This is a genomic window from Pricia mediterranea (genome assembly GCF_032248455.1).
Classification (GTDB): Bacteria; Bacteroidota; Bacteroidia; order Flavobacteriales; family Flavobacteriaceae; genus Pricia; species Pricia mediterranea.
The window spans coordinates 1-115343 of the sequence record NZ_JAVTTP010000002.1 but is presented as its reverse complement, the minus strand read 5'-3'; the positions used below and the strand labels follow the sequence as shown (position 1 = coordinate 115343).

The following is a 115343-nucleotide window of genomic DNA, read 5'->3' as shown; positions in this document are numbered from 1 at the left end:
CTTGGGGACCGTAGAATCCAGTATTGGTAAGCGTTATCCCCAATCGTATACGATTTGAAAGAAGCTTTTTTGCTATCACCGCATCACATTCAACGGCATAGGGCTCCGCTTTTTTGCTCGACCAGCCGGTATGCGCCGCAAAGGCCTCCGCCATTTCCGTGTACTGGACAGCTGTGGAATGGTAAAAATGAAGTAAACCGTCTAGGCCGATGGCGTATTCGCTCATCAAGAAGGAATCCAAGGGAATATCGGGCTGTATCGCCCCGGAGGTACCGATACGGACAATGTCCAACTTTTTCTTTTTGGAATGCAGCGTCCGCGATTTAAAATCGATGTTGACCAAGGCATCGAGTTCGTTGAGGACAATATCGATATTGTCCGTTCCTATCCCGGTAGAGACCACGCTCAGCCGTTTTCCGTTAAGAATGCCGGTATGGGTACGGAATTCCCGTTTGCCTTTCTTGATTTCCACCGTTTCGAAAAACGAGGATACCTCTGATACACGGTCGGGGTCGCCCACGGTGATAACGGTATCCGCAAGATCTTCCGGTAACAGGTTCAGATGGTAAATGCTACCGTCGGGATTAAGGATAAGCTCGGAGGTACCTAACATTCTAGAGCTTCAGGATCCTACTCGTATCGGTGTTGTAGAGAAAGTTGTATTTCAGGGCGCCGCCCAAATAGACATCATTATCACGAAGACGGGAATAATAACTGGTTTGGTTATCGAGAATCTGTTTTCCTTTTTTGGTCAGTCGTACGGGCTTAAATGAAGAAAATAAGGGTTTTAATCGATCGAGTGCCCTTTCGTACTGCGAATCGCCAAAGCCCAAAATAAGTTGGTTCTCAAGAATATCGTTCAAAAAAGTTGTCCGGTTAATAGGCTTTCTCTCCTCGGCCAACCGTAGCATAGCATTCTCCATTCCGTTCAGTCCGTTCTTAATGCTAGGGAACCGGTGTAGATGGGCCTGTATCGCGCCATCGAGATAATCGAACTGGTAGTCGGAATAGTCCGTAAGGTTTTCAAGACGGATGGGATTGTCACTGCAATAGAGTTGCCACACATAATCGGCGTATTCGATATCGTCCTGATTCAGTTCCACCTTGTTCTCGTAACGTTGCATCAACTGTTCGTCGCTCAGGTCGTGCAAGCTGTACATCTTCTGGGAGTCATCTTCCTTACCGGAACAGACCAAAGAAATCTGGGCATACTTTCGATTTGTCTTGAGCCAACTGAGCACGGCCAACATATTGATTTGGCAGAAGAGGTCGTAATCGAACCAAAGTACGATTTCGTCTTGTTGTTTGTGGTTGCAAAGGGAGCGGTATTCCTTTAACGTCTTTTCGACGAACCAGGATTTGGAAATTTTGTAATTTTTATTGAGGAATTCGAAGCGCGTCTTCCAAAAGGACTCACTGCCCACACTCGTCAGCGTTTTTCCCTCGCAGAGCATTTCGCGCCAGGTAATAATATCACCTTTAAGTGAGAGGGATTTTAATTTATCCGTAAATTTATCTCCGTTGGTGATGTGCAGCAGGGAACTCATGCGGAATGTAGTTTAGGTTCTCAAGGATTAAATGTACTATTAAATAAAAACAAACAAAAATAAACGATAAAAATTGTACTTTATTTTTTGTATGGCACTAGAAAATCTCGATGTTTAGCCTCCCACCCGCTTGACCGAAAAGCCTTTCTGCTTCAGGATTTCCATAATCCGGGCCCTGTAATCCCCTTGGATGATGATTTTCCCGTTCTTAAAGCTTCCTCCCACGCCGAGCTCGGTCTTCAATTCCTTGGCCAATTTCCTGAAATCGCTCTGGGCACCGTTATAACCGTCCAAGATCGTAATCGGCTTTCCCCTGCGCTTTTCGTACTTGCAAAGAATCGGATCGTCTTGAAGCCAGATATCGTCTTTCTTTTCGGGCTGCTTCTCGTCTTCCGGAACCTCATGTTCTGGAAAAAGATTTTTCAATTGGTCTTTTAAGTCCATGACCTCATTTTAAGCTTTGTCAAAGTACTCGTTCTATTTTTTCTCCACAAGCCCAAGCTCCACAAGCCGTTCGTGCAAATATTCGCCGGCGGTACTATCCTCGAATTGTTTCGGATGTTCTTCGTCCACGCAGTTCTCAAGACAATCCAACGGCATGTCGCTTACGGGATGCATAAAAAAGGGTATCGAGTAGCGTGAAGTGCCCCATTGCTCCCGAGGGGGATTGATGACTTTGTGAATGGTGGATTTCAGCTTATTGTTCGTCAACCGCGAGAGCATATCGCCTACATTGATCATTAGCTCGTTCGGGGCGGCGATGGCATCGATCCATTCCCCTTGGTGGTTCTTCACCTGAAGACCGCGGCCTTGGGCGCCCATCAGCAAGGTAATCAGGTTGATGTCGCCGTGTGCGGCCGCCCGTTCCGCATTTTTTGGTTCTTCAGTGATGGGCGGGTAGTGAATGGGCCGTAAGATGGAATTACCGTTCTTGATATATTCGTCGAAATAGTCTTCCTCCAAATTCAAATGCAAGGCCAGGGCCCTCAGCACGTATTTTGCCGTTTTCTCCAACATCTTATAGGTCTCTTTGCCCACGGCATTGAAATCGGGCAATTCGGTAACGGTGACATTGTCGGGATATTCCCTTTCCAGTTCGGGATTGTCCTCCACGTATTGCCCGAAATGCCAGAACTCCTTTAAGTCCCCTTCTTTTCTGCCCTTAGCGTGTTCTTTTCCGAAGGAGGTGTAACCGCGTTGCCCTCCGATACCTTCGATTTCATACTTGTCTTTCGTCTCCTGATCCAGCGCGAAAAACTTTTTGATTTCCTCATATAGCTTGTCCACCAGTTCTTCAGATAGAAAATGGCCGCTTAGGGCGACAAAACCGATATCCTCGAAGGCCGCACCGATTTCCTGAATAAATTTTTGCTTGCGTTTTGGGTCGTCGGATACGAAGTCCCGTAGGTCAACGCTGGGTATGGCATTCATAGCTGTATTTTAAAAGTTGGACCAAAGTTAAGAAAATTGAGATCAACCTTGGGTTTAGCCCAAATCTTCGTTTCAGCCCTGGCAGGTCAATCCATCGGATAGCCTCGATAGTGATACATCTTTTCCTTAATTTTAGCGGTTATTAGAAAGTACGTCCATGAAATATCGAAGGGAAAATTACGACGACGCCACGCTGGTGCAGCTCTATCGGCGCATGCTTAAACCGCGGTTGATCGAAGAGAAGATGCTGATCTTGTTACGGCAGGGCAAGATTTCCAAATGGTTCAGTGGTATCGGACAAGAAGCCATTTCGATAGGGGTGGCCAGCGCAATGGACAAAGAGGAATATATATTGCCCATGCACCGCAACCTGGGGGTTTTTACGACCCGGGAAATTCCCTTACAGCAGCTCTTTTCACAATGGCAGGGCAAGGCAGGGGGATTCACCAAGGGCCGTGACCGTAGCTTCCACTTCGGTACGCAGGAGTACAAGGTGGTAGGCATGATTTCCCATTTGGGACCCCAATTGGGCGTTGCCGATGGCATTGCCCTTGCCGACCTACTGCAAGGGAGGGAACGGGTCACGGCGGTCTTTACCGGGGAGGGCGGTACGAGCGAAGGTGATTTTCACGAAGCCCTGAATATCGCCTCCGTCTGGCAGCTTCCAGTGATTTTTTGTATCGAGAACAACGGATACGGCCTGTCCACCCCCACTAGCGAACAGTACAATTGTAAAGACCTATCGGATAGGGGTATAGGCTATGGGATGGAATCGTATACGATTGACGGGAACAATGTTTTGGAAGTATTCGGGAAGGTGGATGCCCTCTGTAAACGGATAAGAAAGCATCCGCAACCCGTGCTGTTGGAATTCCGGACGTTTCGGATGCGCGGCCACGAAGAAGCCAGCGGCACGAAGTATGTGCCGGATGAGTTGATGGCGACCTGGGGCGCAAAAGATCCCATTGCCAACTACGAAGCTTTTTTGGCAAGGGAAGGCTTATTGAACAGCGCCCAAATAGATGCGTTTAAATCCGAAATCAATTCTGAGATCAACGAGCACTTACAATTTGCGACCCGGGAATCGCCCGTAAGCTTTAATCAAAGCAACGAATTAAAGGACGTTTACAAACAGTTTGAAGTTGAGCAGGTTGCCCCGAAGGATAAAATGGAAAACATACGCCTTGTGGATGCCGTTTCCCAAGGTTTGAAACAATCCATGGAGGCCCATGACAACTTAGTGATTATGGGACAGGATATCGCGGAATACGGCGGGGTGTTTAAAATTACGGATGGCTTTGCCGATGCCTTCGGAAAAGATAGGGTGCGGAACACTCCGATTTGCGAATCCGCCATTGTATCGGCGGCAATGGGACTCTCCATCAACGGCATGAAGGCCGTGGTGGAGATGCAATTTGCGGATTTTGCCAGTAGCGGCTTTAATCCGATCGTGAACTACCTCGCCAAATCACATTACCGTTGGGGTGCCAACGCCGATGTGGTCATCCGTATGCCCTGCGGGGGCGATGTGGGCGCCGGTCCCTTTCACTCCCAGACCAATGAGGCCTGGTTTACCAAGACCCCGGGACTCAAAGTGGCCTATCCCGCCTTTCCTTATGATGCAAAGGGACTTCTGGCGACGGCTATCAATGATCCCAATCCCGTGCTATTTTTTGAACATAAGGGCCTGTATCGAAGCATATATCAAGATGTTCCGACGGATTATTACACCCTGCCCTTTGGAAAGGCGACCTTGCTGAGAAAAGGCGATCAGATTACCATCGTTTCCTACGGGGCGGGGGTGCATTGGGCACTAAGGACTTTGGAAGAGCATCCGGACATCGAGGCCGACCTTATCGATTTACGTACGTTGATGCCCTTGGATATGGCTACCATTTATACATCCCTCGAAAAAACCGGGAAACTGATTATCCTACAAGAAGATAGTCTGTTCGGGGGCATTGCCAGTGATATATCCGCCTTGGTCATGGAAAACCGTTTTGAGTATTTGGACGGTCCCATCAAACGGGTCGCCAGTTTGGAAACTCCCATCCCTTTCTCCAAAAATCTGGAAGACGGTTATCTCCCCAAACAAAGGTTCGTCACGGCACTTCTAGAGCTGTTGGCATACTAGCTCTGGTCGGTAGTTGCAATCGAGCCAATATATTCTTGGTTTACAGCAACAATAAACGCCGATAAAAATCAACTTTGTGGTAATTTAAACCTTGGATGTCCGTTTCATCGTATAAGCATGCAAGTATTTTTTAGCAACAACCTTTTAAACAGAGATTTATGATTAGAAATAGTATTGTATTATTTGCAGCAAGCCTGCTTATGTTTTCATGTTCTACCTCGAAACAAGTTCGGAACGACCGCAAAATGGTCGATGGAACCTGGACGCTTGACAATGTCGGATATGAGGGCAGCGAAGGCGATTTCAAGGCACAACTGTTCGACGATGCTTCCGCGGTATGCTTTGAGGGCAGTACCTGGTTTTTCAGGAACAATAACAGCACCGGGAACTACACGATCCAACCGGGAAGCCTGTGTTCGGGTGGCCAGCGCAATATCCGTTGGTCCATCATCGAAAATCAAGGTGGCGGCGAACAGTTACAGTTCAAGTACATCGACGAGAAGAAAAACGATATTTACGGCAAACAGGGCTACCGGTTGGATGTAGTGTCCTTGGCCCCCTCCCAAATGACCTTGAAATCGAATGTGACGGTCGAGGGCGATCCCGTTTCCGTAATTTATGAGTTCAGCCGTCAGTAAATAATTTTTAACTAATAATTCAGACCTATGAAACGTATATTCTTAAAATCGACCTACCTGGTCATGGCGCTCGCCATGGTGATGGGTTGTAATACCGTAAAAAACGCGAACAACAAACAAAAAGGAGCCGCCATCGGTGCCGGAAGCGGTGCCGCGATCGGAGGCGTTATAGGCAATAATGTCGGAGATGGCAACAATACCGTATTGGGTGCCATTTTAGGTGCAGCAGTGGGTGGCGTAGCCGGTGGATTTATCGGAAACCGTATGGACCGACAGGCGGAACGTATCGAAACAGAAATTCCGGGGGCCGAGGTGACCAGGGTCGGGGAAGGCATTAATGTTACCTTTAACGAAGGGCAAGGGGTGCACTTCGATACCGATAAATCGGACGTAAAAGGCACTTCGGTGAGTACGCTCAATAGCATGGCCGAGATTTTGAAGGAATATCCTAAGACCAACATATTGGTAGAAGGCCATACGGACAGTGCCGGTCCCGATGCCTATAACATGGACCTTTCCAAAAAACGGGCAACCTCGGTGACCGATTATCTGGTTTCCCAAGGTATCGACAGAAGTCGATTCACCACCAAATGGTATGGCGAGAATCAACCTGTAGCCGACAATACCACTAAAGAAGGCAAGGCGCAAAACCGCCGGGTCGAGATGGCCATCGTGGCGAGTGATGCCCTGAAACAAGAAGCCCAGCAGCAGGTAAAGGGATAAAATCCAATAGTTTACTGCATGCAGCATCGCGAAATTATAGTGGTAGGGGGCGGATTGGCCGGGTTGACCGCTGCTATCGATTTGAGCAGAAGGGGGCATCAGGTAACTATATTCGAAAGATATGGATATCCCCACCACAAGGTGTGCGGGGAATATGTTTCTAACGAAATAGTGCCCTATCTGCACGAATTGGGAATTTCGCTTGAAAACGCATCTGCCGTTGAAATAAAGCGTTTGCAGTTAAGTACGGTAGGTGGAAAAGGATTGGAGGCCCGTCTTCCTTTGGGAGGAAAGGGTATCAGCCGGTATGCCTTCGATGAGTTGCTCTATCGTCGTGCGGTAAAGCTCGGCGCCCAGTTTCTCTTTAAGAGTGTCGCGTCAATTTCCTATGTAGATACTGTTTTTGAGGTGGTTACGGAATCAGGCGAAACTTATACTTCAGATATAGCGATCGGGGCCTACGGCAAACGTGCGGCCCTGGATAAAGTCCTGAATCGGGATTTTATCGAAAAAAAATCCTCTTGGTTAGCGGTGAAATCCCATTATTCCTATGAGGATTTTCCAGATGATGTGGTGGCATTACACAATTTCAAGGGGGGATATGCCGGTCTCTCGCGAACGGAAAGCGGAGCGGTCAATTTCTGTTATCTCGCGTCGTATAGCAGTTTCAGACAAGAAAAAAGTATTGAAAGTTTTAATGTCAAGGTCGTGTCCCAAAATCCGTTTTTGGGGAAGTTCTTACAACATGCGACCCCGTTGTTCGACGCGCCCTTGACTATAGCCCAGATTTCTTTTCACCCCAAGCAAGCGGTGGAGCGGCACATTTTGATGTGCGGGGATACGGCGGGACTGATACATCCGCTTTGCGGGAACGGGATGGCCATGGCGATTCACAGCGCTAAAATCGCAGCGGAGTTGATCGATGGTTATTTAAGGGATAAACGTCGCAATCGTAGCTATCTCGAAAAGGAGTACCAAGCACAATGGAACAAGTATTTTCAGAGGCGGCTGTGGACGGGAAGACGTTTGCAATCTCTTTTACTGAATCCGCAGTTGTCCGCCATCGCTTTATCATGGATGGTCAAATCCCCTCGATTACTTCAAAAATTAATTGCCGGCACCCATGGCAAACCTATAAGCTGATGAGCGATTTTGTAAAACGGAACAGAGATCCGGAACTGATGGACGATGTGGGGATGGATTCCGACATCCTCAAGAAAGTACTGCACGACGTGGACCGGACCAATCGCCTATTGGGAGGCCATCAAATTACCTTGCGGGGAGTGGCGCAGTTGATACGCAAGCACCCCCAAGAATCATATACGATTGTGGACATGGGTTGCGGTAACGGCGGCATGCTGCGGGAAGTCGTGAAATTGGGCCGACGAATGGGCGTATCGATTGAGGCCATTGGTATCGATTTGAGCGAAAAGTGTCTGGCCATTGCGAGAAACGCTTCTTCCGGTTTTCCTGAAATACAGTTTATAAAGCAGGACATTTTACAGCTATCCCCCGAGGATCTGCATAGCGATATTGTGCTCTGTACCCTTACCATGCATCATTTCTTTGATGAAAACATCTCGGTTTTTCTAGATCGGTTTACCCAATTGGCACGTATAGGGGTCGTTATCAACGATTTGCAAAGAAGTCCGCTTGCCTACCATCTTTTTAGGGGCTTTAGTGCTATTTTTATACGAACAAAAATTGCGAAACACGACGGATTGATATCCATAAAAAGCGGGTTTACCAGAGCGGAGCTGCAGCGCTTTGCCGAGACTCTGCCTTCGGTGGACCACGATATAAAGTGGAAATGGGCCTTTCGCTATGTATGGGTCATGGATACCCAACGATTAAATGGAGCATATGAATGAAGTAAGGGTAACCACCGTGGCGAAACAGCTGCCGGAATATTGCAAGAATACAGAGGATATCATTCCCTTAGTAGAGCTTTGGCTGGCGGGTCGGGAGGAACGGTTCCGCCGAAAAGTAATTAAGATTTTCGAGGCGGCGGCAGTAGATCGGCGCTACAGTATAATGGAGCCGGAAGAGGTGTTTACGGCAACTTCCTTTGGGAAAAAGAACGATATTTATGTCCGTGAGGTGAAAAAACTGGGAAAAAGAGTGCTTGAAAAGGCCTTGGAGCGAGCATCGTGGTCTCCCGATTCTTTAGATTATATTATAACCGTTAGCTGCACCGGCATTATGATTCCCTCTTTAGATGCCTTTCTCATCAACGATCTGGGCCTAAGACAGGATGTCGTTCGTCTTCCCGTAACCGAAATGGGCTGCGCGGCAGGGGTATCGGGACTCATTTATGCGGAAAGCTTTTTGCGGAAGAATCCCGATAAACGGGCCGCTGTGGTAGCGGTCGAGAGTCCCACTGCCACTTTCCAGCTCGACGATTATTCCATGGCGAACATGGTCAGTGCGGCCATTTTCGGCGATGGTGCGGCTTGTGTACTGCTGTCCTCCGAAAAGGCGGCAGCGGGACCCAAAGTAGTAGGAGGGGAAATGTACCATTTTCCGGATGCCACCCGTATGATGGGTTTCGACTTGACGGATCACGGCCTCAAGATGATTTTGGATGTCGAGGTGCCCGAAACCATTGCCGCACATTTTCCTGATATCGTTCATCCTTTTTTGCGGAAGCACGGTACCTCGATCGAGGCGGTCGACCACTTGATCTTTCATCCCGGGGGGCGTAAGATCGTGCAGACCGTAGAGGAGCTGTTCGGAAAACTGGGCAAAAACATCGACGATACCCGTGAGGTGCTGCGCCAATTCGGGAATATGAGTAGCGCTACCGTCCTTTACGTACTGGAGCGTTTTATGGAAAAAGGAATCGGTAAAGGGGAACAGGGTTTGATCTTGAGTTTCGGGCCCGGGTTTTCGGCACAACGGGTGTTGTTGGAGTGGTGAATTTAGTTTTTGGGTTTATAAGTTTAGGCGTTTATTAGGATTCAAGGATAAGAACTTTAAATTTTATGACGGGGGATGCAAAAAAAGGATGGGCTTTGATTTTGGGTGGAAGCAGCGGGCTGGGGCTGGCGACGGCCAGAAAGCTGGCGCGTCACGGTTTTGACCTTGTCATCGTGCATCGAGACAGAAGGGCGGATATAAAGGAAATCCAGTCCCATTTCCAGAAAATCAGTTCCAACGGGATACAGTTGAAAAGTTATAATCTGGATGTCGCGAATGCGGAGAAGCGCAGTACTGCCATTGGGGAAATCAAATCGCTGTTAGAGGAGGGTCAAACCCTTAAGGTGCTTGTCCACAGTATCGCCAAGGGAAGTCTTAAACCGATGTTTTTTGAAGAACGAAGTCCTTCCGAAGAACGAAATCCCCTGGGAGACCAGAACCATTCGAAAGAACGGAAGCCGGCGGAAAGAAGAAACCTCTCGAGAAATTCAAACTGGCAGGGAGAACGCAGCCCCGTGCTGGATCATAGGGATTTCGAATTGACGTTGAACGCCATGGCCCTGAGCCTATATGATTGGACCAAAGAATTGGCAAATGAAGGCCTGTTCGACGCAGACGCCCGTATCATTTCCTTCACCAGCGAGGGCAGCAGTAAAGCCTGGCCCGGTTATGCCGCCGTATCCGCCGCGAAGGCTACCTTGGAGGCACTGACCCGGAATATCGCCTTGGAATTTGCGTCCATAGGCATTAAAGCCAATTGCATCCAGGCCGGAACCACCGATACCAAGGCCTTCCGTATGATTCCCGACCACGGGAGCATCAAGGAGAACGCCCTACAGCGCAATCCCAATAGCCGTTTAACCCTTCCCGAAGATATCGCCAATGCGGTGTACCTGCTCACCACCGAGGAAGCGCGATGGATAACGGGAACGGTGATCAAAGTCGATGGGGGGGAGAGCTTGAGGTAGGGAACTTAGGAATACAGGATAAAAACAAAAGAAGCAAGGACGGAAGGAGCAAAGCAAAAACAGAAGGGAACAGAGAACAGAAAGACAAGATATGGGAACGTAAGAAGTAATGAGTGATTAGTGATTAGTGATTAGTGATTAAAAAGGAACAAAAAATAGCATGAGCCCTGCACAGATCTTACAAAACCTCCCTTACAGTGAGCCATTCCTCTTTGTGGATGAATTGCTTGAAGTGGACGAAAGCGGGTGTAGAGGAACATTTACATTTGTGCGCGACCTGGATTTTTTTGGAGGACATTTCAAGGGTAATCCCGTTACCCCAGGTGCCATTCTTACGGAATGTTGTGCCCAGATCGGAGTGGTCTGCCTGGGTATCTATCTTTTGGGGGAGGAGGGTGCGGCCGAGGACGTCCACATCGGGATGAGCAGCGCCGATATGGAATTCCTGCTTCCTGTGCTTCCCGATGAAAAAGTTACCGTGACCTCCAAAAAAATATATTTCAGGTTCCAAAAACTGAAATCCGATGTAAAAATGTATAACGCCCAAGGACGGTTGATCTGTAAGGGTAAAATTGCGGGGATGATCAAAACCAGAAAACATGGCTGAGCGCGTGGTCATAACGGGATTAGGGGTCTGCGCCCCGAACGGCATCAGTCTCGAGGCCTTTGGGAATGCGATGGCGAACGGGGAAAGCGGCATCCGTTTTATACCAGAACTTGAAGAACTTCGTTTCGGATGTCAAATTGCGGGACGACCGGAAGTTACCGAAAATCATCTAAACCACCACTTTACATCCTTGCAGCGACGCGACCTAAATGCTACGGGCATCATCTACGGGGTGATAGCCGGTACCGACGCCTGGAACAATGCCGGCCTTCCCATAGCTTCCCCAGAGCTTCCGGATTGGGACAGTGGTATAGTATTCGGCGCAGGTACATTGGGGGTGGCCAAGTTTCGGGAAGCCGTACGATTGATCGATGCCCAAAACGTCCGACGCCTTGGAAGTACGGCGGTAATCCAGACCATGGCCAGCGGAATCAGTGCCTATCTGAACGGGGTGTTGGGATGTGGCAATCAAGTGACCACCAACTCCTCCGCCTGTACGACCGGTACCGAAGCGATCTTAATGGCCTATGACCGTATCGCCACCGGAAATGCCAAACGTATGCTTGCCGGTAGCTGCAGTGATAGCGGTCCCTACGTATGGGGAGGCTTTGACGCCCTCCGCATTCTGCCCCGAAACTATAACGACAGTCCGAATAAGGCCAGTCGGCCCATGAGCGCCTCCGCAGCGGGCTTTGTCCCGGGGAGCGGGGCGGGGGCATTGGTGCTCGAATCCCTGGTAAGTGCAGAGGAACGCGGAGCAAAAATATATGCGGAAGTACTGGGAGGGTCTATAAACAGTGGCGGACAGCGTGGTGACGGCTCGATGACCGCCCCCAACAGCCAAGCCGTACAACGCTGTATCGTCCAGGCAGTGCGGAATTCGGGCATTCGCAACTCCGATATCGATACCATCAACGGCCATTTGACCGCAACCGCAAAAGACGCCCTTGAAATCGAAAATTGGTGTGAGGCGTTGGGGCGGTCCGGAGAAGATTTTCCTCTAATCAATTCCTTTAAAGGCCAAATCGGACATTGCCTGTCAGCCGCTGGAAGCATTGAGTGCGTAGCGGCCCTTCTACAATTCGAAAAAAACTCTATTTTCGGCAACATCAATTGCGAAGACCTTCATCCGCAAATCGTGGAAAAAGTGGATGAGTCCAAAATCCCACAAAAAACTGTGGATTATGGCCCTAAAATTTTGGCGAAGTCCAGTTTCGGCTTCGGAGATGTCAATGCCTGTGTTATCTTTAAGGAGTATTAAGTACTGAGTATTTAGTATTAAATATTGGGAACAAGACAATGTTGAGAGATATGACCAAGAATGAACGCTATCAAAAGCTTAAGGATATTATCAAGATTTACCTTCCGGAAGACGTGACGGTGGACGATATTACCATGGAAAGTCATTTTATCGAGGAGTTGAACGTTAACTCCGCCAATCTGGTGGATATAGTTTTGGATGTCGAGGATGCGTTCGATATCATGCTCGAGAACGATGACATGGACCGAATGCAAACGGTGGGGGACGCCCTGCAGATCGTCGATGCCAAAATCAGCAAAAATTAGGGACGGAAAAATGTATTGCGGGCAGCATCCCCTTGTCATTTTGAACCTAAAAAATAGACCGATCGGTTTATTTTAAATTCAATTTTTCGTTTTGTAGCAAATTTCTTTTTGATACCGTCTATCCTATTCATTAAAATAGACTAGGTTCGAGGTTAGTCTTTAGGAATATGAGTATCTTGTTCCCGAACGCTGACCCCCGGGGCCGCGAGAGACCGGAAATCCAGAAAAAATCAAAATAATACCGATATGAAACCCATGAACGTCACCCAAAAACTGATCAGCTCCCATCTTATCGAAGGCGAAATGAAACCCGGTTCCGAAATCGGACTGAAAATAGATCAAGCTTTGCTACAGGATGCCACCGGCACCTTAGTCCAGCTGGAACTGGAAGCAATGGGACTCGATCAGGCGAAGACGGAAGTGGCGGTGCAGTATGTGGACCATAATCTGTTGCAGACGGATTTCAAGAATGCCGATGACCACCTGTTCCTGCATTCCGCCGCCCAAAAATTCGGCTTGTGGTTCAGTAGGCCCGGGAACGGAGTGAGCCACCCCATACATATGGAGCGTTTCGGAAAACCGGGTAAGACCCTCGTGGGGTCGGACAGCCATAGCTGTGCTGCAGGCTCCCTGGGAATGTTGGCCATCGGTACAGGCGGACTCGATGTGGCCGCCGCCATTGCGGGACAGCCCTATTTTGTGAAAATGCCGAAAGTGATGGGCGTGAAGCTGACGGGCAAACTGCCCGACTGGGTCAGCGCGAAAGATGTAATCCTCGAAATGCTGCGTCGCCACGATGTTAAGGGTGGGGTAGGTAAAATCATCGAATATCACGGGGACGGGCTGGAGCAGTTGAGCGCGATGGACCGGCACGTTATTGCCAACATGGGCGCGGAACTGGGCGCTACGACTACCGTTTTTCCCAGTGACGGGGAAACAAAACGCTTTTTAAAATCTCAGGGGAGGGAAGAAGATTGGCAGGAACTCAAGGCGGACGAAGGCGCAAGCTATGACCTAGAGGATGAAATTGTGCTCGATAACCTGGTACCCTTGATTGCCCTGCCCACAAGTCCCGGAAACGTGGTACCCGTTCGCGAGGTGGAAGGCAGGCCCATTAGTCAAGTGGTCATCGGCTCTTCCGCCAACCCGGGACTGCGGGACTTTTGGATAGCGGGGGCGATAGTGGAGGGGAAATCCACTGCCGAAGAGGTCTCCTTCGATATCAATCCCACTTCGCGACAGATCATACAGAACATGATCGAAAACAAGGCTTTTGGCAATTTGATTACCGCAGGGGCACGTTTTCACCAATCCGGATGCATGGGCTGCATCGGGATGGGCCAAGCCCCCGCGAGCAATACCATTAGCTTGAGGACCATGCCAAGGAACTTCCCCGATCGATCGGGCACTAAGGACGATCAGGTCTATTTATGCAGCCCCGAGACCGCAGCGGCCTCCGCATTGACCGGAAAGATCACGGATCCGCGTGACCTAGAGGAACTGTACGATATGAAATATCCGAAATTCGAGGCTCCCGAGCTGCATATCATTAACGAGGATATGTTGGTGGCACCCCCAAAAAATACGACAGCCCTGGAACTGAAGAAAGGACCCAATATCAAATCCCTTCCTGAAATGGAAGGCCTGAAGTCCGAATACGAAATCCCGGTTTTATTAAAGATGGGAGACAATATTTCCACCGACGAAATCATGAAGGCGGGGGCGGACGTTTTGCCTTTTCGCAGTAACGTTCCTAAAATCAGTGAATTTTCTTACGCAGTAATCGACGAAACCTTTTATAAGAGAGCCTTGGATGCCAAGGAAGAGTTCGGGGGCCACATTGTGATTGCCGGGGAGAACTATGCCCAGGGCAGCAGTAGGGAGCATGCCGCCATCGCGCCTAAATATCTGGGCCAAGTTGCCGTCATTGCTAAGGATTATGCCCGGATCGCCTGGCAGAACCTCGTGAACTTCGGTATTTTGCCCTTGGAATTCGAGAACGATGGGGACCTTGAAAAAATCGAACAGGGTGCACTGGTATCTTTTAAAAATCTAAAAAAAGATGTTCGGGAGAGAAACCCGATTCGGGTTCAGGTGAAAAACAAAAATGAAGATTTTGAAATTACCGTAAGCCACAGTCTAAGTGAACGGCAGATCGACCTACTGATGAAAGGCGGGGTGATCAACGACTTTCGAGAGAAGCTTGCGAGCTGATGGATATTGATATTGGCCGATTTTATTCCTTGTCCTCATCCGGTTTTGGCTGCAGGCGAACGGGAAATTCCGTTTCGCCACCGTACAGTTTGATTTCCTGTATATCGGCGGGCATGTAGTATCCGGCGTCCTCAAGGGCTTCCTTGACGCTTTTAACGACTATACCTTTTGTAATCAGGGCCATCCTCCGGAAATCCTTGGTATCTACCCAGAAAAATACTTTAAGATTTACGGTACTGGTGGCCAATTCGTCCTCAATAACAAAATTCTCGTGTTCTTCGTCCTCTATGACGCCCGGTGCTGTGCGTAGGGCTTCCAGTACGGTACGTTTTGCCCCTTCGATATTATCCTCATAAGCGATTCCGATTATGAAATCCCACCGGAAAAAGCCATCCTCCGTGTAGTTGGTCACGGGCGTGGTCAGCACATCACTATTGGGAATATAGACATCCTTTCCATCGAAGGTTTTCAGCTTGGTGTAGCGGAATTCCAAAGCTTTCACCTTTCCGAAGTTCTCCCCGATCATGACCGTATCGTTCACATCGAAAGGCCGGCTAAAGGCCAGGATGATACCCGATATAAAGTTTTCCCCGATATCCTTAAAAGCAAATCCAAGTACTACGGCACTGGCCCCTGCAGCGGTCAAAATTCCCGCTGCTACCGCCCCAAGACCGGCGGCATTAAGGGCGAGCATTATGGCAATGATAATCAAGGTGTATTTGATGGCCTTACCCAAAAAGCGGCTCATCAAGGGATCGTCGGTTTTTGCGGCCAGTCGCCTGCGCGCGAAAGCGCCCAACCAAGAACCGATCAACAAGCCCAAAATTATGATCAGAAGGCCCATCCCTATGCCGGGCAACTGCGCGATAAACCGCTCATAGAACAAGGCGAGGGAATCGGAAACCGTTATGTTGCTTTCTTGCATTCTAGCAGTATTATATGGAACAAACGAAATGTGCGACCGGATCGATCAAAGCCAACTGTACCGACCGCAATCGTAAAATTCGCCCAAATGAAATCTGCTATGGTCGGGGCGGTACTTCTCCCTTATCCTTCGAGATTAACAGGGAGGCCAAAATACCCGCAATCAAGGCAACCGCTATCACTGTTAAAGATACCCATTCAGGGAGATGTATATAATGTGAAAACAACATTTTAAGACCGACAAAGGCCAAAATGACAACAAGGCTATAATTGATGTAGCGAAATTTTTCCAGCATTCTTGAAATCAAAAAATACATGGACCGCAGGCCTAGAATTGCCAAAATGTTGGAACTAAAAACGATGAACGGGTCGGCGGTAATCGCCAAAATCGCCGGAATACTGTCCAACGCAAAGAGTATGTCTGTCAGTTCGATGACCATCAAGGCCACAAATAGGGGAGTGGCGGCGGTTACGCCCATACGCTTGATAAAAAAATCGTGTCCGTGTCTTTCGGAGGTGATGGGAACTATTTTTTTAAGCTGTTTGAACAACCATGAATTCTTTGGATCGGCCGCGTGGTCATCGGATTTCAGCATCCTAAAGGCGGTGATGAGCAGAAAGACCCCGAAAACGTAGATTATCCACTCAAACTTATTGATCAATGCCACCCCGAAAAGTATCATCAATCCCCTAAAAACGATAGCGCCCAAAATACCCCAGAACAAAACCCGATGCTGGTACAGAGCGGGAATTTTAAAGGAAGAAAATATCACCGCGATCACAAAAACGTTATCGATACTCAGGGAAAGCTCTATCAGATATCCAGTAATATACTTGAGTACGGCATTTTGAGGGGTAAGCTGTGTCGGATTATCGACCAGACCCTCAGAGAAAAGCCACCAAATGACCCCGCTAAAAGAAAGGGCGACGGTGACCCAAATGGCGGTCCATATACCCGCTTCCCTACTTTTTATAACATGATCATGTTTATGGAACACCCCCAGATCCAGTGCCAGAAAGAAAATGATTATGGTAATAAAGCCTGCCCAAATCCACATACGAATATAATTTTCAGCAGCGAATATAGTCAATTTCGAGATTTGGGTTGATGCAATCGCAGCGGGTTTAGTCCCAATTGAAAAGAATTGTTGCCGATGGAATTTCCCGAACTACGGATGCCATTAAAAAATACTTCTGTCGCGTCAAGCTATATCGGAACGAAGTCCTATTTTTAGCATCTAACATAAATTGAAACCAAATGAAGGACACCGAACACATGAACGAAGAGAGGCAATTGGCCCTGGATAAGATAGCGGACAACGACCATGAGATTTACGCGTTGCTAAAGCAGCGATACAGCCCACGTGTCTTCGCGGATACCAAGGTGACCGATAGCGACCTGAACCGGCTCTTCGAGGCCGTACGCTGGTCCGCCAGCTCATCGAATTTGCAGCCTTGGCGGTTTATCTATGCGAGAAACGGAACCGACAGTTTTGATAAAATTGTCAGTTGCCTGAGCGACTTCAATAAGAAATGGGCGCCCGAGGCCCCGGTACTGATGTTGACCGCGTATAAGGAGAAAACGGACGATGGGCGGGATAACTTTCACGCGCTACATGATTTAGGCCTTAGTCTTGGAAATATGACCGTACAGGCACAGTATATGAGCATTGCCCTACACCATATGGCGGGCGTGGATTGGAAAAAAGCACACGAAGTCTTTGATATCCCCGATGGATACCACATATCGACCGCCGTTGCGATCGGGTACTATGGAGGCCCTCTGGACGAACTTTCCGAAGAACTACGTGAACAGGAAACCGCGAAGCGAAAGCGAAATCCTCAAGGTGAATTTGCTTTTAAGGACGAGTGGGGCCAATAACGGAAACTTTAAATGTTAGAAAGATATGATTAGATACATCGGCATTCTAGTTATAGTATTCGCAAGCTTCGGAACCATTTATGGACAAGACCCCCTTTTGCAAGAAGGGAAAATCACCACGGAAGAGAAAGCACGGGAGCTGACGGAAAAGTATCAACCGGAACTGGTAATGACGGGGACCCAGACCCGTCTTTTCGAGCGAAAGCTCAGCGAATTTCTGATTCGGGCGGAAAAAATCAAGAAATTAGACATAACGACGGAGGACAAATTACATATGTTGCGTCAATTATCCGCTCAGGAAAATGAGGAAATGGCAAATATACTGACCCGACCCCAAGTGAAACGTTATGTGAAAATTAAAACTGAATTACAACCTGTAGCAATGGTGGTCGATTCCCTAAGCAAAAAAGAACCATGATAAAACCGAGACAAGAAGTACCTGACCTAAAACTGGAGCTAATCAACGACACACAATGGAACCTTGAGGCCCAGCAAGTCGAAAACTTCACTATGTTGGTTTTCTACCGAGGGTTACATTGCCCTGAGTGCAAAAAGCAGTTAGAGGCCCTGGCCAATAAACTGGAAGATTTTAGTGACCGTGGTGTCAACATAATCGCTGCAAGCTGCGATTCGGAGAAACTAGCCAAAAAAACCGCAGAAGAATGGGATATCACCGCATTGCCCGTGGGCTACGGACTATCCATTGAAGAAGCGAGGGAATGGGGTTTATTTATCTCCGAAGGAATAAAGGATGAAGAGCCGGAACAGTTCTCCGAACCCGGTCTGTTCCTAGTACGGCCCGATAAGACCCTCTACGCAGCATCCGTACAAACAATGCCTTTCGCCAGGCCTAAACTAGACGATTTGTTAAAGGCCATTGATTTCATCAAGAAAAAGGATTATCCGGCGAGGGGAGAAGCTTAGGGCAAGGGGGCCATGTACGACTAAAAAGAATTTAATTAAAATTGCGACGTGCACGTACGCGATTTACATAGCAACAATTTAAAATCATAACTTATGAAAATAGGAATTATAGGAAGCGGTGATATTGGTGGAACTTTAGGAAAGCACTGGGCCAAAGCCGGCCACGAAGTGCTGTTCAGTTCGCGACATCCCAATGAATTAAAAGGTCTGGTAAAAGAGAGTGGGGGAGACTCCAAGGCAGTCTCGGTGACCGAAGCCTTCGAGGCAAAGGCCGATGTATATCTTTTGGCGGTACCTTTCAAGGATATTGATAAAATTGCCGAGCTCTATGCGGGGGAATACGGTGGCAAGGTCATCATAGACGCTACGAATCCCTATCCCGAACGCGATGGGGAAATGGCACAGGATGTTCGGGACGACAATCGCAATGCCTCTGAATATACGGCTACGAAATTTATGACCGGATTGACCGCAAAGGCTTTTAATACCATTCACGCCAAGGATTTAAAAGAACGTGCTTTCGATTCTCAGGACCCCATGGCCGTACCCTTCGCGGCACAAGATGCTAAAAGTAAATCCGTAACGGAACAGCTAATCAGCGATATCGGGTTCATACCCATTTATGTAGGGGATTTGGCCGCAACCAAGGCTATGGAAGTCGATGAAAAAGTTTATGGGGTAAGTACCGACCAACAGGAATTACGCTCGATGTTGAACATTCCCTAATTTACTGATATTCAAAAGGAAGGCAAACGCTTGTAATTATTAAAAACAGAAAAAATCCGTTTTCATTTTAAAATGAAAACGGATTTTTTTCCACATTTTCCCCTCTAAGGACGTTCGTTAGTGGGATTTCATTTTTTCCTTTTTCTTCTTCAATTGACGGTCCAAGTCATTTACCGCCTCTTTGATGGAAGCTTCGAAGCTATCGTGGCTAGCTTCCGCAAAAAGTCTTGGTCCCGGGGCACTGACACGAATGTTACAGATCATTCCCGTATCATCGGAAGAAGTATTCTCCGTTTTAAAGAAGACATCGGCACGTACCATAAAGTCGTACTTATCTACCAATTTATTAATTTTTTGGGTGGCCAGTTCTTCCAATCGGTCACTGGCATTGACGTTGTCGTATTCAAAATTTATTTCCATGCGTGTAAATTACAGTTAAGTTTCAAATAGCAAGTGTCTAAAAACATAATTTTTTGACTTAGAGCATGGAGTAGTTGTTGATAAAAATTGTATAAGAATACAAAACGTACTGTTAAAGTAGGAAAAACCTAATTTTTAGACATCTACCGGACCGTTTTTTTCCGTAACTTTATTGGAGGCCATAGGCTTTGGCTTATAGATCCCCGGCATTCAAGAAATTTCGAACCACCTAAATCCGTCCCTATGGAAGCAGTAAAACCACAACGATTTGGTATCGGTGAAACAGATAAAAATGTTTTGGTTCAACGTTTGGAGCTCGTTCAGAAAGATCTTAAACGGCTTCGTGTCCATTTGAGCTCATACCGATGTGAGCCGACCACGTACAGCCTGTTTGAAAGAATCGAATTCCTTCGAAAGGGACTGGACAACTTAAGCCAGAAGAATTCCGAAACGATATATATGCTTAAGGAAAAAAAGAAAATGGTCGACGATTATTTTGATGAATATATGGAACGCGCCAAGCAACAGCTGTCCGAATTCAACAAACTTCAAAACAGTGTTGACGAGTATGTTGTTCGTGTTCTGGGAACAAGAAGTGATAAAGACGAAATTCCCATATAAGTATCAAGCCCGAACCGATTCTTTTATCTAAATAGATTTGCTAGTTAGGTCGACTCGTTTTGCGATTAGATAAAGGGCTTATTACGAATTGCCGGAATTGCGAGATCGTCCTTTGAGAGAGGGGCAAGTCTTAAACCTTAGGATACAAATCCATTTCGCCAAAACTTATTTTCTATTTGACATAATGTAAATTATAGTACAGTTATGAGCATAGGTATTTGTTATTCACCATCTTACCTGTAAGCTATAATTATATTATGTCAAATATCCCTGACCTTTGTAGTTTTTATGGGAATTATCAACGGGGTCATCGGCATTTTTAATTTACGTTTCTTGAACCTTTCTACTCAAAACAGAATTTATTCTAAGCTGGGAAATCCAAGACTTCCCGTATACGAGAATCCTCGCAACGCTGTATCTATAATTAGCCGTTATGTAAAATTGCCATAAGGTATAGGTGATTTCGGTGTATTCCTAACCCTTTTGCAGGTTACTCTCATAGTCAATGCGTTGGCTTAAAACTCTAAGAACAAAAGTTCCGCTTGCCGCTAGTAAGTAAAATATGGTGTGCGCCATATAGAGAATCTTTTCAAATCTTCAATAAACTCCGAGGCATCACGACCTAAATTCACATTTTCAACAAGTGTTTCAAACACTTCGTGCATAGCATAAAAGTAGTTTTGTGCTTGCGATAGCCCAAACTTGTAAATACCAAACCCATACATTGCTGCCAAATCTATTTCGGCTTTTCTAGAAAGTCTATAGACTGCCATCTTCCCGCATACGTGCTTCGACTTCTTTCATGATATCAGGCAACGATTTATTGCTTACACTGCTTTCAAGACCCTCAACAAGTTTTGTTTTTAGCGAAATAAACTTGGCATTGTTAGCTTGGTCCAGACGTACAAGATTTCTTAGATATTCGCTGTCATTTGTGAATTCCCCTACTTCGATTCGCGCTTTTATCCATTTATTCTGCTGTTCGGTAAAAGTTACCGTTTTTCGAACTGTTGCCATAAAACCAATACTTAAATTATCATAAGATTTTTATACTACCGAATTCACCACATGTAATCTAGATATGTGTAGGCCATTTAAAACATGGTGGAATCTTCTCATTGTATTTCTACTGTTGGAAATATCAATTAAACCATCGTTATCAAGAAATACCCTGTTGCTACCTAACGCAATACAACCATTTAATTGTCTTACAAAATTCGCAGCGTGAAATTTACATTCTCTTCTATTGGGCACGTTATAAATTTCCCATAAATGCGTTTGGAACCTAGGGGACCATTCTAACCTTAAATCATACTTACCGGCCGGTATACATGAGATGTTCCTAACATTGTTTAGCCAACCTCTTTCTAGACTTTGAGATGTGAAAACGATTTTATTTTCCGCATTTCTAACCACACAAATACCTAAGCATTGATTGCGATTTATTAAATCTCTAATTACGAATACGGTCATACTGTATTAATTTAGAAAGTTAACCATAGTGGGCGGCATTGCTTAAAATTTACTAATAAAACCATCTATTTGTGAAGTAAGTTTTCCGCCAATAGAGTTTTCAGAGAGACCCAAGAAAACACCCACCAAAAATGCTAGATTTCGATAGTCAATATTTAACAGATTGCTTGTGTCAAAGAACTCACCAATCTTAATATTTACAAAATTTGTTAGGAACATAAAGTAAAAGCATATCGAAATCAGCAAAACGATTATCAGTCGTATCAAGGGGCCACTCTTGTTGTCGCTGAGAATTCTTAAGTCGCTAAAGACAATTTCTTTTTTTCGAATCGCAAACGAAAGCCATGCGCCTATAGAGGCACCAATTAGTATGAACAATCCATTGTTAAATAATACAGGGTCGATCATTGAGGTAATGTTGAAAGTTACCCATCTAAAATTCTGTAGGACAAGTATAAGTAGGCAACTGCCAATAACCACAAGCGAATAAATACCTAAAGCCTTAAGAAAAGAATGTTTGAGCTCGTCTCCTTTTCGTAAAACAAGCTCATTCCTGAACTGCTCCAATTGCAATATTGCCAATTCTAAGAAGGTAGAAGTACCCCCAACCCTAGCTATGCCAGCTAGAGAACGCATTAATGATTCTCGTGCTTTTCCTCCATAAATCTCATTGACCGTATTCTGCACCTTGTCCAAATCCGCAACAAAAAGTGAAAGTTCGGAAGGCCACGCTTGCTTCGGTTTCTTAAAGCGAATATTTATATCGTCCATGGTGTCATTAAGTTCAGCGGTGAAATAAATAACATTCAATGGTGCAGTGGGTGGGCGGAGCGGTGGTTCTGTATCCTCTGGTGGCGTTGATGTCGAATCAGTGGAGTTATTGCCTTTAGGAGGCGGAAAATCGATACTTTCAGTTAATATTTCACTATCAACAGCATGTTCATCCGTTTCGAGTAGATTACGATGGATAGCTTTCCAATCTTCGGAAGTCAAATCCATGTTTTTTATATACGATATACTCATTCTTTCATAGAGCTTCCTATCATTTAATAAGGTATTTAGTCTTTTGTAATCTGGGACATCATTTGAAAAGAGTTGCAAAAAGCTTTTTTGCAACTCATTGAGTTCTTCGGGAACAACCGTTTTTAACGCTTCTATAAACTGAACGATATGAGTTTGATTTTTGGTTTCCATGATTGAAGATTTAAACGCAATCGGCCCTTTGACTAAGTGTTATCTTTATCGCTAGACTTGGTAGATTGACTCGGAAACCAATCGTCGGAATCGATATCAATAGAACCGAGATAAGGTTTGTTCAATCCACCCGATTCCGTAAAATTAGAGATAGTTCCAAGAGTTTTTTGCCAATCTTTTTCATCAAGATCAATAGTGACTTCATGACCTGGAAAGTCCAAATTAATGCCTTTGTACAGGGCTTTCTTATCTATAATTCCTTCAATATTTTCTCCGGCATCCAAGTTCTTTGACATCACATTGGACATAAATTCATTTTGTTCTTTAGTCCGTTGTTTTTCAGGAATGCCATAAATTTCCTTTAAAATTCTCAAAAGATGCTTCTCAAGTTTTTTCATGGTTGTCCTTACTTTAGGTTCACATTACACCTTGGATTGCAGATCACATATGCGTATTTATCTCAGACGGGTAGTATATGCTTTTTCCAGATATCCAAGACCAAATAAGATAAGCTAACGTTATTAATCAGCTCAAAAGTTTTTAGATGAAGCTTTTCTAACTTCTCTTGACAATGAATAGGACAGTTTTAACCATACCAAATAAATAAATTTGAATAATTAAATACATGATATGCCCATTACCGCGTGTTTTCATGTTTAATTAAAGGGGGGAAGAAATAAAAAAAGGAAGTACTTTTTATAATACTTATAAATATACAAAAAATTAACAAGAATAAAAGCACCTATTCTGGCAACAAGTTAAAATTTGTAGTAAAATATCATTCTAGAAACATCACACTCCCCTCCCACCGTCTACTCGCATTTAGATTTTCCCTTACCTCGTGAGAAGAATCTATTTGAGATTCATTAAAATGAATAGGCTTGTAACACAGCATAACGCACGGTTACAAGCCTTTACTAACATTAATTCTCTCTCTCCCTTTAAAAGTAAAAGGACTATTTTTTGTTATTTCTTACCCTTTTTCTTCATATTCACAAAACCTACTGGCTGTAGCAATTCTTCCATTTTTGCAATATGCAGCCCCTCCCTGGAACCTGAAGATTTAGCTGCAACACCTTGTGTTCCCTTAGGTAAATCGTATGATTCGCCAACAGAAGCCGAACCATAACCTAAATCTTTCATGGACCCGGCGGTAATTCTACTTAAAGGATTTTCACCCAAGTTCAAAAAACCGGTCATCAGCTCATTGTTAAGTGCTTCCTCGTCCCAATGGCCAAATCTAGTTCCTGGGCCGAAATCACCTTCAATTGGCAATTCTAGAGTTCCGCCTTCGGCATTCCAGAAAACATTGGCTTTTCTCCCTAAGAAATATGGGTTATCATCTGAACCGCCTCGTAGTGTTCGGTCAAAACCGAAAGGCGCAACGTTCCAAAGTGTACCTATACCCAAAACGTGACCCATCTCATGAACTATTACCTCCTCGAACAGATTCAATTCTTCTAAAAAATCTAAGTCGGCTACATCAAAAAACATAATCCCGGACAAGGTTAGAAAATCATCGGTACGAACAAATTGCGGCCCGGCTTGACCAAGAATATTTCCAGGACCATCAATCGGGGCCAAGGCCACCTCGATAATGATGTCATCAACAGTTCCTTCGTCCACAAGAGGTGGAAATCCTTCAAAGGCCGAAGGAAGCGTGCCTGTAAAAGATGGCTCATCTTTGATAATGATTCGTTCCCATCGTGCGGCGGCTGCCTCGAAAACCTCTTGCTGTCGTGGGGTCGGGGGTAAAAGGTAGCTCAAGGTAATATTGAAGCGACCACGATCTACTCCTGGTGCTTGGGTTGTTTTTAATGCATCAGTTCCTAAATCATCTATAATAATCGGCTCCGCAGGTGGAGTTTTTAAGGCTATCGTAAGGTCTTGTGAATCAGCTAGCGGTTGCATATCCGTCGATATCGCTTCCTCAGAGCAAGAGGTTAAGAGCAAGGTGCTGAAAACTAATCCACAACCAATTAGCCGTAGGGAGCTTTGTAATGTGTTCCTCATAATAGTAAAGTTTAAATAGTTAAAAATTGAGCCGAACTAACAACTCCTTTCCTTTCCTGTTAAAATTAGCACAATAAAACAGAAATGGCAATGTCACGCAACAATTTCAACGCTATAATCTCATTCTTCTGTTTTACAGCTTTTTCGTGGTTCACTAAAATTATAAAGTAACATCCCCCCAAGCATCATCCAACATTTGCTCCAATCCGTATTTCGGCTGCCATCCCAATAAAAATTTTGCTTTGCTATTATCAAGCCAAGTGGAATGGTAGTCCGTTGCCGCCTTTACCGATTTGACCTTTTGGGTGTCTAGAAGATAATCGGCAGCCTTGCCATAATCAAAGGGGCGGTCCATGGCTATATTGAAGGTCTGCTGTTTTGCCTTCTTATGGTCTAAAGCGATAATCATGGCGGACACCAGGTCGTTGAGATGCACCATATTCCTTTTCATAGGGTTTCCATTGGCATCGAGCATGAGGGGGATTTTGTTCTCTTTTTGATATTCCAATGCGGTTTGGGCGTCGACCATTTTATACCATTCGGGTACGCCGAATACCTCTTTTTCGAAGCTTAGGTGCCGCCTTAAATCATCCCCTTGCATGATCCAAGGGGCGCGAAGGCAGGTACCATCAAGATCGTATTGCACGAAGTACTGACGTAGCATGGTTTCCTCAAGTACTTTAGATAAGGCATAGCATCCGGGATAAGCTGTAAAGTCCTGCTCTTCGGTAATAGGATTTTTGTGGGGATAAAAATAGTGCCCCACGCTGGCATCTCCACCGATCAATATAAAGCGTTTAAAACTACCGGATTTCCTACAACTTTCCAGTAACCAGAACAATCCCTTTATGGCCACATCCATAATGGTCTCAGCATCCTCTTTGGGGGTTGCCAAGTGAATTACATGGGTGATATCCTTCACTGCCTTTTGCACCGTAGTATGGTCGGATATTGAACCATGCATAACCTCCAAACGGTCATTGGGGGTTAAACTGCGCTTATGGCAGAGCGCTCTTAGGGTTCCTTTTTGATTTGGGTCGGCCAGAAATGCCTCAGTGAAGGCATGGCCTACTTTTCCGGTGGCTCCGGTAACCAAGATCTTTTTTTCGATTGTCTTCATAGATACGTAGATCTGGACTTAATTAAATTTAATATCTTTACAAACACTAAAACCACAAACTATTATGAAAATTTTGAAAAACTTTAGACATTTTGCCCTGATGATGCTCTTATTCAGCTTTGTTGCGGCAGGAACATTAAGCTCTTGCAGAGATCAAAAAAAGGAAACAACGACCGAAGAAGCGGGAGCGCCTGAAAGCGACGAACACCCAACGGAAGCTGCTGCCGATGAAGAGCATCCTACGGAAGATGCGGGTGGCGAAGAACATCCTACCGACGATTCTTCCGATGAAGAGCATCCCAATAATTAAAGAATAATGTCATCGTGTCCGTCCGATTTTTTGTCGGACAACTGACTTTCCTGATTAAAGCATATCCCGAGCATCGATTTTCGATGTCTCGGGATTTTAAATCTGCAAATATTTACTGGAGGCAAACCTTACTTGAGACTTGCCATTTCTTTGGCGGGCCGGCCCTCGGTACGCCGCTCAAAGGAGAAAAAGGTTTCGGGGAAGGCAGGGGCACCCCCTACTTCCATTACGGGATAAGCCAAAAAGTTGATGGGTCCCGATTGCGGACCGGGTTCAATTTGTAGGTCCCGACCACGGGTGAACTCGATACGGTTCGCCGGATGCCGCCCAAAGTAATAGGTGGCCAACGCACTGTATTTGTTCGCCTCGCTGATATCGACCGGCCACCATTTTCCCTCGGCGTAGAATTCGGCCCAGCAATGATACCCATCGATACCTCCTTCATCGCGGTTCGAGGGAATCGAGGCCCCTACGGCAAATCGCGAAGGTATATTTGCCGACCTGGCCAAGGAGATAAAAAGGGAATGAAACTCGGTGCAATTGCCGGTCAGCGCGTCACAGGCATAGACCGCGTCGCCGGTGCCGTACGTGCCTGCCTTGATGTACTTCATATTGTCGATGACATAGTCGTACAGCGCCCGGGCCTGCATAATAGTGCTCTCGCTGTTTTTTAGCCCTATAATGGAATCTGCCAACACTTTGAACCGGTCACCAACGGGCATCAGCAGACTGGCATTGAGATATCTTGTGGGCGATGCATTTTCTTCGTAAGGCTCTTTCTCCTTCCTTTCGACGTCGTAGGTCAGCACGATTTTTTTTCCGCTATCCGCCGGGGAAGGCTCCATATATAATATCGTATTGCCATATTCCTCATCCTTGAGCATCCGATGCTCTACCGGAGCGGTTAAGGAGGACATGGATACCGTCTGAAAACGATCACTTTGGGGCACGGGAATCCATAATTTTGCGGATTCCTTTATTTCGGGCAAGGTGACTTCGTAGCGAAAGTCAAAACTATCGCTTCCCTCGATGACCCCAACCAAATCCCGGGAAGCTCCTTGTATGGGCACGCGGTACCAGGTTTTGTCCTTGCGCTTTTTCCAACTGTAATAGGGCTTGCCGTTAAGCTTGTGCAGGGTTGTTTCCGTAACCTTCATGTTGCCCGGATCGCCTTCCAGAAAAAAATCCACGTCGTACACATCGCCACTTACATCCGCAAGGTCCACACAGGCAAAATGCCGCCGGGGACCTAAATTGGACAGGTATTCGGTGTGAACGCGCACCAGCTGCAGCCGTAAATCTTTTTCTTCCGTTTTTAATTGGAAGTAGCCGTCCCCCTCTTCGACCTTTTCCGCGATATCGGCTTTGATCCCCGCTTCGATATCGGCGGTCACTACATTGGGAACCTTCTGGTCCACCATTGTTTTGTCGACGGGCTTTTTCTTGGTGTTCGTATTGCAGGCTACCGTAAGGGAAAGCGCAAGAAATAGGAGGATGTGTATTTTCATAGTTTGGAACGGTCAACTTTTGCATGAAAATACAATAATTTCGGCCAAATTCAAGAAACCGGTCATCAATTCATCGTTAAGTCCCTACCCCTGCTACCTTGGGGTCGGTGGCAAAAGGTAACACTGCAGTATCTTGGCAGCGTGCTGTCAATGCTCGTTCACATATTTTTTAAGAAACTGCTCCAATTCAGGCACATCACATTCAAATCCCATATCCTCGGCTTGTTTGATAACCTCTTCCCCGGACATGTTTTTCTGGCACCCGATATGCATCATGACAAATGCACCAGAGCGCTTTCCGGATTTGCAATGGACCACGATCGGGGTGGGCAGGTTTTCAAGTTCATGCCGGAAATCATCTACCAAAGCTTCCGATAATTTATCTTCGGAAACTCCAATGTGCCTGTATTTCAGATTATTTTCCTTTGCCAGCTCCTCTTCTTTTTCGGAAGTGACATTTTGCTCCTCATCATCGGTCTGCAAATTAATGACCGATTTGAACCCCTGCTCGGCAAAGTTCTTAAAGCTGTTTTCATCCGGGTCAAAAGCGGCCACCGAAATTTCATTGTTGACTTTCTTAATATCCTTATCCATAGTTTTTTCCTATTTTAATTTTCTGTTTTATTTTCAATTGGTAAAGCCGCAGCCTTCCATGCCTTGAAACTTCCGGGAATGCTGTTGACATTTTTAAATCCTTTTTTTTGTAGGAGGCTGGCCGCGATGCTGGCCCTATAGCCGCTAGCGCAATAAACTGCGAGATTTCGTTCTTTATCTAGCTTGCTCATCTTATCCGATAATTCGCCAAGAAAAATATGCGATGCATCAGGAATGTGGCCATTTTGCCATTCCTTATCCTTGCGTACATCCAGTGGTAGATAGTGTCCCTTGTTTTGATTGAGTTCATGTACACTGAGTTGGGACAATTTTATAATTGGTTTGCCCGATTCTTGCCAGCTACGCATGTTCCCAGCCAGATAGCCCTTAAAATTGGTATGCCCGGTGCGCCACAATAGGGTTACGACCCGCTCTAGATCCTTATTATCGGGCAGAACCAATAAAATAGGTGCGTCGGTATCTATTAACCATCCGGCCCAAACCGATAGAATGGGACGTTCTCCCATATTGAGGGCACCCTCTATATGACCGCCGCCGAAAGCTAACATATCTCGCGCGTCTATAATGAGAGTATCTGTCTTATTCATTTCATCCTCGAACTCTTCTACGGTCAACGAACGCACAGGTGGCGTATGACCGAATATTTTTGGTCCCTCAACATTAAGTTTTTTCATTTTCGGATAATGGGTCGGGACGGGTGGGGCATTATCGTGAATGGCTTTTTTAAACTCGTCGTAAACCTCAATTTGCATGAACGGATTATGTTTTTTCTCGTATCCGATCGTACTACTCATACGGTCCCCGATATCAGGTCCACATGCCGAGCCTGCGGCATGGCATGGGTATATTATCACATGGTCCCCAAGCTTGCAGAAAAAGTCCCGCATGGTGTTAAAAAGCGCTCGGGTCAATTCGTCCGTCTTTTCGTCGCCCAGTAAATCCGGCCGGCCAATAGAATCTACAAAAAGGGAATCTCCGGTCATTACGCCCCAAGCTTCTTTTTCATGCGTACCGGATATTAAATAGGATAAATGTTCGGGGGTGTGACCGGGCGTATGCTTTGCCCTTAATTTGACTTCGCCGAACTCAAACTCATCTCCTTCTCGAATGGATTCATGATCAAAATCGTACGTAGCATCCTCCTCAACACTTACATAAAGCTTAGCGCTTCCAGCGCAACGGGCTACCAACTCACGCGCCCCGCTCATAAAATCCGCATGGATATGCGTTTCAAAAACATGAGTGACGGTTACGCCATAGTGTCGCGCTTTTTGGAGGTAGATATCGGCATCTGGGCGGGGATCGATTACTGCTGCGCATCCCGCACTATCGTCTCCTATAAAATAGGATACTTGGGCGATACCTTCCGCTAATATGGGTTCTAATACTAAAGCCATCGTTGTTTGTATAAGTTATAATTTTTTACTGTAAAATTGATTAGAAAGGAACTACAATTACCAAAATCAATATGAAATTAATGCTGGTGTTTTATACAGCTAGTACTCTCAAGGTTATTACCTCCATATACCTAAAGATAATTACACATCTATCGATTCCCCCACTTCCAGTAGCAGCAGTTCCTTCCCGGCCTTATCGAATTTTTGCTCGGCCTCGGCATGGTCTATCCGGGTAAAGGGAAAGGCATCGTAATGCACCCCCAGAACCCTGTTGCATTTCACAAAATCGCTGGCGATAATCGCATCTTCTACCCCCATGGTAACGACATCGCCTATGGGGAGGGCGGCCAAGTCTATGGTGGCCCATTCGGGAATCAGTTTCATGTCCATCGTAAGGGCGGTATCGCCGGCCACATAGACATTTTTATCGGCCATGAAAATAAACCCACTGGCGATGCCCCCGTAACCGCCTTCCGAAAAACTGCTGGAATGTATGGCAGTGGCCCCTTTTACCTTCCCAAAATCAAAGCTTCTCGTGCCGCCAGGGTTCAAGGGCATTGCCTCGAGCCCTTTATCGGCAAAATGTTGGTAGACCTCGAAACTGGCGACAATCGTAGCGCCCGTATTTTTGGCGATCGCTTCGGCATCGAGCATATGGTCGGAATGTGCGTGGGTCAGAAATATGTAGTCCGCCTTTAGGGCCTTGATATCGATTTTATCCTTTGCGAGTTTGCTCTGGGTGATAAATGGGTCAACGAGAATGGTTGCCCCGTTCATCTCCAAGGATAAGGTGTTCTGTCCGTAATGTGTGATTTTCATTTTTCTAAAATTTTTGATTTCTTAAAGCTGATCAATGGTACGTGTTATCAAATGCCATGGTCAATTTGTTCAAATTGTAGTTCCTTCATTGCGTTCGCAAATAGCGCTATGGATTGCAGCCGGTGTTCTTGATGGTATAGGTAGGATGTGCTAATCACTTCATCGACTCCTGTATCCCGAACAAACTCTTCGGTTTTTTCCTTGACGTGGTCCTGGTCTCCCACGAAGGTATACTTTAACATTTGCCGTAGTGCCGGATGATCCCGCAATTGCCGGATGTCTTCGGTCATATCGGTGGGCCGTCGCATATAGTCCAATTGATTGGTAAGTACCCCCAACATCATCCGGTACATACTGGTAGAGCGGCGTTCCGCTTCTCCATGACTGTCTGCAGCAATGATGTTGATCCCTGCAATGGTGTAGGGACGTTCAAGATTTTCGGATGGCTCGAATTCGTTGTGGTAAATGGAAAGTGCCTGATGCAATTGACCGGGAGCAAAATGACTCGCAAATACATAGGGTAAACCCAATTTTGCCGCCAAATGGGCGCTGTCGGTACTAGATCCAAGAATATAGAGGGGCATGTCAACTCCTTCCGCCACAGTTGCGCGTACTTTTTCCGCCGTGGAGCGGTTTTCAAAATAACTTTGGATTTCCCGTACCTCATCGGGAAACCGGTGAACGGCACTCATACGGTCGCTACGTATGGCATGGGCCGTTACCTGATCGGTGCCAGGGGCCCTTCCCAATCCCAGATCGACCCTCTTCGGATACAAGTGTCCCAGAGTACCGAATTGCTCCGCAACGATCAAGGGAGAATGGTTTGGAAGCATAATGCCGCCAGAGCCGACGCGAATAGTGTCGGTATGGCCAGCGATATGGCCTATTAAAACTACGGTAGCCGAACTGGCGATACTGATCATGTTGTGGTGTTCCGCCAACCAGAAGCGATGGTACCCCATATCTTCGGCTTTTTGTGCCGTCTCAACACTGTTCTTGAATACCTCATCGTGATCTATATCCTCTCCTACCATAGCGAGTTCCAGAAGGGAATATTTTGTCTTTTTCATCTTGAATAAAATTAACTGTGTTTCAGGGTTAAGCAATTGTTTAAAGATAGGTCTTTCATGGGTCTCAAAAAAACAGATCCGCCTGAAGGCGGACCTGTCGGCGCTACCCAAAAATTCTATCAGTTCTTCAAAGAAGCCATATCTATTACGAATCGGTACTTTACGTCGGAGTCCATCACGCGGTCGTAAGCCTTGTTGATATCACTGATGTCAATGAGTTCGATATCGGAAACGATATTGTGTTCCCCACAGAAATCCAGCATTTCCTGAGTTTCCTTAATGCCGCCGATAAGGGATCCCGCGATGCGCTTTCGACCCATTATCAAGCCTCCTCCATGAACGGGTTCCAAGGGTTCCACCGCCCCCACGAGTACCATGGTGGCATCTCTTTTCAATAGGTTGATATAAGGATTCATATCATGGCCAACGGGAATCGTGTTCAGAATAAAGTCAAAACTGCCCTGATGTTCTTTCATGGCATCCTTATCCTTTGAGATCAGCACTTCGTCTGCCCCCAAACGCTCGGCATCCTCCGCCTTGTCGGGGGAGGTCGTGATCATCACGACATGCGCGCCCATGGCATCTGCCAATTTAACGCCCATGTGTCCGAGACCGCCCAACCCGATTACACCTACTTTATCGCCTTTCTTGACGTTCCAGTTTTTCAAAGGGGAATAGGTCGTAATTCCTGCACATAATAGTGGCGCCGCCGCTTTCTCGTCGATGTTCTCCGGAATATGCAACACAAATTTCTTATCCACCACGATCGATGTGGTGTATCCGCCATGGGTATGGTCGTCCATATGCTCGTCTTTACTTCCATAAGTCATGGTGGCTCCCTTTTCACAGAACTGCTCCATATCGTCCTCACAGGCAGAACAGCTCTGGCAAGAGTCGACCATGCAGCCAACACCGACCAACTGGCCTTCCTTAAAATCGGAAACTTTCTCCCCTACCGCGGTCACACGGCCAATGATCTCATGTCCGGGAATCATCGGATAAACGGAATTGCCCCAGTCGTTCTTTACGGTGTGGATATCGCTATGGCAGACGCCGCAATAGGTGATGTCGATTTCAACGTCATCTTTTAGCACGTCGCGTCTTTTTATGGACATCGGCTCGAGATCTGCTTGGGAATCTTTTGCCCCGTAGGCATTTACTTTTTTACTCATTATATTTGAATTTAGTCGGTTTAAGGGCAACAGAATTGCTGCCCCTACTTGATCTGCCGCGTTCTATGCCTCCAACTTGGCCTCTAAGGTGATATTTGTATCCAATAATTTGGAAACGGGACATATTTTCTTGGCTTTCTCAGCCAATTCCACGAATTCATCTTCCTTTATGTTAGGTACTTTACCTGATACGCTCAGGGCAATCTTAGTGATTTCACCATCCTCAAAAGTGACTTTCGCATCGGTATGTAGGTCATTTGGCGTATAGTCGTTTTCGCCCAATAGGCCGCTTAATTGCATGGTATAGCACCCGGCATGGGCCGCCCCGATAAGTTCTTCGGGATTGGTTCCTTTTTCGTCCTTAAAACGGGTGCCGAAGGCATATTTTGCCTTATCTAATGCACCACTGCCCGTGGTTATATTTCCTTTTCCTTCTTTAATGCTTCCTTCCCAATTGGCGGAAGCGTTTCTTGTAAAATTCATATAGGTATATTTAAATTAGTAATTCTATTTCGTTTGTAAAAGTAATCCGTGCTGTAAGCGTAGAGCGCCTTCAATAGGTATCGGCTATGGCGTGGCCATCTTCAGTCTTCCATATTTACTTTCATCACCGCCTTAGCATTGACAAACTCACGAATGCCGAAGCCACCGTGTTCCCTGCCGTAACCCGAATCCTTCACCCCGCCGAACGGCATATTGGGCTGGGCGAGTCCAAATGAATTAATGAAGACCATTCCGGTATCAAAATGCTTTTTGGCAAGTTCGAAGGCTTTATCCTCATCTTTCGAGAAAATACCACCCCCTAGGCCGAAGCGGCTGGAATTGGCGATACCCATGGCGTCTTCGTTATCTTTTGCTCGTATCAAAGAAGCTACGGGACCAAAAAGCTCATCGTCATATGCGGGTTGCCCGGGCTCAAGGTTTTCTAAGATGGTTGCCGGATAGTAGAAACCGTTCCCTTCCGGTTTTTCTCCTCCAAGGACCACTTTGGCTCCCTTTTGTACACTTTTTTCGACTTGCTCGTGTAATTTATCTCGCAAGTCTTCCCGCGCCATGGGCCCTATGTCGGAATCGCTCTTGGTAGGGTCTCCCATTTTAATCGCTTTCATCCCCTTGGTAAACGCCTCCTTAAATCCATCGTAAACCTTATCTACAACTATAAATCGTTTTGCCGCTACACAGGTTTCCCCATTATTATAAATTCGGCCTTGGACACATACTTTTGCGGCCAATTCTACGTCGGCATCGTCCAGCACTAAGTACGCATCGTTACTGCCGAGTTCAAGTACTGTCTTTTTCAAGACCGCCCCCGCCTTTTTGGCAATGGTCCTACCTGCATCGGGACTTCCCGTCAGGGTGACCCCACGTACCAAGTCGTGTTCGATAATTTTGTCGGATTGGTCATGATCGATAAGCAAAACCGTAAAAAGATCCTTTGGAAGTCCTGCATCCTCATAAATTTCTTTTAAAAGTAATGCGGATCCCGATACGCTTTCGGCATGTTTCAATAGCACCCCGTTACCTGCCATTAGGTTCGCAATGGAATACCGCACGGCCTGATATGCCGGAAAGTTCCAAGGTTGGATGCCGTAGATGACCCCTATCGGCGAGTACGAAATGACTCCCCTACCTCCGTTCGGCAAATCGCGCTCTACTTCAGCCAGTTCCTTACTGCTATGATCTGCGGTATAATCACAGATACCGGCGCAAAGGTCGATTTCCTGTTCGCCCTGTTTTAGGACCTTCCCCATTTCTTGGGTCATTAAGCTGGCGAACTTATCCTTATTTTTGGACAGCTCCTTTCCGATAGCCTTGATAATTTTGCCACGTTCGGCGGAGGATTTTAAACGCCATTCCTCAAAAGCTTTGTGGCACCTTTCGACAGCCTTGAATGCTTCTTCATCGCTCATAAGAGCGTATTCCTTAATTTCTTTTCCGGTCGCGGGATTTATCGTCGCGAACCCATTTTTAGTTGTTTCCATATATTCTAAAAATTGTTTTAAGTGATTTATGTGACGTTATGTTTTTTTCTGCAGCCGTTCACCATGGTGGGACGCCGATTCCGCAGAGAAGAAATCTATTGGAACCAAAAGGCTAAAACAGCTCTAATCACAAAGAATTTTGATTTTGTCGATTTCGGGTTTCCACCTTTGCGGTGCGGTTACTTGTCTTCGCTCGGTATCGGTTGAACGGTACCACTGTAGCGGATGGGAAAACGCTGTGAGCTGTTCACACTGATTATACTATTCATATTCGGAAACAGAGTGACCTCTATATCAAAGCTTTCCGTAGCTTTTTTCATCTCAATTTGAACGATATAGCGTTGTTTTTGCTCGTCTTTTGTAATCTCCATTTCGTCCGGAATACCTTCTAGCTTAATCCCGGGACCATCATGGTTATATCCTCCACCCATCTGTCGCTCCCCAAAATAAGGAAGGTAAATGGCGACACTATCTCCCGTAACCTTCAAATAATTCGGGTTTCCGATGAGACTGATCTGACCGGCCGAACTGCCTGGCGGAAAAAGTCCCGCATCCGAAATACTGTTTAAGCTTGCGGTCGCCATAGGCATTGCCTGATCCGATCGGATCTCGAAATGTTTTTCCGAGACCAATTCTTCCAATCGTTGGCTTTGCGCATTGTCCGTTACCCTTGAACTACTTCCACAGGAATAAAGGATACTTACAAGGAATACTATCAACATAAGCGTTTTTAAATTCATGGTCCCTGTATATTAAATAATGACTAGCTTGGGCTGAAGGGCCGCCAGAATTCACAGTGTCTGACTGGCAGATTACTTTTTTAGTTCCTTCAAAGCCTCTTCAATCACAACTTCTCCCGAAACAACCTCAAAAGCGGTGTTGTGCGCGGTAGTGTTTTGCAACGCAGCAACCAGAATCCGGGCAACATCTTCCCTGGGAATTTCCCCGACCGACTCCAATTCCTTCTTTACTTTGACTTTACCCGTACCCTGTTCATTATTCAAGGTGCCAGGTCTAACAATAGTATAATCAAGCCCGCTGTCTTTCAGATATTCGTCCGCTTTGTGTTTTGCCTTAAGATACTCCTTGAGCTGATCGGCCTTCTCAGGTCGCCCCGCTCCTATCGAACTGAGCATCACGAATTTCTTAATTTCGGCTTTCTTACTTGCATCGACGAGTCGCTTGGCTCCTTCCTGATCGACCTCGACCACTTTTTCACCACCAGATCCGGCTGCAAATATGACCTTATCGACACCTTCTACCGCTTGGGAAAGATTATCCTCAAGATCGGCCAAAACGGTTTCGACGTTTTTAATGTTAAAAAAATCCTTCTGGTCGGCCTTGCGGATCATGGCGATAGGTTTGTAATCCTTTGAGTTGTTTAGAATGTTTATAATGTGTTTTCCGGTGGTGCCGTGTGCACCAGCTACTAGTACGTTTTCCATATACTTCTTTCGTTTACGGTAAAGTTAAATGCTTAAAGTTCACTTTAATGATGCAAACAAGTATAAGATTGACGGATATGGCTTAGGAAATGTACTTCCCGAATTCAATTCGATTAAATATCTTTGCCGACTTCACGGTAAATCCACTATATGCCCAAGCTTAAAGAACAGCTTATCGTTTTACTTTTTTTCGGTTTTGTTACTGGATTGAACGCCCAGCTCGTCAATATTGAGTCGAAACGTATGCAGAAAGATTCCGTTCGGTTTGCCCTAAAAAGTGATGTACTCTTCGATTATACGGATACCAACGGAAAATATATTTTTGAGATCGGTACGAACGTGGCGACGCAGTTAAAGTCAAAAGACCTGAAAAAGATTTTCTTTTTTATCGGAAACTTTGACCTGATACGAAGTCAGGACCAAGATTTTCAGAACTCTTGGTTTTTTCACCTGCGGTACAACCAAAAACTCTCCAATTTGTTCCGATTGGAGGCCTTTGTCCAGAACCAGAACAATACCCTGTTGACGATAACATCTAGAAATCTGGTAGGTGCCGGCATCCGATTAAAGGTAATTTCGACGGAATGGTCCAGATTATACTTGGGGAATACGTATATGTATGAAATTGAAACAAGCAAAGAAACCGATCAGCGCTTTTTCAACCATAGAAACAGCAGCTATCTTTCGCTGTCACAGGCGTTTGATAGAACAAAACTGGAACTCACCGGAACGGTATATTTTCAACCGCTCTACGATGAAATCGCCAATCACCGGATTCTGGGTCAATTGAAAGCGGAATTACCGATTACGCAAATTGTGAGTCTTTCTGCGCTTTACGATTATTTTTATAGTAGTTTTTCAATAGCCCAGGGAAGCGACCGCTCTTCCCAGTTGAAGGTGGGACTCACGTTTAATCTATAAGGGCCGGTAAAGAAACTCGTCTAATCCGGAGAAGCACTGAATTCAGTAATCGGTGCAAGTTCAAGCTTTCTGAACTCCACCTCAGAACCTTCGGCCTGTACCGCAATCTGCCCGCTGCTGGCAGTGGCGTCGTAACCATGATTGACAAAGTCACCGTTCACCCACACCTTAATTTCGTTATCGAGACATTCAACAACCATCCGGTTCCACTCCCCTACCGGATTTTCAGAATTGTCGGTCAGATTTAAAATCCGTCTTTTTTCACCTTCGGTAATTCCCCATTCCTCTTTTGGTCCTCGCCGTTCTACCATATTATCCACGGTAATATCCTCGACAATACACCAGAAGTCACCGGCATTTTCGTGCATCATCTGTACCTCAATGGATTTCGGGAACATTTTATAGAGCGACCGGGGGGTCGATGCAAATACAAGTATGCCACAATTGCCGGGTTCGCCGGCGAAGCGATATTCTACTTCCAATCGGAAATCGCGATATTCCTTATCAGTTATAAGATGTCCTTGAGGTGTGCCTAAGCTTACCAGAAGCCCTTCACGAACAATAAAGGGATTTCTAGTATTGGGGACACTGTCCATTTTGGGCACATCAACACGCCATCCGGAAAGATTTTTGCCATTGAAAAGACTCATGGTCGATTGCGCCCTGGCGGAACCGACCATAGAAAATATAACTAGCAATAAGATGAACCTAGGCATACCTTCAGGGTATAATGAACATGCTAAACCTGCTTTACCCGAACGGCGTTCAGACCTTTCCTGCCCATCTCAAGTTCAAAAGATACTTTGTCGCCCTCATTAATTTCGTCGATCAGGCCACTGACGTGTACGAAATACTTTTCGTTATTTTCGGAGTCGATAATAAACCCAAAACCTTTTTCAAAATCGTAGAAAGAAACCTTGCCGTTTCTTATCGGGTCGAACTTTTCTTCGTCGCCCTCTTCCTTTGGGGGAATGCCCAGTACAATTTCGTCTGCATCTACCTTGACCTTTTCCGATGGGTCCGGCGGGGTATCGACCAAATTGCCCATATGGTCCACATACGCAAAAGGTATGCCCTCACCACTGTCCTTTTCAGCCTTGCGGGCCTCCTTTTTCTTTTGTTTCTCTTCGCGCTTTTTCAAGCGTTTTTTCTCTTTTTCGGTCTTACTGTAAGTTTGCTGCGATTTAGCCATTCGTTGTAAATATCCTTTTTTAGAATTAGGAGGATAAGATATGTATTTTTTTTTAATCTCGCTACAACAATCTCCCTTTAAGCCGTTTTTCGATTTTTTGTTTAATGGCGGTCAAGCGTTTCATGAGATCCATCAATTCTTTGTCCTTCGTTCTCTTATACTCCTCGTTAATTGACAAAATCAGGGCCTTAGCTTCTCGCGAAGCATTAACGCGGTCACTGGTAGTCAATCCTGACCACTTTCTATTTTCAAAATCGGAAGCTCTCTTTAATAACTCCATAATATGTGTAATTTACGCTATAATCGAGATTTGAATGCTCCGAGGCTTGCCTCGAAACGCTAATGTTTTTTTCTTACGAATGCCTAGTGCGGGTGCCCCGAGGTAGTTGACTTTTTTCAATTTATGGGATGTCGGGATAGATTATAGCATCTGGCCATCACCGAACAACTCAGCATATGCATCGCAATCGTTGAAAGCTCACGCTATGACGTCTAGCATTTCTACGGATTAATATTAAAACAAAAACTGGAAATAAAAAAGATTGTTTAGTATTTTTAACTTTTGTTTAAACAAAAATAAAGCCCTATCCGGATGGGATAAGGCTTTTACTAATTATATCGGTAATCTTGCTGGCAGGTTGGTCTATTCTTTAAGGGAAATAGTCTCCTTGGTACCGTCGGGGTATTCCAGCTCCGCAACATCGTCACAACTGCCGTCGCCGAAATCAACGAATACCTCGAGACCGTTTTTTCCCAAGGTCATATTGCCTTTTCCGACGTACTCACAGCCGATCTGCGTCTCCAAAACCTTGGGGATTGATACGGTATAGGTGTTGCTATCGATACCAACGACCCAATCACCGTCAACGGTGACCCTACTGCTATCCGCGCCGATTATGAGAGCTATTCTTTTAACGCCCTTCTCGGAAATCACTTTCCCGTCGCCCATAGTGAGGCTTAGGTCACTGGTGACATCCATGACGAGGGAATTTTCTTCCCCCCCGAAGACTATCGTTCGGGTACCTCTAAGCTCAATGTCGCCGACCGTGAGCTCGTCATAAGTTACGGTATAGGCATACGAACCCCCTTCTTCTTTGAAAACGACGGACAGGGATCCGTTAAGGTTCTTGCCCCCTTCCTTGCAATTGTCGAAGGCGATGCTGTACCCCGTTTCCATCCAATCCGCCACGTAACAGGTTTCGTTCCCCGAGGATTTGGCCGTATAACCATTGTCAATAACGTCCCGTATCACATCATCGGCAATTCCTGAGATTTCATCGGTTTGCAGTACGGTATTCAACTCGTTCTGTGACACTTGGGTCTCGGTCGAACCGTTATCATCATCTTTGCTACAACTAAATACGAGGATTGCTGCGCCCATCAACAGGAAGGGCCTAATTCTCAAAATCGGTTTTTTCATAATATAAGATTTGGGTTAAAGTGTTTAAAACGTTGGGATTAGGACTTTAGTATTAGAAATTGGGTTATTTGGACAAACAGTTCAAGTCTCGTACTATTTAGCGCACTACGACGTTAATAAATCGTATACGATAGCTATCTTTACCTCATGCAACAAAAAATCAACATTCGGGACCGCGTTAGGGAACATCTTTTGAGCCAGATGCAGGCGGGCCATCTAGAAGCGGGCCAGAGCATCAATTTAGCGGCGCTGTCAAGAAAATTAAAGGTCAGTGTGACCCCAATTCGCGAGGCGCTGACCCAGCTCCAACAATCCCAGATTGTGCAGGCCGTGCCCAACAGGGGATTTAGTATCGCCAAGGTCAATCCCGAGGAAGCCAAAAACCTGTACGAACTCGTCGCGCATTTAGAACTGCTCGCACTTGAGGAGTCCACCTTCGACACCGCGGCCATTGAGGGCCTCAAGACCCAAAGGGATATTGTGGCCAAGGCCGAGGATTCCCTGGAGCGTGTCAATGCCTATATGGAATTCCATCGCTTGCTGACCAAAAACTACAATAATTCGGTGGTGCAGCAGATTTTGAAGGACTTGAAGACCCGTATCTTTTTTTACGAGCGGCAGTTTATGGCCAACGATTCCTTCCACTACAATTCCAATGCCCAGCACGACGCCATCATTTCGGCGATCGAGGATGATAATATCCCCTCTGCCTCGTTATTCTTGAAAATGAACTGGATGTTGATACAGAGCTATATCGAAAAGCAACTGGTGGTATTGTAGCGCTGGTTATCCCTAAAATTAGGTGTTAGCTCATAGGTCAGTAGGTGAATGAACAATAAGGACCGCCATGTCCGCTCAAATTAGGTCTCGACTGAGCCTGTCCCGAGCGGAGCCAAGAGGCTCGATCAGACATCTTGCAGATTATAGTACAAAATCGGTGGATTATTCTTTATTGGATATCGTGTTGATAAACTCCCGAACCGGCATTGGTAGATTGGTTTCGTCGTAACGCGCCTCGCGCTCTTCTTCGCCATCGACCAGTTTGAGGTAATAGTGCAATCCATCCCTTAAAGCCGTGTTCTCCGGGGTCAGTTTACGGTCGAAAGCTTCAAAAAGATTTTCTTTTGCTTTATCCTCAACCTCAATATGCCCGTTGTATTCCTTGGGGATGCCCGTAAAACCGCCTTCTATCAAAATTTCGTACTTCATCATATTGATATTTGATTCCCTATCCTGTTTTCATCAGGCCACTATCGGTGCTAGCCCGACCTCTGAAAAACTATTCGCAATGGCGTCTGCGGCCGTATCACGTACCTTGTTCCCGTCAATAAGGCGTTGAGCGGTTATGATAATCGTTTCGACCATATCGTTGAAATTGGCCGTTCGCCATAAGTTTTTCAAGGTTTCGAACCAAATCAATGCACATTCGTCGATTCCGATTTCCAGACAGCTGAGATAGAACGCCTTGTTCGGAATTCCGGAATTTATATGAACCCCCTGATTATCCGCCGTACCGGAATAATAATTGTCCATATGATCCGGTTGGGTGTCGAATTCGTTGGCCGTACCGGGTGCTTTCATCGATCGGATGGCCACTCCCGGGAAATCTTCCGTAACCACGGAATCACCAATGAGCCAATCCGCTTCCGAAATATCCTGCTTTAGGTATTTTTGCTTGATTACCGTGCCGAATACATCGGAAAAATGTTCGTTCAGGGCACCGGACTGGCTTCGATACTCCAAATTCGCAAGAAATTGGGTTATTCCGTGCGCCAGCTCGTGCGCTACCACATCGATGGCACTGGCGAAGTTTTTAAACTCCTTGCCATCCCCATCGCCATAGGTCATTTCGTCGCCGTCCCAGTACGCATTGTTATAGTCTTTTCCGTAGTGGATGTTCGAAATTATGTCCAGACCCTTACCGTCAACGGAATCCAGTCCGAAAGCATCCCTGAAATACTCCCTCACAAAACCGGAAGTCTCGTAGGCCTTGTTGGCCGTTTTATCTTCGGTATCCGGATCACCTTCTTTACGGACCAAGGCCACCCGCTGTCCGTAGGTGTTCTGCGAATCGTAAATGAAACGCTCCCCGTTCCCATCTTCGAACTCTCTTACCAACAGGTTATTGAGGGCTGTTCGTCTTCTTTCCAAAAATCGTTTGGAATCGTTTAAGGCTTTTTTGCAACTGGTATTCCCGCGCTTGGCGAGTTCTTCCAGAATATAGGGCGGAACGATAAAACAGTGATGGTTGCTACACATAAAAAGTGAATTTATAGGTTAGGGGCCAAGAACCATGGGTTCTGGATTCGAAGTCATTGAATGGATACTGATTTTGGTTTAAAAGGGCTTAAGCTGCTATTTAAAAGATACATAAAACTACGTTTCTTCTTCGCCGAATACCAATATATTCGCGTTAAGGCTTTGCTAAAAGTGGATAAGGGATTTTGAATCGGTCTCTGGGGACCAAATAAAAAAGGCTCCCGTCATAGAAGCCTTTATCTTAAAAAATGGCACTGGATGGTCCCTGAATTGTCCTACTTCGACAACTGGACGTCCTACGGATTTTTGCATGGTCGTATCCTTGACATTTTTATTTATATTTAGGCCCGAAGCGAGCGGAGGCAAAATCTGAATTACCGACCGGAACCGAAAACCGAATCAACGCCCGGAGTTGAAACCTGAACATCCGAAAACAAAAGCATTCCTATGAACATCAACAGACGACATTTTTTAAAAGGAACGACAGCCGCCATGGTACTATCCTCTTTCGGGGCCTATGGCATCGATTTGATGCACAGCGAAAAGCCCATTCGAGTGGGACTTATAGGTGCTGGATGGTATGGGAAGAGCGATTTGTTCCGGTTGATACAGGTGGCCAATGTGGAAGTGGTATCCCTTTGCGATGTGGACGCACATATGCTATCGGAAGCTGCCGAACTGGTCTCTCAACGCCAAAAATCCGGCGCAACACCCAGATTGTATTCGGATTACCGCAAGATGCTGGCGGAAAAAGATCTGGATATCGTACTTATCGGAAGTCCCGACCACTGGCATGCCCTGCATTGTATCGAAGCCCTAAAAGCGGGAGCCCATGTATATGTCCAGAAACCCATCAGTAAAGATGTGATGGAGGGCGAGGCGATGGTTGCCGCCGCACGCAAATATGGAAAAACCGTTCAAGTGGGCACCCAGCGTAAGAGTACGCCCCACCTGATCGATGCAAAAGAACGGATTGTGGATACGGGCAAGCTTGGTAAAATATCGCATGTTGAAATGTGCTGTTACTACCATATGCGCGCAAATGGCAATCCGCCGCTACAGCCCGTTCCAGATTTTTTGGATTACGAGATGTGGACAGGGCCCGCTCCCCTTCGCCCCTATGACGGACTGCCACATCGACGTTGGTGGCGGACATTTATGGAATATGGTAACGGCATTATGGGCGATATGTGCGTACACATGCTCGACACCGTGCGTTGGATGCTCGGCCTCGGATGGCCCAAGCGTATTAGTTCTACTGGAGGTATATACGTGCAAAAGGAGGGAGAATCGAACATAGCCGATACCCAAACGGCCGTATTCGAATACGATGAACTTGATTGTGTCTGGAACCATCGCTCTTGGGGCACCCCGGCCGACCCCGACTATCCATGGTCGTTCAAGCTCTACGGGGAAAAGGGTACGTTGATGGGCAGTACGATGCAAGCGGATTTTGTTCCCCATGGCGACAACAACGGCGAACCGATACATTTTGATGTACTTTACGAGAAAGAAAAATATCCCGAAGATTTAAAGGAAAAGGATATCGAGCTGAACGCCGCCCCCGCGACGCGACTACATATGCTCGACTTCTTGGCCGCCATTGACCAGGGAAGAAAACCTATAGCGGACATTCAGGAGGGCCATATCTCCACGGCCAGCTGTATCTTGGCGAACATGGCCATGGAATTAAAACGGCCCTTGGTCTATAATCAGGATTCCTTAAGCGTTCTCAACGACCCCGAGGCGACGAAATTGTTGCAGCGGGGGTACCGCGAAGGATGGGAACATCCGGGTCAATCCATATAATATACTTCTTTTAGAGGAGTACAGACAGGGGAATTGTCAGCATTCGTTTCCATGATATCCGCCATAAAATCCCACCATTTTTGTACGATTGGGTGGTCGGCCAAATTCTGTGAACCCCCATCGCCGAATGCCTTTTGAAACGCAAATAGCGTGTTGGTTTCCTCGTCGAGGAATATGGTATATTCACTGACTCCCGAATCTTTCAACAACTTCTCCAGCTTTGGCCAAATTTCGTCGTGTCTTTTAATATAGGCTTCTTTTTGACCGGGATTCAGTTTCATTTTAAATGCCAATCTTTTCACGATAGTATTATATTTTGATTTTCAGCTATAGTTTCGATTCTGCCGTTTCAATAATGCATTCGCCTCCTCATTGCCTTTAAATTGCTCCTTGACCGGGTTCCATTCCAACGGCTTGCCCAACCAGTAGGCGATGTTCGCAACGTTGCAGACCGTCGCCGATCGGTGTCCCGTCTCCGCGGGACAAATGGTTTCTCCCCTTGATTTGATGGCGCTCAGCCAGTTGTCATAGTGGTTGTTCTGGTGGTCGAACATTTTTGAAGGGTTTTCAAAAGGCTCTTGATAAACGATGTTGAGGGGAAGGGATTCCAAAAAACTACGTCCGACATCCAAAATACCTTCCGAACCGATAAAGCGTACGGCCCACCCTCTACCAAAATCCTCATGTACCACTTCTACGCCGTTTTCATAGACCATTTTGAGCCCCCGAACGGCTTTGGGGTCCACCGGGGGCGTAAATCTGACCGGCCCGGTATCGTCCATTCCCAAGCACCATTGGGCAATATCGAACATGTGCGCACCCCAGTCGGCGAGTATTCCGCCACCTGTTTCCTTGAAGTCCCGCCAATCGGGATAGGATTTCACCACCTCGGGCGCTATAGCACTATTGTAATCTAACAAAGGTGCAGGGCCACACCACAAATTCCAATCGAGACCTTTGGGCATGGGTTCTTTGGGAAGGTTATAATCAATGGCCGGGTCTCCAACATTAACAATTACTTTTTCAATTTTTCCTAGCTTACCGGAATTTATAGTTTCCTTAGCTTTTTTAAACCTATCCCACGACCGCTGCATGCTTCCCGTCTGAAAAACAGCCTTGTTTTTTTTGACCGCGTTTACGATCTGACGGCCTTCGTAAACGGTATTGGTCAAGGGCTTTTCGCAATACACATCCTTGCCCGCATTCAAGGCATCTATGGCCTGAATGGCATGCCAGTGGTCCGGGGTGGCAATGATCACGGCGTCGATATCCTTTCGACTTAGTAGTTTTTGGTATTCCAAGTAGGTCTTTACGCCCTTATAGTCGTTTTGACCCCTTTTCTCCGCATAAGAACCGCTGACTACCTCCTCGAACAGCTTGCGTTTTGATTTCCAAACATCACTTCCGGCAACAATCTGGGCCTCTGTCTTGTCTATAAATTTATTTGCCAAAATACCGCCTTGCTTGCCCAGGCCGATGTATCCGAGATTGATTCTGTCACTGGGGGCCGTTATGCCGCGTCCGAGCACATGGCGGGGCAAAATCGTTATCGCTCCAAAGCCGAGTAGACTATTTTTAACGAAACTTCTTCGGGACGGGGCAGTAGCACTCTTCTTACTTCTTTGTTCCATTTTCTGCGTTTTTGTTTAAGACTTTTGAGATTGAACTCATCTCGCTAAAAAGAATTAACGACCAGTTCGACCACGTTTTTTCCGGGCGTCAGACGAACACTTCCAAAAGCGGCATTCACTTTCTTGCCGTTCAGCTTCATCACCTTATCGGGGGAAGCTTTCAGTGAAAAATCCGCGACCATATTGGCAGGAATCTCTATGGTGTAGCGTTGCAACCTGGGGTTGACATATTCGTACTCCCCGGTTATGGGTCCTTTTATGGTGGGCGTTTTTATGCTGCTCTTTTTCAATTTGCCCATTTGTGGCTTGATATTGGCCTTACTAAATCCGGGAGTCGCCGGGGTGATGCCCCAAAGTCCGCGGGGAATAATATTTGCAGGAACCGCCCCCCAGGCATGGTTCCAGTCCGCATTGGGCTTGTATTTCATATCCCAGGCTTCTAAAGTGATGGTAGAACCGATACGGATCATGTTGTACCAGCTGCGGTCCGACGTGGAGGTCAGCAGGTCAAAAGCGTAATCGGCTGCCCCCGCATTGTAAAGCCCTTCCATGAGATATTGGGAGCCATAAACGCTTGCGGCCATACCCCGGGACTTAATGAATTCCACCACTGATTCCTGCCGGGCTTCGGGAACGATTCCGAAGGCCAAGGGAAACATGTTGGCATGGATGGAAGAATGCTCGGTTCCGATGCCGTCGATATAGGCGCCCGTCTCGGGATTGAACAATTGTAGGTTGATGGCCTTCTTGGCGGTCGCGGCCCGCAATTCATATTCCAGCTTTTCGTTATCCTTACCAAGCACCTCGGCAAATTCGGCCATGATCTTCATATTTTTGTAATAAAGGCTGTTGATGACCGTATTATAATCCTTGAGTACGAAGCCGTCCCGTTCTCCCATTACCTTCGGGTCGCCGCCCCAACCCGAGGGGGGCCAATCCACAATGTCCCTAAGCTCTTCATCCCTATCGCCAAAGCCCAGGTTTTTCATGATTTCGGGGGTTACCTTGGTCGAGGTGATGAGACCGTAATCACCTTTTAGATCCATAAGGGCCTTGTATTTTAGGTCATCGTAGTATTTTTCGATTAGTTCTGTATTGCCTGTATACATATAGTCGGCATGGAACATCAGGGCGACGTGCTGTTGCCATTCGGTGGGCCAAGTCGGCATTTCCATAAAATATTCGATGGTCTGTCGCGCGATGGCGTATTCTTGATCGGTAGTATAATGGCTCAATTGATTAAGGTAGGCGTCGGCCTCGTAGGGGATGCGTTCCCGGTCGCCGTCAACGTAAAGTCCCGCAAAGGTGGTGGCCTTGATGGAGTATTTGCAGAGTTCCCAGACCTGATTCAGGATGTCGTTGTCGGATGTAAAGCTACTGGCATCCTCTTCCCAATAACTATGGAAGGCTAGTTGGGTAAAATCTTCCGCTTCGACATTTTCTTGGGTATTTTCAAGTTCCAAGTAGCGGAAAGGCACCAAAACGGGAAACGAATCCGGTAGGGCTACCGCTTTATTTGGCAAGGTGTTGCGTTGGTCGATTTGTACCGGTAGTTGATATTCCTTTTTATCAGGGGTAACCGGTACTTCTATGCGCTGATATCGGATATGGCTCTTCTTGGCCGGTTCTCGGTTCAACCGATTGCCATCGAGCTGCTCGCCTACGTGAAAGATAAGGGTATGCGGAGATTTGGCATCGTAAGTAAAATCCATTGTCGCAAAGGCATCCTTTCCAAAGTCGATGAAATAGGCATCGCCGCGTTTTTCGAAAATCTTAGGCTTGATGCTGTCGATCTGGAACCTGTTGGACGTAGTTATAGCATTTTGCTCTCCAGGGTACCTAACGGTAGATCTTTTTTCGGAGGCCATTGTAAAGGATTGGGGTTCGGAATATTGGGAAAGGCGGTTGTCCTCATCCCAGATACGGACTTTCCAATAATAGGTTTTTCCGCTTTTAAGATCCTGTCCCGCATGTTCGACATCAGTGGATTCCGGGTCGCGAACCTGTCCGCTATCCCAAACATCACCGATATTGTCATCGATATTTTCTTTGGAGGATGCGACCAGCACTTGGTAGGCCGATTGGGTAACGGCCCCTCGCGGTACCGACCAGCCGTATTCGGGACTGGAATCCAGGATTTTCACATCGGATGGCTGACGAATAAACTCTATCAGCAAATTCTCTGGACCGTTGGAATAGGCATCGCTGTATCTGTAGATCAGCTCATCGGTCTTTTGGCGGAAGGCCTTCAGTTTATCCCGATACCTTTCATCGGAAGCCAAATTTTCAGTTTCTTGGGGGTCTTCTCGCAGGTCGTACAGTTCTTCGATGGATTGGTCGTTCACGTACCTAAAGTATTTCCAGTCTTGGGTCCGTACCCCTTCGCTCGGCGGAATGTGTTCAAATTCCCAAAGATGTTCGATCAGGACGGTATCCCGCTCCAGGTTTTTTACTTTTTTCGAAACCAAAGGCATCAGGCTTTTTCCCTGCCAGGTTTCGGGAGGCTGCAATCCGGCCAAATCCAGAATCGTTGAAGGCACATCAACGTTCAGCGCCAGTGCATCGCTGTCCTCTTGATTCCCTAACCTGGGATCGTAGACAATCAGCGGTACCCGAACGGAATTGTCGTACATCAGCCATTTACCTGCCAATTGACGTTCGCCCAAAAAGTAACCGTTATCGCCCATCAAGATGATGACCGTATTCTGGTCCAATCCTTTCTTTTTGAGCTCCGCACGGATTTTGGCGATTTCGCGGTCAATGCCAGAAATCATTCTGTAGTAACCTTTGACGCTGTGCTGGTATTTTTCCGGCGTATCGTAACGCCAATTCCAGCGCAATCGGTTAAAACCATCCCTGACGATTTTTGGTTGGGCCTCAAAATACGGGTCCTCTCCTAATTCCGGACCGGGCATGGTGGTACCTTGCAATAATTTGTCGGATTCCGCTTGCCAGAAATACTGGTCTTTGGCGGAATCATGGGCGTGGGGAGCGCTAAAACTAAGGGACAGGCAAAAGGGTCGCGAAATGTCTGCCTCGTCGATAAAATCAATAGCTTTCTGACCTGTATATCGGGTAAGGTGTACGGTATCTTTGCCAAGGGTCTTGTAGTAATACCCGCGCCGATCGTCGTAGGCATTGTTCCGGTCGTAAGATTCAAATTCATCGAATTGTTTTTCCAGTTCATCATAGCGTACCCCGTACTTGCCATAGAAGCCTGTTTTGTATCCGTTATTTTTAAGGATGGTCGGATAGGAGCTAAGCATATAATCGTCTCGGATATTACCCGTCTGAAAATTGAATTTGTGCGTCCGCTCATATAGTCCCGTCAGGATGCTGGCGCGGCTGGCCGCACAAATCGGGGTGGTAACCATGGCATTTTCGAAGTAGGTGCCCTCTCTGGCAAGCCTATCCATTTCAGGGGTGGAAATCAGACTGTTTCCAGCATAGCCTAGGGCATCGAAGCGCTGGTCGTCGGTGAGGATGAAGATGATATTCGGTTTGTTGGACGTTTTATTTGAATTACCATCTTGACCGGAAACGGAAATGGGAATACTAGAAAGGATACCTACGAGTACTGAAAATAGTAGAAAACGTGTCTTCATGGAATTATAGGAATAAGCACGGTACAGGATAGACCTTAGTAAAAATTGCAATACTATTGTTGCGTGGAGCCTCATAACCTCCATATTGAGTTAGCTAGTTTTAAGGGGCGAAATTTTTCTATTCGTCCCTTTTTAATGCCGTTGCTCAAAGGTTTTTCAACCGAATGTTCCGGTACGCAACGGTCATGGGTGGGCCCACATGGACTTGTACCCCGAGATGGCCCTTCGATTCCCGGTTTACGGTATCTTCATCGGTCACATCGCTCATCAGCACGTCGTTTACATAATGTTGCATCCGATTGCCTTTGACGATGAGGTGTATTTTGTTCCAGTCCCCACTTTTAATCTTTGTTTTGAGGGAATCGGACTCCCCCAAGGATCCGACCACTTCCCTACTCTGCCAACAATTATTTTTTATATTGGCGCGCAAGGATTCCGCGGCATCGGGATTTTCCTGCGAATTAATGATGACCTTCTCGCCTCGATAGGCCAAGGTGGTGCGTTTCTTCTCCTCGTAGTTCTGTCCTGTGTAGGTGTTCTTGCCGTCGATATCGGCTTGATAGCCGCGCAGGGCATGGGGAATGGTATCGATTTTTTCGCTACGGTAGTTGATGCCGCTATTACCCGATTCGGCAATCCTGAACTCCAATTTCAGCTCAAAGTCCGCCGGTTGGCCACCCTGCCAGATGATAAAGGTGTTATTCTCGAGCAGGGTTTCCGGAGTGACCTCACCAATCAAATTGCCGTTCTTGACGCTCCAATAGGCGGGATCGCCTTCCCAACCTTCCAGGGTTTTGCCGTCGAAGATTTGTACGAAGCCATCCTCTTCCGCCTTATTCGCTTCGGTATGCTTTTCTGGATTTTTCGTTTTGTTCTCCTTACAGGATTGAAGGGAGAAAAGAAATAATGCTAATAGAATAAAAATCGGCGACTGAATGTTTGTGCTCATATTATTTTCTTTTGGTTATTTTCTTTACGGGTATAAACAACAAAATGTGGCGATGCCCTTCCTTACAATTCATTTAGCACCTCTATTGTAGTAGATTGTAAGTCCGTCTTTGCCGGCCACAATGATATCCTTTTTGCCGTCATTGTTCAGATCGGCCACGCTAAAATAGACCCCCGTTCCCTTTCCTTCTCCATAAGCACCGTAGTCGATGACCTGTTTGCTGAAATTCTCCCCGTTCCAGCGAAAGTAATACAGTCCTAAGTCGTCGCTTCCGCCGGAATCTTTGCCGTTGTGGGCTCGGTAGCGTTTGCCGGTAATCAGTTCAGGGGTGCCGTCGCCGTCCAAATCTTTCCATTCCATGGTATGATATTGGGAATTGAAAGGGTCGATAGCATGTTTTTGCCACTTTTTTTCGCTGGACTTCTCGCCAGGATGCTGTTCGTACCAATGTAGCCCGTAATCGTGCCCCATTCCCACAATTAGATCGTTATGTCCGTCTAGGTTGACATCTACCACCAGAACGGGGACGCTGGCCGTGCCCAATTCGAATTCGGGATGGAATCTCCAGGAATCTTCGAAGGGTTTAAAGGGGGCTTCCAGCCAGCCGGTGGGAATGACCAAATCATCCCTTCCATCGCCGTTAATATCGCCAAAGCCGATACCATGTCCGTGTTTGCCAAAAATAGATGTATGGGCAAATTTGCCCGTACCCTTTTCTTTGTTATCCAATAGCAACCGATAGATTCTTAATGAATCGTTGGGGGTATTCGGAACGATTTCTACAATACCGTCTCCATCGAGATCCCAAGAACGTGTGGATTCAATGTTGCCTACTTCGGCGATTAGATGTTCCTGCCATTCGGTTTCATCACCGGGGTTCTGCTTCCAGACCAATTGGCCGCCGAACCATCCGCCCGTAACAAAATCCGTACGGCCATCGCCGTTGACATCCAAGGGAATGGTGGAAAAATCGTCATAGTATTCGCCGTAGCGTTTGGCTGCGCCAATTGCGTGACGGGTCGAATATGCAGGTCCCTCGTACCAAAATCCGCCCGAAACGATATCAGGTACCTTATCGCTGTTTACGTCGAACACCCCTACTGTTTCATAGCTTTCGGATGCAATTTTCTTTTTCTCGAAGTGGATAGACCTTGTTTGAACAGCCTTGGGTTTTTTCTCCGACTGGCCGGTGGCATGACCAACCAGCGCGAAAAAGAACAGGATCAGGAGCTTGTTTTGCATCGACGATCCTTTAACGTGCCGACCGGGCCTGGCTGTTATCTTCCGAATAGATCGGGTTATCAGGATTGCCTCCCGCCTTCAAATAGGCCAACAAATCTCTGACCTCATTGGCATTCAACCGGTTGATCAGTCCGGGAGGCATGAGGGAGACGGTGGACATCTGTTGGTCGATCACCTCGCTTTTCGGGATTTTCCGGGTCAGCTCAGGGGCATACGGATTTTGTGAAATGATGTAGTTGCCGTCGTCCTCACTGATTAGCCTTCCTACCACTGTCTGTCCATTTTTGAGGGAGAACTCCGTCGAATTATACTGATCCGAAATCGTTTTATTGGGCTCTATAATGGCCTCCATCATATCCTCCGGTGTAAATCGGGTACCCAGCTGGGTAAGATCGGGCCCAATATTTTCACCTTCACCTCGCATGGCATGGCACGTTATACAGGTGGTCGCGGCGTATAAATTTTTACCTGACTCAAAATCCCCACCTTCAAGCCCTTCGGCCAAAAGATCGTCCACATCCTCCATTTGCCAATTTTTACCTGGACCTTCGGGTTGTACCGCATTTTGTACCAAATCCGTACCCGAGCTCCCGAGCAACGAATCACCGGATATGGTGTTGTAATACTCGAATTTGCTTTTAGGAACATGGGTCAAAGCAGACTGTCGGGCCTTATCGATAAAACCTATGTAGCTGCGACCGGCTTTGAAAGAAAAGGCTTTATAAAACCAGTTGAAATACTCTTCGCGGAGTTCGGGGGTCCACCCCGTATTGATGTCGTCCAGAACGATGCCGTAGTAAGTGTTTTGTGCGGGCGGCATGTTTTTGAGGGTCTGTGCGATGTCCATTCCATATTGCGGATTCCTCATGATCAGGTCCGAGGCATCGGTCGCGGTACCTTCCATGACCGAGGCGTTTTCCCCTTCTTCCGATTTCAGCAAAGCCAAGGTTTTATTTACAACCTTTGGGCTATTTAAATAGGCCAGGGTTTTGCTTAGGGATTGGTTCAAAACGTCGGTCTTTGCCGGGTAATGCGGATCCAAATAGCTCGCCACCTCGGTTTGTAAGGCTCCTCCAGGTTTGCCAAAGCGCGATAAGGTCAGCTCGATGGCGCGTAACAGATCTATCTGGTGTGCCGCGGACAAGCCTTCATATTCGACGTCGGTCAACGTGGTTAACATACGATCACGTAGGGATGCGTTGCCATGTCGGGCCAAAGCGATCATCCCTTGCACCATGGCTTCTGGATTTTTTTCGCTGAATACCCGTTCTTGCCATTCCTTTACCGGTTGATGCTCCAGTGCGATTCGGGCGGCATAGCGGACAAAACGGTCGCTATGATTTAAATTGGGCCAGGCAAAATCCACTGCACCCTCCGTCGGGCCTGTGTGATAGGTTTCCAATTTTTGGCGGAGGCTGTTTTCCTCGGTCTGTTCTGGTGCGGAAGTGGAAGCCAGTGAAGCTTCTTTTCCCTCTTCATCGTTATAATATACCCGATACAGGTCCGATTCCAAGCGACGGCCCCCTGTCATAAAATATAGGGCACCATCGGGACCGATAACGCCATCGGTCAGGGGAAGCGGTATTCCTGAAACAAATTCTTCCTTTTCACCGGAATAGGAAGCTCCCTCCGGCTTTAGTTCGATGGCATAGATGATTCCAAAACTCCAGTCGAAAGCAAAAAGACTACGCTTGTACTTTTCAGGAAATCGGGCATCTTTTCCGTACGAAACATTGGTCGGTGAGCCTTGTCCGATATTCAAGACCGGTGGTAGATTGTCGGGATAGGCAGGAGACCATTTTTGGTTGCCGGTCCGCCACCCGAACTCGGCACCGCTCGTTACATGACAAATACGCGTTGGCCGGTACCAGGGCATACCCAAGTCCCACTCCATATCCGAATCGAAAGTAAACATATCGCCCAGTTCGTTAAAGGCGATATCGAAGGCATTCCGAAAACCCGCTGCAACCAATGTCCAATCCTTGCCTTCGGGATCGATATGGGCCACCCACCCCCCTGGAGCGCCACGGTCGTTGGCATGGCCCCGGGGGTCTTTGATCAAGGGGAATAAATTGTCGTCTTTCCAAACTTTAGGCAATCGATAGCCGTCCATCTCAGGCAGGTCGGTATGGTTACCCGCGATGACATAGAGCGATTCTTGGTCCGGGGCCATGACGATGCTATGGGGACCGTGCTCCCCCGAGCCGTCAAGTTCCTTGAGTAGGCTAATCTTATCGTACTGGTCGTCATTGTCGGTGTCTTGCAACCGGTATAGGCCACTGGTTTTTTCGAATTCCTCGTTACCACGGTGGTTGACCATGACGTACAGGCTATTAAAGGCGTAGAGAAGGCCTTGTGCGTAGCCCATTTGAATAATCGAGTCCGCTACTTGTTCCCCGGTTTGGATCCTGAGTTTTTCGATTTTTGGGGACAGGTCTTCGGAACCGATTTCAGGTATTTCCAAACGATATAGCGCACCATACTGATCAGAGGTAATCAACCGGCCCTTATCGTCAAAGGTCATGGCCACCCAAGAGCCCTGCTCTTGCTCCCCGGGACTATATAGGTGCTCAGCCTCGAAACCCGGTTGCAGTTTGAGCTTGGCTAGCTTTGGGGGTAGGTTCTCGGCGGTTTCGGCGGTCTCTTTTTCTTCACAAGAAATCCCCAGTAGAAAGATTGCCAGCATGGCAAGCAGTGTTTTGTACATTTTTCGAATTTTGGTTAATTATTTTAGGATGTCAAAGTACTCAAAAATTCGGGTTTAAGGAAGATTCGGATGCTGGAAGTGCATAGAGCAAGCTGATATTGGTAAACGCGTTGCCTCGCGGCTCCGTTCCTTCGGGGTAATAGTAATCCAATGGGTTCGCTTTGATTCTATTACCGTAGGCAGTAATCACATCGATGGCGCGACCGGTACGCACCAGATCAAACCAGCGTTTGTTCTCAAAGGCCAACTCGACCCTTCGTTCGTTGAAAATAGCCTCTCCCAAATCTCCGGTGGCATCATCCAACCCTGCCCGATTGCGTACTTGATTAAGATATATTGCTGCTTCACCTGATTCACCCTGTTCTTCCAGAGCTTCAGCCAAGAACAGCAATACTTCTGAATACCGATAAACAGGCCAATTCATACCATGATTATTGTGCAAAGAATGCGGCTCGACATATTTTTTGATGATGGGGTATACCCCATCCTTCCAAAAACTTTGACTTATTGTGACATACTGTATGGAAGCATCCTCCCTGAGATCTCCCTCTTCATAAGCTGCAATGATATCAGGGGTTGGGATATTGTTGCCCTCCCCATTCAACGGTTGAGGATTTGAGGTTCCAGTAATACCACCAACTTCTTCTGCCGTAATATTTCGCGGCAAAAAATTATATAGAAAAGTCCCGTTCAATCCTTCAGGCCCCTCCTTGAACTGAATTTCGAAAACTGATTCCATATTATTCTTATTATCCGTAGTGCCTGAAAATGCGTCGGCATAATCGGGCATCAACATATATTCGTTACTGTCCACGATCGCCCTTAACTGTGTTTCCGCCTCAGCCCATTGTTGCCGTACGATATAAACATTGGCCAGCAAGGTCCTTGCAGCACCTGAGGTTACCCTACCCGCTTCCTGTTCCGATTTTGGGGGCAAAAGACCGATGGCCTCTTGGGAGTCCGAAATAATTTGGGTATAGAGTTCCTCTTCTGTCGACAAGGGCAAGGCTGCATCTTCTCGTGCCACTACAGGGGTCAAGTGAAGCGGTACACTCCCAAAATAACGCACCAATTCGAAATAGGCATATGCCCTTAGAAAGAGTGCCTGCCCTTTTAGGTTATTTTTTGCAGTGGCATCAAACTCCGCCTTATCGATAGTAGTCAGTATCTGATTGGCACGTGCGATGATTTCATAGTCCTGAACATATTGATTCGTCACATGGACATTAGCCGTAATTCCATTGTCGCTGGGAATGGAAAAATCCGCAATATCCTCCTGTTGTTCGGTAGCGCCGAAAGCAGGATTTCTAGCAAAGTAGGTATTGTCCGAATGCATTTCCGCAAGGTATGGCCCGGAGGGACCAGATCCAGCACCGTTAATAATTGACCTCAATGGTACATAAGCACCGTTGACGGCCTGTTCAAAATCGACTTCGGTCTGAAAAAAAGTAGGTTCGCTTAACGAGTCTTCCGGAAAGATTGTCAGTTCATCTTCGCAGCCGGATATTACGAGACCTAACAGTACGCACAGTATCGTTAATTTTTTCATTTTTATATTTTTAGATTGTAGATGTGAAAAATTTAATATGTTCTTCATTTCCGTTTGACCTAAAAGTTCAGATTTAAACCAATGCTGAATATACGTGGTACCGGATACCCCGAGTAATCAACCCCCGGGCTCAGATTTCCTCCGTCTCCGTCCCCGTCAGGTTCGTTGCTGATCTCTGGATTTGGACCACCCCAATATTTGGTAAAGATATAGGCGTTTTGAACCGATCCGTACAGGCGGGCAGATTCGAAAAAACTATCTAAATCGTTTACGGTATAACCTAGTGTCACGTTACGAATGGTAAAAAAGGAAGCGTCGGCCACAAAGCGGTCGTTGATCCAGTCCCGCTCGATACCCGTAACGTTGCCCCCACCCACGGTCGTACCAAAAAAGCCTCTGCCGGGATTTTCCGGAGATCGAAATCGGTATTTCACGCGATCTACCAAATTGAACACACCATCCAAGTTGGCCGTGCTATAAAGATGGCGTATCAATAATTGGTTGCCTTGGGAACCTGTACCGACTATAGAAAAGTCGAAATTTCCATATTTAATGGTATTGGTTATGCCATAAGTGAAATCAGGAAAGGGACTTCCGGTAATCGCACGGTCGTCATTATCACCACCATTGGTTATTATTCCATCTCCGTTGACATCGATTAATTTGATGCTCCCCACCGTAGATCTTCCCGGTACTTGAGGAGAACTGTCAAGGTCTTCTTGATTCAGGTATACCCCATCGGATAGATGTCCGTAAAATTGCCCGAAAGGTTCCCCTACCTTGGTAATGTGAAAAGCACCATACACCCGGTCTATTCCCTCTGCTAAGGCTACGACCTCGTTACGATTAAACGAAATGTTGGCATTGGTGGTCCATTGAAATTTTCCAGTGGTATTCACGGTATTGATTGCAAATTCATGACCCCAGAAATGGATTTCCCCGATATTATCGCTAAAATTGGTAAACCCAGATTCTTGGGGTACTTGCACATTGTACAATAAATTGGTCGTGTTTTTGGTATAATAGTCATAGATGAACGATATCCTATCGTTGAATAGGCTCACATCCAAGCCCACATCAAATTGCTTTGTAGTTTCCCAACCCAAGTTGGGGTTGGCCAACGAAGTTACTGCCGATCCGGGGGCTAGGTCATTTCCGAAAGCGGCATTGACCGTATTATCGATGAGGGCATATTGCGTGTAGTTACCAATATTGTTATTTCCGGTAACGCCGTAGCTGGCCCTAAGTTTTAAAAGTGATATGGCATCTGTATTTTCAAGAAATGCTTCATCGGATGCTATCCAACCCAAGGATACCGAAGGAAAGTTACCCCAACGGTTCTCCGAACCGAAGCGTGAAGAACCGTCCCTACGAATGGAGGCGGTAAGGAGGTATTTGCCTTTGTAGTTATAGGTAAGTCGCGAAAGGAAAGAAACCAAGCTCCATTCCTGTACGTTGTCAAAGGTACCGTTTCGATCAATATTGGCTGCACCTTGTATGGTGGGCAGTCGATCATCCGCAAAATTATTGGCAGCGACCCTGTTAAAATCACTACGGAATTTCTGAAAGGTAAACCCGCCCAAAAGCGAAAAACTATGGTCGTCAAAACTTTTGGTATAAGTAGCGATATTTTCGTTCAGCCAAGAAAAATCGGTTCTATCTTCCCAAAAGCCCTCAGAGGTGGTCGGTATAGGCCTGTCTATACGAAAGGTTGCCGTGGTGGGACTAAAAAACTGAAACTGTGAATTGTACAGCTCGGCATTTAAGCTTGATTTTATTATCAGTCCATCGACAGGTTCATATTCTATAAAGGCGTTGGTCAACAAGTTGACATCCTTGGTCTCGTTGACAATCTGTTTTGCGGAGGTTACCCAGTTGGCGTACGAAAAGATGTTGCCCGTATCTGCGGGAAGATTGTTGAAAGTGGTCAAGGTGCCATCGGGATTATATATTGGCATAACGGGCCAGGTGTGAAGGGCGTTGAAAAGTATTCCCGTGCCCCTATCGCCATCGGTCCTTGGTGTGTTGTCCTTGATATAGGAAGGTGCTACATTAAGACCAATGCGCACTTTGTCGGAAAATCGATAATCCAGATTGGCACGTAGGGAATAACGGCGATAATCCGAATTTATGACGACCCCGTCCTGTTTAAAAAACCCGGCTACCACAGAGGATCGAAGTTTTTCTTTGTTGGAAGTTATGGTCAGGTTATAGTTCTGTACGGGGGCCGTTCTTAAGAGAGCACCATACCAATCGTTCGATTTACCTTCGTACTGCCTGGGGTCTTGAAAAATATCGGGCACGGGATCGCCCGCATCTGTGTAGTACTCCTTTTTAAATTGCGCGAATTCGACGGCGTCCATCATATCGATCCTACCCCTCTCGGGTACTTGCTGGATCCCCGTCGAGGTATTGAAACTGACATTGGTTTCACCCGGCACTCCTTTTTTAGTGGTTATCAGCACAACCCCGTTAGCAGCCCTGGAACCGTACAAGGAAGTCGAGGCCGCATCCTTAAGGACGGAAATATCTTCAATTTCGTCCGGGTTGATGGCGCCGATACCCCCGGTGATAGGAAAGCCGTCAATAACATACAACGGGTCGCTACCCCCAGAAACGGATAACTGGCCACGTATTCGGACCGACATACCCTGCCCGGGTTTGCCGGTAGTCTGGTTGATCTGAACCCCCGCCAGCTTACCCTGCAGCTTCTGGGTGACTTGAGAAACCGGTATGTCCGCCAGTTCTGCGGCATCGATGGTCTGTACCGCACCTGTTACCTGTCTTTTTATCTGGGTACCGTAACCGACCAGGACCACTTCGTCCAAAGCCGTGGCATCTTCTGTCATGGCGATGTCGATTTGCGATTTTCCGTTTACGGGCACTTCTTGGGCGGCAAATCCTATATAGGTAAATACCAAAGTGGCATTTTCGCTCGACACCGTAATGCTGTATTCGCCCTCAAAATCTGTAACGACGCCATTTGAAGTTCCCTTTTCGACCACATTGACTCCTGGCAGACCTAGGGTATCATCGGCCGAGGTGACTTTGCCCGTTATGGTCTTTTCCTGTGCATGGGCAGGTATCCATAAGAGCAGTGAGAGCATAAAAGATAATGCCCTTAAATTCTTGTAGACTTTTTTCATGATTGTGTTCACTAGTTTGGGTTAGGAATCCTTTTTATTCGATACAGAAATTTATTCGATAGAATTCAAATATATTCGGGTGACATCAAATACGCATCCTGTACTGTCTGTTAAAAAAGAGGATTCTTAACCAATTCTTTAATTTAATCATTAGAATTCCCCGAGGCTCTGCCTCGGGTGTAGCATTTAGCCAATCAAATCATGGAGAAACAAGAGCCAAGACAAAAAGTCTAGTTTCTTGGTTCTTGAATCTTGACTCTGATACCCCGACGGCTCTGCGGGGTAATTCATTATTCATTTTCTGAGGTGGACTATAGCGTATTTTTAACTAGCTCGGAATTCTATCACCGGCAAGTGTTTAAATCACATGAAAAAAAGTAGTGGTGAGTGCTGGGTTTATAATGACTCTCTATCGATAAAATTAAATGGGTTCTTGATCTTCCCCTTGGTATTGTTTAAAAGCATTACAGCTGCTGTTTCTCCCATGATATCGAAATCCGTAGAAATACATGTAATGCCAAGAAGATCTTTTAAAGGGGTGTCATTATAGGAAATGACCCCGATATCGCCACCAAGGGAAAACTCCTTGTCGCGTATTTGATTCACCAGATTGACAAGGTCCGATTCTTCAATAGTGATAAATAAATCGCCCTTTTTAAGAATGATGTCGTCGTAGATTTCTTCAAGGATGTCAAATTCCAAAGAAAACTCCAGACAGAACTTACGAAATCCATGTAATATTCTTCTGGGATACGGATAGACCGAATTTTCTGGATAAACCAAAAACAAATTATCATACTTTCTAATTTGTGGAAGTCCTTCCTTCAGCGCTTCGTAAATATCGTTCGCGAAGTCTTGATAAATTTCGATAAATGGATTCTCAATGGCAATCCGGTTATTGTCCATGATTATCAATTTATTTTTGGGGATTCGGTTGACGGCTTTAACCGCCTCGTCTGTATAGCTTATATGTTTTAGGTCTTCGGTCTTGAAATGAGGCATGATAACGTAATAATCATAAGCGTTCCTGTTTTTTTCGAGCAGATTGATAAACAATGAGTTGTCGCAGTGGTAAATATGAAGGTCGGTATGTGAATTGGCGCCCATATTCTGGATAAAGCTGTTATAAACGCGCATCTTGTACGTGCTCAATTTATTGATTAGAAACAAAATGTTAATTTTTGATAACAACTTCGTACGGGCAATATAAAAACCCTTCCCCCTGATGGAAGTGATTATTTGCCCCTCCTTTAGAATAGTGTAAGCCTTTTCCACCGTATCCCTAGACAGGAGGTACTCTTCACTAAATCGGTTGATCGAAGGTATTTTTTGATCCATTTTCAAGTTTCCAACGGATATATTGTAGATAATGGAATCGACAATTTGCCTATATTTAGGTATCCTTGATTCGCCGTTGATTGCTACATACTTGAGAATTTCCATGGTTTTCATTTTAAGAATCGGGAAGGTAACGAACTCTTTCAAATTAATGAACCTCATGTTTTATTACTCCTACAGTATAGTACAGGATACAGACTTCATTTTTCAACCTTACTTTAGCGAAAAGAAAAAACAATTAAACCAGCATTATGGGCACTCCGGTCAAGAATTTCAAATACGTAGATTACCTCTGGGACGATAAAAAAGCCGCCGAGCTGGGCGACGATCAGGTGGCCCTTTTTCTGTACCGCTCCAATATTCTTGGGGCCGATTTGCGCATCACCAATTATGGCGGTGGTAATACGAGCTGCAAGACCATCGAAAAAGACCCTCTGACCGATAAGGAGGTCGAGGTGATGTGGATAAAAGGTTCCGGTGGGGATATAGGCACTTTGTCCCGGGAAGGTATTGCAGGACTATATGTGGATAGACTGCGGGACCTTAAAAAGGTATATGGAGGATTGGAGGATGAAGATCGGATGGTAGGATTGTTCGATCACTGTATCTACGATCTAGATAGCCGCGCGCCATCGATCGATACCCCGCTCCACGGATTGCTCCCATTCAAGCATATCGACCACCTACATCCGGATGCCCTGATCGCGGTCGCCGCTGCAAAGGATAGCGAAAAGGTAACTAAAGAAATCTGGGGCGACAGCATGGGATGGGTACCCTGGCAGCGCCCCGGATTTGACTTGGGACTGCAATTGGAAAAATGCCTCAACGACACCCCCGGTATCCGTGGTATCGTTCTTGGAAGTCACGGTCTGTTTACTTGGGGCGATACATCCTACGAGAGCTATATGAACAGTTTGGAGGTTATTGAAATGGCCTCAGAGTACATCGCCAAAAAAATCGAGGAAAATGGTTCCGTTTTTGGAGGTCAAAAAGTAGAGAGCTTGCCCAAGAAAGAGCGTTCGGAAAAAGCATCCCGGCTGATGCCGATGCTTAGGGGGCTCTGTTCCGCCGAAAACCGTATGATCGGCCATTTCAACGATAGCGATACAGTGCTGCAGTTTATCAACAGCAACGACCTGTCCCGCTTGGCCCCGATGGGCACTTCCTGTCCCGATCACTTTTTACGTACGAAAATCCAGCCTTTAGTACTCGACCTCGGCAAAGATGCGGACCTTTCGGACACCGATGCCGTATTGGAAAAACTGCGTCCCGCTTTTGAAAAATATAAGGAAGAATACGCAGAATACTACGAAAAACATAAACGGGCCAACAGTCCCGCTATACGCGATGCCAGTCCCGTAATCATCATCTATCCTGGGATCGGTATGTTCAGTTTTGCCAAGAACAAGCAGACCACACGGGTGGCGAACGAGTTTTACGTCAATGCTATTAACGTAATGCGGGGGGCCGAAGCGATTACGGAATACACCGCCCTTCCTAGGCAGGAAGCTTTTGATATCGAATATTGGCTGTTGGAAGAAGCGAAGCTACAACGCCAGCCCAAGGAAAAACCCCTGTCTCGCAAAGTGGCCCTAGTTACCGGTGCGGGAGGTGGAATCGGAAAGGCCATCGCCGATAAATTGGCTGAAGAAGGCGCGAACGTCGTGCTTACCGATATTGCCGAAGACCGCTTGCAGGAAGCCTTGGAGACTTACGGTAGCGATACGGCCAGCTATGCCATCTGCGATGTGACCAAAAAGGAATCGATTGCCGAAACTTACAAAAAAGCTTGCCTTGATTTCGGAGGCGTCGATATCGTAGTCCATAGTGCGGGACTCGCCATTTCAAAACCCCTTGAGGAAACTACCGAAAAGGATTGGGACCTATTGCAGAACGTGCTGGTTAAAGGGCAGTTCGAACTCGCCAAGCAGGCTGTTGCCATCATGCGCAAACAAAATTTGGGCGGGGATTTTATCAGCATTGCCAGCAAAAACGGACTCGTATCGGGCCCCAACAACGTCGGCTACGGCACCTCGAAGGCCGCACAGCAGCATATGGCCCGCCTGTTGGCCGCCGAACTGGCCGGGGATAAAATCCGAGTGAACACCGTCAATCCCGATGGGGTCATCGTTGGAAGCAAAATTTGGGAGGGCGATTGGGCCGAAGGAAGGGCCAAAGCCTACGGTATCTCCGTCGAGGAACTCCCCGCCCATTACGCTAAACGAAACCTATTGAACGAAATTATTTATCCCAAGGATATAGCGAACGCGGTTTTTGCCTTGGTCGGCATTCTAGATAAGAGTACCGGAAATACCATCAATGTAGATGGAGGAATGGCGAACGCGTTCGTACGGTAATAGATTTGACCTCCAAGATATAACAGATCGACTGAATATGAAGATAGACAAACAACACATAGAAGATACCAACCAAAAGTCACTCGACTCCCATAGGGCAAGCTTCGGTTATATCGCGAACCGATTGACCCAAAAAGGCATCGAGGTCGACGACGTAGTCCAAAAACTGGCCGATTTTCAAGTCGCCATTCCCAGTTGGGCCTTGGGTGCCGGCGGTACACGCTTTGGGCGTTTCGGTTTCCAGGGCGAGCCCAGAACCTTGAAAGAAAAAATCGATGATGTAGGTGCTATACATGCCCTGACCCAAACGGCAGGGGCCATTTCGTTACATATTCCATGGGACCTACCCGAGGATTATAAGGCCATCAAGCAATTGGCCGCATCCCACAGTATAGTTTTCGACGCGGTAAACTCCAACACCTTTCAAGACCCGAAAAATGCCGCGGTAAGCTATCGATACGGTTCCTTGAGCCATACTGATGAAGCGGTTCGGCAACACGCGGTGGAACATAACAAGAAGGTCATCGAGATCGGAAATGAGCTAGGTTCCAAAAGCCTGACCGTTTGGTTGGCGGACGGTGCCTCTTTTCCGGGTCAGACCAATTTCCAGACTGCCTTGAACCAAACCCAAAAAAGTTTACGGGAAATTTACATAACCCTTCCGGGAGATTGGAGATTGTTTATCGAGTATAAGCCCTACGAACCCAACTTCTACAGTACGGTCATTCAAGATTGGGGCACTTCTTTTATGTTGGCGAACGAATGTGGCGAAAAGGCCTTTACTTTAGTGGATCTCGGCCATCATTTGCCCAATACGAATATTGAACAAATTGTTTCGACCTTGATGTTGAAGGGCAAGTTGGGCGGATTCCATTTTAACGACAGCAAATACGGCGATGACGACCTGACGGTGGGCAGCATCAAGCCCTATGCGCTTTTCTTGATTTTCAACGCCTTGGTATATGGTATGGAAAACAATCCGCAAAACCCCTACCCTGCCTGGATGATCGATGCTAGCCATAATATCAAGGATCCCTTGGAAGATATCATACAATCGTTGGAGGCGATTCAGGAAGCTTACGCCAAAGCCTTGCTTGTCGATCAGAAACTGCTGAACGACGCACAGCAAGACCATGATGTGGCCATGTGTCAAGAAATCCTTCAGGAGGCCTACCGCACCGATGTACGGCCCTTGTTGGAAAAATCGCGGTTGCAGCACGGCGGGGCGTTGCATCCGATCAAAGCCTATCGTTCGCTGCAGGTAAGAAAAAGATTAATCGATGAGCGAGGTATGGATTCAGTCGCATCGGGTCTTTAACCGAATAACTCAACAATGAAAGAGGTAACGGCCGTGTTCGATATTGGCAGGACCAACAAAAAGTTCTTTCTTTTTGATGCAGACTTTAATGAGGTATATCGGGAATACATCCGTTTTGAGGAAATTACCGATGAAGATGGCTATCCCACAGAAGATTTGGAAGGTCTTGAAAAGTGGGTCAAAGAAGTCTTTGATCGTATGCTCGACGCTCCTGAATTCGATATTGTTTCCTTAAATTTTTCGTGTTACGGTGCCAGTTTGGTACATATTGATGAAAACGGCAAAGTACTTACCCCGCTTTACAACTATATGAAGCCGATGAAAGAGGAGGTTTATGATGCTTTCTATGAAAAATACGGTCCGGAACACGAGTTTGCGAGAGTTACGGGTTCGCCCAGATCCGGCATGTTGAATACCGGCATGCAGATGTATTGGCTGAAGATTACCCAACCGGAAACTTTCAGAAAAATAAAATGTTCGTTGCACCTGCCCCAATACCTCAGCTACCTGTTTACAGGGGTCCCAGCCAGTGAGCATACGAGTATTGGCTGCCATACCATCCTATGGAACTATGAGAAAAACAACTATCATGAATGGGTCTTTCAAGAAGAAATCGACAAAGTATTGCCCCCGATTGTCGCCACCGATAAAACTATCCCTAAAAAATATAAGGATAAAATCGTTCAAATAGGTCCTGGTATCCATGACAGCTCGTCCGCCCTACTGCGCTATGTTCAAAATACTACAGATCATTTTTTGCTTGTATCGACAGGAACATGGAGCATTGCCATCAATCCGTTTACCCAAGGAATGTTGACTTTGGAGGATATTCGCAACGGGAGCCTCTTTAACATGCGCATCGATGGCAGCCCCGTTAAGGTATCGCGGTTGTTTTTAGGGAATGAATACAAACTTCAGGTAAAAGCCCTGGCCGCACATTTTAACGTATCGGAAGATTATCACAAAACAGTGAGATTCAATCAGGAAACCTTCTTCGAGATCGACAAATATTTTGAACCTATGTTCAAATGGATTAGTATTTCCGGAAAAAACGAACCCGATAAAACTAAGATTCCGTATGACCGCTTTGAACATGCCTATCACCAATTGATGATCGAACTGGTATTGCTTCAAGTGGAAAGTATCAAAATCACGGCTGGTGATAATCAAATCGAAAAATTATATATCGACGGTGGTTTCAGTGATAACGATGTTTATATTAAATTGCTCTCCCATTACCTAAGGAATATGGAACTGCGTACCACGAACTCCTCATTAGGCTCCGCCTTAGGCGCAGCAATCGCGATCTCCGATACGGAGTTCAATTCCAAATTCCTGAAAAAAATCATTTTCTAAAAAACACGTGCCAATCATCCTAACCCCCTAAATAAAGATTCACATGCCCATGGATTTCAATACCGATTACCCCTCTGTAAACGATTTAAGAAACAAAGCGAAAAAGCGAGTGCCCCGGTTTGCCTTCGAGTATTTGGACGGGGGTTGCAACGAAGATGTAAGCATAACCCGAAATACCTCTGAAATACGTGAAGTTCAACTACAGCCGCGATATCTAAGAAACAAGGGGGTAAGTTCTACCAAGACCAAGGTATTGGGCATGGAGTTCGATGCACCTTTTGGAATAGCGCCAGTGGGACTCCAAGGCTTGATGTGGCCCAATTCCCCTGCCATTTTGGCCAAGGCCGCCCATAAGCACAATGTACCTTTTATTTTGAGTACCGTTACAACGATGGATATTGAAAAGGCTAGCGAATTGACCGAGGGAAAGGCTTGGTTTCAGCTCTATAATCCTGTAGAAGACGCCGTTCGGGATGATATTCTCGATCGTGCCGAGGCGGCCAGATGCCCAGTGCTGGTGCTGCTCTGCGACGTGCCTACATTTGGGTATAGGCCGAGGGACTTTAAAAACGGACTGGCGCTGCCCCCAAAGATGTCCGTTGCAAATATTTTACAAATTTTGGGCAAACCGACCTGGGCGTTAAACACCTTGAAATACGGACAACCCACTTTCGAAACCTTAAAGCCCTATACGCCCGAAGGCCTTAACCTCAAACAATTGGGAGCCTTTATGGACCAGACCTTTTCCGGTCGCCTGAACGAGGAAAGGATAAAACCGATCCGCGATAAGTGGAAAGGGAAACTGGTTTTAAAGGGGGTGGCATCGGAACGGGATACCGAGGATGCTATCCGGATGGGGTTTGATGGCATTATCGTTTCCAACCACGGCGGAAGGCAGCTGGATGCGGCGCAGTCCACCCTTCGCTCCATGCAGGAAATCGTAGCCAAATACAGCGACCAGATCGAGATCATGATGGACAGCGGGCTGCGATCCGGTCCAGACATCGCGAGAGCCATGGCCTGCGGTGCCAAATTTACCTTTATGGGCCGCTCCTTTATGTACGGAGCGGCTGCCTTGGGCAATAAGGGGGGAGACCACACCATATCCATATTAAAGACCCAGTTCAAGCAGGTAATGGACCAGCTTTGTTGCGAACGGGTCGAGGATCTACCCAAACACTTGATAACTGATCAACCCAGCTAGACCAACCATTATGAGCCAAGGCCGACACGAAGAAGAACTGATCGAGGAAATCGCGGGCGGGGAATTCGAACGCGAACCCGTACCCGCTTCGCGACTGAAAAGCTGGAAAAGCTTCTTAGGGATGTACGCAGGGGAACACGCCGCAGGTACGGAGTTTGTCATCGGTCCGTTATTTCTTACCACCGGCGTTAGTGCTTTTGACCTGATTATCGGCCTTTTGCTGGGCAACCTTATGGCCGTTTTAAGCTGGCGGTTTTTAACGGCCGAAATTGCAGTCAAAAGAAGGCTGACCCTCTATTATCATCTGGAAAAAATCTGCGGAAAAAAATTGGTCATAGGCTATAATTTGGCCAATGGCGTGCTGTTCTGTTTTCTGGCCGGTGCTATGATTACGGTTTCCGCTACGGCCGTTGGAATTCCCTTTGATATGGAAATGCCCAAACTCACGGATACTATGCCCAACGGTATTACCTGGGTGATTGTAGTACTGGTGATAGGCGCAGTCATTTCGTTGATTGCCTCCAAAGGATACGAAACGGTCTCCAAGGCGGCCAACTGGATGTCGCCGGTAATCGTACTCGCTTTTTTGGCCTGCGGTATCGTGGCCTTGCAACAATTGGGGGTAGGCAGTTTTTCAGAGTTTTGGAATATATGGGGCGAAGGCGGCGACCCGTTTCCCGGACAGATAAAATATACCTTCTGGCATGTGTTTTTCTGGTCCTGGTTCGCCAATGCCGCCATGCATATCGGTATGTCGGATCTCTCGGTATTCCGATTTGCGGAAAAACCAAGTTCCGGATGGACCACGGCAGCAGGAATGTATGTAGGGCATTATATGGCTTGGATAGCCGCCGCCCTTATCTATGCCGTTTACATCAGGACCCCCGAGGCCCAGGCACTTTTGTCACAAGGTGAGGCCCCGACCGTGGCCCCAGGGCCATTGGCGTACAATACGATAGGGTTCTTTGGAATTATTGCCGTAGTACTCGCTGGATGGACCACGGCCAACCCCACCATTTACAGGGCGGGACTGGCTTTTCAGGCCATAATTCCCAAAGCATCGACATTTTGGGTGACCATTTTGGCGGGTAGCATCGCGACCTTGGCCGGGCTTTTCCCCGCTTTTGCTATGAAACTATTGGATTTTGTTGCGCTTTACGGATTTATACTGGCCCCGGTAGGCGCCGTCATCGTTTTTGAACATTTCTTTCACAGGCAAGTGGGCATTGTACAGGATTATGCTGAAATAGCCAATCTGAAATTCAACAAATCGGTCCTGTTGGCTTGGGCCATCAGCTTCGGACTGTTCTATTTTATCTCTATACAATTCGATGTCTTTCTTTCGTTCGTGACGCTGCCGGCTTGGCTTTTGTGCGGGATTTTGTTTTTGGTTTTCAGTATGGCGATGCAGAAAAGCAGCTTTCGGTATAAGGCTTTCCAAAATAAAGTTTAATTTTGGAGCTTCAAACAAGGCATCGTGGCTGAACGGCTAGGCGAGGCTCCGCAAGAGCCTTTATAATGGTTCGAATCCATTCGATGCCTCAATTCCTGCGTCAAACTTAACTTTTCTGTCATGGCAAAGATCGAAATCAAGGGTACTCCAGAAAAATTGGAACGTATCGCCATCTTCCTCAAGGCAAATAATATCCAGCACGCCATTATCGATGATTATGGCAATCACTCCAAAGAAGATCTTGAAAAATACCGTGAGCTTATGACAAAGCACAATGCTTCTACTTCTATATGAGTCCCTCGCTATTGCGAACGGACCAATTGCCTAAACCAAGGATAATGGATGCGGATATCGAGAAGAAAGCGGCGGCCGCCAAATCGCTAGATTGGATAAGGGATGGTATGCTGGTCGGACTGGGTTCGGGTTCTACAGCCGCGCATATGATCAGGGAATTGGGGAAAAAAGTTGCGGACGGAGGACTTACCATCAAAGCAGTACCTTCCTCGGATGAGACGGCTGAGCTTGCCCAAAATGCCGGTATTCAGCTTTTGACCTTGGAGGAAGCGGGAACGCTGGACGTAAATATCGATGGCGCCGATGAATTCGATGCCAAATTACAGTTGATCAAAGGCGGCGGCGGCGCGCATTTACGGGAAAAGATAGTGGCCCACAATTCCAAATTCAACATTGTAATCGCCGACTCAGGAAAACAAGTGGAACGCTTGGGAAAATTCAAGCTTCCATTAGAAACCATTCCTTTCGCCACCAAGAACATCATGACGGAACTCGACGGCATGGGATTAAGCCCCGTACTTCGAAAAAAAGGGGATGATGTTTACAGGACCGATGAACAGAACTACATTGTGGACATCGATGTTTTTGAGCAAAACGATTTAGTAGCCTTGAATCATAGACTCATACAAATTCCCGGGGTGGTCGAAACGGGACTCTTTTTAGACACCACTGATGTTATTATTATGGGAAAGGGTGAGGATACCGTTATTTTTGAGAAGTGACTCTTCTTTAGCTGAAAATCTTTCAATCTATCTCGTTGGAAATCATTCCGGTCGAGCATGTCTCGCTAGCAGGCAGGTACAGTCAAGACCTAACGGGTGCTTGCCGGGTTAGGTTCTCGACTGCGTCTGCCGGCCGTCAGGCAGGCTCGAACGGACATATAGGCTATACGTAAGCAATTGGTCCTATTAGATAGTTCGGCAGCTTAAGGTTTTGCTTTGCTCTAATCACCGCATTTCGACCACCAACGGGTGCTTCAATTTTTCCGCATATCGCTCCAAATACTTTTCCCACTCGGTTCGGTTCATATACTGTCCGCTCTTTTTCCAACCGAAACCGGCGTAGTAAACAGCTTTGCCATCCTCGTTCAATTGAATATGGGCATACAGATTGCTCCGGTCCTTTTGATCGGTCTCGTATTTTTCATGACCTACCATTTGTCCGCCCGGTACCACAATGCCCATCCCTATTTCTGAATCTTCGATAGCTTCCCAATAGCTGATCCACCCCTGTTCTTTATTCGCTTCGGTGGTGCCTTCGTTGTCGTGCAAGGTGATGCCGGCGGAAATCGTGTCGGTGCCATCAATGGCAATCTCGAATCTTGAAAGGTTGCTACCACAATCCAATGAAATATGTTTTTCTTCGGATATCTCTGCTCCGTTGGCATCCCAAGCCGCATAGGTCAGCACGAAGCTGGTCCGGATCGGTCCATTGTACAAACGTTTCCATTCCGTGAAATTCTTGGAAATGTGGTAGGTACCGTCATCCTTAACGGCTATGCCCCCTACTCCCCTACTGCTTCCGACGTGGAAGTTGTCCAGCCCTTCTCCGGTATCTTCATGATAGGTGCCTTCGGTTTCGGTTTCCTTATAGTACCATTTGTTGATAATGGGATAATCGACCCGCTTTAACCAGGCATCGATGCCGCTGGACAACGTACCCCCTTTGACGTCGTTCTCGATCATATGTTGAGCAGTTGGACCATAGGTTCTGAACGCGACCCGATTATTCTCCCAGGCATAGTCATCGGTACGTTCGGGTACGAAACGGGAATAGACCCTCGGAACGGTATCGTTGGAGGCCGTGGTGGTGGAATCGCTACGGGATGCGGAAAAGGACATTTCGGACTTCGCCTGGATCTTAGGCTGAAAAAGGACGGTATCGTCCGTGCCGTCCCCGTCGGAATCAATGGTCTGGCTGATAATTTGCTCCTTAGTGGCATCGTCAATGATAACGATACTTCCTTCCGTAACATCGGTTTCGTCCAAATAAAGGGAATCAAGAGAGACGGATACCGTCTCAAACTCCCGATCGACATCCATGGGGTTGGTAACCACGATTTTCTTTTGTGTCGGAGTTTCTTTTTCGAAACATCCCACGAGAGACAGGCCTATTAACCCGATAAGCGCTAATTGTTTTGATTTCATACTGTCTGTCGTTTTAATCAATAGCATTCATGGAGCTTCGGGGTAGTTCGTTTAGCGTAGCTCCGTTATTTTGGCAACATCCATATCCCCGTAGTTCAGGTTCTCACCGGCCATGCCCCAGATAAAGGTGTAGTTCGAAGTTCCCGAGCCGCAGTGAATGGACCAAGGCGGGGAAATCACCGCTTCGTGGTTCTGCATCCATATATGTCGGGTCTCTTGGGGCTGGCCCATGAAATGGCAGACGGACTGGTCTTCGGGCACGTCCAGATAGAAATAGACCTCCATCCGTCGGTCGTGTACGTGGGCGGGCATGGTATTCCAAACGCTGCCTGTCTGAAGCTCCGTCATGCCCATCTGCAGCTGGCAGGTGGTGACAATGCCGCCGATGATCATCTGGTTGACGGTACGGTGGTTGGCGGTTTCCAAAGAGCCCAACTCCAATTTGTTAGCATCTTGGAGTCCCACTTTTTTCGTCGGATAACCGGTATGCGCCGGGGCGGAATTCAGATAAAATTTAGCGGGATTACCGGAATCCTTGCTTTTGAAAACCACCTCTTTGGCACCTTGTCCCACATAAAGAGCGTCTTTATGGTCCAGTTCGTAGGAAGCTCCATCGACCTCTACCGATCCGCTACCGCCTACGTTGATGATGCCCAGCTCCCGGCGTTCAAGGAAATATTCTGCTTTTAAGGGATCGATGGCCTCCAATTTTAAATCCTGATCCGGCACCGCTCCCCCGGCGATATAGCGGTCGTAATGGGTGTAGGTCAGGTTTATCTTCCCCTTTTCCATAAGGTTCGAAATCAAAAACTCCTTTCGCAGGCCTTCGGTGTCCAGTTTTTTCGTGGCTTCCGGGCTGGAAGCGTATCGTGTCTCGTAATTTGTTGCCATTCTTTTAGATATTAGATTTTAGATGTTTGCTACGGACAATTCTCGGATTCGGTATGAATCTTTTTTTCAACCTATCATGCAGTAATTATCCGATTATCATTTTGATGGTCAATGACCTTTCTAATGTGGAAGGCCGCCTATAGGCGCTTCATTGTGCCCGCCTGACCGTGTTTCGCAAATGTAACAAAAAATAATACAATCGATTGTACATGCAGTAATTTTCTTATCTTTGGATGTGTTGCGGTTTTTGAAAACAGGAAATCTTACGGAATAATTTATGAAGAAAACGACCATCCATGAAATCGCCAAGGCCCTGAACATCAATGCTTCCACGGTATCCCGCGCTTTGAACGACAGTGAACGGGTCAAAGCAAAGACCAAGGACATGGTGCTGACCAAAGCCCGGGAGTTGGGCTATACGCGAAACATGCTGGCCTCTAACCTGCGTCGAAACAAGAGCAATACCATCGGGGTCGTCGTACCGCGAATTTCCAGATATTTCTTCTCCTCGACCATTGCGGGTATAGAGGAAATGGCCTATCAGGCCGGTTATAACGTAATCATCTGTCAATCTTTGGAGGAAATCGATAGGGAACGGAAAATCATACGTAATCTAATGGCAAACCGGGTAGACGGTATTCTGATTTCGGTCAGTATGGAGACTCAAGACCCCACCCATCTGACCGAGTGTTTCGAAAACGGAACGCCCCTCGTATTTTTTGATCGGCATGTCGCCGGAACAAGGCAGACCGGGAAGGTGTTGATCGATGATGTGCAGGGCGGCTTTGAGGCGACGGAACATCTAATCGGACAGGGGTGCCGGAAAATTGCCCATCTTACCGCCCCGCTGGACGTAGAGATATATAAAAACCGACATAAGGGGTATCAGTCGGCTTTGAAAAAACACAAAATTTCCTATGATAAAAATTTGGTGCTCGTCTCCCAACTTTCCAAGGATGACGGGTACCGACAGGCCGCGAAGATTGTCGAAGAGCTCGAGGGTGTCGACGGCATTTTTTCGGCCAATGATTTTGCCGCTATCGGAGCCATGAACTATTTGAAGGAAAGGGATATCAAAATACCGGATGACATCGCCATCACGGGCTTCAGCAACGAACCGACCTCGGCCGTCATCGAACCCGCTTTGACCACGGTGGACCAGTCCGGCGCCGAAATCGGACGGCTGGCCTGCAACCTGCTACTCGATTATTTTGAAAATGGCACGGCCTTGGTGAACGACAAGACGATCATGTTGCCTCCGAAGTTGATCGTCCGGGATTCGACCCAACGTAAAAATTATGCTTTTGAACTTTAAATCTCTGAATGCGAAAAATGATCAAAACCCTCCCGACCCTTTGGATCCAAATTGTAAATGTCAAAATTAAAATTCCATATTTTGAACGGTAGTTACCCATACCGTGAGAAGGCTGCATTTTTATTGTACTTTAGGCCTACAGAATTCAAAAAGAACATTCACGTTAAAAATAGAGCGTATGCTGCCTAAAATAAATCCTACCGAGACCTCGGCATGGAAAGCTTTGACCGAACATTATCACGAGATGAAAGAAGTACAGATGAAAGATCTTTTTTCCCAAAATCCCGATCGTTTTGACCAGATGTCCCTTATTCTGAACGACATTTTATTCGATTATTCCAAAAATCGGGTTACGGAGAAGACGATGGACCTTTTGTTCGAGCTGGCGGGGGAATGCCATCTGAAATCCGCTATAGAGGCTATGTTCGATGGGGAGAAAATAAACGGGACCGAAGACCGGGCCGTACTGCATACCGCCCTTCGGAACTTTTCGGGAGATCCAGTGCTTACAGATGGGGAAGATGTGATGCCAGAGGTGGAGGAAAAGCGTCTTCGAATGAAAACTTTCTGCAACAGGATTCACAGCGGCGAAAGAAAGGGGTATACCGGAAAACCTATTAAGCATATTGTCAACATCGGAATCGGCGGCAGTGACTTAGGTCCCGTTATGGTGACCGAGGCCTTACGCCCGTACTGGAAGGAAGGTATAGAGGCGCACTTCGTATCTAATGTCGACGGAACCCAGATCGTGGAGACTTTAGACGGATTAGATCCTGAAGAGACCTTGTTTTTGATCGCCTCCAAATCTTTTACCACCCAAGAGACAATGATCAATGCGCATACGGCCAGGGAATGGTTCTTAAAATCGGCCGAGAACGAAAAATATGTCGCAAAGCACTTTGTGGCCATTTCCACCAATGAGAAGGAAGTACAGGCCTTTGGCATCGATCAGGAAAACATGTTCGGTTTTTGGGATTGGGTAGGCGGTCGCTACAGTCTGTGGAGCAGTATCGGTCTTTCCATTGTCCTAACCATCGGGTATGATAATTTTGAACAATTATTAAAAGGCGCGGAGGCCTCGGATATCCATTTTAGGAACACACCATTTGAAAAGAACATCCCCGTGATCATGGGACTCATTGGCTTGTGGTACACGGACTTCTTCGGGGCGCAGACCGAGGCCATTTTGCCCTACGATCAATATATGCATCGGTTTCCCGCCTATTTTCAACAGGGCAATATGGAGAGCAACGGAAAGCAGGTGGACCGTAACGGCCATCCGGTCTCCTACCCTACCGGTCCCATTGTCTGGGGCGAACCGGGCACAAACGGACAGCATGCCTTTTATCAGCTGATTCATCAAGGCACACCATTGGTCCCCTGTGACTTTATCGCACCGGCCATCAGCCATAATCCCATTGGGAAGCATCATCCCATTTTGGTCTCGAATTTCTTTGCCCAGACCAAAGCGCTTATGAAAGGTAAAACCAAGGAGGAAGTCGCCGGGGAGCTGCAGGATATGGACGAACGGAAACGAAAGGAACTGGTGCCGTTCAAGGAATTCCGGGGCAATCGGCCTACAAACTCCTTTCTTCTTAAAAAAGTTACTCCCTACACCTTAGGGTCGCTGATCGCGTTGTACGAACATAAAATCTTTACCCAGGGCATCATTTGGAATATTTATAGCTTCGACCAATGGGGCGTGGAACTGGGCAAACAATTGGCCAAAAAAGTGCTTCCCCAATTGGAAGGGGACCAAAAGGTCGAATCCCACGACGCATCGACCAATGGATTGATCAATCGGTACAAAGAGTGGCGTAGGTAGTTTTTCGGTTTTTGGGAATTTAACGATGGTACGGCGTCGCTCACAGATTCACACGCGAGCCATTCTGCCAAAAAATTTATTTTGGAATTTTTTCATCCTTGTCCATGTAAAAACCCTGCGAGGGTCCTTGGTTATTGCTCATAGTGACATTTGAATCCGAGCTTCCATAAGTTTCTCGATGACTTCCGGAGAAATATATTTCCCCGCTGGGTGGCATGGTAAAGTAATGCGAATCGTTTTCCGAAAAAGTATCATGCTCCCCGCCGTTCCATGCGGTGGTCAAACTCAATGGTCCCGCCCCGACCTCAGCTCTGCCTTTTCCGGTACCTTTGGAATGTAAGGTTACGGTCACAGTAGAACCCGCAGGGGCCGTGTATAAGCCTGTTGCCGCATCAAAAGTGGTCGCAGGCCTGACTGTGATAACCAGACTCGAAGTATGCGAGAGATCGTCATCCGATACGGTCAGTGTCACAATATATTCTCCAGGACTATTGTAGGTGTATGTGGGGTTTTGCATTGTCGAGGTAGCTCCCGGCGGACCGAACTGCCATTGATAGCTTAGCGGGTCGTTTTCCGGATCAGAGGAATCACTTCCCCTGAAATTAACGGTCAGAGGGGCTATGCCGTTAAAAATATCCGCTGATGTCACCGAAGTCGGTCTTTGGTTGGCCAATACCGTTATCGTTATCTCTTCGGTATCGGTCAAACCACCTGTATCGGTGACCGTAAGTCCAGCAGTATATATTCCCGGTGAAGTGTAGATATGGACGGGATTTGGGGCAGAACTGGTGTTGCCATCCCCAAAATTCCATGTATGGGAGCTGATGCCCAAATCATCGGTGGAATTTGAACCGTTGAAATATACCGATCGGTCCTCCCTGATCTCAATAGGATTGGCACTGGCACTAGCAGTAGGTCCCACGTTGGGCACCTCGATTTGAACGGATGCCATATCGGTCAGTCCCCCGTCATCGGCTACCGTTAAGCTTACCGTATAAATTCCGTGTGAGGAATAGCTGTGAACAGGATTGGCGGCAGAGCTGGTAGTTCCATCCCCAAAATCCCAAGAATAGCTGATAATCTGAATATCATCCGTAGAGGCGTCCCCGGTAAAATTAATATCCTGGTTTAGGGAGACAGTCATTGGATTGGCAGAAATATTGGCCGTCGGTCGGTCGCCGGTTATGGTCACGGAGACGCCATATGTCTTTTGGCTGCCATCTTCGGCGGTTACGGTGAAGGAAACCGGATCCGTGAAGTCATGTGTCGAATCGAAAGCCGGGCTGATCGATTCCCCCGTATGAACGATAGTCGGGGAAAGGGATTTTTCATCGTTCCCGGCCGGCAGGGTCACGGTAATAGTTGTTCCGTCTATCGACCCGGGTACACCCTCGATTACAAAATCCGTAATCTCTTTCTCAGTACTTTTCTCGACAATAACCGTGACCTTATATTCCTTTGTACTACCGTCTTCCGCGGTGACCGTGTAAGGAACCGTAGTCGTAAAATCGACCGTGGTGCCGGAATTGGGACTTAACCCGGCCCCGATGAATTGCACGGCCGGCGTTTGGGAACTGGCGTCGCTCCCGGGAGGAAGCGTTACCAGAATATCCGTATCTGATATCACACCCGCTACTCCCGCCATAGTAAAGCTTTCGATGGATTTATCGCTGCTTGCCGCAACATTGACGGTCACCGTCCATTCCTGCTGGTCGCCATTTTGTGCCGACACGATATAGGTTACCGGATTTATGAAGTCCCGCACTTCGTCCCTCGAAGGCGTTATACTGGCATCCGCGGATACGCTTAGCGCTATCGGGGCCACATTGGTCGCCGTACCTGATGGTACATTGATGGTGACCGTATGTCTGGTCGGGTCGATTACGGATGCGTCCTGTTGTCCTGGAACGGCAAAGGTTAAAATGTCGTTTTCACCACGTTGCGGATTGCCGCCGGCTATCACCGTTACAGTCCGAATGACCTCCACGGCGGCATTCCCGGAGGCATCCTTTACGTTATAGGTTACCCGATAGGCGCCGACTTGGGCCGTGTTGACCTTGGAATCGTCCACAACAAGGTTCGCACTGATATCTCCGTCCACGTCGTCCGTCGCCATGGCGCCCGGATCGTCATAGGTGCCGCCGCGCTGAATTGTATAGGGATGCTCCCCCAATAAGGCGATTTTAGGGGGTACGGAATCCTCGATTTCCTCCAACACCTTAAATCCAAGGGTAGCGGAATATTCATCGCCATTGTCCCCCTGCAAATCGAACACAAGCTCCACAGTACCGAGCTCCAAAGGCGTAAAGTTCAAAGTATAGGTGCCAGGGGTAATCGATCGGAATTCCGCTAGTTCGATATCGGCCCGATCGGATACCTCGGTAAGCCTTCCCAGACCGGATACAAAGCGATAGCGCCGTTCGTATTGTACACCACGGTCCAAATCGGCCTCAAAATGAACCGTAATCGGAGCAGTGTTGTGCAATTTCATGCGTTTAACGGGACTGCTGGTCGTCCACACCACCGGCGGTATCTCTGCAACGGTATAGTCTATCTCGACTTCCTCGGTAAATCCGTAATTGTCCGTGGCAACTACTTTTACGAGATGGTTTCCGGCTTGAGTGCCTACATACATCATCTCGGCAGATAGTGGTTGCAGGGCAATGGTCTCGTCCTGAGGAAAAACCGCCCCCCTATTATCCATAAAATAGCCCTCGCCCTCGGTAACGGAATAGGAGTAGGAATAGGAAAACTCTTCAAGTATTGCTTCCGGTACTACAGTAACCCTAGTAGGCAGGTTTTCGTTGATGTAGCCCCCGGGCTCGTGCTGCACGGTTACGCTGAACTCCACCTCGGTCTTTAGGTCAATTTGCTTGGTACAGGCCAGAACAATCGCAACGAGGGAGAAAACGAAAGCTGCGGCTCGAGTTGGATACTTCATCGGTTTACCTTTGAGGATAAAGTAATAACCGAACTCTGCTACAGTTTAGTGTGAATTTTGGATGAAGTGCCTGCTTTTACGTTATAGGGAAAACTAAGTCTATCCTGTAAGGGGATTGTGCCTTTCATGTAGGGATGGCTTGCTATCCGAAGTATTTATAAGGTTCTTTTCAGATGGCGGAGATATCGGACCATGGCCGATGCTGGTTTCGCTCCTAAAGATTAAAATAATACCGCAGTCCCATCCCGGAAAAGTTGGTGAACTTGCCAAAATCACTGTTCACATGGTAAAATTGTGAGGATTTTACCACTAACGAAACATGTTCGCTAACGATGATATCGAGGTCTATGCTGGCCACTCCCCCGTAAATAAATTTACTTTGTCCATCGACGAAGACGACATTCGTAATGGCATCATTGCCGTTATTGGCGAGTTCGTAGCCCGCGACGGCCCCGCCCCCAAGGCTGAGGGACTGCGTCCGGCGGTTTTTACTATACACCGTCAGGAAATAAGAATAGTTTGCCGTAAAACTGGAATAGGGTAAACTGGTCTCGCCAAATTTGTAATCCGCCATACTGACTTCGAGACCGACCTGGGTAAAGCTGCTTTCGCTGAGATTGGTATTATAGGTAATCTCCCCGCCATAGCCTTCCCCAAAAATACCTGCATGCACCGAAAGAGTATTGGAATAGCTTTGCCCGACCGCCATCAGGGGAAAAAGGATCAACATCAGAAAATAGTTTCGTCGTCTCAATTGGTGGGGGCGTTTATCTGTTTGTTATCCAACGGCAATAGCACCATTCTATTGGTATCCAATTCATCCAACACGACATAGACTTCTTCCTTGCCGGATATCGTAAATCGGTTAAAGACCAATACGACCTCGTTGATGCCTTTGGGATCGATCTTATCCTGCAGGTTGAAAACATATCTGGGTTTCATGATTTTCTGCAGCTGTCCGACCCCTGATTTTCGGAAAAAACTTAAACCGTTGACATGATATTCCTTGCGGGAATTATTTTCGATTTGAAGCACAAAATAGATCTCCTCGCGATCGATCAAAATATTGTTTAATTTGAGCACAATCCTCTTGTTCTGCCGGAAAGTGCGCAAGAAAATCGTTTTTTGCAGATAGTTGTTTTCGCAGAATATCCGGTAGTATTCATTTCTATCGACATCGTACAGGTCCTCTTCGCCGTGGCCCAGCCCTTTAGGATTGTATTTGGATTTTTGATGAAATTCTTCATCCGCAATAGAAGCTCGAAGGGGTATTCCGGCATCACCGGGTTGGACAGGGATTTCTAACTTATTAGGAAGGACTTCGGATGATATTTCCGCTGGATTGTTGGATGCCGTAACCACGGGTTCAACGGATGCACTATCGTTGACCTCGCCCATTTCTATCCGCGGTTTCGACCCTGGTTCTCCTTGTTTGTTGTCTTCGGGTTTCGAAGTATGATTGGGAAGCCGCCCCACCGCCATCTCGGGAGACAATATAAAGTTGAACTTTTCTATACTATCGGAATACTCGATGGCGAAGGAATAGATATGTCCGTTTTCAGTAATTACCGTAAGATTGCTCGATTTGCCTTGGTTACCGCTTAAAAGTCCCATCTGGGGCTCATCGTTATCATATTTGAACTCAAAGTTTGCCGCAGGAGCGATGGTCCGGGAAATGGGGGATGGAAAAAAGAGGGTCAAGGTCGTATGGGCGTTGACCATCACCGATATGGGTACAGTATGCTGCTCTTGCCCATGGCATCCAGCACCAAAAAACACACTCAAAAGGAAGAAAATAGTGCTGTTCTTCATAATTGGTTACGGAGATTTACCTCAAAAACCAAAACACAAGGGGAATTTAAATATTGCGGACTACCACATGAATGGAAAGAAAATTCGTCAAATGGCAGGATTCCTGGGGGTCGTGGCACCTCGATGCACTTTCCGATGCCTATATGCAATGCGGGCATCTTCTTCACTTTTTGGTAGGTGTGGACCAAGATGCCCGTCCTTGATGTTTTCCCCTCGTACCGCAAGGCTCGACCGGTGTTATTGCAGGGTTCGAAACGCTACTGCTGTGTATATTCCGTATCCCAATCGGTACCTTCGTCCCCCTTTTGTCCGTCCATTTTAATCAAGAAATTCTTGGCCGGAAAGTAGGGTTTCAAACGCACATCCATATAAATACGGTCCTTTTGGTTCTGGTCCTGCTCGAATCGACGGATCTCGAAGTTTTCGATCAGTTTATCGGGACCGGTAATGGCATCTAAAAAGCGAACGATCTGTGCCTGTATCTCGTTGCGGGTCTTGGTATTGAAATTCTCAAAGGCCCTCCGGTTCAGGAAATCCATCAACACCTTCGCGACATAATCGAAAACACGGACGACGGAATAGGTCTGCAGCCCGAGATTATCTCCATTGAACAGGGTCTTGGCGGAAAAGGCCATCACTTTGCCGTATTCGTTGACCATGGGTACCAGCCCGAGGTTTTCCAAATTGGCGATTTCGCTTTTTCTCAAATCGAAGCGCACGCCATCGACCTCACTAAGCCCGCCGTGTTTCTTGCCGGCGGTGACCTGTGACATCAAAGTCTTGTAAATTTTACCGGCCAGCGCACCCGAAGGCGGAACATGTACATCGTCTTCTTCGCCGACCTCGTCGTGTCTGCCGCGGCCAACCAACCAATTACAGGTCATAATGGTATTGGAAAGGTACATATCGGCACCGGCGAGATTGGCACTTTCGAACATTTCCATCACATCGTCGGGCTCATCCAAATGTGCGAAATCGGTAATCAGGGTCACTTTGTTCTCATGGGCCGCCTTGGCCCATTTATCGACAACGGATTTTGACCCCAAATAGCCGGGTAAAACCATTAGTCCGTAGTTCTCCCGGAGGTCTAAACGGTCATATTTATCGACCAGTTCTTCCCTGATATGATCAAAGAACCGGGTATTGTCAAGATCGGTCAGCTGCTCGAGTTCCGCATTGATGACGGACACGTTCTTTAGCGATGGCTGATCGGTGTTTTTGTAGAACAGGGCTATGGAGCGGTACGAGGTTTCCAGCTCGCGTGTTTCATCCAAGGCCGATTTTAGGTTTTTGGTAAGCACCTGCTTTGATTTCTGCGACTTGTCGTCGGCGGATTGTACCAAGGCGATGATATCATCACCCGATTTTAAGGTGTCGGACCAAAGCTGTAAGGTCTTTAGCAAATCGCGACGCTCCTGTTTTTTGCTGTTTTCGGTGAGGAACATCTTTCGCCGCGCCTTTCGATCGGGGTTCATGTTCTGCACCCCGTCGATTGCGGATTCCAATAGATCATATCCGCCGTACTTGACGAATTCATCCGACTTCTGCTTTATCCGTTCCGCGTACGGCTTGTCGCCTTGCTGAACGGACTTCTGTTGGGTTTGGGGTTGGGGTTGGGCCATGATTTGGGGTTTATTGGGTAGTTCTTATTTCTTCTACGAGGGCATCGATGGTATCGATCAATGACTTTTTGGCCTCGGGATCTTCCAGGGCGGCCTTCAAAATCTTATTGGTCTTCAACTGCTTGATAATCTGTTTGTACTGGTCGCTTTCTATTTCGAGTTCTTTTAGGAAATCGCTGATGTTGATGATGCCTTTCTTTCCGAAATCCCCAAGGTTCCGGAACTTCAGGCTTTCGTTTACGGTACCACCATCCTTATCCTCAAAAGGAATTTTGAGTTCGGGCTCGAAATGCTCGAATACATCCTCGATCGTTCTTAAGCCTTCGATAACTTCCGGTTTTACCGGGGCATTCGGGGTCAATTTACCCGCAATAAGCGTTCTGTTCTGTGGTATCTCGTTAAGGGCCTCGCTCGCATCGCCTTTTACTTCATTTCCGCCAATACCGATTGTATCAATAGCCATATTCCAAAAATTTTGTTTTGTATATAACTATTTTTTTTGCTACGTATTGTACGCAATACGATAATGTGGGGGCTAATATCGTTGAACGGACAGTTTAAAAATAGATAACAGATTTTGAGTTTGGCGGCACTACCGACAAAAAGCCTATGGAGAAGATACCAGGATTTAAGCAGTGAAAATGGACGGGGTATCCATTCTTGAGGGGTACTCCATGTAATCGTAGATTAATAGAATTGGGCTACTTCCAGAAAAAAGGCAACAGGATGAAGTTGAAGCGCTGAAAAAAGCAAGTGGTTTCGGCCATGCAATCTGCTGGTTTAGCTTACCTGGTTAGTATGGATTCCGTAATCACGCGGTGTTCCTCGTTAAGGGTCATCTTCGGAAAGTCCCGGTTCGCCCTCCGGTACCAGTATCCCGCGTTAAACTCGTCGCCCTCTTTTCGGTGAAGATAGGCATGAATCCAACTGCCGGTATCGTTGTGCAAGTCCTGGGCGATATCGTGTGAGGCTTCCCAGTCCCCCTTGGCATCGTACCAAAGCGATTTGAGGGCAGCTGGCCATTCGCGGTTTGGCTCCGATTGTTGTAAGGTGGCTTCAAAGTCGTCGTAATTTTTGGGCTTTTCCATCATTTTCCGGTTTCAAGTCCTTTGCTTTCCAAAATTACCTAAATTCGACCGTTAATCCATAGCAGTGACTACAAAACTACCCGGAAGTAAAGCACAGCGCAAGGCCTTGCCCTATCTGGTGGCGCTCGGGTTCACGTTGGTGATCTTCGGCCTCCACATGCTACCGAATATGGACAGCATGTTGAACGAGAACAACACCAGGATCTCCCATGGATTCTTAAAGTCCCAGATCGATTACCATCAAGAAATCGCCCCCTTTGCCCGTAGGCCGCTTACCAGCCTACTTATCGAAAACTTGACGGAATCGTTCGGCCTAAGGGACGGACATTCCTTTATATTGGTGAATTTTTTTCTGCTGTTCTGTAGCGGAATTCTGTTGTTTAAACTTTCAAGAAAATTGAAGTCCACCCCCACACGGGCCCTAGCCAATATGAGCGTTTATTTTTTGTCGTTTTCCGTGCTCTTTGCTTTTTTCCCACCGGTCTTTAGTTATGACGAACCGATGCAGTACTGCTTCATTCTGCTGGCCCTGATAGCGTTTGTTCAAGCTAAATGGTCCTGGTACGTACCGTTATTTACTTTAGCCTTAATTTCTAGGGAAACCAGTTTGCTTCTGCTTCCGGCACTTGTACTATTTTTTCCGGGGATGAAAAAAGTGCAAGTTAGGATGTTTTCCAAGGCCCATTTGAGGTTATGTGTTCCCGTCCTGCTTCCCCTACTCTTCTACGGAATCTATCTTGCCGCCTTTATTGCAGTCAACGAACAGCTCCAAGCCACCCAAATTGAAATGGCAAGCCGTTATACCTGTTTTTTAGAAAATTTCGAAAGCACCAAGAACAGTGTCGAGACCTGGACGTCCCTTTATCTGGCCCTCGCCCCCTTTCTATATCTGGTGGCCGTAAAATTAAAAGGAAACGGACTGCAGGTCCGACATAAAAAATGGATCAGGGCCTTTCTGTTGACCGTCGCCATTAATGCGCCCATCGTGATTTTGACGGCTTTCGCCCGCGAAACCCGTCTGTTCGCGTTGCCGTTGTTCTTTATCTGGCCGGTATTCGCCTCCCTTTTCGCAAGCCAGATTATCCCTTTATTCTCGGTTCGGCTTTATTCGAAAGTGGGTCGTAAATGGTCGTATTCCCTTACCTTTTTAATCCTCAATGCGGCAAATTACGGGTTCTGCTTTGTGATATATCCAAATTTGGGACTCGGGCAAAACACGTTTTTTGGGGAGTACTTGTTCCTTATCAACCTGTTGATGACCCTTCACGGGACGCTATCCCTCTTTATTCGAAGAAATCCAACGATTCAAAAAATTGCATGATTTCTGGTGCGATGCTCCCAGCGGATATCCCGTAGGCAAGCCGACCTTTTACCTAGGACCGATGCCCTTCTGCAGTCTAATCTTAGCTATGGGGAGCCCATTTTCGGTAAAACACAAAAGCCTACGGTATTAGGGGACTCCCGAAAGGGTAAAATCGGGGTTGGACATCGTAATTTCCATCCTCAATAATTTCCTAAGAGGCTTAGTTTCATTAACTTTGTAAGCTTAGAATTTACAGATTATAGACCATGAAGAAGAAAAAAACATTGTTTGATAAAGTATGGGATTCGCATGTGGTACAACACATCGAAAACGGTCCCGATGTGCTTTTCATCGACCGCCATATGGTGCACGAAGTGACCAGTCCCGTGGCCTTTCTTGGCCTCAAGAATAGGGACATAGAGGTTATGTACCCCGAAAAGACTTTTGCTACCGCCGATCACAATACCCCGACCATCAACCAACACCTCCCCGTCAAAGATCCACTTTCCGCCAAACAGTTGGAGGCCTTGGAAAAAAACTCCGAAGCACATGGCATCTCGTACTGGGGATTAGGTCATGAAAAAAACGGAATCGTGCACGTGGTGGGGCCAGAATACGGTATTACGCAACCCGGTGCTACCATCGTTTGCGGCGACTCCCACACCTCTACCCATGGGGCTTTTGGGGCGATCGCATTTGGAATCGGCACCTCGGAGGTCGAAATGGTATTGGCCACCCAATGTATCATGCAGACCAAGCCCAAAAGCATGCGCATCAATGTTGAGGGCGAACTGAATTTCGGGGTTACCCCCAAGGATGTCGCCCTGTACATCATATCACAACTATCCACTTCGGGCGCTACCGGCTATTTTGTTGAATATGCTGGAGAGGTATTCCGAAACATGAGCATGGAAGGCCGGATGACCGTCTGCAACCTAAGTATCGAGATGGGTGCCCGCGGCGGGATGATCGCGCCGGATGAAAAGACATTCGAGTACGTCAAAGGCAGGGAGTTCACCCCTACCGGAGCGGATTGGGACACGGCGATGGACTATTGGAAGACGCTTCCTACAGAAGAGGGAGCGGAGTTCGATAAGGAAGTCACCTTCGACGCGGCAGACATCGAACCGATGATTACCTACGGTACCAATCCGGGCATGGGCATCGGAATTTCCCATGGTATTCCCCTTGCCGATGCCAAAGATAGTGGGGCGGCCACCTATCGTAAATCCTTGGATTATATGGATTTCAACGAGGGAGATTCCATGATGGGAAAACCTATCGATTTTGTTTTCCTCGGAAGCTGTACCAACGGCCGGATAGAAGATTTTAGACTGTTCACCTCATTGGTGGAAGGCAGAAAAAAAGCGGACAACGTGACCGCTTGGCTCGTACCCGGTTCACATAAGGTTGAAAAGGCCATAAGGGAGGAAGGCTTATTGGACATCCTGGAGGAAGCCGGATTCGCTCTTCGTGAGCCCGGATGCTCCGCCTGCTTGGCCATGAACGATGACAAAGTCCCCGCCGGCAAGTACGCGGTCAGCACCTCGAACCGAAACTTTGAGGGAAGACAGGGCCCCGGATCTAGAACGCTTTTGGCGAGTCCCCTTGTTGCCGCGGCCGCTGCGGTTACCGGTAAAGTGACCGATCCGCGAGAGCTGATGAAATCAGAATTGGAGAACGCTTAAAATAACGACGCAATTGCGAGGGGCTTCATTTGCCGCAAGAAAATGACGCGACGCGGCAATCTGTTCAACGTTCTAGAATGCTCAAGGGCTAGACTCTTAACAGATTGCTTCGCTTCAACGGCTTGCAGCGGACGAAGCTCACAGTTTATCACCAATAACGAACAATTACTACAATGGCATACGATAAATTCAACATACTGACATCGACCGCCGTACCGCTTCCGATAGAGAACGTGGATACGGACCAGATCATTCCCGCACGGTTTTTAAAAGCGACGGAGCGCACAGGCTTCGGCGATAATCTGTTTAGGGACTGGCGCTATAACAACGACCATTCCGAGAAAAAGGACTTTGTACTGAACAACCCCATGTACAGCGGCCGCATTCTGGTCGGGGGAAAGAACTTCGGTTCCGGTTCCTCCCGAGAACATGCCGCGTGGGCGGTCTATGATTACGGATTCCGTTGTGTGGTATCCAGTTTTTTTGCGGATATCTTCCGAAACAACTGCCTCAACATCGGCGTACTGCCGGTACAGGTGAGTGCCGAGTTCCTCGAAAAGATCTTTAGGGCCATCGAGGCCGACCCGAACGCCACTTTTGAGGTCAATCTTCCCGAACAGACCATCACTATTGAAGGGACGGGAGATCAAGAAAACTTCGACATCAACGCCTATAAAAAAGCGAATATGCTTAACGGTTTTGACGATATCGACTATCTACTTAATATTAAGGGGCAGATTCGGGAATTCGCGGAGGAAAGGCCATTATAAAACGTAATTGCGAGGAGCGTAATTACCGCAGGCAAACAAGGTTACGGGACAATCTGTTCAACATTCTAGAATGCCGAACAGATCGCTTCGCTTCATCTGCTTGCAGCGGACGAAGCTCGCAATGGCAAATAGTAAAAATACACTATAGTTGAAATGAAAAGACGGATTGAAATCATGGATACCACCCTGCGTGACGGGGAACAAACTTCGGGAGTATCCTTTTCAGTATCCGAGAAACTGACGGTGGCCAAGCTTTTGCTCGACGAGCTGAAGGTGGACCGTATCGAAGTGGCTTCTGCCCGGGTGTCGCAAGGCGAACTGGAAGCCGTACAGCAGATTACGGATTGGGCGGCCTCCGAGCAACACCTCCACAAAATAGAGGTGCTCACCTTCGTCGATGGCGGCGTGTCCCTAAACTGGATGGAACAAGCAGGGGCCAAGACCCAGAACCTCTTGACCAAGGGATCGCTCAATCATTTGAAATTTCAGCTTAAGAAGTCCCCCAAACGACACTTTGAAGAGGTTGCCGCGGTTTTTTCTGCCGCGGAAAAAAAAGGTATCAATAGCAATATATATTTAGAGGATTGGAGTAACGGGATGCGAAATTCCAAGGACTATGTTTTTCAGTTTTTGGATTTCCTCTCCGAACAGCCCATCAAACGCATTCTACTTCCGGATACCCTTGGCATTCTCACCCATACGGAAACCTATAGTTTTCTTTCTGAAATCGTGGCCCGATACCCGAATATCCATTTCGACTTTCACGGGCATAATGACTATGATCTGGGCGTGGCCAATGCTATGGAAGCCGTGAAGGCCGGGTGCCGCGGACTGCACCTGACCGTCAACGGGATGGGAGAACGGGCCGGGAACGCTCCTCTGGCCAGCACCATTGCGGCCATCAACGATTTTCTGCCCGAAGTAGAGATCGGCGTCAATGAGACCGCCCTGTATAAAATCAGCAAGCTGGTTTCCGCCTTTTCCGGTATCGGCATCCCCTCCAATAAACCCATAGTCGGGGATAATGTGTTTACCCAGACGGCGGGAATACATGCAGATGGCGACAACAAGAACAATTTGTATTTTAGCGACCTGATGCCGGAGCGTTTTGGTAGGAAGCGCAAATACGCCCTAGGCAAGATGTCGGGAAAGGCAAACATTCAAAAAAACTTACAGGAACTCGGCCTGACCCTGAACGAAGATGAACTCAAAAAAGTAACCGCCCGAATCATCGAACTTGGGGATAAAAAGGAAAGGGTCACCAAGGACGATCTGCCCTATATCATTTCTGATGTGCTGAACACCGATTACCTGCAAAAGGTTTTCGTAAAATCGTACGTATTGACCCATTCCAAGGGACTGCGCCCCTCCACCACCCTTTCGCTGGAGATAGAAGGAGAAATTTTCGAGGAAAATGCATCCGGTGACGGTCAGTACGATGCTTTTATAAACGCGCTTAGAAAAATATATCGGTCCCGGAAAATGGAGCTTCCCAAGTTGGTGGATTATTCGGTGCGGATTCCCCCGGGAAGTAGTTCCGACGCCCTCTGTGAAACCATCATCACCTGGGAGAGCCAGGGAAAGGAAATTATGTCCCGAGGACTTGATTCCGACCAGACGGTATCGGCCATCAAGGCCACCGAGAAAATGTTGAATATTATTTAGGAACACGAATGGCGAGGAGGTAATTTTCGCAGAAAAACCACCGACGCGGCAATCCGTCGAATAACGCTACGAAGTTGAGAAAAGGAACGCCCCCGAAAAGAAATATGAAGCAAATTAATAGATTGCCGCGCTGCGCACGCAATTGACCACAAAAATTGACCACAAACCAAATAACTCTTTAGCATGAAATTAAACATTGCCCTATTGGCCGGAGACGGTATCGGCCCCGAAGTAATCGACCAAGCTGTAAAAGTCTGTGATGCCATCGCGGAAAAATACCAACATGACATCACCTGGAAACCTGCCTTGACCGGTGCCGCTGCCATCGATGAGGTCGGTGAGCCTTATCCCGATGAGACCCACGAAATTTGCGCCAATGCCGATGCAGTACTTTTTGGTGCTATCGGACATCCGCGATTTGACAACGATCCCTCCGCCAAGGTGCGGCCCGAGCAAGGTCTGTTGAAAATGCGCCAAAAATTGGGACTGTTCGCCAATGTGCGCCCGACGTTTACCTTTCCCTCCCTTATCGACAAATCGCCCCTAAAGCGGGAACGTATTGAAGGCACCGATCTTATCATCCTTCGGGAGTTGACCGGAGGCGTCTATTTTGGCGAGCGGGGCCGAAAAGATAATGGCAATACCGCCTTTGATACCATGACCTATACCCGTGCCGAAATCCAGCGGCTGGCCAAAAAGGGATTTGAAATGGCGATGGGCCGCTCAAAAAGATTGTGTTGTGTCGATAAGGCGAACGTACTGGAATCCTCCCGATTATGGCGGGAGACCGTGCAGGCGATGGAAAAGGACTATCCCGAGGTCGAGGTCAGTTACGAATTCGTCGATGCCGTCGCCATGCGCTTGGTACAATGGCCCAAAGGCTATGATGTTATCATTACCGAAAACTTGTTCGGGGATATACTGACGGACGAGGCTTCCGTAATTTCCGGATCCATGGGCCTAATGCCCTCCGCTTCAGTGGGGAGTAAGGTTTCTTTGTACGAACCAATCCACGGTTCGTACCCCCAAGCGGCCGGGAAAGACATCGCCAATCCCTTGGCTACCGTGCTGTCCGCAGCCATGCTGTTCGATGACCTGAATCTCAACCAAGAAGCGGAAGATATTCGCCGGGTGGTGAACAAATCGCTAGCGGAAGGTATCGTGACCGAGGATCTGGCCGAGGACGGGAAATCGTATAAGACCAGTGAGGTCGGCGATTGGTTGGCGAAGAATATTTAATGATGAAAAAAAAAAGCCCAAACACCAACGGAAAGCTATACTTTCAAACGTTGTGACTGGGCCGGTAGTAGCAAATAGTCCAAAATTTACCCCGTATGAACAGTTACCTGTCATGCGGGGTTTTAACCTGTTATAAAATATAGTCCGTACTTACAAAGTTGGACAATTTGGTTTCCAACAATTGCTCCACAGTTTCCTTGTTCAGGTCATTATCCTTAAACGCCACGAACGTACGTATCGAAAACGAACGCAGGGCATCGTGGACGCTCAAGGTGGCTTGGGCGGAATCTTTCCGGCCGGTAAACGGATAGACATCCGGGCCACGTTGGCACGAACTGTTCAGGTTCACACGGCAGACCAAGTTGACCAAGGTATCGATCAGTGGTGATAAGGCATAAACATCCTTTCCAAAAAGACTGACCTGTTGGCCGTAATTGCTTTCCGCCATATCATCGAGCGGTTCTTCGATGTCCGAAAAAGTGAGTACTGGAATCACCGGTCCGAACTGTTCTTCTTGATAGACGCGCATATCTTTGGTAACAGGATGCAAAACTGCCGGCCAGATATAATTATCGAAATGCTTGCCGCCTTTTTCGTTGATTACTTCCGCCCCTTTTTGCTTGGCATCGTCGATCAACTCTTGAATATAGGCCGGTTTTCCGGGTTCGGGCAAGGGTGTCAAGTTGACGCCGTCATCCCAAGGATTACCAAAATTAAGTCCGTCAACACGTTCGGCGAAGCGCTTTAAGAATTTTTCCTTAATATCCTCATGAACATAAATGACCTTTAATGCGGTACAGCGTTGCCCGTTGAAGGACAGGGTTCCCGAAATACATTCTTCGATGGTCAGATCGAGATCGGCATCCGGTAGGATTATCGCGGGATTCTTGGCTTCCAAACCCAGAACAAGCCGTAAGCGGCTGCTTTTTGGATGTTGTTCCTGAATGGCATTGGCCGATTTACTGTTTCCGATTAGGGCCAGTACATCTACCTTTCCACTCTGCATAATTGGGGTAGCCAAAACTCGGCCCCTTCCGAAGAGAATGTTCACGACTCCTTTGGGAAAACTATTTTGAAATGCTTCCAACAACGGGGTAATCAACAAAACTCCGTGCTTTGCCGGTTTGAAAATGGTCGTATTCCCCATGATAATCGCGGGAATCAACAACGCAAAGGTTTCGTTCAACGGATAGTTATAAGGTCCCAAACAAAGCACTACCCCTAAAGGTCCCCTTTTAATATGGGCATATACCCCGTCCTGTTTCTGAAACTTGGCCGAATTACGGTCCAAATCTTTATATTCCTCGATGGTATCATAAATATACTCCACCGTGCGATCAAACTCCTTTTGGGAGTCGGGCAGGGATTTGCCGATTTCCCACATTAGTAATTTTACGATTTCATCGCGTTTGGTCTCCATCTGGCCCACAAACTTTTCCATACACTCGATACGATCTCTGACATGCATGGTTGGCCATACGCCCTGTCCCCGGTCAAAGGCGTCCACGGCGGCACTTAGGGCCTCCAATGCCTCCGGTTCGCCCATGTCGGGTACGGAGCCCAACAAGGTCGGCTCATAGTTTTCGGTGGATGAAATGGTGGAATGGACCTCTGCGGTGGTACCATCCCAACTTTTTAGTTCTCCGTTGACCAAATAGTTCTTTTGGTGCAAGGGAGCTTTAATTTGGAATTGTTCGGGTATTGTTGTATTTGACATGGTTTAGTGTTCTAAATGTTCATTAATAGGCCAATCGCGAGGAACCGCTCAAAGCAAAATAGGACGTGGTGGCGACACAAGTTCTTGAATTCGCTGCATGGTTGAATTCAGCTGACTGCGACGTCGCCTCCCCGCTGAATGCAGGTCCAGTTTTCTTTCATCTCCTCGCAATTGCGTTAGACTATTGGCTTCATCGCTGTCATTGACGCCCTCAGCCTTGCGCCCACTTTTTCCACCGGATGCTCTCGGAGCGTATCGTTGACCGCGATCAGTTTGGCATTGTCCACTTGATTGCTTTTTCCCTCGCCATAGTGCTTGCCGATGACATCGGAATCGATTTTTTCCATAAAGTCGGCCAGCAAAGGCTTACAGGCGTGGTCAAATAAATAGCAGCCGTACTCCGCCGTATCGGAAATCACCCGGTTCATCTCGAACAGTTTCTTCCTGGCGATGGTATTCGCGATCAACGGGGTTTCGTGAAGGGACTCGTAATAGGCCGATTCCCCAATAATACCGGATTCGATCATGGATTCGTAGGCCAGTTCTACCCCTGCCCTGACCATGGCGACCATCAGCACCCCGTTATCGTAGAACTCCTGTTCCGATATCTCGTCATCGCTTGCGGCGGTCTTTTCGAAAGCGGTCTCACCGGTCTCGGCACGCCATTTCAACAGGTTTTTATCGTCGTTGGCCCAATCTTCCATCATGGTCTTCGAAAAATGGCCGGTCATAATATCGTCCATATGTTTATGGAAGAGGGGACGCATAATGTCTTTCATCTCTTCGGATAGCTCAAAGGCCTTGATTTTTGCGGGATTGGACAATCGGTCCATCATATTGGTGATTCCCCCGTATTTCATTCCCTCGGTAATGGTTTCCCAGCCGTATTGGATGAGCTTGGAGGCGTATCCCGGCTCGATACCTTTCTCGACCATCTTGTCGAAACAAAGGATGCTTCCGGTCTGCAGTAATCCACATAGGATGGTCTGTTCCCCCATTAAATCGGACTTCACTTCAGCGACAAAAGACGATTCCAAAACGCCTGCCCTATGTCCCCCGGTGGCAACGGCATAAGCTTTTGCCTGTTCAAGACCTTTTCCTTCGGGGTCGTTGTCGGGATGCACCGCAATAAGGGTCGGCACTCCAAAACCTCGCTTATATTCTTCCCGTACTTCGGAGCCGGGACATTTCGGTGCTACCATGATCACGGTCAGGTCTTCCCGTATCTGCATGCCCTCTTCCACGATATTAAACCCATGGGAATATGATAGGGTGGCTCCCTTCTTCATTAGGGGCATGACCGTACCCACTACGTTAGAGTGTTGTTTGTCGGGGGTCAGGTTGATGACCAGGTCGGCATTGGGAATCAACTTCTCATAGGTACCGACGGTAAATCCGTTTTCTGTTGCGTTTTGATAGGACTGTCTTTTTTCTTTAATGGCCCCTTCGCGCAATGCATAGGATATGTCCAGTCCCGAATCCCTCATATTCAGACCTTGGTTCAGGCCCTGTGCCCCGCAGCCTACGATTACGATTTTCTTTCCTTTTAAAGCGGAAACCCCATCGGAGAATTCAGCGGCCTCCATAAACCGGCATTTTCCTAGCTGCGTCAGTTGATCTCGTAACGATAGTGTATTAAAATAATTTGCCATTTGAAAATAGTATTGATTATTGATTGTTAATTATTAATTGCTATTTGATGCCTTTCATCATGACTTCGCGGCAGCGCAGTACATCTGACTTTTATTTGGGCAATTTGGTGATGCGCCTTTATGAGAAGACGTTGAAACGGATTACACCTCTTCGTGAAACCCATTGAGCAGGGCAGTAATTGCCATAACGTCTTTGGTGACCGAAATACGACCGGAGCGGACGAACTGCATAATCCCAAAGGGTTTAAGCTGATCGTACATGGCATCGACCTCCCTACGTCGGCCCGTTTTTGAGATAACGAAAAAATCCCGTGCCACGGTTACGATTTCGGAGTGGTTCTCCTTGATGATGTTCTGGATCTGGCGTTCATCGAAAAGAAGGTCCGAAGCGATTTTGAAAAGCGCGCATTCCTGAAATATAGTCTCCTCATCCGTGTGATAAAACGCCTTTATCACCTCGATCTGTTTCTCGATCTGACGCACGATCTTACGGCTCCAATCTTCCGTAGTAAAAGTGACTATTGTAAATTTAGAAACCCCGTCTATTTCCGACCTAGAGACGTTTAAGCTCTCTATGTTTATGTGTCGCTTTAAGAATATTCCGGATATTCTATTGAGCAATCCCACATTGTTTTCCGAATAGACCGATATGGTGAACCAAGCTTTGTCCATTGTCGTTATTGATTACTGATTATTAGTTTTATTTAGCACCGGAACTTTTAAAAAAAAGGCCGGGCGCGTGTGCATATCATCTTTTTCCCTTAAAACCTTCTGACCGCAATGACCAAGCCCGTGGACCAATCCAATTTGGTTAAAATAAAATCGTTCCGTTGCTCTAAACAGGCAATCAAGTCGCCTGCCTTTTTATCATGGCCTTCGGGCCAATTGGGCTGGACGCACATATCATCGATTACATAAAATCCACCTCTTTTCACCAGGCCGAGTATATCATCGATTTCACTGTATTTGCCCGGCCAAGCATCGGCGAAAATCAGGTCGAAGGCATCGCCATCGTATTCCTTTATCCATTGTGAACCGTCTTGACAGCGAATTTCAAGTCGGCTATCATCGCCAAAATGGGCTTTGGCAATACCAATCAGTTCCTTATCATTGTCCACCGTAATCAAACGGGATTCCCCATCCATTCCATCGACCATCCACGAAAGGCTTAGTCCTATACCGGTGCCCAGCTCCAAAAATCGGCCTCCGGGCTTGGAGGCGATCAAGGTTTTGAGCAGGGTACCAATGTGGACATCCGAAGGCATGTTAAAGCCGATTTCCTCGGATTTACGTTGGATTTTTGGGAGGATTTTCGGGATGGTTTGAATGTCGCTATCCTTCATATCAACTAGTTACTTTTCCAAAATCCAATGTCGTGCTCCGCGTAACCGATTCGAAAACCTTGCGTTCTCCCAAACCATCGACTGCGCTCGGGATGACAAGGGATTATTTTAACCGGATATCAGAAACCGAGGCCCCAGAAGGAATCATCGGAAATACATTATCCTCTTTTTCGACCCGAACCTCCAAAAAATACGGCTTATCGGAGGCGATCATCTCCTCGACTGCCGCTTTTAGATCTTTCCGCTCGCTGACCCTGTTGGACTCGATATGATATCCTTCCGCTATCTTGACAAAATCGGGATTCACCATCACCGTGGAGGCATAGCGTCTTTCAAAGAACAGTTCTTGCCATTGGCGTACCATGCCCAAGTGGTCGTTGTTCAGCACAACTATCTTTACCGGCACCTGATGCTGGAAGATGATTCCCAGTTCTTGAATCGTCATCTGGTAGCCCCCATCACCAATAATGGCCACTACCTCTCGATCCATCGCGCCCATTTTGGCCCCAATGGCAGCGGGAAGGGCAAAGCCCATGGTCCCCAATCCGCCGGAGGTTATATTGCTTTTCGTGTGCTTGAACTTGGCATAGCGGCAGGCAATCATTTGGTGCTGCCCCACGTCGGAAACGATGACGGCCTCATTTTTCGAGGCTTGGTTGATCTCTTTGATGACCTCGCCCATGGTCAGTCCCTCTTTAGTGGGATTCAGGTCCTTTGAAATCAACGTATCGAACTCTATTCTATATTTTTCCTTGAATTCCGAAAGCCAACCATCGTGGTTGTTATTTTTTATAAGGGGCAGCAATTGTTGCAAACTGTTCTTGGAATCTCCCAGTACCGCCACATCGGCATGTACGTTCTTGTTGATTTCAGCGGGATCGATCTCAAAATGGATGACTTTGGCCTGTTTGGCGTAGGTGTCCAAATTTCCGGTAACGCGGTCGTCGAACCGCATTCCGATGGCAATCAACAGATCACATTCGTTGGTCAGCAAGTTGGGACCGTAGTTGCCGTGCATGCCTACCATGCCGACGTTCAAAGGGTGGTCGCTATCCAATGCGGATGCTCCCATGATTGTCCAGGCCGCGGGAATGCCCGCTTTTTCGACCAAGGCTTTCAGCTCTTCCTCGGCCTGGCCCAAGATGACGCCCTGCCCCCAAATGATAAATGGTCTTTTGGCCGCGTTAATGAGTTCGGCAGCGGATGCTATGGCATTTTCTTCGGGTTTGGGATAGGGTTCGTAACTGCGCACTGCCGTGCATTTCTCGTAGCTGAACTCAAACTCGTCGAATTGGGCGTTCTTCGTAATATCGACTAAAACAGGACCGGGACGGCCTGATCTAGCGATATAAAAAGCTTTGGCCATAACCTCGGGAATCTCGGAAGCCTTGGTGATTTGTGCGTTCCATTTCGTAACCGGCGTAGAAATACCGATGATATCGGTCTCCTGAAAGGCATCGGAACCCAAAAGGTGCCGCGGCACCTGCCCCGTGATGCAGACCAAGGGGGTGGAATCGATTTGGGCATCGGCCAGTCCGGTCACGAGATTCGTAGCTCCGGGACCCGATGTAGCCATGGCGACACCGACTTTACCCGTCACCCTAGCATAGCCCTGGGCTGCATGGGTGGCTCCTTGTTCGTGACGGGAGAGAATGTGGGTCAGTCGGTCCTGGAACTTATAAAGTTCGTCATAAACGGGCATAATCGCCCCCCCCGGATAACCGTAAAGCAAATCGACCCCTTCTGCCAACAAACAGTGGATAATGGCCTCTGCCCCGCTGATTTTCAGTTTGGCCTTCTTTGTCTTGGGGTTTTCTGTCTTTATTTTTAGTGTTTCCATCTGCTTAAGTTCAAGCTTACTGAGTGTATAAGTTTGTGGGATCTATAAGTTGATCGCCTTATATTTCATCGGTAACACAGCCTTGTGAGGCCGACGAAACGGTCTTTGCATATTTATAAAGGCTGCCCCGCTTCACTTTTAATGCGGGCTGTTTCCAATTTTTTCGACGTTCGGCCAACTCTTGGTCGGACAAATTTACGCTAATACTGTTCTTCTCCGCATCGATGGTGATGATGTCCCCATCCTCAATGAGTGCTATCGCACCTCCGGCTTGGGCCTCCGGACAGACGTGGCCCACTACAAAACCATGGGTTCCCCCTGAAAAACGACCATCCGTGATCAAGGCGACTTCCTTGCCCAGTCCCGCACCCATAATAGCGGCGGTAGGCTTGAGCATCTCAGGCATTCCCGGCCCGCCTTGAGGTCCCTCGTAGCGTATGACCACTACGTTTCCTTTTTTCACCTCGCCCCTGCCGATACCGGCATTGGCCTTAAATTCGTCATCGTACACTTTGGCCGGGCCCGAAAAATAGAGTCCTTCTTTCCCGGTTATTTTGGCTACGGAACCCTCTTCCGCCAAGTTGCCGTAGAGAATACGCAGGTGTCCCGTCTTTTTGATGGGGGCATTGATCGGCTTGATTACATCCTGGCCTTCCTCCAGTCCGGGCAATCCGGCAAGATTTTCGGTCACGGTCTTACCGGTAATGGTGAGGCAATCTCCATGCAACATCCCGTTGTCAAGCATAAATTTCATGACAGCCGGGGTGCCACCCACCCGGTGAAGGTCTTCCATCAGGTATTTCCCACTGGGCTTCAAGTCCGCCAAAAAGGGAGTGGTATCACTTATTTTCTGAAAATCGTCCAAAGTAAATTCCACTTCCGCCGCCTTGGCGATGGCCATAAAGTGGAGTACCGCGTTGGTGGAACCACCTAGAAGCGTCAACAGCCTTATGGCGTTTTCAAGGGATTTTCGGGTAATGATATCGCTGGGCTTAATATCGTTTTCAAGCAAATGCCGCAAAACGCGGCCGGAATTGATAGCGTCTTGTTGCTTTTCCTTTCCGATGGCGGGATTGGAAGAATTGTACGGCATGGCCATTCCCAAAGCCTCGATGGCCGAGGCCATGGTATTCGCCGTGTACATTCCCCCACAGGCCCCAGCACCGGGACAAGCGTTGTGTATCACGCCTTTGTAATCGGATTCGCTCATGGTGCCGGCGACCTTTTCGCCCCAGGCCTCGAAAGCGGAAACGATATCCAGCTTTTTATCCTTAAAACAGCCGGAAGCGATCGTTCCGCCATAGACAAGCACCGAAGGCCGGTTCAACCGGATCATGGCCATCAGCGCCCCGGGCATATTCTTATCGCAGCCCACCACCGTTGCCAGTCCGTCGTAATTCATCGCCTGTACTACCGTTTCCATGGAATCGGCGATCAGGTCGCGCGAGGGCAATGAATAGCGCATGCCATAGGTGCCCATCGAAATGCCGTCACTGACCCCGATGGTATTGAACACGAGGCCGACCGATCCGCTTTCGTTAATACCTTTTTTAACCTCCTGCGCGAGATCGTTAAGGTGCATATTACAGGGATTGCCTTCGTAGCCCGTGCTACCGATACCGATCAAGGGTTTCTTTAAATCGTCATCGGTCAGTCCGATGGCGTGTAGCATCGCCTGGGCGGCCGGTTGGGTCGGGTCTTGGGTAACGTTTTTACTGTACTTGTTCAATTCCATTCAAAATATTGTTTTTGCCGAGGCTTTATAATGTCCACTTCCAAAGGTATGGGTTTTAGAAATCCTTGTATTTTAACAGGTTCCGGACTATCTAATGTCAATTATCGATTAATTGTTGTAATATACTGAAATACAATTGTTTAGACTAATATTTTTATCATATTCAAATCAATCTGAAATCATAGGGAAGAAAGTCTGGTCGAGAAAATACGGCTCCACGGATATAGTCGGCACTTTCGACAACGAATCAAAAGGTTGAGGCGGTGGATCTTAGCACAAGGTAAAGGAAACTACATCCTTGAACTTTTTTTGGGCCAAGATGGAAATCGACTTGTCGGACAATTGCAGGATTCGTGGATAGCCGCCCGTAGTCTGTCCGTCTTTCATGAGCACCATCAATTTTCCCGCCGGGGTAAATTGCACCGTACCGGGCAAGGTCGCCGAAGTAAGCATGGACACCTCATGTCCTGGTAAAGGCTCTACCAATTGATAGGCCATCCTGTTATTTTCATTAGAAATATGGAAGTCTCTGTAAAAAAGCACTTCCAACTGCCTGTCGGTCAACATATCGTATTCGGGGCCCTGGGTTACCTCCAAGGCCTTCTCCTGTAAAAAGGAATCCACTTTGATCTCCATTATTTTTGGATTGAACTCCCCATTGCCCTCATAAGGGATCACGGCGCCATCGGCCAGATGATCTTCGGCGGTGATGGATGTAAAAAAGGAACGACTTCCCAATACAAGGGGAGATCGAAATCCTCCCCTAATCGCCAAATAACTACGAAACCCGTTCTTCAACTTCCCGTAGGAAAGAATATCGCCCTTTTCAACCTTGATCACCTGATAGGGATTTACGGGTTCGTTGTTCAAGGTAGCGGATATATCGGCGCCGCCCATACAGATGTAGCTTGATTTTCCGAACTCCAAGGTTGGTCCCGTCATGGTAATTTCAATGACCGCGGAACCGGCGTCGTTTTCCAGGAGCAAGTTGACTTTTTCGGCAGAAACCGAATCCATGTAGCCCGCTAGGGGCACGCCCTTGTTCAGGTAACCGAACCTACCCGCATCTTGCACGGTGGTGAACAAGCCCGACTTCAGTACCTTAAGCATTCAATATAATTTTTTCCACTTTGTATATCCCTACTTCCCCTTCGATCTTGTGTAGGTCGTACTCCGCCCTTTCGATAGGATAAAACTGCACCTTGTCCCCCACATTTACAAAGCAGGGTTCTTCTTTCTTTGGATCGAACATCGGTACCGAACAGTTTCCGATAATATTCCATCCCCCGGGGGAATCCTGGGGATAGATCCCGGTCTGTTTCCCCGCCAGCCCGACGGACCCTTTTGGCACTTTGGGTCGGGGCTTGGGTTTTCTCGGGATTTCCAATGTTTCAGGAATCCCGCCCAGATACATAAAACCCGGCAAAAATCCGATTCCGTAAACGGTGTATCTGCTCTCGGTATGCAGTTTGACTACCTCTTCTACAGAGCGCCCCGATCGTTGGGAGACCTCCTTCAGATCAAAACCAAATTCGAGGTCGTAGCAAACCGGTAAACGCCAGAGCAGCTTTTCCCGCCCAGTCCCTTCTTTATCGGCCGCGTACCAATCTAAAAGTTTCGATTTAAGCTCATCGAAAGCAATCGGTTTTTCCCAGTCGATAAGGGTCAGGGAATTGTAAGCGGGCACGATTTCCCATTTTTCCTCATTCAAACAGTGTTGTTCAAGATGTTCGATGAACTCGAGGATATCTTCTAGAATGGCTTCATCGACACGATCGGGCCACTCCACTAGAATGGAATGGATTCCGAAAGGCCGGATGGAAATATCGTAGCTGCTCACTTTTTGATCCCTATGTTATGGTTCCGTAACTCCTGCGAAAGATACGATACTATTTCAAATGCCGAAGGGGTATCGCTGTGAATACAGAAGGTATCGGCCAAAATTTTGATCGATTCCCCGGTTATGGTTCGAATCCGTTGCTGTTTGACAATAGTGACAACATGTTCAAGGACTGCTTCGGGAGAGTGTATCAAGGCTTGGGGATGGCTACGGGGAACCAAACCGAAGTCCTTATTGTAGTTCCTGTCCCCAAAGGCTTCATAAGCTATCTCGAAGTTCCGTTTCTTCGCTGTTTTTGTGATTTCTGAGGCATACGGCACATAGATAAGGACGTCTTGTCGGTATTCGGCGATGGCGTTCAAAAAAAGATCGGCCAACTCGGCGTTTTTGGCAATTTCATTGTACAGGGCACCATGGGCCTTGATATGATGTAGGCGGACGTTCGTTTCTTTAAGGATGGAAACGAGTTCGGCAATCTGATTTTGGATACTTCGGACAAGCACTTCGGATGGCAGGTCCATCGACCGTCGTCCGAAATTTTCTTTGTCGGGATAGGATGGGTGCGCCCCGACCTTCACCTTGAACCGTTTCGCCAAACGGATCACCCTTAACATAGAGGATGCATCCCCCGCATGCCCTCCACAAGCAATATTGCACGAGGATATCAGGGGAAAGAGTTGCGCCTCGTTCCCTACACCCTCGCCTACGTCGCAATTAATGTCTATTAAGATATTTGGGTTTATGGGTTTTCGGGTTTTCGGGTTTTCGCGGTTTTCGGGGTTTTCGGGGTTTTCGCGTTTTTATAAAAATATGAAAAATTGGGAAACCAACTTCTAACGACTATCGACCAGCGACCAACGCCTAAAAGACCCCAAATACCCTAAGGATGCTCTTCGCCCCCAGCAGCAGTGCCAAAATGACGATCAAGACCCCAAAAACGTTCTGTATCCGGGTGTTTTGATGTCTTCTCATGACCGAAGGCCGATTGACGGCCCAAAGCAGGAAGATGGCGATTACAGGCAGTACTATTCCATTGGCTATCTGCGCGAACTTGATAATCCGTATCGGCTTAATTCCGAGGGACATAAAGAAAACGCCTAGAATCAGGATGATCATCCATACCGAACGGAATTTTTTATCCTTCATTCCCCCTTGCCATCCAAAACAGCTTTGGGCCACGTATGCGGCGGCCAGCGGGGCGGTAATGGCAGAGGTGATTCCGGCGGCAAACAGTCCTACCCCCATAAAATATCGGGCAGCGTTCCCATATAAAGGTTCCAGCCCCTTTGCCAAATCCATAACGTTCGAAATATCCTTATCGGGAATCGCGGCTGCGGCTACCATAATGGCCATAGATACCGTTCCTCCTAAAACAATGGAGACTACGGTATCCCTTCTTGCGGTGGACAGATAGGTTTCCGATTTCCATTTTTCACTGACCAGGGCGGCGTGTAAAAACAGATTGTACGGTACCACCGTAGTACCTACCAAGGCGATTACCATTAAAATTCCATCCTCTGGAATACTCGGTAAAAACAGTCCTTTTAAAATCTTTTCGACATCGGGCTTGACGATTACGGCCGTTAGAAGAAAGGACAGGCTCATGACCAGCACCAATCCAATAAAAATCCGCTCCAAGCTGCGATAATTTCCGATGTAAAGCAGCAAAAAGGCGAATATCCCGATAACATATGGGTAGTACATCAGATAAGCCGGACCAAAAAGAGCTTCGAGACCGAGGGTGCCCCCGCCGATATTGCCCCCTTCGTAAGCCGCGTTACCAATGACGATAGCCCCGAGAACGATTCCGATGATCAGGTTACGTACGTACGGTGACACTACCTCGGACTTGATGACATCGGCCAATCCGCTTTGGGTGACCACCCCCAACCGCGCTGCCATTTCCTGTAAGATAATAGTAGCTATTATCGAAAGTCCCATGGCCCATAGCAGGGCATAGCCGAATTCCGCCCCTGCCAAGGTGCACGCCGTCACCGTACCGGGACCGATGAAGGCCGCTGCGACCAAAACCCCTGGACCTATCTTTTTGAACATGGTCTTTTAAATCGTTAGAATTCGCTGCTTCCCAGTTCGCAGGGCCCTCGCCCGTAATGGATTGGCAAGTGCATCGAATCGGGCGGAGCGTACCGAACCGGGCCGGCGCATTGTTCCGATAGCCTCACTGCATCGGAGCATTCTATGCCCCGAAGGTGCTTATTACGGGCAGAAGATAGCTAAAAAGGGCATTACATCAGTCTTTTAGGTCATTTTTCAAGGCCACCTGTGGTGTGAAAGGATCAGTTCACGGCAATCGACGACCCGTGGCCATTTTCTCTTCCGTCCGGGCCGCCCGTTCCCCCCTCTACTCCATCCGTTCCTCCCTTCGACTTTCTTTTCTCCTTCCCATGCTTTTTCCATCTTATCATCCTTTCATCCTTCAAGCCTTCAATCCCTTTATACTTTCATCCTTCTCCTTCCCATGCTCTTTCCATCTTTCCATCCTTCCATCTTTCCATCCTTCCATCTTTCCATCCTTCCATCCTTTTAACGCCCTTCCTACACCACAGTTTTAACATTTTTTGATGCCGTTTATCTAAAAATTTGTAGTTCGTCCAAAATTGGGTTGTCGTACGTCGAAAGGGCATACTATTCGAAAAAAAACAGGGTTATTAAAGGGAAGTCCGCAGGACAAGATTACCCCAAATCAAACCAAATCGCCTATATCAATGACGTGTTTAGAATGTAAGAAGGAACTTGGCTACACCGACCATAAAATTTCGATGGATACCCTTGGTGTCGAATTGTGTGCCGGACATCAAAAGCGAATCACCAAGCTGATCGACACCCATGGTACTCCCCGAGAGGCCATTCAACTTTATTATGGACTGAAAGAGGCCGGGGTCAATGCCATGCTGGAATGGTGGGATGGCAACAAATCTATCGACATCGCCATTTCAAGGGTCAAACTCAACATCGAAATCGATACGGAATACCATATGTTGACCCACGAGCAGGCTATCAACGATCTCGAAAAGGCCATGCACTCCTTTAAAAATGGATTTACCACCATTCGGATTCCCCATGTGCTCATAAAATATTACCTCAAAGAAACCGTTATAAATATTCTTGGTATCATGGACGGGCTTCGCGTTCATTTGAAGGCCATTTGAAATGTAAATGCTATAGCCTACCTAATTATCTACGCGACAATGAATTATGCACGCAGGACACCAGATCAAAGTGAAGCAGAATTGTTAAATCACCGCTATGCCTACAACTAAGAAGATACTGACCACGCCCCTACGAATTGCCATTTCCGTGTTGTTGTTGGGCATGTTGTCGCGGATCTTGCAATGGCCATTTGCTGCGAGTATTACCGTGTCGGCCTTTATGGCCATCGGACTCTTATACCCCTTTCGATTTTGGAAAAAGCCCGAAAAGCACTTTCTCGATTATACAAAATTGATTTTGGTACTATTTTGGTCCACCAACGGCGTTTTTAGGGCGCTGGAGTTCACCTATTCCCTGTTTTTTCAGATTATTATCGCAATAACCTTCCTGATATGGATTATTTTCGAAGGTACCGCTTACTTTTTGGACGAAGACCGGAAAACTAAAAACACCAGGATACAGCTGCTTTGGAACTTTTCTATGGTTATCGGCACCTTAGCCATAATTGCGGGCAGCCTTCTAAATTTATTAGGCTGGCGGTTTGCCATCCCACTGATGGTATTGGGTATCCTGATTGTCGTTGCCTTTATTTTAAAGGATGTTTTCACTTCGAAGAAATTGAAGCAAGAGGATCGAAGCAGCGAGGAGTACCAGATGTAAGGCCTTGATTTTTTTTAGAGACTATCTCCCCCTTATAAATCCCCTTCCAACTATTTCCGTATAGTCTTAAATCCCTTATTTTCCGAGCTATTATTAATAAGTTTTGAGCAATCCTCAGACCTTAGATACGATAAACTGCTGATTTTAAAGTTTATCTGTAAATAGGCCGCTTCCCTTTTATAGATATATCCGACGCTTTAACGGGATTTTCGTCGCAAATCGAGAATTCTTCCCATTGCCCGAATTGTTATCCCTTTCAGGCCCGGTTCTTCCGTTCTTCCATAAAGAAAACCGTCCGTTCTTCTCAATCGCCTGCATTCCTAGAGCAAGTTGCTGAATGTAATCCCGGACCTCTTTATAACAAAGTCCCTTATGGAAGATAATACATCACCACAAGATTACTTGGTTTATATATTTTGCGCGGCATGTTTTGTATGGGCCGTTTATGTACTGTTTTTTAAACTCACCCCGTGACCACTCCCCATTTCATCCTTATTTCGGGAATTCCTGTGACTTTAACATATTGTTTTATTGGGATTCTTATCGTATTTTCTGAGCTTAAAATTAGAAGCTTATGGAGAATCAACGTCGCAAATTCCTGTATCGAGCAGGACTTATCACCGCAACTACCGCTTTTTTGCCCAATTCCCTGTGGTCGGCCACTAGGCCCATTAAGGAAAAACTAGGCGTCGCCTTAGTCGGATTGGGATACTATAGCACCGATCTGTTGGCCCCTGCCCTGCAGCTAACCCAGTACTGTGAGTTAAAGGGCATCGTAACGGGAAGTCCCGAAAAGGTTCCCGTATGGCAGGAGCGGTATGGTATTCCGGATAAAAACGTATACGATTATGTGGGGATGGATAAAATTGCCGACAACCCCGATATCGACGTTATCTACATCGTTTTACCACCTTCGATGCACGCCGAATATTCCATCCGCGCGGCGAATACGGGCAAGCACGTATGGTGCGAAAAACCAATGGCGCCTACGGTAACGGAATGTGAGGCCATGATCAAAGCCTGTAATTCCAACAATGTAAAGCTCTCCATCGGCTACCGTTGCCAGCACGACCCGAATATTCAGGCTTATATGAAGGCCGCCAAAGAAAAGCCCTTCGGCGCCGTCAAGATGGTGTCCTCCAGTGCCGGGTACTTTGACGGTCGCAGTGACCATTGGAAACAAAAGAAGGCCATGGGTGGCGGGGTGATGGGAGATATGGGCGTTTACGCCATTCAGGGCGCACGCTTGGCCACCGGCGAGGAACCTATATCGGTGACGGCCCGGACCTATACTACCCGGCCCGATATTTATGATGAGGTCGAGGAAACCGCCATGTATCAACTGGAATTTCCCAGCGGGGCCCGGGCGGCCTGCCAGAGCAGCTTTGGCATCCCCATGAACTATCTGAACATCAACTACGAAAAAGGATGGATAAAAATGGCACCACATTCCGCCTACAGTGGTAATAAAGGGGAACGATCCGATGGCAAAATCATTGATTTTCCCCTTGAAAACCAACAGGCCAAGCAGATGGACGATGATGCGCTTTCCATACTCAACGATACCGATATGATGGTGCCCGGCGAGGAAGGCCTACTGGATATCAGGGTGGTCGAAGCGGTCTATCGCGCAGCGGAAAAAGCCTGCTCGGTAACTATATAAGGTGGTCGAAACCGAATGTCACATAGAGTAGGTCGAGTCCGGTTTTACTTTATCGAAGCAATTGGCGATTTGTCGTATAGTTATGGCGAAACTGTGAAGCGGAGCGTTATAAAGGAATAAAACCTTATTCTATGCAAACCATTTTAAAGTTTTTTCAAAAAATTGAGGAAGAACGACAGTTGATCATCAGAATTATGAGAGATATCGAGCGATAGCAAAAATCATCTTTTGTACAACCCCGTAAGAAGTTGGACTTACGGGGTTTTTAAGGCACCACAATGAGGTGATTTTGGAAGATAATCCCCAGATTCCAAATAGTAAAACCCAAAAAATTGTGGGGTTTTTTTTGGTGGGGACCCAACCCGTGAATTTACTTTTGTTACATCACCTCCAAAATCTGAAGTCATGAAGAGACGGGACCTATTTATCAACATCTACATTGCCATCAACATCATTTTCATTATCGGCATGTCTTATTATCTGTTAACTAATATCCCTTTTTAGAAGAAGTAACGGACTGCTGGGTTTGTCTTCCCTCCCTTTACTCCCCACTTCTTTTTATCCCAACCAGCTGTCCCGGTCCAAACTCCGATATTGGATGGCCTCTGCGACCTGATTGCTCTTTATAGTATCGGTATTTTCCAGATCGGCAATAGTCCGCGCTACCTTGAGGATCCGGTCATAGGCCCTGGCGGAAAGATTGAGCCTATCCATCGCGTTTTTGAGCAATTCTTTGGAGGGACCGTCGAGCTTGCAAAAGCTGCGAATCTGTTTGGAGCCCATTTGGGCATTGTAATGCACCTGATCATGTTCATAAAAACGCTTGGCCTGGATTTCCCTTGCAGCGGTCACCCGTTTGCGGATGGCTACACTACTCTCCCCTTTCCGGTCTTCGGATAGTTTTTCGAAAGGTACGGGCGTCACCTCGATATGGATGTCGATCCGATCCAACAAGGGTCCCGATATTTTCCCCAAATAGCGCTGCATTTCTGCAGGCGTGGAGGTTATCGGGGCGTCGGGATCGTTAAAGTAGCCACTGGGACTCGGATTCATACTGGCGACCAACATAAAGCTACTTGGGTAGGTCACCGTAAACCTAGTCCTGGCAATGGTCACCTCTCGGTCTTCGATAGGCTGGCGCATGACCTCGAGCACCCGACGTTCGAATTCGGGAAGCTCATCCAAAAAAAGAACGCCGTTATGGGCCAAGGATATTTCCCCGGGCCGGGGATAACTTCCGCCCCCTACCAATGCAGCGGAACTTATCGTATGATGGGGACTCCGGAAGGGCCGTTGGCTCATCAGTCCCATGTCCTTGGTCTTTCCGACCACGCTGTGAATTTTGGTGGTTTCGAGCGCTTCATGCAAGGTCATCGGGGGCAAGATGGAGGGCAATCGCTTCGCCAGCATGGTCTTTCCTGCGCCGGGGGGACCGATCAAAATAATATTATGGCCCCCTGCCGCCGCGATTTCCATACAGCGCTTGGTACTTTCCTGTCCCTTAACATCGGAAAAATCGAATTCTGGAAATTCGAGTTTTTTATAGAATTCCTTTCGGGTATCGATGACGGTCTGTTCCAAGGGTTTTCCTTTATCGAAGAATGCGATGACCTCGCTGATATTCTTGACCCCATATACCTTCAAACCGGAAACGATAGCAGCTTCCCGGGCATTTTCATTGGGAAGAATAAAGCCCTCGAACCCCTCTTCCCGAGCCTTGATGGCTATGGGAAGCGCCCCTGTTATGGGATGTAGGCTGCCATCTAAGGACAGCTCGCCCATAATAATGTACTTTTCCAGATTGTGGGACTTAATTTGTCCCGATGCCGTCAGAATGCCCAGGGCCAAGGTCAGATCATAGGCCGAACCTTCCTTTCGCAGGTCCGCCGGCGCCAGATTGAGGGTGATTTTTTTACCCGGAATCCGATAGCCGTTGTTTAAGAGCGCCGCTGCGATGCGATAATTGCTCTCCTTGATCGCACTATCGGGCAGGCCGACCAAGTGGTAACCTACCCCGGTATCCACGTTGACTTCACAGGTAACCGTTGTGGCATCTATCCCGAAAACGGCACTTCCAAAGACTTTTGTAAGCATTTATTACAGTTTGAGCATAAGGACTATTAGAACCGAAAAACAGCATTAAAATTGTGTATTTAAACAAAATAGCTTGAGAAAGCAGCCAGTCCCTGTCTCTTCTGCATCTATTTCTCCGGTATGAATCGCAAAGCCGACCCGGAGGTCTCCCGAATTTCTTCTTCGTCGATCATCATCTCTCGGAATTTGCCTTCCGCGAACATCTCCGCTTGATCTCTGTAGTGCCGGCTGAAGGGATTCCCCGATTGTCCGGTGGGCAGTATGCTCCTGCTGTTTTCTATATCCGAAAAATCGATGATCCGTCGTGTCGAGGGGCCAGAGCTGACGTGGTAGACTCCGTTTCCAGTGTACGGAAAAGCCATATTATTAATGACCTCCCGGGTTCCCGGGACCGGAAAGGGACCGACATTGAATAAAGATTTTAGGGCTTCTACTTGCCCTATCGGATGAGCATGCTCCAAGGTATGTACGCGGTCCCAGGTCCAGTCATCCCGGTCCTTGCCCAAATCTTTTTCAAGCTCTTGCAAGGCCTCCCGTAAGGATGCGTTGACAATCTCCCGCTTGGTTTCGATGACCTCTGGGGTATTGGTGTCGTCCCACCAAAGCGAAGTATCATCTTCCGAAAGTGGGGCAATGACCCGTTTGATCAAATGGGTATCCAATAGTTCTGCGAAGGCATCGGAACCCAACTCGTCCTGAAAGGTATGGGCCAACAAAAAATACATCCACCGATGGAATAGCGTAGCTGCTGTCCCGTGCAAAGGGTAATCGCCTTTCCATGCCTGTAGTTCGGCCAAAGCTTCTAATGAACTGCCGGTAAGGGCTCCCCGATCGACCTCCTTTAGTAGGTTGGATGCGATAGTGGTATTTACCGGGGAGGTCACATCCAGCATCATGCGGCGCACCGACTCGGCATCCCAATCGTTTTTTGGTCCCAACAATGAAACGATACGCTTGGCCCTGTTCTCGGGCAGATAGTAGCCCGGATATAGCATTCCTGCAATGGAATCGGGCTGGTTGTTCGCGGAATACACGTAATGCCAAGGGGGATTTACCGCCTGGGGATTTTCGGAAAAATCAAGGTAGTCCCTAGTTGGGGAAAGTCCCTTTTGAAAATCGTATACGATTTTGGTGTTGATGCTATCGGGGATGTGATACAGCTGTGCCGACGCCCACCACGCCACGTTTCCCACTGCATCGCCGTACATAATGTTAAGTCCCGGAGCATGGATATTGGGGAGGGCTTGTTGAAATTCCTGAATATTTTGGGCATGGGACATACCGTACAGCGCGTCCATCACCTTGTTATCGAGCTGGGTATAGGCCCACCACATCGATACAGGGCGCGCTCCCGCAATCTGGTCGGCTATACCGTTTAAAACGGGTCCGTTGTTGGTTTTTTTAAAGGAAAAATGGATGTCGGAGGAATCCTTGACTTTTATGGTTTTGGAAACGATTTCAAAATCCCTCCATCCTGTATCCGTTTTGTATTTAGTGCTGTCGGAAGGATCGATTTCTTCATAATAGAAGTCCACATCATCGTTCTCGAACATGGTCATGCCGTAGGCCAGGTTTCGATCATGGGCCAGCAGCGGAAACGGGACGCCCGCCAAGTGGTACCCGTACTTTTCGTAGGATGGGGCGCTTACGTGGGCTTCGTACCAGACCGAGGGCTGCGAAAACCCGATGTGCGGATCATTGGCAAAAATAACCTTGCCGCTCTTCGTCTTTTCGGGGGCCAGTACCCAGCTGTTGCTCCCTTCGAACAGGGGAATCGATAATTTTTTGAGCGACGCCATTACGGTAGTGGTCGTGGTCGTTTTTAGGGAGTCCATGGATTTGGTCCCATAGTTTTGGATCCAGACCGAAGTAGTATCGCTTTCAACCTTCAAATCCTTAAGGTATTCGGGGCCTAAGCTGTCCCTAATCCGAGTCAGCAGCGGATCGGTCTTGTGCGCCATAGCAAAGCTAAAGGCCATGTACCCCATGGTATTATAGACGTCCTTTAGAGTGAATTTTTCTTTTTCGATCCCGGTGAGGTAAAATTCTACGGGAGTCGGTCCCTCTTCCATAAATTGGTTGATACCATCGAGATAGGCTTGGGAAAGCTGTACGGATTCCTTTTGTCTGTCCAGCTCGGCAATAGTTCTCACGGAAGCGTCATCGATTCCCAAGGCAAGAAAAAATTGGTCCGTTTCGATAAATTCCCTTCCAAATATCTCGGAAATTCCCCCACGACCTATTCGTCGCAAGAGTTCCATTTGCCACAAGCGGTCTTGGGCATGCACGTAGCCCAGTGCGGTAAACGCATCCAACTTATTCTTCCCGTAAATATGCGGAATTCCATACGTATCGAAATAGACTTCCACTTCGTCCGAAAGGCCGGAAAGCGGTTTTTCGCCATCGTAATCGGGTGTCGAAGTGTAGATAAAGATACCGACCACTACCGCTAAAACACCGATTATGGAGAGCAGTGTCCACCCTATAGTCCTTAAAATTCGCATTCGGTCAAGTTTGAGCGGAAAGATAGAGATTATTTTGGGGATGGTTTTCAACGTTTTTTCTTACCGAACAACGGGAAATCAGTAAGATTTCGAGCATAAAATATTTCTTTTCTATTCGTAAAAACCATAACTCTTGTAAGAAAAAACGTTTATTTCAACATTTGTACTTCACTTTTTTAGTTAGTTTTAACAAGATTTTAATTTAAAGAACGCTTTATGAAAAAAATTGTGAAAAGCTTATCGAGTATGGTCTTGGTTGCGGCCCTTGTGCTGGCTTCCTGCAGTAAGGATGTGGAGTTCGATCACATCGAAGAGGATTTGAACGCGGTTCCGGCGAAAATGGCCCTCAAACCGCTTCCTTTTGAGATGAAACATCCCAAAATGCTACCTAAACTTTCGGAGAAGGCAATTTTCAATGATGTACCCTTCGACATATCCCAAGCCGTAGAACCTAGTAAGTGTACCCTCACTCCTTTCGACGACGTCATTGCGGCCTCGGTGGCCAGCAATCTCGATTCAATAGGCTTGGATTGGTACGCTACCTACACCGATATTAATTTCATATCTACCCTCATCGATGACGCGCCCCAGTATTTTGGAGAGGACGGGGAAGACACCCAACGCGTAAACCGGATTACCCGAAAATTGGAGCGGTTCTGGTTCATGCCACATGAGGTAACGGTCAGGGGGCAACACAATACTACCTTAGACGATTATGACAAAATTGTTGAAGTGCTGACCTCTCCCTTTTTCGGCTTGCCGGCCTCCGATGCCAATGCTTATGCCTTCTATTTCGTGAACTTTGTAAACGAGCAGAGCACCTTCCTGACCGAAACACCCTTATTGTCCTTCGACGGATTTGCCGTTGCGCTGGGCGGACAGTTCGGACAGAACGACCTTATCGTGGTCGGGGACGGGATTGTAGAACTTTTGGCGGAAACGGGACTCAGCAGGGGGGTTGTATGGAACGGTATTCTGGCACATGAATGGGCCCATCACATTCAATTCAACAATTTCAATCGTTGGTATCCCGATGGGGCAGCGGACAATGCTCCCGAAGCTACCCGTACCACGGAGCTGGAAGCGGATTTCTTTGCGAGTTATTTCGTATCCCATAAAAAAGGGGCCACCCAAAACTGGAGAAGGACCCGCCAATTCCTGGAGCTTTTCTTCAATATCGGTGATTGCCAGTTCAACAGCGACGGGCATCACGGCACTCCCTTACAACGTATGAGGGCTGCCCGACAAGGCTATAGACTGGCGCGACGGGTGCAGAAAAACGGTAAGATCCTGTCCATCGACCAAGTCCATAAAAGGTTCCTTAAAAAGCTACCCTCGATTATTGGGGAGGAGCCTATCATCGAAAACCCGAACCAGGGCATTGAAATTAAGGACGAGTATCAACTTGATGTGGAAGCGGAGGCGCTTCAATAGTGGAACGGCGCTAAAGGAAATAGAACGCTAACACGAAGCATGTGGGACGTTGCCTTTTTGGTATTAAACCGGGACAACGTCCCTTTTCTTTTATTGTATAAGGGCTTTTTCGCCCAGAAGTTCTCGACTGCCCGCCAGAATGAATCTTTTGGGCTGACGCTCGATCGGACATTCAATAAAATGTCTTAGTCTTTAATTACTGCCCCCTTTTAATGTTATTCCCCTGAAACGATACTGGTCTCGTTGTACCGTTGCAGCCCCTGTAGTAACCAATTCCGGTATTCATCCCTATCGGTATATTGTACCGCATTGTTCAAAACTTCCAGTTCGGGGGAAAGGAGTACATAGTACGGCTGCGAGGCGGCATTGAAGTTGACGCTTTGAAAGGTGCCCCACTTCTGCCCTATCGTTTCGATGCGCTTTATACGGCCGGAATCGAACTTGAAATCGAACTGTTGGTCCTCCGGAAGTTCTTCGCGGTCATCGATATACAGCGATATCAACACGTAATCATTCTTAATAATCGGATAAATATCGGGCTCGCTCCAAACGTTGGCCTCCATTTTACGACAGTTGACACAGGCCCATCCGGTAAAGTCCAAAAGAATCGGTTTGTCCACCTTGTTAGCGTATGCCACGCCTTCATCAAAGTCCTTAAAACAATCGATACCAAGGGGACAGTCGCTTTCCGTTTCAAAAATACTGTAGAAATGCGGCGGCGGAAATCCACTCAACAATTTAAGGCTCGAGAAATTGAAAAGTCCCAATATCAGATAGATGGAAAACACGCCACTAGCAAGACCGATGCCCTTTCTGATTGCCGGTAATTTTCCTTTAGGGCCGTCAAGGGGGAACCGGAGTATCCCGAAAAGGTAGAGTGTTAATAAAACAAACAGTACAATCCAAATCCCTAAAAAGACTTCTCGGGGTAAAATCCCCCATCCGCCAACCATATCGGCGTTCGACAGGAATTTTAGGGCCAGGGCCAACTCAAAAAAGCCGAGCACTACCTTGACCGTGTTCATCCACCCCCCGGATTTGGGCAGGGAGTTCAGCCAGGTCGGAAACAGGGCAAACAGGCCGAACGGCAGGGCAAGCGCTACCCCGAAGCCGGTCATGCCGGCGGTAAGGTTGGTGGCCACATCGCCCTCGCCCAGAACGGTACTACCTAAGAGTCCCCCTAAAATCGGACCCGTACACGAGAACGAGACCAATGCCAAGGTTACGGCCATAAAAAAGATGCCGATACCGCCCCCGACTTTGGTAGAGGCCGCATCCATACGATTTGCCCAAGAACTGGGCAAGGTCAATTCGTAATAGCCGAAAAACGAGAACGCAAAAAACAGAAAGATGACAAAGAACCCAAGGTTCAGCCAGATGTTGGTGGCGATGGTATTCAATATTTGCGAATCAACGGAATCGAAGAGGTGAAAGGGCAAGCTTAGCAAAAAATAGATCAGCACTATAAAAAAACCGTAAAGCATCGCATTGCCGATGCCTTTGGACTTATTTTCGGAATGTTTCGTAAAAAAGGAGACCGTTAGGGGAATCATGGGGAAAACGCAGGGAGTAAGCAGGGCGATCAGTCCGCCCAAGAACCCAAGGCCAAAAATCACCCAGAGTCCGGAACCGGTACCGATGTCTTCCCCGGAATTGTTCAGCAAGGCCTTGTTCTTAAGGTTTAATTTTAATGCTGTGGCCATTGCCATGCTACGCTCATCAATGGATTTCTCGACGGTAGCGGCCGCACTACCATCCAAACGAAACGTAAACTTGTAGTCGGCGGGAATACAGACCTCTTTACACACCTGATAGAACAGGTCGACGTCGATTTGATTGACGTCCGGATCTAGTAGTTTTATTCTTTGAACAAAGACAGCCTTCTCCTTAAAATAGGTTTCATCGACCTCAAAAATATCACTGTAAGCTACAATAGTCTCGCTTTCGACAGTTTCGCCGATCAGTTCATACTCCTCTCCAGCCTTTTCGTAGTCGAACTCACTAGGCAAGGAGCCGCCCTCGGCAGTATGTTGGGAATACACATGCCACCCCTCGTGGATGTCCGCTTTCATGATCAGCTCGTACTCCGTATCCGAAATTTTTCGAAAATCCTGTGAAAACTTTACCGGATTCTCATCGTTCTGTGAAAAAAGAGACAACCCGCTAAAAATAAATAGGATAAGAATAGCTACCTGCTTCATAACTTCAATTTGAACTTTACTATTTCTTCCGTGTTTTCGGGGACTTTGAAACGTTCATCTGCCCGTTTTCCGACTACCCAAACGATAGCTCCATTGGAACAGAGCAACCATTGGCTTTCCTTGGCGAGCCGATCCATCTTTTCGTCCTTGAAAAATTTGGATAGTTTTTTGGAACCTTTCATGCCAAACGGACAAAAGTAATCTCCTTTTTCCCATTTCCTGAGGCTTAGGGGGTACTTTAACGCAGATTTAGGGCTATAAAGTATATGGGAACCGGTATCCGTGATAGCATCTACCTCTGTAATATCCATTTTAATGGGTCTTTCGATATAGGTCTGGTTTTCATGGATGTGATAGAGATTATTTTTCCGGTCTCGATCGATTTCCCCGTTTTCGAGGTAGCCGACGTATTTTGTACCGCGTTGACCGGCATAATCTTTTTCGTTTTGAGCGGTGCCGGTTTGCCCCAGCTGTGGAATCGGGTGGATGCTTGGTTCAATCTCCGTTAATAACAGCACTCCTCGATCTTTGATCAGGCGATGGGTCTTTGAACGGATTTCCTTCCCGCTGATGGATGTCAGCAGGTTTTCGACATCGTTCCATTCTTTAAACCCGTAAGTATGGAACAATCCGTAAAGATATCCTTGTAATGGCTTCAAATGGACAAGGGCCGCAACGGGGATTCGGGTTACGTGTCCCTTTTTCTCGAATACGTCCGCTCTCAACTCGCGAATGTGGGTGTCGGCAATAGCGGCGGTTTGGGATAAATAGGACTGGGTGTTCCGAAAGTTATTCAAGAAATTAGGATGCAAATCCTTTAACAGGGGTAGGATTTGATGCCGAATGTTATTTCGTAGATACGTGAGGTCCGAGTTACTACTATCTTCGCGCCATTGTATCTGTTCAGCTTCGGCGTAGGCTTCGATCTGCTCTCTTGAAAAAGCTATTAGGGGCCGAGCGATGCTGTTTGTTTTTGTGGGGATTCCCGTCAAGCCTTCGATGCCGGTGCCCCGGGATAAATTGATCAAAAAAGTTTCGAGGTTATCGTCCGCATGGTGCGCCGTGACTAAGGTCTTAATACCGTTTTTTCGCATAATTCCGGCGAACCATTCGTACCGAAGCTCCCTTGCGGCCATCTGCACCGATACTTTGTGTTCTTTAGCGTAATCTATTGTATAAAAATGAGTTACGAATATTTTAATATCTAACCGTTTGGCGGTATCGGATACGAATTTCTCATCGGCATCACTCTCCGATCCCCGCAACTGGAAATTGCAGTGCGCGAGGGAAAAATCCAGTCCACAGCTCGCACAAAGCTCGGTAAGCACCATGCTGTCAATACCGCCGCTACAGGCAAGTAAAAAAGGGGACTTCCTCAATTCCGGAAAATTCGTTTCGATATGGGTTTTAAATGCTTCTAGCATATAACAAAGGTAGTGAAGGGATCAGAAATTCGGAGAGGGCAACAAGACGGGTGCCGGAAATCAGGTGACGGGTCGCCAGTGACAGGAAAAATAAAGTCCGGTGACGGGTGGCGGATGATGGAAGTCTGGTGACGGGTGGCCAGTGACACGAATAATAAAGTCCGTTGACGGGTGGCGGATGGCGGATGTTCCATGTTCAAGAGACAAGTCCATTGTCCCACCGGTTAGAACTTGATTGCTAACTTGTATTCCGCGGGTTGCTCGCTTACTACTTAATCGTTAACAATGGACGAAATACGTACAGCGTTCAAGGGCTGGATTTTCAACATGAAACCTGAACTTACCCTTGAACTTAAAACTCAAACTAGCACTAACTCCCGAACTTGAATCTCGCCCTTAAAACTTGAAACTTGCAATTAACCATTGAAATTGTGCTTCACTATTCCTCCAGCACCTCTCGCATCGCCTTGGCCTTTAACAGGCATTCCTCATACTCCTTTTTCGGTACGGATTTGGCGGTTATGGCACCGCCTACGGCAAAGGATACGTACTTTTCGCTTGCGTTGTAGAGAATACTGCGGATGACCACATTAAAATCGAAATCGCCATCGGGAGTGAAATAGCCCACCGCCCCGCTGTAGAGACCCCGCTTAAAATCTTCCTGCGCTTCAATGATCCGCATGGCCGATATTTTGGGAGCCCCGGTCATACTGCCCATAGGAAAGGTCTCCTCGATAATTTCTACCGGGTTTTTGTCTTTTGGGACTTCAGCGGTGACGGTCGAAATCAACTGATGCACCTGTGCAAACGAATGAACCTCGCAGAGTTCCGGTACTCGAACGCTGCCCTTAACGGCACTCTTGGACAGGTCGTTGCGCACCAAATCAACGATCATGATGTTTTCAGACCGCTCTTTGGCATCCTTTTGCAAATTGAATTTTAAGGCTGCATCCGTTTCAAGATCAGGGGAGCGTTTCGCGGTACCTTTTATCGGCTGTGAGATCGCAATCCCACTCTTTTTTCTCAAGTAGCGCTCCGGAGAAGCGGACATCAAGAATTTATCACGAATCTTTAGAAAAGCGGCAAAAGGTGCCTTTGAGATTGCGTTTAATTTATCAAAGGCCTTCAAGACATCGATTGTCGTGTTTTCGGCATAAAACTCCTGACAAAAATTGGCTTCGTAAATATCTCCACGGTGGATGTGGGCCAACAGCGCTTTGATTCTGCTAAAATAGTCATCCTTGGAGGTACGGAGTTTTATACGGATGTCATTCGAAGTTGAATTGCCGACCAGAGTCTGCGCCCCATCTGAAGCTTGGATCTGATCATACCCCTGCCCCACTTGGTCCATCCCTAGCGGCCCTATTTCAGTAATTTCTTCAAAATCCCCTTCGATTTCATCATCCACCATATTCAAATAGACAAAGTCAACGGTATTCCCCGCAATTCGGATTATCTTCTTGGGCTGAAAAAAATAGAGGTCCGGAAAATGTAGTCCGTCGTAATTTTCCGAGGTCAACTGTTCCACATCGTTTTTAAGGTCGTAGGAGAAGTAGCCGAAAATCCAATCTTCCAATTGGCCCTGATATTCCTTCAAATCATTAAAAGCATTTTGGAAATCCGTTACTAAAGAGGTGAGGCCATTCT

General features: G+C 47.2%; 101 protein-coding genes and 1 tRNA gene (1 of these 102 running past the window's edge). 40 read left to right on the top strand and 62 right to left on the bottom strand.

The genetic code is table 11. The annotated features are described in order from the left end of the window. The 4 genes from RQM65_RS18045 to RQM65_RS18030 form a co-directional block, all read right to left on the bottom strand. On the bottom strand, positions 1-613 hold the 5' portion of the coding sequence (locus tag RQM65_RS18045; protein WP_314017015.1) for a nucleoside phosphorylase. It extends 254 nt beyond the left edge of the window; the window shows 613 of its 867 coding nt (coding positions 1-613); the start codon lies at positions 611-613; its stop codon lies beyond the left edge, outside the window. A gap of 1 nt (position 614) precedes the next feature. Then, on the bottom strand, positions 615-1547 hold the full coding sequence (locus tag RQM65_RS18040) for a DUF1835 domain-containing protein (protein WP_314017014.1): 933 nt from the start codon (positions 1545-1547) through the stop codon (positions 615-617). A 114-nt stretch (positions 1548-1661) separates the two neighbouring features. After that, positions 1662-1991 carry a translation initiation factor gene (locus tag RQM65_RS18035; RefSeq protein ID WP_314017012.1) on the bottom strand — a complete coding sequence of 110 codons (330 nt, stop codon included), beginning with the start codon at positions 1989-1991 and terminating at the stop codon, positions 1662-1664. 33 nt (positions 1992-2024) lie between these two features. Beyond that, positions 2025-2978, bottom strand: a complete 954-nt coding sequence (locus tag RQM65_RS18030) for an isopenicillin N synthase family dioxygenase (protein WP_314017011.1) — start codon at positions 2976-2978, stop codon at positions 2025-2027. Positions 2979-3135: 157 nt separating this feature from the next. Between RQM65_RS18030 and RQM65_RS18025 the strand changes: the two genes are divergently transcribed. The 11 genes from RQM65_RS18025 (at position 3136) to RQM65_RS17975 (ending at position 14747) form a co-directional block, all read left to right on the top strand. After that, the gene (locus RQM65_RS18025) at positions 3136-5112 is read left to right on the top strand and encodes an alpha-ketoacid dehydrogenase subunit alpha/beta (protein ID WP_314017010.1); all 1977 of its coding nucleotides are present in this window, start codon (positions 3136-3138) and stop codon (positions 5110-5112) included. Positions 5113-5270: 158 nt separating this feature from the next. Beyond that, positions 5271-5750 (top strand): lipocalin-like domain-containing protein, encoded by a 480-nt coding sequence (locus tag RQM65_RS18020; RefSeq protein ID WP_314017009.1) that lies wholly within the window; start codon positions 5271-5273, stop codon positions 5748-5750. A 27-nt stretch (positions 5751-5777) separates the two neighbouring features. After that, positions 5778-6473: a YiaD family glycine zipper/OmpA-like lipoprotein gene (locus RQM65_RS18015; protein ID WP_314017008.1), complete on the top strand. Its 696-nt coding sequence runs from the start codon at positions 5778-5780 to the stop codon at positions 6471-6473. A gap of 18 nt (positions 6474-6491) precedes the next feature. Beyond that, positions 6492-7616 carry an NAD(P)/FAD-dependent oxidoreductase gene (locus RQM65_RS18010; protein WP_314017007.1) on the top strand — a complete coding sequence of 375 codons (1125 nt, stop codon included), beginning with the start codon at positions 6492-6494 and terminating at the stop codon, positions 7614-7616. Then, positions 7616-8344 carry a methyltransferase domain-containing protein gene (locus tag RQM65_RS18005; protein ID WP_314017005.1) on the top strand — a complete coding sequence of 243 codons (729 nt, stop codon included), beginning with the start codon at positions 7616-7618 and terminating at the stop codon, positions 8342-8344. The genes RQM65_RS18010 and RQM65_RS18005 overlap by 1 nt, the downstream gene beginning before the upstream one ends. Then, entirely contained in the window at positions 8337-9392 is a 1056-nt protein-coding gene (locus RQM65_RS18000) for a type III polyketide synthase (protein WP_314017004.1), read from the top strand. The genes RQM65_RS18005 and RQM65_RS18000 overlap by 8 nt, the downstream gene beginning before the upstream one ends. A 65-nt stretch (positions 9393-9457) precedes the next feature. After that, positions 9458-10360: an SDR family oxidoreductase gene (locus RQM65_RS17995; RefSeq protein ID WP_314017002.1), complete on the top strand. Its 903-nt coding sequence runs from the start codon at positions 9458-9460 to the stop codon at positions 10358-10360. A gap of 160 nt (positions 10361-10520) precedes the next feature. Then, positions 10521-10967, top strand: a complete 447-nt coding sequence (locus tag RQM65_RS17990) for a 3-hydroxyacyl-ACP dehydratase FabZ family protein (protein ID WP_314017000.1) — start codon at positions 10521-10523, stop codon at positions 10965-10967. Continuing rightward, a complete protein-coding gene (locus tag RQM65_RS17985) occupies positions 10960-12228 on the top strand; it encodes a beta-ketoacyl-[acyl-carrier-protein] synthase family protein (protein ID WP_314016998.1) in 1269 nt (422 codons plus the stop codon). Before RQM65_RS17990 ends, RQM65_RS17985 begins: the two co-directional genes overlap by 8 nt. A gap of 50 nt (positions 12229-12278) precedes the next feature. Continuing rightward, on the top strand, positions 12279-12533 hold the full coding sequence (locus RQM65_RS17980) for an acyl carrier protein (protein ID WP_314016996.1): 255 nt from the start codon (positions 12279-12281) through the stop codon (positions 12531-12533). Positions 12534-12779: 246 nt separating this feature from the next. Continuing rightward, positions 12780-14747, top strand: a complete 1968-nt coding sequence (locus tag RQM65_RS17975; RefSeq protein ID WP_314016994.1) for an aconitate hydratase — start codon at positions 12780-12782, stop codon at positions 14745-14747. A 22-nt stretch (positions 14748-14769) separates the two neighbouring features. Here the strand turns inward: RQM65_RS17975 and RQM65_RS17970 are convergent, their stop codons facing one another. Beyond that, positions 14770-15672 (bottom strand): mechanosensitive ion channel family protein, encoded by a 903-nt coding sequence (locus RQM65_RS17970; protein WP_314016992.1) that lies wholly within the window; start codon positions 15670-15672, stop codon positions 14770-14772. A gap of 97 nt (positions 15673-15769) precedes the next feature. Continuing rightward, a complete protein-coding gene (locus tag RQM65_RS17965) occupies positions 15770-16729 on the bottom strand; it encodes a TerC family protein (RefSeq protein ID WP_314016990.1) in 960 nt (319 codons plus the stop codon). Positions 16730-16929: 200 nt separating this feature from the next. On the opposite strand from RQM65_RS17965, the gene RQM65_RS17960 reads away from it, so the two are divergent. From RQM65_RS17960 to RQM65_RS17945, 4 genes are all read left to right on the top strand, one after another. After that, positions 16930-17553 carry a nitroreductase family protein gene (locus tag RQM65_RS17960; RefSeq protein ID WP_314016988.1) on the top strand — a complete coding sequence of 208 codons (624 nt, stop codon included), beginning with the start codon at positions 16930-16932 and terminating at the stop codon, positions 17551-17553. A gap of 25 nt (positions 17554-17578) precedes the next feature. Next, positions 17579-17971, top strand: a complete 393-nt coding sequence (locus RQM65_RS17955; RefSeq protein ID WP_314016986.1) for a hypothetical protein — start codon at positions 17579-17581, stop codon at positions 17969-17971. Then, positions 17968-18477, top strand: a complete 510-nt coding sequence (locus tag RQM65_RS17950; RefSeq protein WP_314016984.1) for a peroxiredoxin-like family protein — start codon at positions 17968-17970, stop codon at positions 18475-18477. The genes RQM65_RS17955 and RQM65_RS17950 overlap by 4 nt, the downstream gene beginning before the upstream one ends. Before the next feature lie 93 nt (positions 18478-18570). Next, complete coding sequence (locus RQM65_RS17945; RefSeq protein WP_314016982.1) at positions 18571-19203, top strand: NADPH-dependent F420 reductase; 633 nt, start codon at positions 18571-18573, stop codon at positions 19201-19203. Between the two features lie 117 nt (positions 19204-19320). Here RQM65_RS17945 and hpf read toward each other — a convergent pair whose 3' ends face one another. Then, positions 19321-19623, bottom strand: coding sequence for a ribosome hibernation-promoting factor, HPF/YfiA family (hpf, locus tag RQM65_RS17940; RefSeq protein ID WP_314016981.1), 303 nt, complete (start codon positions 19621-19623; stop codon positions 19321-19323). Between the two features lie 243 nt (positions 19624-19866). Here hpf and RQM65_RS17935 point away from each other — a divergent pair, with 243 nt between their 5' ends. After that, positions 19867-20244, top strand: coding sequence for a hypothetical protein (locus RQM65_RS17935; protein WP_314016980.1), 378 nt, complete (start codon positions 19867-19869; stop codon positions 20242-20244). A gap of 548 nt (positions 20245-20792) precedes the next feature. On the opposite strand, the gene RQM65_RS17930 is transcribed toward RQM65_RS17935, so the two are convergent. The 7 genes from RQM65_RS17930 to RQM65_RS17905 all read right to left on the bottom strand — a co-directional run bounded on the left by RQM65_RS17930 (position 20793) and on the right by RQM65_RS17905 (position 26044). Next, the gene (locus tag RQM65_RS17930; protein ID WP_314016978.1) at positions 20793-21017 is read right to left on the bottom strand and encodes a type II toxin-antitoxin system RelE/ParE family toxin; all 225 of its coding nucleotides are present in this window, start codon (positions 21015-21017) and stop codon (positions 20793-20795) included. Continuing rightward, positions 21004-21261, bottom strand: coding sequence for a type II toxin-antitoxin system ParD family antitoxin (locus RQM65_RS17925; protein WP_314016977.1), 258 nt, complete (start codon positions 21259-21261; stop codon positions 21004-21006). The genes RQM65_RS17930 and RQM65_RS17925 overlap by 14 nt, the downstream gene beginning before the upstream one ends. Before the next feature lie 30 nt (positions 21262-21291). Then, positions 21292-21717 carry a DUF5675 family protein gene (locus RQM65_RS18970; RefSeq protein WP_432279873.1) on the bottom strand — a complete coding sequence of 142 codons (426 nt, stop codon included), beginning with the start codon at positions 21715-21717 and terminating at the stop codon, positions 21292-21294. 42 nt (positions 21718-21759) lie between these two features. Then, positions 21760-22911 carry a hypothetical protein gene (locus RQM65_RS17920; RefSeq protein WP_314016976.1) on the bottom strand — a complete coding sequence of 384 codons (1152 nt, stop codon included), beginning with the start codon at positions 22909-22911 and terminating at the stop codon, positions 21760-21762. A gap of 32 nt (positions 22912-22943) precedes the next feature. Next, a complete protein-coding gene (locus tag RQM65_RS17915; RefSeq protein ID WP_314016975.1) occupies positions 22944-23309 on the bottom strand; it encodes a hypothetical protein in 366 nt (121 codons plus the stop codon). Positions 23310-23877: 568 nt separating this feature from the next. Beyond that, positions 23878-24924, bottom strand: a complete 1047-nt coding sequence (locus RQM65_RS17910) for a leishmanolysin-related zinc metalloendopeptidase (RefSeq protein ID WP_314016973.1) — start codon at positions 24922-24924, stop codon at positions 23878-23880. Positions 24925-25084: 160 nt separating this feature from the next. Beyond that, positions 25085-26044, bottom strand: coding sequence for an NAD-dependent epimerase/dehydratase family protein (locus RQM65_RS17905; RefSeq protein ID WP_314016971.1), 960 nt, complete (start codon positions 26042-26044; stop codon positions 25085-25087). Positions 26045-26108: 64 nt separating this feature from the next. Between RQM65_RS17905 and RQM65_RS17900 the strand changes: the two genes are divergently transcribed. Continuing rightward, a complete protein-coding gene (locus tag RQM65_RS17900; RefSeq protein ID WP_314016969.1) occupies positions 26109-26354 on the top strand; it encodes a hypothetical protein in 246 nt (81 codons plus the stop codon). 128 nt (positions 26355-26482) lie between these two features. Here the strand turns inward: RQM65_RS17900 and RQM65_RS17895 are convergent, their stop codons facing one another. The 10 genes from RQM65_RS17895 to RQM65_RS17850 all read right to left on the bottom strand — a co-directional run bounded on the left by RQM65_RS17895 (position 26483) and on the right by RQM65_RS17850 (position 36362). Further along, a complete protein-coding gene (locus RQM65_RS17895; protein WP_314016968.1) occupies positions 26483-27862 on the bottom strand; it encodes a transglutaminase-like domain-containing protein in 1380 nt (459 codons plus the stop codon). 147 nt (positions 27863-28009) lie between these two features. Next, the gene (locus tag RQM65_RS17890) at positions 28010-28456 is read right to left on the bottom strand and encodes a protein tyrosine phosphatase family protein (protein WP_314016967.1); all 447 of its coding nucleotides are present in this window, start codon (positions 28454-28456) and stop codon (positions 28010-28012) included. Positions 28457-28470: 14 nt separating this feature from the next. Next, positions 28471-29874 carry an MBL fold metallo-hydrolase gene (locus RQM65_RS17885; RefSeq protein WP_314016965.1) on the bottom strand — a complete coding sequence of 468 codons (1404 nt, stop codon included), beginning with the start codon at positions 29872-29874 and terminating at the stop codon, positions 28471-28473. A 141-nt stretch (positions 29875-30015) separates the two neighbouring features. Beyond that, complete coding sequence (locus tag RQM65_RS17880; RefSeq protein WP_314016964.1) at positions 30016-30693, bottom strand: metal-dependent hydrolase; 678 nt, start codon at positions 30691-30693, stop codon at positions 30016-30018. Between the two features lie 47 nt (positions 30694-30740). Next, positions 30741-31763: an LLM class flavin-dependent oxidoreductase gene (locus RQM65_RS17875; protein WP_314016963.1), complete on the bottom strand. Its 1023-nt coding sequence runs from the start codon at positions 31761-31763 to the stop codon at positions 30741-30743. 119 nt (positions 31764-31882) lie between these two features. Further along, positions 31883-32935, bottom strand: a complete 1053-nt coding sequence (locus RQM65_RS17870) for an NAD(P)-dependent alcohol dehydrogenase (protein ID WP_314016961.1) — start codon at positions 32933-32935, stop codon at positions 31883-31885. 63 nt (positions 32936-32998) lie between these two features. After that, a complete protein-coding gene (locus tag RQM65_RS17865; RefSeq protein ID WP_314016960.1) occupies positions 32999-33418 on the bottom strand; it encodes an OsmC family protein in 420 nt (139 codons plus the stop codon). Between the two features lie 101 nt (positions 33419-33519). After that, the gene (locus RQM65_RS17860; RefSeq protein WP_314016959.1) at positions 33520-34917 is read right to left on the bottom strand and encodes an NAD-dependent succinate-semialdehyde dehydrogenase; all 1398 of its coding nucleotides are present in this window, start codon (positions 34915-34917) and stop codon (positions 33520-33522) included. A 179-nt stretch (positions 34918-35096) separates the two neighbouring features. Continuing rightward, on the bottom strand, positions 35097-35639 hold the full coding sequence (locus RQM65_RS17855) for a DUF4251 domain-containing protein (RefSeq protein WP_314016957.1): 543 nt from the start codon (positions 35637-35639) through the stop codon (positions 35097-35099). Between the two features lie 90 nt (positions 35640-35729). Further along, on the bottom strand, positions 35730-36362 hold the full coding sequence (locus RQM65_RS17850) for an SDR family oxidoreductase (RefSeq protein WP_314016955.1): 633 nt from the start codon (positions 36360-36362) through the stop codon (positions 35730-35732). Positions 36363-36512: 150 nt separating this feature from the next. Between RQM65_RS17850 and RQM65_RS17845 the strand changes: the two genes are divergently transcribed. Continuing rightward, positions 36513-37283 carry a DUF481 domain-containing protein gene (locus tag RQM65_RS17845; protein ID WP_314016954.1) on the top strand — a complete coding sequence of 257 codons (771 nt, stop codon included), beginning with the start codon at positions 36513-36515 and terminating at the stop codon, positions 37281-37283. 20 nt (positions 37284-37303) lie between these two features. Here the strand turns inward: RQM65_RS17845 and RQM65_RS17840 are convergent, their stop codons facing one another. The 4 genes from RQM65_RS17840 to RQM65_RS17825 all read right to left on the bottom strand — a co-directional run bounded on the left by RQM65_RS17840 (position 37304) and on the right by RQM65_RS17825 (position 39895). Continuing rightward, on the bottom strand, positions 37304-37999 hold the full coding sequence (locus RQM65_RS17840) for a 3-keto-disaccharide hydrolase (RefSeq protein ID WP_314016953.1): 696 nt from the start codon (positions 37997-37999) through the stop codon (positions 37304-37306). A 23-nt stretch (positions 38000-38022) separates the two neighbouring features. Beyond that, a complete protein-coding gene (locus RQM65_RS17835; protein ID WP_314016952.1) occupies positions 38023-38475 on the bottom strand; it encodes a cold-shock protein in 453 nt (150 codons plus the stop codon). A 61-nt stretch (positions 38476-38536) separates the two neighbouring features. Then, entirely contained in the window at positions 38537-38755 is a 219-nt protein-coding gene (locus RQM65_RS17830) for a hypothetical protein (protein WP_314016950.1), read from the bottom strand. Positions 38756-39118: 363 nt separating this feature from the next. Then, positions 39119-39895, bottom strand: a complete 777-nt coding sequence (locus tag RQM65_RS17825; RefSeq protein ID WP_314016948.1) for a hypothetical protein — start codon at positions 39893-39895, stop codon at positions 39119-39121. A gap of 147 nt (positions 39896-40042) precedes the next feature. Here RQM65_RS17825 and RQM65_RS17820 point away from each other — a divergent pair, with 147 nt between their 5' ends. Next, a complete protein-coding gene (locus RQM65_RS17820) occupies positions 40043-40675 on the top strand; it encodes a GntR family transcriptional regulator (RefSeq protein ID WP_314016946.1) in 633 nt (210 codons plus the stop codon). Positions 40676-40837: 162 nt separating this feature from the next. Here RQM65_RS17820 and RQM65_RS17815 read toward each other — a convergent pair whose 3' ends face one another. Further along, positions 40838-41104 (bottom strand): hypothetical protein, encoded by a 267-nt coding sequence (locus tag RQM65_RS17815; protein ID WP_314016944.1) that lies wholly within the window; start codon positions 41102-41104, stop codon positions 40838-40840. Between the two features lie 33 nt (positions 41105-41137). After that, positions 41138-42154 carry a M4 family metallopeptidase gene (locus RQM65_RS17810; protein ID WP_314016942.1) on the bottom strand — a complete coding sequence of 339 codons (1017 nt, stop codon included), beginning with the start codon at positions 42152-42154 and terminating at the stop codon, positions 41138-41140. 447 nt (positions 42155-42601) lie between these two features. Between RQM65_RS17810 and RQM65_RS17805 the strand changes: the two genes are divergently transcribed. After that, a complete protein-coding gene (locus RQM65_RS17805) occupies positions 42602-43963 on the top strand; it encodes a Gfo/Idh/MocA family protein (RefSeq protein ID WP_314016940.1) in 1362 nt (453 codons plus the stop codon). Here RQM65_RS17805 and rhaM read toward each other — a convergent pair. The 9 genes from rhaM to RQM65_RS17760 form a co-directional block, all read right to left on the bottom strand. Further along, on the bottom strand, positions 43951-44265 hold the full coding sequence (gene rhaM / locus RQM65_RS17800) for an L-rhamnose mutarotase (protein ID WP_314016938.1): 315 nt from the start codon (positions 44263-44265) through the stop codon (positions 43951-43953). The two genes, RQM65_RS17805 and rhaM, sit on opposite strands and share 13 nt — an antisense overlap. 21 nt (positions 44266-44286) lie before the next feature. After that, entirely contained in the window at positions 44287-45594 is a 1308-nt protein-coding gene (locus RQM65_RS17795; RefSeq protein WP_314016936.1) for a Gfo/Idh/MocA family protein, read from the bottom strand. Positions 45595-45638: 44 nt separating this feature from the next. After that, entirely contained in the window at positions 45639-49199 is a 3561-nt protein-coding gene (locus RQM65_RS17790; RefSeq protein WP_314016934.1) for a sulfatase-like hydrolase/transferase, read from the bottom strand. Between the two features lie 145 nt (positions 49200-49344). Continuing rightward, positions 49345-50148 (bottom strand): 3-keto-disaccharide hydrolase, encoded by an 804-nt coding sequence (locus RQM65_RS17785; RefSeq protein WP_314016932.1) that lies wholly within the window; start codon positions 50146-50148, stop codon positions 49345-49347. Positions 50149-50217: 69 nt separating this feature from the next. Beyond that, a complete protein-coding gene (locus tag RQM65_RS17780) occupies positions 50218-51390 on the bottom strand; it encodes an FG-GAP repeat domain-containing protein (protein WP_314016930.1) in 1173 nt (390 codons plus the stop codon). Between the two features lie 10 nt (positions 51391-51400). Continuing rightward, the gene (locus RQM65_RS17775) at positions 51401-54097 is read right to left on the bottom strand and encodes a c-type cytochrome (RefSeq protein ID WP_314016929.1); all 2697 of its coding nucleotides are present in this window, start codon (positions 54095-54097) and stop codon (positions 51401-51403) included. A 40-nt stretch (positions 54098-54137) separates the two neighbouring features. Next, on the bottom strand, positions 54138-55646 hold the full coding sequence (locus RQM65_RS17770) for a RagB/SusD family nutrient uptake outer membrane protein (protein ID WP_314016928.1): 1509 nt from the start codon (positions 55644-55646) through the stop codon (positions 54138-54140). A 59-nt stretch (positions 55647-55705) separates the two neighbouring features. Further along, positions 55706-58792 carry a SusC/RagA family TonB-linked outer membrane protein gene (locus tag RQM65_RS17765; protein ID WP_314016927.1) on the bottom strand — a complete coding sequence of 1029 codons (3087 nt, stop codon included), beginning with the start codon at positions 58790-58792 and terminating at the stop codon, positions 55706-55708. 396 nt (positions 58793-59188) lie between these two features. After that, positions 59189-60235: a GntR family transcriptional regulator gene (locus RQM65_RS17760; RefSeq protein ID WP_314016925.1), complete on the bottom strand. Its 1047-nt coding sequence runs from the start codon at positions 60233-60235 to the stop codon at positions 59189-59191. Positions 60236-60381: 146 nt separating this feature from the next. Between RQM65_RS17760 and RQM65_RS17755 the strand changes: the two genes are divergently transcribed. The 8 genes from RQM65_RS17755 (at position 60382) to rpiA (ending at position 68834) form a co-directional block, all read left to right on the top strand. After that, a complete protein-coding gene (locus tag RQM65_RS17755) occupies positions 60382-62487 on the top strand; it encodes a bifunctional aldolase/short-chain dehydrogenase (RefSeq protein WP_314016924.1) in 2106 nt (701 codons plus the stop codon). Positions 62488-62524: 37 nt separating this feature from the next. Further along, positions 62525-63805 carry a sugar isomerase gene (locus RQM65_RS17750; RefSeq protein ID WP_314016923.1) on the top strand — a complete coding sequence of 427 codons (1281 nt, stop codon included), beginning with the start codon at positions 62525-62527 and terminating at the stop codon, positions 63803-63805. Between the two features lie 15 nt (positions 63806-63820). After that, entirely contained in the window at positions 63821-65161 is a 1341-nt protein-coding gene (locus RQM65_RS17745) for an FGGY-family carbohydrate kinase (protein ID WP_314016922.1), read from the top strand. A 43-nt stretch (positions 65162-65204) separates the two neighbouring features. Then, complete coding sequence (locus RQM65_RS17740; RefSeq protein ID WP_314016920.1) at positions 65205-66365, top strand: alpha-hydroxy acid oxidase; 1161 nt, start codon at positions 65205-65207, stop codon at positions 66363-66365. 10 nt (positions 66366-66375) lie between these two features. Then, complete coding sequence (locus RQM65_RS17735; protein WP_314016918.1) at positions 66376-67818, top strand: purine-cytosine permease family protein; 1443 nt, start codon at positions 66376-66378, stop codon at positions 67816-67818. 18 nt (positions 67819-67836) lie between these two features. Further along, a tRNA-Cys gene (locus tag RQM65_RS17730) sits at positions 67837-67907 on the top strand. Positions 67908-67938: 31 nt separating this feature from the next. Beyond that, positions 67939-68112 carry a hypothetical protein gene (locus RQM65_RS17725; RefSeq protein ID WP_314016916.1) on the top strand — a complete coding sequence of 58 codons (174 nt, stop codon included), beginning with the start codon at positions 67939-67941 and terminating at the stop codon, positions 68110-68112. A gap of 44 nt (positions 68113-68156) precedes the next feature. Continuing rightward, the gene (gene rpiA / locus RQM65_RS17720) at positions 68157-68834 is read left to right on the top strand and encodes a ribose-5-phosphate isomerase RpiA (RefSeq protein WP_314016915.1); all 678 of its coding nucleotides are present in this window, start codon (positions 68157-68159) and stop codon (positions 68832-68834) included. Positions 68835-69059: 225 nt separating this feature from the next. Here the strand turns inward: rpiA and RQM65_RS17715 are convergent, their stop codons facing one another. Both RQM65_RS17715 and kduI read right to left on the bottom strand, forming a co-directional pair. Beyond that, positions 69060-70259 carry a BT3233 family polysaccharide utilization protein gene (locus RQM65_RS17715; protein ID WP_314016913.1) on the bottom strand — a complete coding sequence of 400 codons (1200 nt, stop codon included), beginning with the start codon at positions 70257-70259 and terminating at the stop codon, positions 69060-69062. A gap of 51 nt (positions 70260-70310) precedes the next feature. Further along, entirely contained in the window at positions 70311-71150 is an 840-nt protein-coding gene (gene kduI / locus RQM65_RS17710) for a 5-dehydro-4-deoxy-D-glucuronate isomerase (protein WP_314016911.1), read from the bottom strand. A 277-nt stretch (positions 71151-71427) separates the two neighbouring features. On the opposite strand from kduI, the gene RQM65_RS17705 reads away from it, so the two are divergent. Both RQM65_RS17705 and pgi read left to right on the top strand, forming a co-directional pair. Next, positions 71428-72465, top strand: coding sequence for a LacI family DNA-binding transcriptional regulator (locus RQM65_RS17705; RefSeq protein ID WP_314016909.1), 1038 nt, complete (start codon positions 71428-71430; stop codon positions 72463-72465). Positions 72466-72643: 178 nt separating this feature from the next. Further along, complete coding sequence (gene pgi, locus RQM65_RS17700; RefSeq protein ID WP_314016907.1) at positions 72644-74290, top strand: glucose-6-phosphate isomerase; 1647 nt, start codon at positions 72644-72646, stop codon at positions 74288-74290. Between the two features lie 76 nt (positions 74291-74366). On the opposite strand, the gene RQM65_RS17695 is transcribed toward pgi, so the two are convergent. From RQM65_RS17695 to RQM65_RS17685, 3 genes are all read right to left on the bottom strand, one after another. Next, on the bottom strand, positions 74367-77231 hold the full coding sequence (locus RQM65_RS17695; RefSeq protein WP_314016906.1) for a PKD domain-containing protein: 2865 nt from the start codon (positions 77229-77231) through the stop codon (positions 74367-74369). A 214-nt stretch (positions 77232-77445) separates the two neighbouring features. After that, the gene (locus tag RQM65_RS17690; protein ID WP_314016905.1) at positions 77446-77961 is read right to left on the bottom strand and encodes a conjugal transfer protein TraO; all 516 of its coding nucleotides are present in this window, start codon (positions 77959-77961) and stop codon (positions 77446-77448) included. A gap of 20 nt (positions 77962-77981) precedes the next feature. Continuing rightward, positions 77982-79043, bottom strand: a complete 1062-nt coding sequence (locus tag RQM65_RS17685) for a DUF4138 domain-containing protein (protein WP_314016904.1) — start codon at positions 79041-79043, stop codon at positions 77982-77984. 71 nt (positions 79044-79114) lie between these two features. On the opposite strand from RQM65_RS17685, the gene RQM65_RS17680 reads away from it, so the two are divergent. Beyond that, entirely contained in the window at positions 79115-79246 is a 132-nt protein-coding gene (locus RQM65_RS17680) for a hypothetical protein (protein WP_314016903.1), read from the top strand. 54 nt (positions 79247-79300) lie between these two features. Here the strand turns inward: RQM65_RS17680 and RQM65_RS17675 are convergent, their stop codons facing one another. From RQM65_RS17675 to RQM65_RS17665, 3 genes are all read right to left on the bottom strand, one after another. Then, positions 79301-80665, bottom strand: coding sequence for a DUF5458 family protein (locus tag RQM65_RS17675; RefSeq protein ID WP_314016901.1), 1365 nt, complete (start codon positions 80663-80665; stop codon positions 79301-79303). A 10-nt stretch (positions 80666-80675) separates the two neighbouring features. Next, positions 80676-81128 (bottom strand): hypothetical protein, encoded by a 453-nt coding sequence (locus RQM65_RS17670; RefSeq protein WP_314016900.1) that lies wholly within the window; start codon positions 81126-81128, stop codon positions 80676-80678. Between the two features lie 322 nt (positions 81129-81450). After that, positions 81451-81753 (bottom strand): hypothetical protein, encoded by a 303-nt coding sequence (locus RQM65_RS17665; protein WP_314016899.1) that lies wholly within the window; start codon positions 81751-81753, stop codon positions 81451-81453. 64 nt (positions 81754-81817) lie between these two features. On the opposite strand from RQM65_RS17665, the gene RQM65_RS17660 reads away from it, so the two are divergent. The 5 genes from RQM65_RS17660 to leuB all read left to right on the top strand — a co-directional run bounded on the left by RQM65_RS17660 (position 81818) and on the right by leuB (position 88418). Further along, positions 81818-83074: a hypothetical protein gene (locus RQM65_RS17660; RefSeq protein WP_314016898.1), complete on the top strand. Its 1257-nt coding sequence runs from the start codon at positions 81818-81820 to the stop codon at positions 83072-83074. Between the two features lie 248 nt (positions 83075-83322). Next, a complete protein-coding gene (gene leuC, locus RQM65_RS17655; protein ID WP_314016897.1) occupies positions 83323-84744 on the top strand; it encodes a 3-isopropylmalate dehydratase large subunit in 1422 nt (473 codons plus the stop codon). A gap of 173 nt (positions 84745-84917) precedes the next feature. Further along, on the top strand, positions 84918-85514 hold the full coding sequence (gene leuD / locus RQM65_RS17650) for a 3-isopropylmalate dehydratase small subunit (RefSeq protein WP_314016895.1): 597 nt from the start codon (positions 84918-84920) through the stop codon (positions 85512-85514). 153 nt (positions 85515-85667) lie between these two features. After that, positions 85668-87179 carry an alpha-isopropylmalate synthase regulatory domain-containing protein gene (locus RQM65_RS17645; protein ID WP_314016893.1) on the top strand — a complete coding sequence of 504 codons (1512 nt, stop codon included), beginning with the start codon at positions 85668-85670 and terminating at the stop codon, positions 87177-87179. A gap of 183 nt (positions 87180-87362) precedes the next feature. Then, entirely contained in the window at positions 87363-88418 is a 1056-nt protein-coding gene (leuB, locus tag RQM65_RS17640) for a 3-isopropylmalate dehydrogenase (protein WP_314016892.1), read from the top strand. A gap of 130 nt (positions 88419-88548) precedes the next feature. Here leuB and RQM65_RS17635 read toward each other — a convergent pair whose 3' ends face one another. The 10 genes from RQM65_RS17635 to RQM65_RS17590 all read right to left on the bottom strand — a co-directional run bounded on the left by RQM65_RS17635 (position 88549) and on the right by RQM65_RS17590 (position 100600). After that, entirely contained in the window at positions 88549-90135 is a 1587-nt protein-coding gene (locus RQM65_RS17635) for an NADP-dependent glyceraldehyde-3-phosphate dehydrogenase (RefSeq protein ID WP_314016890.1), read from the bottom strand. 176 nt (positions 90136-90311) lie between these two features. After that, the gene (gene ilvC / locus RQM65_RS17630; RefSeq protein WP_314016888.1) at positions 90312-91787 is read right to left on the bottom strand and encodes a ketol-acid reductoisomerase; all 1476 of its coding nucleotides are present in this window, start codon (positions 91785-91787) and stop codon (positions 90312-90314) included. Positions 91788-91928: 141 nt separating this feature from the next. Then, the gene (gene ilvN, locus RQM65_RS17625) at positions 91929-92459 is read right to left on the bottom strand and encodes an acetolactate synthase small subunit (RefSeq protein WP_314016886.1); all 531 of its coding nucleotides are present in this window, start codon (positions 92457-92459) and stop codon (positions 91929-91931) included. 89 nt (positions 92460-92548) lie between these two features. Further along, complete coding sequence (locus tag RQM65_RS17620; protein WP_314016884.1) at positions 92549-93130, bottom strand: O-methyltransferase; 582 nt, start codon at positions 93128-93130, stop codon at positions 92549-92551. 103 nt (positions 93131-93233) lie between these two features. Further along, positions 93234-94970, bottom strand: coding sequence for a biosynthetic-type acetolactate synthase large subunit (gene ilvB / locus RQM65_RS17615; protein ID WP_314016882.1), 1737 nt, complete (start codon positions 94968-94970; stop codon positions 93234-93236). 58 nt (positions 94971-95028) lie between these two features. Continuing rightward, positions 95029-96705: a dihydroxy-acid dehydratase gene (gene ilvD, locus RQM65_RS17610; protein ID WP_314016880.1), complete on the bottom strand. Its 1677-nt coding sequence runs from the start codon at positions 96703-96705 to the stop codon at positions 95029-95031. 270 nt (positions 96706-96975) lie between these two features. Beyond that, positions 96976-97815, bottom strand: a complete 840-nt coding sequence (locus RQM65_RS17605; protein WP_314016879.1) for a 5-oxoprolinase subunit C family protein — start codon at positions 97813-97815, stop codon at positions 96976-96978. After that, positions 97808-98545, bottom strand: coding sequence for a 5-oxoprolinase subunit PxpB (pxpB, locus tag RQM65_RS17600; RefSeq protein WP_314016877.1), 738 nt, complete (start codon positions 98543-98545; stop codon positions 97808-97810). Before pxpB ends, RQM65_RS17605 begins: the two co-directional genes overlap by 8 nt. After that, positions 98542-99264 carry a 5-oxoprolinase subunit PxpA gene (gene pxpA / locus RQM65_RS17595; protein ID WP_314017253.1) on the bottom strand — a complete coding sequence of 241 codons (723 nt, stop codon included), beginning with the start codon at positions 99262-99264 and terminating at the stop codon, positions 98542-98544. Before pxpA ends, pxpB begins: the two co-directional genes overlap by 4 nt. Before the next feature lie 142 nt (positions 99265-99406). Then, a complete protein-coding gene (locus tag RQM65_RS17590) occupies positions 99407-100600 on the bottom strand; it encodes an Nramp family divalent metal transporter (protein ID WP_314016875.1) in 1194 nt (397 codons plus the stop codon). Positions 100601-101271: 671 nt separating this feature from the next. On the opposite strand from RQM65_RS17590, the gene RQM65_RS17585 reads away from it, so the two are divergent. The 3 genes from RQM65_RS17585 to RQM65_RS17575 all read left to right on the top strand — a co-directional run bounded on the left by RQM65_RS17585 (position 101272) and on the right by RQM65_RS17575 (position 104039). Next, positions 101272-101715: a hypothetical protein gene (locus tag RQM65_RS17585; protein WP_314016874.1), complete on the top strand. Its 444-nt coding sequence runs from the start codon at positions 101272-101274 to the stop codon at positions 101713-101715. A 97-nt stretch (positions 101716-101812) separates the two neighbouring features. Further along, positions 101813-102376, top strand: a complete 564-nt coding sequence (locus RQM65_RS17580; protein ID WP_314016873.1) for a hypothetical protein — start codon at positions 101813-101815, stop codon at positions 102374-102376. A gap of 574 nt (positions 102377-102950) precedes the next feature. After that, positions 102951-104039, top strand: coding sequence for a Gfo/Idh/MocA family protein (locus tag RQM65_RS17575; protein ID WP_314016872.1), 1089 nt, complete (start codon positions 102951-102953; stop codon positions 104037-104039). Positions 104040-104597: 558 nt separating this feature from the next. Here RQM65_RS17575 and RQM65_RS17570 read toward each other — a convergent pair. Both RQM65_RS17570 and RQM65_RS17565 read right to left on the bottom strand, forming a co-directional pair. Then, positions 104598-106133, bottom strand: a complete 1536-nt coding sequence (locus RQM65_RS17570; protein ID WP_314016870.1) for a YifB family Mg chelatase-like AAA ATPase — start codon at positions 106131-106133, stop codon at positions 104598-104600. Between the two features lie 107 nt (positions 106134-106240). Then, a complete protein-coding gene (locus tag RQM65_RS17565) occupies positions 106241-108637 on the bottom strand; it encodes a penicillin acylase family protein (protein ID WP_314016868.1) in 2397 nt (798 codons plus the stop codon). Positions 108638-108853: 216 nt separating this feature from the next. Here RQM65_RS17565 and RQM65_RS17560 point away from each other — a divergent pair, with 216 nt between their 5' ends. After that, positions 108854-110071: a neutral zinc metallopeptidase gene (locus RQM65_RS17560; RefSeq protein WP_314016867.1), complete on the top strand. Its 1218-nt coding sequence runs from the start codon at positions 108854-108856 to the stop codon at positions 110069-110071. 215 nt (positions 110072-110286) lie between these two features. On the opposite strand, the gene RQM65_RS17555 is transcribed toward RQM65_RS17560, so the two are convergent. The 3 genes from RQM65_RS17555 to RQM65_RS17545 all read right to left on the bottom strand — a co-directional run. After that, positions 110287-112272 (bottom strand): protein-disulfide reductase DsbD family protein, encoded by a 1986-nt coding sequence (locus RQM65_RS17555; RefSeq protein WP_314016866.1) that lies wholly within the window; start codon positions 112270-112272, stop codon positions 110287-110289. Next, a complete protein-coding gene (gene tilS / locus RQM65_RS17550) occupies positions 112269-113696 on the bottom strand; it encodes a tRNA lysidine(34) synthetase TilS (protein WP_314016865.1) in 1428 nt (475 codons plus the stop codon). Before tilS ends, RQM65_RS17555 begins: the two co-directional genes overlap by 4 nt. A gap of 439 nt (positions 113697-114135) precedes the next feature. After that, positions 114136-115343 (bottom strand): anthranilate synthase component I family protein (locus RQM65_RS17545; RefSeq protein WP_314016863.1); only part of this gene is annotated, 1208 nt, incomplete at its 5' end.

Coding starts and splice junctions, on each gene's coding strand:
- RQM65_RS18040 (WP_314017014.1), bottom strand. CDS start 1,547: ATGAGTTCCCTGCTGCACATCACCAACGGAGATAAATTTACGGATAAA.
- RQM65_RS18035 (WP_314017012.1), bottom strand. CDS start 1,991: ATGGACTTAAAAGACCAATTGAAAAATCTTTTTCCAGAACATGAGGTT.
- RQM65_RS18030 (WP_314017011.1), bottom strand. CDS start 2,978: ATGAATGCCATACCCAGCGTTGACCTACGGGACTTCGTATCCGACGAC.
- RQM65_RS18025 (WP_314017010.1), top strand. CDS start 3,136: ATGAAATATCGAAGGGAAAATTACGACGACGCCACGCTGGTGCAGCTC.
- RQM65_RS18020 (WP_314017009.1), top strand. CDS start 5,271: ATGATTAGAAATAGTATTGTATTATTTGCAGCAAGCCTGCTTATGTTT.
- RQM65_RS18015 (WP_314017008.1), top strand. CDS start 5,778: ATGAAACGTATATTCTTAAAATCGACCTACCTGGTCATGGCGCTCGCC.
- RQM65_RS18010 (WP_314017007.1), top strand. CDS start 6,492: ATGCAGCATCGCGAAATTATAGTGGTAGGGGGCGGATTGGCCGGGTTG.
- RQM65_RS18005 (WP_314017005.1), top strand. CDS start 7,616: ATGAGCGATTTTGTAAAACGGAACAGAGATCCGGAACTGATGGACGAT.
- RQM65_RS18000 (WP_314017004.1), top strand. CDS start 8,337: ATGAATGAAGTAAGGGTAACCACCGTGGCGAAACAGCTGCCGGAATAT.
- RQM65_RS17995 (WP_314017002.1), top strand. CDS start 9,458: ATGACGGGGGATGCAAAAAAAGGATGGGCTTTGATTTTGGGTGGAAGC.
- RQM65_RS17990 (WP_314017000.1), top strand. CDS start 10,521: ATGAGCCCTGCACAGATCTTACAAAACCTCCCTTACAGTGAGCCATTC.
- RQM65_RS17985 (WP_314016998.1), top strand. CDS start 10,960: ATGGCTGAGCGCGTGGTCATAACGGGATTAGGGGTCTGCGCCCCGAAC.
- RQM65_RS17980 (WP_314016996.1), top strand. CDS start 12,279: ATGACCAAGAATGAACGCTATCAAAAGCTTAAGGATATTATCAAGATT.
- RQM65_RS17975 (WP_314016994.1), top strand. CDS start 12,780: ATGAAACCCATGAACGTCACCCAAAAACTGATCAGCTCCCATCTTATC.
- RQM65_RS17970 (WP_314016992.1), bottom strand. CDS start 15,672: ATGCAAGAAAGCAACATAACGGTTTCCGATTCCCTCGCCTTGTTCTAT.
- RQM65_RS17965 (WP_314016990.1), bottom strand. CDS start 16,729: ATGTGGATTTGGGCAGGCTTTATTACCATAATCATTTTCTTTCTGGCA.
- RQM65_RS17960 (WP_314016988.1), top strand. CDS start 16,930: ATGAAGGACACCGAACACATGAACGAAGAGAGGCAATTGGCCCTGGAT.
- RQM65_RS17955 (WP_314016986.1), top strand. CDS start 17,579: ATGATTAGATACATCGGCATTCTAGTTATAGTATTCGCAAGCTTCGGA.
- RQM65_RS17950 (WP_314016984.1), top strand. CDS start 17,968: ATGATAAAACCGAGACAAGAAGTACCTGACCTAAAACTGGAGCTAATC.
- RQM65_RS17945 (WP_314016982.1), top strand. CDS start 18,571: ATGAAAATAGGAATTATAGGAAGCGGTGATATTGGTGGAACTTTAGGA.
- hpf (WP_314016981.1), bottom strand. CDS start 19,623: ATGGAAATAAATTTTGAATACGACAACGTCAATGCCAGTGACCGATTG.
- RQM65_RS17935 (WP_314016980.1), top strand. CDS start 19,867: ATGGAAGCAGTAAAACCACAACGATTTGGTATCGGTGAAACAGATAAA.
- RQM65_RS17930 (WP_314016978.1), bottom strand. CDS start 21,017: ATGGCAGTCTATAGACTTTCTAGAAAAGCCGAAATAGATTTGGCAGCA.
- RQM65_RS17925 (WP_314016977.1), bottom strand. CDS start 21,261: ATGGCAACAGTTCGAAAAACGGTAACTTTTACCGAACAGCAGAATAAA.
- RQM65_RS18970 (WP_432279873.1), bottom strand. CDS start 21,717: ATGACCGTATTCGTAATTAGAGATTTAATAAATCGCAATCAATGCTTA.
- RQM65_RS17920 (WP_314016976.1), bottom strand. CDS start 22,911: ATGGAAACCAAAAATCAAACTCATATCGTTCAGTTTATAGAAGCGTTA.
- RQM65_RS17915 (WP_314016975.1), bottom strand. CDS start 23,309: ATGAAAAAACTTGAGAAGCATCTTTTGAGAATTTTAAAGGAAATTTAT.
- RQM65_RS17910 (WP_314016973.1), bottom strand. CDS start 24,924: ATGAGGAACACATTACAAAGCTCCCTACGGCTAATTGGTTGTGGATTA.
- RQM65_RS17905 (WP_314016971.1), bottom strand. CDS start 26,044: ATGAAGACAATCGAAAAAAAGATCTTGGTTACCGGAGCCACCGGAAAA.
- RQM65_RS17900 (WP_314016969.1), top strand. CDS start 26,109: ATGAAAATTTTGAAAAACTTTAGACATTTTGCCCTGATGATGCTCTTA.
- RQM65_RS17895 (WP_314016968.1), bottom strand. CDS start 27,862: ATGAAAATACACATCCTCCTATTTCTTGCGCTTTCCCTTACGGTAGCC.
- RQM65_RS17890 (WP_314016967.1), bottom strand. CDS start 28,456: ATGGATAAGGATATTAAGAAAGTCAACAATGAAATTTCGGTGGCCGCT.
- RQM65_RS17885 (WP_314016965.1), bottom strand. CDS start 29,874: ATGGCTTTAGTATTAGAACCCATATTAGCGGAAGGTATCGCCCAAGTA.
- RQM65_RS17880 (WP_314016964.1), bottom strand. CDS start 30,693: ATGAAAATCACACATTACGGACAGAACACCTTATCCTTGGAGATGAAC.
- RQM65_RS17875 (WP_314016963.1), bottom strand. CDS start 31,763: ATGAAAAAGACAAAATATTCCCTTCTGGAACTCGCTATGGTAGGAGAG.
- RQM65_RS17870 (WP_314016961.1), bottom strand. CDS start 32,935: ATGAGTAAAAAAGTAAATGCCTACGGGGCAAAAGATTCCCAAGCAGAT.
- RQM65_RS17865 (WP_314016960.1), bottom strand. CDS start 33,418: ATGAATTTTACAAGAAACGCTTCCGCCAATTGGGAAGGAAGCATTAAA.
- RQM65_RS17860 (WP_314016959.1), bottom strand. CDS start 34,917: ATGGAAACAACTAAAAATGGGTTCGCGACGATAAATCCCGCGACCGGA.
- RQM65_RS17855 (WP_314016957.1), bottom strand. CDS start 35,639: ATGTTGATAGTATTCCTTGTAAGTATCCTTTATTCCTGTGGAAGTAGT.
- RQM65_RS17850 (WP_314016955.1), bottom strand. CDS start 36,362: ATGGAAAACGTACTAGTAGCTGGTGCACACGGCACCACCGGAAAACAC.
- RQM65_RS17845 (WP_314016954.1), top strand. CDS start 36,513: ATGCCCAAGCTTAAAGAACAGCTTATCGTTTTACTTTTTTTCGGTTTT.
- RQM65_RS17840 (WP_314016953.1), bottom strand. CDS start 37,999: ATGCCTAGGTTCATCTTATTGCTAGTTATATTTTCTATGGTCGGTTCC.
- RQM65_RS17835 (WP_314016952.1), bottom strand. CDS start 38,475: ATGGCTAAATCGCAGCAAACTTACAGTAAGACCGAAAAAGAGAAAAAA.
- RQM65_RS17830 (WP_314016950.1), bottom strand. CDS start 38,755: ATGGAGTTATTAAAGAGAGCTTCCGATTTTGAAAATAGAAAGTGGTCA.
- RQM65_RS17825 (WP_314016948.1), bottom strand. CDS start 39,895: ATGAAAAAACCGATTTTGAGAATTAGGCCCTTCCTGTTGATGGGCGCA.
- RQM65_RS17820 (WP_314016946.1), top strand. CDS start 40,043: ATGCAACAAAAAATCAACATTCGGGACCGCGTTAGGGAACATCTTTTG.
- RQM65_RS17815 (WP_314016944.1), bottom strand. CDS start 41,104: ATGAAGTACGAAATTTTGATAGAAGGCGGTTTTACGGGCATCCCCAAG.
- RQM65_RS17810 (WP_314016942.1), bottom strand. CDS start 42,154: ATGTGTAGCAACCATCACTGTTTTATCGTTCCGCCCTATATTCTGGAA.
- RQM65_RS17805 (WP_314016940.1), top strand. CDS start 42,602: ATGAACATCAACAGACGACATTTTTTAAAAGGAACGACAGCCGCCATG.
- RQM65_RS17795 (WP_314016936.1), bottom strand. CDS start 45,594: ATGGAACAAAGAAGTAAGAAGAGTGCTACTGCCCCGTCCCGAAGAAGT.
- RQM65_RS17790 (WP_314016934.1), bottom strand. CDS start 49,199: ATGAAGACACGTTTTCTACTATTTTCAGTACTCGTAGGTATCCTTTCT.
- RQM65_RS17785 (WP_314016932.1), bottom strand. CDS start 50,148: ATGAGCACAAACATTCAGTCGCCGATTTTTATTCTATTAGCATTATTT.
- RQM65_RS17780 (WP_314016930.1), bottom strand. CDS start 51,390: ATGCAAAACAAGCTCCTGATCCTGTTCTTTTTCGCGCTGGTTGGTCAT.
- RQM65_RS17775 (WP_314016929.1), bottom strand. CDS start 54,097: ATGTACAAAACACTGCTTGCCATGCTGGCAATCTTTCTACTGGGGATT.
- RQM65_RS17770 (WP_314016928.1), bottom strand. CDS start 55,646: ATGAAAAAATTAACGATACTGTGCGTACTGTTAGGTCTCGTAATATCC.
- RQM65_RS17765 (WP_314016927.1), bottom strand. CDS start 58,792: ATGAAAAAAGTCTACAAGAATTTAAGGGCATTATCTTTTATGCTCTCA.
- RQM65_RS17760 (WP_314016925.1), bottom strand. CDS start 60,235: ATGGAAATTCTCAAGTATGTAGCAATCAACGGCGAATCAAGGATACCT.
- RQM65_RS17755 (WP_314016924.1), top strand. CDS start 60,382: ATGGGCACTCCGGTCAAGAATTTCAAATACGTAGATTACCTCTGGGAC.
- RQM65_RS17750 (WP_314016923.1), top strand. CDS start 62,525: ATGAAGATAGACAAACAACACATAGAAGATACCAACCAAAAGTCACTC.
- RQM65_RS17745 (WP_314016922.1), top strand. CDS start 63,821: ATGAAAGAGGTAACGGCCGTGTTCGATATTGGCAGGACCAACAAAAAG.
- RQM65_RS17740 (WP_314016920.1), top strand. CDS start 65,205: ATGCCCATGGATTTCAATACCGATTACCCCTCTGTAAACGATTTAAGA.
- RQM65_RS17735 (WP_314016918.1), top strand. CDS start 66,376: ATGAGCCAAGGCCGACACGAAGAAGAACTGATCGAGGAAATCGCGGGC.
- RQM65_RS17725 (WP_314016916.1), top strand. CDS start 67,939: ATGGCAAAGATCGAAATCAAGGGTACTCCAGAAAAATTGGAACGTATC.
- rpiA (WP_314016915.1), top strand. CDS start 68,157: ATGGATGCGGATATCGAGAAGAAAGCGGCGGCCGCCAAATCGCTAGAT.
- RQM65_RS17715 (WP_314016913.1), bottom strand. CDS start 70,259: ATGAAATCAAAACAATTAGCGCTTATCGGGTTAATAGGCCTGTCTCTC.
- kduI (WP_314016911.1), bottom strand. CDS start 71,150: ATGGCAACAAATTACGAGACACGATACGCTTCCAGCCCGGAAGCCACG.
- RQM65_RS17705 (WP_314016909.1), top strand. CDS start 71,428: ATGAAGAAAACGACCATCCATGAAATCGCCAAGGCCCTGAACATCAAT.
- pgi (WP_314016907.1), top strand. CDS start 72,644: ATGCTGCCTAAAATAAATCCTACCGAGACCTCGGCATGGAAAGCTTTG.
- RQM65_RS17695 (WP_314016906.1), bottom strand. CDS start 77,231: ATGAAGTATCCAACTCGAGCCGCAGCTTTCGTTTTCTCCCTCGTTGCG.
- RQM65_RS17690 (WP_314016905.1), bottom strand. CDS start 77,961: ATGTTGATCCTTTTTCCCCTGATGGCGGTCGGGCAAAGCTATTCCAAT.
- RQM65_RS17685 (WP_314016904.1), bottom strand. CDS start 79,043: ATGAAGAACAGCACTATTTTCTTCCTTTTGAGTGTGTTTTTTGGTGCT.
- RQM65_RS17680 (WP_314016903.1), top strand. CDS start 79,115: ATGGAAAGAAAATTCGTCAAATGGCAGGATTCCTGGGGGTCGTGGCAC.
- RQM65_RS17675 (WP_314016901.1), bottom strand. CDS start 80,665: ATGGCCCAACCCCAACCCCAAACCCAACAGAAGTCCGTTCAGCAAGGC.
- RQM65_RS17670 (WP_314016900.1), bottom strand. CDS start 81,128: ATGGCTATTGATACAATCGGTATTGGCGGAAATGAAGTAAAAGGCGAT.
- RQM65_RS17665 (WP_314016899.1), bottom strand. CDS start 81,753: ATGGAAAAGCCCAAAAATTACGACGACTTTGAAGCCACCTTACAACAA.
- leuC (WP_314016897.1), top strand. CDS start 83,323: ATGAAGAAGAAAAAAACATTGTTTGATAAAGTATGGGATTCGCATGTG.
- leuD (WP_314016895.1), top strand. CDS start 84,918: ATGGCATACGATAAATTCAACATACTGACATCGACCGCCGTACCGCTT.
- RQM65_RS17645 (WP_314016893.1), top strand. CDS start 85,668: ATGAAAAGACGGATTGAAATCATGGATACCACCCTGCGTGACGGGGAA.
- leuB (WP_314016892.1), top strand. CDS start 87,363: ATGAAATTAAACATTGCCCTATTGGCCGGAGACGGTATCGGCCCCGAA.
- RQM65_RS17635 (WP_314016890.1), bottom strand. CDS start 90,135: ATGTCAAATACAACAATACCCGAACAATTCCAAATTAAAGCTCCCTTG.
- ilvC (WP_314016888.1), bottom strand. CDS start 91,787: ATGGCAAATTATTTTAATACACTATCGTTACGAGATCAACTGACGCAG.
- ilvN (WP_314016886.1), bottom strand. CDS start 92,459: ATGGACAAAGCTTGGTTCACCATATCGGTCTATTCGGAAAACAATGTG.
- RQM65_RS17620 (WP_314016884.1), bottom strand. CDS start 93,130: ATGAAGGATAGCGACATTCAAACCATCCCGAAAATCCTCCCAAAAATC.
- ilvB (WP_314016882.1), bottom strand. CDS start 94,970: ATGGAAACACTAAAAATAAAGACAGAAAACCCCAAGACAAAGAAGGCC.
- ilvD (WP_314016880.1), bottom strand. CDS start 96,705: ATGGAATTGAACAAGTACAGTAAAAACGTTACCCAAGACCCGACCCAA.
- RQM65_RS17605 (WP_314016879.1), bottom strand. CDS start 97,815: ATGCTTAAGGTACTGAAGTCGGGCTTGTTCACCACCGTGCAAGATGCG.
- RQM65_RS17590 (WP_314016875.1), bottom strand. CDS start 100,600: ATGTTCAAAAAGATAGGTCCAGGGGTTTTGGTCGCAGCGGCCTTCATC.
- RQM65_RS17585 (WP_314016874.1), top strand. CDS start 101,272: ATGACGTGTTTAGAATGTAAGAAGGAACTTGGCTACACCGACCATAAA.
- RQM65_RS17580 (WP_314016873.1), top strand. CDS start 101,813: ATGCCTACAACTAAGAAGATACTGACCACGCCCCTACGAATTGCCATT.
- RQM65_RS17575 (WP_314016872.1), top strand. CDS start 102,951: ATGGAGAATCAACGTCGCAAATTCCTGTATCGAGCAGGACTTATCACC.
- RQM65_RS17570 (WP_314016870.1), bottom strand. CDS start 106,133: ATGCTTACAAAAGTCTTTGGAAGTGCCGTTTTCGGGATAGATGCCACA.
- RQM65_RS17565 (WP_314016868.1), bottom strand. CDS start 108,637: ATGCGAATTTTAAGGACTATAGGGTGGACACTGCTCTCCATAATCGGT.
- RQM65_RS17560 (WP_314016867.1), top strand. CDS start 108,854: ATGAAAAAAATTGTGAAAAGCTTATCGAGTATGGTCTTGGTTGCGGCC.
- RQM65_RS17555 (WP_314016866.1), bottom strand. CDS start 112,272: ATGAAGCAGGTAGCTATTCTTATCCTATTTATTTTTAGCGGGTTGTCT.
- tilS (WP_314016865.1), bottom strand. CDS start 113,696: ATGCTAGAAGCATTTAAAACCCATATCGAAACGAATTTTCCGGAATTG.